Source organism: Pseudomonas sp. 05L36 (assembly GCF_056398125.1).
On sequence record NZ_JBFTOU010000012.1, the window covers coordinates 55,684 to 144,127 of the forward strand.

The 88,444-nt window shown below is 56.3% G+C and carries 68 protein-coding genes and 9 pseudogenes (1 of these 77 cut by a window edge); 43 read left to right on the forward strand and 34 right to left on the reverse strand.

Annotation, left to right across the window (positions count from 1 at the left end):
* The 4 genes from AC1DKH_RS14990 to AC1DKH_RS15005 all read right to left on the reverse strand — a co-directional run.
* A protein-coding gene (locus tag AC1DKH_RS14990; protein ID WP_477752911.1) for an ABC transporter ATP-binding protein crosses the window boundary here: on the reverse strand, window positions 1-866 show its beginning. Its footprint begins 967 nt before the window's first position; 866 of the gene's 1,833 nt are visible here — the first part of the coding sequence; it begins with the start codon at window positions 864-866; its stop codon lies off the left edge, out of view.
* 93 nt (window positions 867-959) lie between these two features.
* Window positions 960-1,517: a peptidylprolyl isomerase gene (locus tag AC1DKH_RS14995; protein WP_477752912.1), complete on the reverse strand. Its 558-nt coding sequence runs from the start codon at window positions 1,515-1,517 to the stop codon at window positions 960-962.
* 3 nt (window positions 1,518-1,520) lie between these two features.
* Window positions 1,521-2,324 (reverse strand): alpha/beta fold hydrolase, encoded by an 804-nt coding sequence (locus AC1DKH_RS15000; RefSeq protein ID WP_477798541.1) that lies wholly within the window; start codon window positions 2,322-2,324, stop codon window positions 1,521-1,523.
* A gap of 14 nt (window positions 2,325-2,338) precedes the next feature.
* Entirely contained in the window at window positions 2,339-3,262 is a 924-nt protein-coding gene (locus AC1DKH_RS15005; RefSeq protein WP_008018223.1) for a PA3225 family LysR-type transcriptional regulator, read from the reverse strand.
* 49 nt (window positions 3,263-3,311) lie between these two features.
* Here AC1DKH_RS15005 and AC1DKH_RS15010 point away from each other — a divergent pair, with 49 nt between their 5' ends.
* From AC1DKH_RS15010 to AC1DKH_RS15020, 3 genes are all read left to right on the forward strand, one after another.
* Window positions 3,312-3,626, forward strand: coding sequence for a 3-phosphoglycerate kinase (locus tag AC1DKH_RS15010; RefSeq protein ID WP_477762574.1), 315 nt, complete (start codon window positions 3,312-3,314; stop codon window positions 3,624-3,626).
* Between the two features lie 232 nt (window positions 3,627-3,858).
* Complete coding sequence (locus tag AC1DKH_RS15015) at window positions 3,859-4,458, forward strand: FMN-dependent NADH-azoreductase (RefSeq protein ID WP_108218553.1); 600 nt, start codon at window positions 3,859-3,861, stop codon at window positions 4,456-4,458.
* Window positions 4,459-4,799: 341 nt separating this feature from the next.
* Complete coding sequence (locus AC1DKH_RS15020) at window positions 4,800-5,666, forward strand: carboxylate/amino acid/amine transporter (RefSeq protein WP_477798542.1); 867 nt, start codon at window positions 4,800-4,802, stop codon at window positions 5,664-5,666.
* Window positions 5,667-5,736: 70 nt separating this feature from the next.
* Here AC1DKH_RS15020 and AC1DKH_RS15025 read toward each other — a convergent pair whose 3' ends face one another.
* Window positions 5,737-6,624, reverse strand: a complete 888-nt coding sequence (locus AC1DKH_RS15025) for a LysR family transcriptional regulator (protein WP_108218555.1) — start codon at window positions 6,622-6,624, stop codon at window positions 5,737-5,739.
* Between the two features lie 158 nt (window positions 6,625-6,782).
* On the opposite strand from AC1DKH_RS15025, the gene AC1DKH_RS15030 reads away from it, so the two are divergent.
* Window positions 6,783-7,427: a hydrolase gene (locus AC1DKH_RS15030; protein WP_108218556.1), complete on the forward strand. Its 645-nt coding sequence runs from the start codon at window positions 6,783-6,785 to the stop codon at window positions 7,425-7,427.
* Between the two features lie 63 nt (window positions 7,428-7,490).
* Here the strand turns inward: AC1DKH_RS15030 and AC1DKH_RS15035 are convergent.
* A pseudogene (locus AC1DKH_RS15035) lies at window positions 7,491-8,087 on the reverse strand (mechanosensitive ion channel family protein); the annotation flags it as partial.
* Window positions 8,088-8,518: 431 nt separating this feature from the next.
* A complete protein-coding gene (locus AC1DKH_RS15040; protein ID WP_477798543.1) occupies window positions 8,519-9,028 on the reverse strand; it encodes a helix-turn-helix domain-containing protein in 510 nt (169 codons plus the stop codon).
* Between the two features lie 820 nt (window positions 9,029-9,848).
* On the opposite strand from AC1DKH_RS15040, the gene AC1DKH_RS15045 reads away from it, so the two are divergent.
* The 3 genes from AC1DKH_RS15045 to AC1DKH_RS15055 all read left to right on the forward strand — a co-directional run bounded on the left by AC1DKH_RS15045 (window position 9,849) and on the right by AC1DKH_RS15055 (window position 11,457).
* Window positions 9,849-10,577 carry a metallophosphoesterase family protein gene (locus tag AC1DKH_RS15045; RefSeq protein WP_477798544.1) on the forward strand — a complete coding sequence of 243 codons (729 nt, stop codon included), beginning with the start codon at window positions 9,849-9,851 and terminating at the stop codon, window positions 10,575-10,577.
* A 69-nt stretch (window positions 10,578-10,646) separates the two neighbouring features.
* Window positions 10,647-11,051: a DUF6957 family protein gene (locus tag AC1DKH_RS15050; protein ID WP_477798545.1), complete on the forward strand. Its 405-nt coding sequence runs from the start codon at window positions 10,647-10,649 to the stop codon at window positions 11,049-11,051.
* Window positions 11,052-11,100: 49 nt separating this feature from the next.
* Window positions 11,101-11,457 carry a hypothetical protein gene (locus AC1DKH_RS15055; RefSeq protein ID WP_477798546.1) on the forward strand — a complete coding sequence of 119 codons (357 nt, stop codon included), beginning with the start codon at window positions 11,101-11,103 and terminating at the stop codon, window positions 11,455-11,457.
* Window positions 11,458-11,567: 110 nt separating this feature from the next.
* On the opposite strand, the gene AC1DKH_RS15060 is transcribed toward AC1DKH_RS15055, so the two are convergent.
* Window positions 11,568-11,867, reverse strand: a complete 300-nt coding sequence (locus AC1DKH_RS15060; protein WP_477798547.1) for a hypothetical protein — start codon at window positions 11,865-11,867, stop codon at window positions 11,568-11,570.
* An 861-nt stretch (window positions 11,868-12,728) separates the two neighbouring features.
* Here AC1DKH_RS15060 and AC1DKH_RS15065 point away from each other — a divergent pair.
* From AC1DKH_RS15065 to AC1DKH_RS15105, 9 genes and pseudogenes are all read left to right on the forward strand, one after another.
* Window positions 12,729-13,526, forward strand: coding sequence for a hypothetical protein (locus AC1DKH_RS15065; protein ID WP_477798548.1), 798 nt, complete (start codon window positions 12,729-12,731; stop codon window positions 13,524-13,526).
* Window positions 13,527-13,851: 325 nt separating this feature from the next.
* The gene (locus AC1DKH_RS15070) at window positions 13,852-14,067 is read left to right on the forward strand and encodes a hypothetical protein (protein ID WP_477798549.1); all 216 of its coding nucleotides are present in this window, start codon (window positions 13,852-13,854) and stop codon (window positions 14,065-14,067) included.
* A gap of 156 nt (window positions 14,068-14,223) precedes the next feature.
* Window positions 14,224-14,418: pseudogene (locus AC1DKH_RS15075) on the forward strand (alpha/beta fold hydrolase); the annotation flags it as partial.
* A 427-nt stretch (window positions 14,419-14,845) separates the two neighbouring features.
* On the forward strand, window positions 14,846-15,709 hold the full coding sequence (locus AC1DKH_RS15080) for a hypothetical protein (RefSeq protein WP_477798550.1): 864 nt from the start codon (window positions 14,846-14,848) through the stop codon (window positions 15,707-15,709).
* Entirely contained in the window at window positions 15,706-17,091 is a 1,386-nt protein-coding gene (locus AC1DKH_RS15085) for a S1 family peptidase (protein WP_477798551.1), read from the forward strand. The genes AC1DKH_RS15080 and AC1DKH_RS15085 overlap by 4 nt, the downstream gene beginning before the upstream one ends.
* A 232-nt stretch (window positions 17,092-17,323) precedes the next feature.
* Window positions 17,324-18,870, forward strand: a pseudogene (gene istA / locus AC1DKH_RS15090) (IS21 family transposase).
* Window positions 18,809-19,611, forward strand: a pseudogene (istB, locus tag AC1DKH_RS15095) (IS21-like element helper ATPase IstB). The pseudogenes istA and istB overlap by 62 nt, the downstream one beginning before the upstream one ends.
* Before the next feature lie 484 nt (window positions 19,612-20,095).
* Window positions 20,096-21,766, forward strand: coding sequence for a S8 family peptidase (locus AC1DKH_RS15100; RefSeq protein ID WP_477798552.1), 1,671 nt, complete (start codon window positions 20,096-20,098; stop codon window positions 21,764-21,766).
* Between the two features lie 169 nt (window positions 21,767-21,935).
* Complete coding sequence (locus tag AC1DKH_RS15105; RefSeq protein WP_477798553.1) at window positions 21,936-22,202, forward strand: hypothetical protein; 267 nt, start codon at window positions 21,936-21,938, stop codon at window positions 22,200-22,202.
* A 463-nt stretch (window positions 22,203-22,665) separates the two neighbouring features.
* Here the strand turns inward: AC1DKH_RS15105 and AC1DKH_RS15110 are convergent, their stop codons facing one another.
* A complete protein-coding gene (locus tag AC1DKH_RS15110; protein WP_477798554.1) occupies window positions 22,666-22,875 on the reverse strand; it encodes a hypothetical protein in 210 nt (69 codons plus the stop codon).
* 1,288 nt (window positions 22,876-24,163) lie between these two features.
* On the opposite strand from AC1DKH_RS15110, the gene AC1DKH_RS15115 reads away from it, so the two are divergent.
* The 5 genes from AC1DKH_RS15115 (at window position 24,164) to AC1DKH_RS15135 (ending at window position 29,374) form a co-directional block, all read left to right on the forward strand.
* The gene (locus tag AC1DKH_RS15115) at window positions 24,164-25,381 is read left to right on the forward strand and encodes a DUF3422 domain-containing protein (protein ID WP_477798555.1); all 1,218 of its coding nucleotides are present in this window, start codon (window positions 24,164-24,166) and stop codon (window positions 25,379-25,381) included.
* Between the two features lie 325 nt (window positions 25,382-25,706).
* On the forward strand, window positions 25,707-26,141 hold the full coding sequence (locus AC1DKH_RS15120; protein ID WP_477798556.1) for a LexA family protein: 435 nt from the start codon (window positions 25,707-25,709) through the stop codon (window positions 26,139-26,141).
* Entirely contained in the window at window positions 26,128-27,408 is a 1,281-nt protein-coding gene (gene umuC / locus AC1DKH_RS15125) for a translesion error-prone DNA polymerase V subunit UmuC (RefSeq protein WP_477798592.1), read from the forward strand. Before AC1DKH_RS15120 ends, umuC begins: the two co-directional genes overlap by 14 nt.
* A gap of 167 nt (window positions 27,409-27,575) precedes the next feature.
* Window positions 27,576-28,874 (forward strand): RES family NAD+ phosphorylase, encoded by a 1,299-nt coding sequence (locus AC1DKH_RS15130; RefSeq protein WP_477798557.1) that lies wholly within the window; start codon window positions 27,576-27,578, stop codon window positions 28,872-28,874.
* A 134-nt stretch (window positions 28,875-29,008) separates the two neighbouring features.
* Entirely contained in the window at window positions 29,009-29,374 is a 366-nt protein-coding gene (locus tag AC1DKH_RS15135; RefSeq protein WP_477798558.1) for a histone-like nucleoid-structuring protein, MvaT/MvaU family, read from the forward strand.
* Between the two features lie 52 nt (window positions 29,375-29,426).
* On the opposite strand, the pseudogene AC1DKH_RS15140 reads toward AC1DKH_RS15135, so the two are convergent.
* Window positions 29,427-29,660 (reverse strand): annotated as a pseudogene (locus tag AC1DKH_RS15140) (LysR substrate-binding domain-containing protein); the annotation flags it as partial.
* 1,132 nt (window positions 29,661-30,792) lie between these two features.
* Here AC1DKH_RS15140 and AC1DKH_RS15145 point away from each other — a divergent pair.
* The 4 genes from AC1DKH_RS15145 to AC1DKH_RS15160 all read left to right on the forward strand — a co-directional run bounded on the left by AC1DKH_RS15145 (window position 30,793) and on the right by AC1DKH_RS15160 (window position 35,785).
* Window positions 30,793-32,352: an AAA family ATPase gene (locus tag AC1DKH_RS15145; protein WP_477798559.1), complete on the forward strand. Its 1,560-nt coding sequence runs from the start codon at window positions 30,793-30,795 to the stop codon at window positions 32,350-32,352.
* Complete coding sequence (locus tag AC1DKH_RS15150) at window positions 32,345-33,226, forward strand: hypothetical protein (protein WP_477798560.1); 882 nt, start codon at window positions 32,345-32,347, stop codon at window positions 33,224-33,226. Before AC1DKH_RS15145 ends, AC1DKH_RS15150 begins: the two co-directional genes overlap by 8 nt.
* A 245-nt stretch (window positions 33,227-33,471) precedes the next feature.
* Window positions 33,472-34,725: a hypothetical protein gene (locus AC1DKH_RS15155; RefSeq protein ID WP_477798561.1), complete on the forward strand. Its 1,254-nt coding sequence runs from the start codon at window positions 33,472-33,474 to the stop codon at window positions 34,723-34,725.
* A gap of 13 nt (window positions 34,726-34,738) precedes the next feature.
* Window positions 34,739-35,785, forward strand: coding sequence for an SGNH/GDSL hydrolase family protein (locus tag AC1DKH_RS15160; RefSeq protein WP_477798562.1), 1,047 nt, complete (start codon window positions 34,739-34,741; stop codon window positions 35,783-35,785).
* 217 nt (window positions 35,786-36,002) lie between these two features.
* Here AC1DKH_RS15160 and AC1DKH_RS15165 read toward each other — a convergent pair.
* From AC1DKH_RS15165 to tnpA (AC1DKH_RS15190), 6 genes and pseudogenes are all read right to left on the reverse strand, one after another.
* Window positions 36,003-36,224, reverse strand: a pseudogene (locus tag AC1DKH_RS15165) (transposase domain-containing protein); the annotation flags it as partial.
* Window positions 36,225-36,316: 92 nt separating this feature from the next.
* Window positions 36,317-36,952, reverse strand: coding sequence for a group II intron maturase-specific domain-containing protein (locus tag AC1DKH_RS15170; RefSeq protein ID WP_477798593.1), 636 nt, complete (start codon window positions 36,950-36,952; stop codon window positions 36,317-36,319).
* Window positions 36,953-37,078: 126 nt separating this feature from the next.
* A pseudogene (locus AC1DKH_RS15175) lies at window positions 37,079-38,044 on the reverse strand (reverse transcriptase domain-containing protein); the annotation flags it as partial.
* Window positions 38,045-38,567: 523 nt separating this feature from the next.
* Window positions 38,568-39,880 (reverse strand): annotated as a pseudogene (gene tnpC, locus AC1DKH_RS15180) (IS66 family transposase); the annotation flags it as partial.
* Window positions 39,881-39,948: 68 nt separating this feature from the next.
* Window positions 39,949-40,284 carry an IS66 family insertion sequence element accessory protein TnpB gene (gene tnpB, locus AC1DKH_RS15185; protein ID WP_477798563.1) on the reverse strand — a complete coding sequence of 112 codons (336 nt, stop codon included), beginning with the start codon at window positions 40,282-40,284 and terminating at the stop codon, window positions 39,949-39,951.
* Window positions 40,281-40,673, reverse strand: a complete 393-nt coding sequence (gene tnpA, locus AC1DKH_RS15190; RefSeq protein WP_477798564.1) for an IS66-like element accessory protein TnpA — start codon at window positions 40,671-40,673, stop codon at window positions 40,281-40,283. Before tnpA (AC1DKH_RS15190) ends, tnpB (AC1DKH_RS15185) begins: the two co-directional genes overlap by 4 nt.
* Window positions 40,674-40,690: 17 nt before the next feature.
* On the opposite strand from tnpA (AC1DKH_RS15190), the gene AC1DKH_RS15195 reads away from it, so the two are divergent.
* From AC1DKH_RS15195 to tnpC (AC1DKH_RS15210), 4 genes are all read left to right on the forward strand, one after another.
* Window positions 40,691-42,060, forward strand: a protein-coding gene (locus AC1DKH_RS15195) for an IS3 family transposase (RefSeq protein WP_339493173.1) whose coding sequence is annotated in 2 segments (ribosomal slippage) — window positions 40,691-41,159 and window positions 41,159-42,060 — 1,371 coding nt in all. Because the reading frame shifts where the segments join, the coding sequence is not laid out codon by codon here.
* A 35-nt stretch (window positions 42,061-42,095) separates the two neighbouring features.
* On the forward strand, window positions 42,096-42,464 hold the full coding sequence (gene tnpA, locus AC1DKH_RS15200) for an IS66-like element accessory protein TnpA (RefSeq protein ID WP_477798565.1): 369 nt from the start codon (window positions 42,096-42,098) through the stop codon (window positions 42,462-42,464).
* Window positions 42,461-42,796 (forward strand): IS66 family insertion sequence element accessory protein TnpB, encoded by a 336-nt coding sequence (gene tnpB / locus AC1DKH_RS15205; RefSeq protein ID WP_477798566.1) that lies wholly within the window; start codon window positions 42,461-42,463, stop codon window positions 42,794-42,796. The genes tnpA (AC1DKH_RS15200) and tnpB (AC1DKH_RS15205) overlap by 4 nt, the downstream gene beginning before the upstream one ends.
* A gap of 81 nt (window positions 42,797-42,877) precedes the next feature.
* Window positions 42,878-44,425: an IS66 family transposase gene (tnpC, locus tag AC1DKH_RS15210; RefSeq protein WP_477798567.1), complete on the forward strand. Its 1,548-nt coding sequence runs from the start codon at window positions 42,878-42,880 to the stop codon at window positions 44,423-44,425.
* Window positions 44,426-44,876: 451 nt separating this feature from the next.
* On the opposite strand, the pseudogene AC1DKH_RS15215 reads toward tnpC (AC1DKH_RS15210), so the two are convergent.
* A pseudogene (locus tag AC1DKH_RS15215) lies at window positions 44,877-45,581 on the reverse strand (mechanosensitive ion channel domain-containing protein); the annotation flags it as partial.
* Between the two features lie 192 nt (window positions 45,582-45,773).
* On the opposite strand from AC1DKH_RS15215, the gene AC1DKH_RS15220 reads away from it, so the two are divergent.
* Entirely contained in the window at window positions 45,774-47,114 is a 1,341-nt protein-coding gene (locus AC1DKH_RS15220; protein ID WP_477798568.1) for a DEAD/DEAH box helicase, read from the forward strand.
* A 62-nt stretch (window positions 47,115-47,176) separates the two neighbouring features.
* Here the strand turns inward: AC1DKH_RS15220 and AC1DKH_RS15225 are convergent, their stop codons facing one another.
* Window positions 47,177-47,455 carry a hypothetical protein gene (locus tag AC1DKH_RS15225; RefSeq protein ID WP_477798569.1) on the reverse strand — a complete coding sequence of 93 codons (279 nt, stop codon included), beginning with the start codon at window positions 47,453-47,455 and terminating at the stop codon, window positions 47,177-47,179.
* 278 nt (window positions 47,456-47,733) lie between these two features.
* On the opposite strand from AC1DKH_RS15225, the gene AC1DKH_RS15230 reads away from it, so the two are divergent.
* The 3 genes from AC1DKH_RS15230 to AC1DKH_RS15240 are packed head-to-tail and all read left to right on the forward strand — an operon-like array spanning window position 47,734 to window position 62,804.
* The gene (locus AC1DKH_RS15230) at window positions 47,734-49,440 is read left to right on the forward strand and encodes a ShlB/FhaC/HecB family hemolysin secretion/activation protein (protein WP_477798570.1); all 1,707 of its coding nucleotides are present in this window, start codon (window positions 47,734-47,736) and stop codon (window positions 49,438-49,440) included.
* Between the two features lie 24 nt (window positions 49,441-49,464).
* Window positions 49,465-62,517: a two-partner secretion domain-containing protein gene (locus AC1DKH_RS15235; RefSeq protein ID WP_477798571.1), complete on the forward strand. Its 13,053-nt coding sequence runs from the start codon at window positions 49,465-49,467 to the stop codon at window positions 62,515-62,517.
* Window positions 62,514-62,804: a hypothetical protein gene (locus tag AC1DKH_RS15240; RefSeq protein WP_477798572.1), complete on the forward strand. Its 291-nt coding sequence runs from the start codon at window positions 62,514-62,516 to the stop codon at window positions 62,802-62,804. The genes AC1DKH_RS15235 and AC1DKH_RS15240 overlap by 4 nt, the downstream gene beginning before the upstream one ends.
* A gap of 444 nt (window positions 62,805-63,248) precedes the next feature.
* Here the strand turns inward: AC1DKH_RS15240 and AC1DKH_RS15245 are convergent, their stop codons facing one another.
* A complete protein-coding gene (locus AC1DKH_RS15245; RefSeq protein WP_477798573.1) occupies window positions 63,249-63,404 on the reverse strand; it encodes a BPSL0761 family protein in 156 nt (51 codons plus the stop codon).
* A gap of 46 nt (window positions 63,405-63,450) precedes the next feature.
* Here AC1DKH_RS15245 and AC1DKH_RS15250 point away from each other — a divergent pair, with 46 nt between their 5' ends.
* Together AC1DKH_RS15250 and AC1DKH_RS15255 are read left to right on the forward strand one after the other, a co-directional pair.
* Complete coding sequence (locus tag AC1DKH_RS15250; protein WP_477798574.1) at window positions 63,451-63,807, forward strand: hypothetical protein; 357 nt, start codon at window positions 63,451-63,453, stop codon at window positions 63,805-63,807.
* A 91-nt stretch (window positions 63,808-63,898) separates the two neighbouring features.
* Window positions 63,899-64,183: a hypothetical protein gene (locus tag AC1DKH_RS15255; RefSeq protein ID WP_477798575.1), complete on the forward strand. Its 285-nt coding sequence runs from the start codon at window positions 63,899-63,901 to the stop codon at window positions 64,181-64,183.
* 588 nt (window positions 64,184-64,771) lie between these two features.
* Here the strand turns inward: AC1DKH_RS15255 and AC1DKH_RS15260 are convergent.
* Both AC1DKH_RS15260 and AC1DKH_RS15265 read right to left on the reverse strand, forming a co-directional pair.
* A complete protein-coding gene (locus AC1DKH_RS15260) occupies window positions 64,772-65,050 on the reverse strand; it encodes a hypothetical protein (RefSeq protein ID WP_477798576.1) in 279 nt (92 codons plus the stop codon).
* Window positions 65,051-65,226: 176 nt separating this feature from the next.
* On the reverse strand, window positions 65,227-65,961 hold the full coding sequence (locus AC1DKH_RS15265) for a DUF899 domain-containing protein (protein ID WP_477798577.1): 735 nt from the start codon (window positions 65,959-65,961) through the stop codon (window positions 65,227-65,229).
* A gap of 194 nt (window positions 65,962-66,155) precedes the next feature.
* On the opposite strand from AC1DKH_RS15265, the gene AC1DKH_RS15270 reads away from it, so the two are divergent.
* Window positions 66,156-66,548: a transcriptional regulator gene (locus AC1DKH_RS15270; RefSeq protein WP_409079345.1), complete on the forward strand. Its 393-nt coding sequence runs from the start codon at window positions 66,156-66,158 to the stop codon at window positions 66,546-66,548.
* A gap of 122 nt (window positions 66,549-66,670) precedes the next feature.
* Here the strand turns inward: AC1DKH_RS15270 and AC1DKH_RS15275 are convergent, their stop codons facing one another.
* From AC1DKH_RS15275 to AC1DKH_RS15285, 3 genes are all read right to left on the reverse strand, one after another.
* Window positions 66,671-67,540 (reverse strand): DUF6279 family lipoprotein, encoded by an 870-nt coding sequence (locus AC1DKH_RS15275; RefSeq protein ID WP_477798578.1) that lies wholly within the window; start codon window positions 67,538-67,540, stop codon window positions 66,671-66,673.
* Between the two features lie 77 nt (window positions 67,541-67,617).
* Entirely contained in the window at window positions 67,618-68,340 is a 723-nt protein-coding gene (locus AC1DKH_RS15280; RefSeq protein ID WP_477798579.1) for a TorF family putative porin, read from the reverse strand.
* Between the two features lie 206 nt (window positions 68,341-68,546).
* The gene (locus AC1DKH_RS15285; protein ID WP_015096330.1) at window positions 68,547-68,735 is read right to left on the reverse strand and encodes a hypothetical protein; all 189 of its coding nucleotides are present in this window, start codon (window positions 68,733-68,735) and stop codon (window positions 68,547-68,549) included.
* 351 nt (window positions 68,736-69,086) lie between these two features.
* Here AC1DKH_RS15285 and AC1DKH_RS15290 point away from each other — a divergent pair, with 351 nt between their 5' ends.
* Window positions 69,087-69,923: a CvfB family protein gene (locus AC1DKH_RS15290; protein ID WP_477798580.1), complete on the forward strand. Its 837-nt coding sequence runs from the start codon at window positions 69,087-69,089 to the stop codon at window positions 69,921-69,923.
* 234 nt (window positions 69,924-70,157) lie between these two features.
* Window positions 70,158-71,090: a DMT family transporter gene (locus AC1DKH_RS15295; RefSeq protein ID WP_477798581.1), complete on the forward strand. Its 933-nt coding sequence runs from the start codon at window positions 70,158-70,160 to the stop codon at window positions 71,088-71,090.
* Here AC1DKH_RS15295 and AC1DKH_RS15300 read toward each other — a convergent pair.
* Window positions 71,035-72,216, reverse strand: a complete 1,182-nt coding sequence (locus AC1DKH_RS15300) for an MFS transporter (RefSeq protein ID WP_477798582.1) — start codon at window positions 72,214-72,216, stop codon at window positions 71,035-71,037. The two genes, AC1DKH_RS15295 and AC1DKH_RS15300, sit on opposite strands and share 56 nt — an antisense overlap.
* Before the next feature lie 104 nt (window positions 72,217-72,320).
* Here AC1DKH_RS15300 and ptrR point away from each other — a divergent pair, with 104 nt between their 5' ends.
* Together ptrR and AC1DKH_RS15310 are read left to right on the forward strand one after the other, a co-directional pair.
* Entirely contained in the window at window positions 72,321-73,214 is an 894-nt protein-coding gene (gene ptrR, locus AC1DKH_RS15305; protein WP_477798583.1) for a putrescine utilization regulator PtrR, read from the forward strand.
* A 135-nt stretch (window positions 73,215-73,349) separates the two neighbouring features.
* On the forward strand, window positions 73,350-73,478 hold the full coding sequence (locus AC1DKH_RS15310; protein WP_263986899.1) for a PA1414 family protein: 129 nt from the start codon (window positions 73,350-73,352) through the stop codon (window positions 73,476-73,478).
* 86 nt (window positions 73,479-73,564) lie between these two features.
* Here the strand turns inward: AC1DKH_RS15310 and AC1DKH_RS15315 are convergent, their stop codons facing one another.
* The 6 genes from AC1DKH_RS15315 to speB all read right to left on the reverse strand — a co-directional run bounded on the left by AC1DKH_RS15315 (window position 73,565) and on the right by speB (window position 79,179).
* Window positions 73,565-73,816, reverse strand: a complete 252-nt coding sequence (locus AC1DKH_RS15315) for an acyl carrier protein (protein ID WP_477755388.1) — start codon at window positions 73,814-73,816, stop codon at window positions 73,565-73,567.
* A 72-nt stretch (window positions 73,817-73,888) separates the two neighbouring features.
* Entirely contained in the window at window positions 73,889-74,614 is a 726-nt protein-coding gene (locus tag AC1DKH_RS15320; protein ID WP_477798584.1) for an MBL fold metallo-hydrolase, read from the reverse strand.
* 85 nt (window positions 74,615-74,699) lie between these two features.
* Window positions 74,700-76,079 carry a sodium:solute symporter family protein gene (locus AC1DKH_RS15325; protein WP_477798585.1) on the reverse strand — a complete coding sequence of 460 codons (1,380 nt, stop codon included), beginning with the start codon at window positions 76,077-76,079 and terminating at the stop codon, window positions 74,700-74,702.
* Between the two features lie 150 nt (window positions 76,080-76,229).
* Window positions 76,230-77,741, reverse strand: a complete 1,512-nt coding sequence (locus tag AC1DKH_RS15330; protein WP_477755385.1) for a purine-cytosine permease family protein — start codon at window positions 77,739-77,741, stop codon at window positions 76,230-76,232.
* Between the two features lie 55 nt (window positions 77,742-77,796).
* The gene (locus AC1DKH_RS15335; protein WP_477755384.1) at window positions 77,797-78,219 is read right to left on the reverse strand and encodes a YybH family protein; all 423 of its coding nucleotides are present in this window, start codon (window positions 78,217-78,219) and stop codon (window positions 77,797-77,799) included.
* A gap of 9 nt (window positions 78,220-78,228) precedes the next feature.
* Entirely contained in the window at window positions 78,229-79,179 is a 951-nt protein-coding gene (gene speB, locus AC1DKH_RS15340; protein ID WP_477755383.1) for an agmatinase, read from the reverse strand.
* Between the two features lie 332 nt (window positions 79,180-79,511).
* Between speB and AC1DKH_RS15345 the strand changes: the two genes are divergently transcribed.
* Both AC1DKH_RS15345 and AC1DKH_RS15350 read left to right on the forward strand, forming a co-directional pair.
* Window positions 79,512-80,405: a LysR family transcriptional regulator gene (locus AC1DKH_RS15345; RefSeq protein ID WP_007972518.1), complete on the forward strand. Its 894-nt coding sequence runs from the start codon at window positions 79,512-79,514 to the stop codon at window positions 80,403-80,405.
* A gap of 4 nt (window positions 80,406-80,409) precedes the next feature.
* The gene (locus AC1DKH_RS15350) at window positions 80,410-81,006 is read left to right on the forward strand and encodes a tRNA-uridine aminocarboxypropyltransferase (protein ID WP_477798586.1); all 597 of its coding nucleotides are present in this window, start codon (window positions 80,410-80,412) and stop codon (window positions 81,004-81,006) included.
* Window positions 81,007-81,151: 145 nt separating this feature from the next.
* Here the strand turns inward: AC1DKH_RS15350 and AC1DKH_RS15355 are convergent, their stop codons facing one another.
* The 3 genes from AC1DKH_RS15355 to AC1DKH_RS15365 all read right to left on the reverse strand — a co-directional run bounded on the left by AC1DKH_RS15355 (window position 81,152) and on the right by AC1DKH_RS15365 (window position 86,174).
* Window positions 81,152-82,507, reverse strand: a complete 1,356-nt coding sequence (locus tag AC1DKH_RS15355) for an HlyD family type I secretion periplasmic adaptor subunit (RefSeq protein ID WP_477798587.1) — start codon at window positions 82,505-82,507, stop codon at window positions 81,152-81,154.
* A gap of 9 nt (window positions 82,508-82,516) precedes the next feature.
* Window positions 82,517-84,676, reverse strand: coding sequence for a type I secretion system permease/ATPase (locus AC1DKH_RS15360; protein ID WP_477798588.1), 2,160 nt, complete (start codon window positions 84,674-84,676; stop codon window positions 82,517-82,519).
* 139 nt (window positions 84,677-84,815) lie between these two features.
* Window positions 84,816-86,174, reverse strand: a complete 1,359-nt coding sequence (locus tag AC1DKH_RS15365) for a TolC family outer membrane protein (protein WP_477755379.1) — start codon at window positions 86,172-86,174, stop codon at window positions 84,816-84,818.
* 588 nt (window positions 86,175-86,762) lie between these two features.
* Between AC1DKH_RS15365 and AC1DKH_RS15370 the strand changes: the two genes are divergently transcribed.
* Window positions 86,763-88,444, forward strand: a 1,682-nt coding sequence (locus tag AC1DKH_RS15370; protein ID WP_477798589.1) for a retention module-containing protein, incomplete at its 3' end; no start/stop codon positions are given.

The following is an 88,444-nucleotide window of genomic DNA, read 5'->3' on the forward strand; positions in this document are numbered from 1 at the left end:
AGGGCCAGGCCGGTGGTGCAGACGATCAGCAAGCCGTTCATGCTGGTGATGGCCACGTCCATGCTGGTGACCACGCGGCCGGCCAGTTGCGCCTTCTCGGTCTGTTCCTTGATGGCTTCGCGGGCGTATTGCTGTTCGAAGTTGGTGTGGGCGAACAGCTTCAGGGTGGTGATATTGGTGTAGCCGTCGACAATCCGCCCCATGAGTTTGGAGCGCGCATCGGAGGCCACCACCGAGCGATCCTTCACCCTTGGCACGAAGTAACAGAGGGCGCCGATGAAGGCGAAGATCCAGGTCAGCAGCGGGATTATCAGGCGCCAGTCCGCTTCGGCGAACAGCACCAGGGAACTGATGGCGTAGATCAGCACATGCCACAACGCATCAACAGCCTGCACGGCGGAATCGCGCAGTGAGTTGCCGGTTTGCATGATGCGTTGGGCGATGCGCCCGGCGAAGTCGTTCTGGAAGAAATTCAGGCTCTGCTTGAGCACGTAGCTGTGGTTCTGCCAGCGGATCATGCTGGTCATGCTGGGGCTCAGGGTCTGGTGCACCAGCAAGTCATGCAGGCCGACAAAGATCGGGCGCAGCACCAGCGCAACCACCACCATCCAGGTCAGTTCGAGGGCATGATCCTGGAACAGACTGACGTTCGGCGTGCCTTGGGCCAGGTCGATGATGCGGCTCAGGTAGCTGAACAATGCCACTTCGATCAAGGCACCCATCAGGCCGACGATCAGCAGGGCGGCGAAGCTCGGCCAGACCTGCTTGAGGTAATAGGTATAAAAAGGGAAAACCCGGTCCGGCGGAGACGCCGTCGGTGCTTCACGGAAAACATCGATCAATTTTTCAAAACGGCGATAAAGCATGTTTTTTCGCCCGCGAACGGGCTCTCCTTTTAACGGTTTGAGCGTTGCCGGCAAGCACCGGCAACGGCTCGGACATCCTTGTCCAGCTTAGTCTCAGTCGATGCGCTTGGCCGACTTGATGTACACCGGATCGGCTGGCACGTCCTTCATGCCGCCACGAACGGTGGTTGGCGAATTGACGATGATATCGACCACGTCCATGCCTTTGACCACTTTGCCGAACACCGCGTAGCCGTCGCCCTGGTCAAGGAAGTCGTTGTCCTTGACGTTGATGAAGAACTGGCTGGTGGCCGAGTCAGGCACCGAGGTACGGGCCATGGACAAGGTGCCACGCACGTTGACCAGGCCGTTCTTGTGCTCGTTCTTGATCGGCGCCTTGGTGTCTTTTTGCTGCATGGCTTGGGTGAAGCCGCCGCCCTGGACCATGAAACCCGGAATCACCCGGTGGAAAATCGTGTTGTTGTAGAAGCCGCTGTCGACGTACTCAAGAAAGTTCTTGGTACTGATCGGGGCCTTGACCGGGTCCAGTTCGATTTCGATCTGGCCATTGGTGGTGTCCAGCAGCACATGCGGTGCCTTTTCCGGCGTCGCGGCCATCAGGTTGGCGGCAAACAGGACGGAGCCTGCGGCGAGGGCGATTTTTTTCAGCATGGGTCAGTGATCCTGAGTGGTGGTGTCGACTGCGGTCAGAAATTCCAGCAGTGTCTGGTTGAAGTGTTCCGGCTGGTCCAGCGGCGTGGCGTGGCGGGAATCGGCGATCACCACCAGCCGCGCGTCGGGCAGCAGTTTTACGTAGTTTTCCTTCAGCGCCACCGGTGTGTAGTCACGGTCGGCGCTGACGATGAGGGTTGGACAGGTGACCTTCGAAAGTCGTTCCTGAACCCCCCAGCCGACAATGGCATTGAAGCTGGCGAGATAAGCATGTTTATCGTTTTTTGCCCAGCGTTCGGCCATCTTTTGTCGCAAGTCGGCCTGCTCGGGCTTCGGGAACAACTTGCCGCCCAGCGCCTTGCCGATGCCGCCCAGGCTAAGGGCGCGCATCAGGCTCCAGCGCTTGAACCACTGCCAGTAGTCATCGCGGCTGCGCAGTTTGACCTCGGGTGCGCTGTTGACGATGCACAGGCTCTTGAGCAGTTGCGGCTGATCCACGCCCAACTGGAAGCCGATCATGCCGCCCATCGACAGGCCGACATAATGTGCCGGGCCGAGATTGAGGTGTTCGATCAGTGCAATCAGGTCAGCGCTGAATCCGGCAATGCTGTAGCGCTCCCGGGGTTTGTCCGAACGGCCGTGACCGCGGACATCGGGGACGATCACCCGGTAGCGGGTGGTCAGTGCCGGGATCTGTTTTTCCCAGTCCAGCGTACTGGAGCCGAGACCGTGGACCAGCAGCAGCGGCGTGCCGTGGCCATATTCCTCATAGTGCAGGTTGCAACCTTCGTGTTCGAAATAGGCCATGCGTACACTCCGTGTCAGGCTTGTTCGGGGGCGGCGAACGGTGCGTCCAGTGGTGCGGTGTCAAACGTACGCAGCAGTTCGATGAGAATCTGCGTGGCCGGCCCGAGCGGTTTGTCCTTGTTCGAATACAGGTAAAAGCTCGGGTTACGGCTACCGCCCTGGTCCAACGGTAGCAGCTTGAGCGTACCTTCCTTGAGTTCCCGTTCGATCATGTGCCGGGGCAGCCAGGCAAACCCCAGGCCGCTGCTGACGAAGGTCGCAGCGGTGGCCAGGCTGCCGACGGTCCAGCGCTGTTCGGCACCGAGCCAGCCGACGTCCCGTGGTTGCTGGCGGCCCGAGTCGCGGATCACCACTTGCATCTGGCTTTCCAGGTCCTGGAAGCTCAGTTCGCGGTTGAGGCGGTGCAGGGGATGCTCCGGGTGGGCGACCGCCACGAACTCGACGTCGCTCAATTCCGCGCCCAGGTAACCGGGAATACTGAACCCGGTGATGGCCAGGTCGGCCACGCCTTCGAGCAGGACTTCCTCCACGCCCGACAGCACTTCCTCACGCAGGCGCACCCGGCAGCCACGGCTTTGCGGCATGAACGCGGTCAAGGCGCGGACGAGGCGGGCGCTTGGGTAAGCGGCATCGACCACCAGGCGCACTTCGGCTTCCCAGCCCTGCTCCATGTGATGGGCCAGGTCTTCCAGCTGACTGGCCTGTTTCACCAGTTGCCGGGAACGGCGTAATAGTACGCCGCCGGCTTCGGTCAGCACGGCTTTGCGTCCGTCGATGCGCAGCAACGGCACACCGAGTTGATCCTGCATGCGGGCCACGGTGTAGCTGACTGACGATTGCGAGCGATGCAGCGCCTCGGCGGCCTGGGCGAAACCACCGTGATCGACCACGGCTTGTAGCGTTCGCCATTGATCAAGGGTCACGCGGGGCGCTTTCATGTTGAGCTCCTCTTGTCCTAAGCTGGCAGCCCTTACTGGAGGCTGCTGAATGAAAAAAATCTGTTGTGTGATGCTGGCGCTGCTGCCGCTGACGGCGATGGCTTACCCGATCGACGTGAAGAAAGACCTCAACGGCATGAAGATCGATTACCAGACCTACGACACGGATAGCGACATCGGCTCCATTCAGGTGGCCAACTACGGCGACGTCGATGCCAGCTGCAAGGCCGTTTTCATCAATGGCCCGGAAGCACCGCGTACCCGCAAGATCGACGTACCGGCCGGCAAGCACAAAAATGCCACCGTCAAATTCACCCGTAGCATCATCAAGCTGCGCATCGAACTGTCCTGCACCCCGAAATGACGCCTGGCTCTTCTGTAGGAGCGAGCTTGCTCGCGATGCGGTGGGTCAATCGACACCACTGTGTCTGATACACCCTCGCGAGCAAGCTCGCTCCTACAGAGGCAGGGTATGCTGTGCTTATAAACGAATTTATTGATGGGTTATAGCAGTTATTTGCGCTTTTTCATCGATATGACTCTGTTTAACCTTCACTCCATCGACCTACAGCATTCTCAGATGGAGGCTACATCCCATGTCCCGCGTTCTGATCATCGAAAGCAGTGCCCGTCAGCAAGACTCGGTTTCCCGTCAACTGACCCAGACCTTCATCAGCCAGTGGAAAGCCGCCCACCCGAATGACCAGATCACCATCCGGGACCTGGCCGTCAAGCCGGTGCCGCACCTGGACATCAACCTGCTGGGTGGCTGGATGAAACCCGCCGAGCAGCGCAGCGACATCGAACAGGCGTCTCTGGAACGCTCCAACCAGTTGACCGACGAATTGCTCGCCGCCGATGTACTGGTGATGGCCGCGCCGATGTACAACTTCGCCATCCCCAGCACCCTGAAAGCCTGGCTTGACCATGTGCTGCGGGCCGGAGTGACCTTCAAGTACACCGAAACCGGTCCGCAAGGCTTGCTCAGCGGCAAGCGTGCCTACGTGCTGACGGCTCGTGGCGGGATCTACGCCGGCAGCACCGCCGATCACCAGGAACCGTACCTGCGTCAGGTCATGGGCTTCATCGGTATCCACGACGTGACATTCATCCACGCCGAAGGCATGAACCTGGGCGGTGACTTCCAGGAGAAAGGCTTGAACCAGGCGAACGCCAAGCTTTCGCAAGTGGCCTGATACGTTAATCGCCAGATAATCGCTGGATGGTCTAGTGACCTGGCGCAACCCTTCAAGCCTGTACGCGCATCGAACCTCCCTTCGCACTTGTTGCTCCTGAGTGCTCTGGCCCGATTGAACGCTTTAGCGAGATCGGGCTTTTTTTTGCCTGCGATTTTATAGACACCCATGTAACCCTGTGGGAGCGAGCCTGCTCGCGAAAGCGTCGGCATATCCAGCATCTATGTGTCTGACACGCCGTCTTCGCGAGCAGGCTCGCTCCCACAGGTTTTGTGTTGGTTTAGCGATCGCGATAAAGGGCAAAACCCGCTATCGTCGCCGCCATTCGAAATGAGGCGAGCATGGGCTATCTACTTTTTGTCACACTGATCCAGGCGTTTTCCTTCAGTTTGATCGGCGAATACCTGGCCGGTCATGTCGACAGTTACTTTGCCGTGCTGGTACGCGTACTGCTGGCAGGGCTGGTGTTCATCCCGCTGACCCGCTGGCGCTCGGTGGAGCCGGCATTCATGCGCGGCATGCTGCTGATCGGCGCGTTGCAGTTTGGCGTGACCTACGTCTGCCTGTACCTGAGCTTTCGTGTACTGACGGTGCCGGAAGTGTTGTTGTTCACCATCCTCACGCCGCTGCACGTGACCCTGATCGAAGATGCGCTCAACCGTCGCTTCAATCCCTGGGCCCTGGTCGCGGCGCTGGTGGCGGTGGCGGGGGCGGCGGTGATTCGCCTTGACCGGATCAGTCCGGACTTCCTCATGGGTTTCCTGTTGCTGCAATTGGCCAACTTCACCTTCGCTGCCGGGCAGGTGCTCTACAAACACCTGGTCGCGCGCCACCCAAGCGATCTGCCGCATTACCGTCGCTTCGGCTACTTCTACCTCGGCGCGCTGGCGGTGGTGTTGCCGGCGTTTCTACTATTCGGCAAACAGAACTTCCTGCCCGAAGCGCCGCTGCAATGGGGCGTGCTGCTGTTCCTCGGCCTGGTCTCGACCGCTTTGGGGCTGTACTGGTGGAACAAGGGCGCGTGCCTGGTCAACGGCGGGACGCTGGCGGTGATGAACAACCTGCATGTGCCGGTGGGACTGCTGATCAACCTGCTGATATGGAACCAGCATGAAGAACTGGGGCGGTTGTTGCTCGGCGGTTTGGTGATTTTGCTGGCGGTGTGGATCAGTCGGTTGGGTATACGCAAACCTCTGGCCGTCCACTGAACCCTGGATAACCCGATATCCCTTGTAGGAACAGGCTCGCTCCTACAAGGGATTGCGTGATCTCCGAAAATCACTTCGGCGCCAGTTGCCCCACCAGAAACTCGATAAACGCCCGGGTCTTTTGCGGCACCCGCCGCGCCGACGAATACACCGCGTTGATGGTGATCGCCGGAGCCTGCCATTCGCACAGCACCGGCACCAGCCGCCCGGCCGCCAGCGCATCTTCGACGATGAAGTCGGGCAGCAGGGCGATGCCCATGCCGGCTTCGGCGGCCTGGGCGAGCAGGTCGCCGTTGTTGGCGTGCAGTGGGCCGGTGACGTTCACCCGTTGGGTTTCCTTGCCATTGCACAGTTGCAGGCTGACACCGCTCTGCAGATACCCGTAGTTCAGGCATTGATGGGCGCGCAGATCCTGCGGAGTCTGCGGAACGCCGGCGCGTTCGAGATAAGCCGGGGACGCCACCATGATGCGCGGTGCGGGCGCCAGCTGCCGGGCGATCATCGTCGAGTCGGGCATGCTGGCGATGCGGATGGTTACGTCAAAGCCGCCCCGCACCGGATCGACCTGCTGGTCGCTGAGCACCAGTTGCAACTCGATGTTCGGGTGCTGTTCATGAAACAGCGGAATCAATGGCCCCAGCCGCCGAAGACCGAACGACATCGGCGCATTGACCCGCAACACACCGCGTAACTCGCCGATGCCGTCACGGGCGCGTTGCTCGGCCTCGTCCAGTGCCGCCAGCACCTCCCGTGCTGCGTCGAAATACTCGGCTCCGGCCTCGGTCAGGTGCAGGCTGCGGGTGGTGCGTTGCAGCAATTGCACGCCGATGGCTTCTTCCAGTGCCTGAATCTGTTTGCTGACTTTCGAGCGCGGCACGTCCATGGCCCGGGCGGCTGCGGCGAAGCCGTTCTCGCCGACCGTGACGACGAAGGCGCGCATGCATTCGATGCGATCCATATTGTCCCTGTTTTAGAATCAATGATTCTCGATTTTAGGTAATTGTCCCTTTTATTGCTAGCCCCTAAAGTGACATCCAAGCCGACAACAACGCTGCTGAAGGCAAGGTCGACTAACCCCTTACCCATTCGAAGTATCGACATCAAAAGGAACGCGCCATGTCTATTCGTGAACTGCTCAACCCAACCAACTCCGCCCTGATCCTGATCGACCACCAGCCGCAAATGGCTTTCGGCGTGCAGTCCATTGATCGCCAGACCCTGAAGAACAACACCGTGGGCCTGGCCAAGGCAGCGAAGATCTTCAACGTGCCGACCATCTACACCTCGGTCGAAACCGAAAGCTTCAGCGGTTACATCTGGCCTGAATTGCTGGCAGTGCACCCGGAGCAAAAGCCGATCGAGCGCACCTCGATGAACTCCTGGGAAGACAAGGCACTGGTAGACGCGGTGAAAGCCACCGGTCGCAAGAAGCTGATCATTGCGGCGCTGTGGACTGAGGTCTGCCTGACTTTCCCGGCACTGGAGGCCCTGGCTGAAGGCTACGAGGTGTACATCGTCACCGACGCCTCCGGTGGCACCAGCAAGGAAGCCCACGACATGTCGGTGCAACGGATGATTCAGGCCGGCGCGGTACCGGTGACCTGGCAACAGGTGTTGCTCGAATACCAGCGTGACTGGGCGCACAAGGATACTTACGAAGCGGTGATGGAACTGGTGCTGGAACACAGCGGCGCGTACGGCATGGGCGTGGATTACGCCTACACCATGGTGCACAAGGCACCGCAGCGGCAGGTGAAGTAACCGAGAATATTATCGCGACACCTGTGGGAGCGAGCAGGCTCGCTCCCACAGTTTTTTTGGGTGTTACACCCTGCGTTTTTCCGCTTCGGGAATATGGCTCACGCCCAGCACCGCCGGCAATATCCCCGCACGCAAATCCGTTCCGCTCGGCTGCTGATACAGGCTCAAGCCAAACTCCGGCAGCACCGCCAGCAGGTAGTCGAAAATATCCCCCTGGATCCGCTCGTAATCAGCCCACGCCGTGGTGCGGGTAAAACAGTAGATTTCCAGCGGAATACCCTGGGCCGTTGTCTGCATCTGACGCACCATGCAGGTCATGTTCGGCTGGATCTCCGGGTGACTCTTCAGGTAGGCCAGTGCATAGGCGCGCAAAGTGCCGATGTTGGTCATCCGCCGACGGTTGGCCGACATGGCCGCGACGTTGCCCTGAGCTTCGTTCCAGGCCTTGAGTTCGGCCTGTTTGCGGGTCATGTAGTCAGTGAGCAAGTGCACCTGGGACAGCTTCTGCTCTTCGTCGTCACGCAGAAAGCGTACGCCGCTGGCGTCGATGAACAGACTGCGTTTGATCCGGCGCCCGCCGGAAGCCTGCATGCCGCGCCAGTTCTTGAACGACTCGGACATCAGGCGCCAGGTCGGGATCGAGACGATGGTCTTGTCGAATCCGGTTAATAGTGAGTTAAGAAAAAAATGGACAGCTGAGAGCCCACTAAATCAACGCTTTGGGTTCAAACGGCTTTGTCCATTTTTTTGGGGTTGAAATGGACAGCAGATTCGATTGGTTTCAGAAGAGATCTAGGGCGCATAAGCCGCTTGAGGCCAAGCCAGTCTCCACGCATTGCGATGAGGGGTGAAGGCTGGTGCGATGAATTACCTGTCGGTAGAAGGGGAGGTAGCTCTGATTTTGAACGCCTTTTTCTGCGGAGAATGCCGCTTCTCTGCATGAGTGGCACATTATTGGCACTCTCCTAAGACGGCCTCTTCAGGCTGGGCCCACAATCGTATGCGAGAAATCGCTCAAGTCCTGAGAGGCTTCAAGTCTTATCACATAAATATCGAGTAAGAGACTTGTTCGGGGGAGCTAAGCGTTAAGCCTACGAATTTTTCTTATGCCAAAGCCGCCCAACTGTTGATTTCGGCAGTCCCAAAATCTCTACAACCTCAGCTTGGCTACGCCCTTCTTTTTTCAGCACCTGGACTGCTTCCCATTTTTTCTCCGCTGCTACCGTCTGCGGATGGGACAGCTTCTCTGGCTGGGTGGGGAGAGATGCATCCAGCAGTTCAATTGCGTCCAATTCTTCAAGAGCTAAATGCAAAATTTCCCTTGCGGATTTTTGGTCTTGGGCTGCATGAACAAGGGCTAGAAACGATACGGGATGCAGGTGCAGTGCTTCTGCGAGCTCCTGGCTGACTTCCAAGGTCGCCGACGTTTTGACCGCTTCGAGTTGGCTCACGTGCGATTGCGTTACGGTTATCGCAATGTCGTGCTGTGAGAGACCCAGTCGAGCCCTCAATAGCTGTAGCACTACTGCGTACGCCTTGCGAAGCAACATCCTAGCTCCCCTTCTAAAGCAGGACGGTATGCCGCGTTTGCGTAATCCCATTCAAATCTATATATTTATCTAAATGGGATTTGGTTGGGACGGTTTACGATTTCAACAGCGTTGCTTCAATCACTTCAGTGCCGGTGAAGCCTGCGAGGCCGGTTGCAACTACCGGTAACGACCCTAAGCATCAGCACCAGAATCCGAATCGTCCTACTGAACAATAGCCATAAATTGTCAGAACGTTGGGGGGGATAGATCTGCCTGAATTCAGGTTGCAAAGCTTGAGAGAGGTGATGAGCTGGTAATCACCAACCCCATCTTCACGTGACAAGATTTTTACCCAGCCCACCGTATTTCGAACTGCTGCACCGCGCCACGAGGAACCCCGCGTCATGTTTATTTCAGATAAAACTTTTTCGATTGGCCCGCCTGGATTCCCAGGGCCAGGCCAATCGGCTTGGCGAATGGTCGAGCGCGAATTGGAGGTTCCTTGGTACCACGTCCGCTGGCGGATTCGTGACGGAGGCCGATCTTGGCCTAAATGGTGTATGCCAGCAGACGCCTCCGTTCTGGAGCACTTACTTTCGCTGCGGAGTCCAGATCAGATGATCGAAGAGGTGCAGGTTGTGACCGCGCCCCATGTGAATGGAACTACTTCTGACCGCATGGAGACGTTGACCAGTCTGGTGGTTGGTTACGACCAAAATAGAAGGCGCGTTCTGCTTCACAAGGTCGCTAGCGGAGCTGTGTACAGCAGCGCTCACAATTGTCTCGATGTCAGTTTGCTCACCAACACTCGAACAATCTACGAGGATACGAAGAGTGCTCATTCACCAGTTCAGGAATGTGCTGAGAACTGATCAACAAGGCGTTTCCGATGAAGCTGCAAATCTATTCAGACCTGCATAACGAGTTCGCCCTGTTCGAGCCCGCTTCAAGCGGCGCGGACGTCGTCATTCTCGCCGGCGACATTGATATCAAATCGCGCGGCGTGAAATGGGCGAACGAGGTGTTCGGGTGCCCGGTGATCTACGTGTGTGGCAATCACGAGTTTTACGGTGGCCACATTGATCACACGCTTCGAAAAATGAAGGACGCGGCAGCGCCACATGTCCACGTCCTCGAAAACGAGGCTTTGATCCTGAATCAAACTAGGTTTTTGGTCACGACAGCGTGGACAGATTACTCCTCGACTGGAGACGTTGCTGCCGCGAAGCGCGTCGCTTGGGAATGGATGAACGACTTCACCGTCATCAGAGTAGACGAGAGATACCGGCGCCTTCGTCCTGATGACTTGATCGCTAGATCAAAAGCAGCCTATGCCTGGCTCACACAGGAACTGGACAAACCATTCGATGGCAAAACCGTTGTAGTTACGCACCATGCACCGGTATTGGATTACGTTGGTGATGAGCTTCCCGCACACCTGATCGCTGCTTATGCCAATGACTGGCCCGAGCTCTTGGGTAAGGCCGACTTTTGGATCTACGGACATACACATGTAGCAGCGGACTTCACCAAATGTGGATGCCGTGTGGTTTCAAACCCACTTGGGTACCCAGACCAAGAGACCGGCTTTGATCCTAATTTACTGATCGACCTCTGATTGCTAGTGATTGGTCAATAGGCACGCTCGCGCGGCTGGCCGCGCTCAATGAACGTGGAGGATTTTTTAATGGTGACGTTGGATGAAATCTCGCAACTCTTTTACGGCGCGGGAGAAGCAATTCCTGGTTGGAGTGGCTCGCAAGAAGACCTGATCTCTTTGGCAGGAAGGTCGTTCCCAGGCAAACCATTCTGCATCGTTCGGCAGTGGATTTTGATCGACCTCATCATGACGCCTGAGGAGAACGAAAAATTGACGAAGCTCGGACTGCTTCCTGCGACACTTTTCGCTCATGAGGTAGTCTTGGACAGCAAGGGCCGTTTCGAGCCGACCATGTGGGCACGCAGCAACTTCGGAAAATCATTCACCGAAGGCTGCATTTTTGAAACCAAAGACACCGTCTACTTGCTCTTAGGTGCAGGCCAGAAAAAAGAGGCTAGCGTGGCTGCCGCTTTTTCTATGTCCGCTGGGTGAGCTATGGCATCGCAAACACACAGTTATTGATTTTTTGAGGTTTGGCCGGATGCCTGATGTCATCGAAGTGGAGTTTCACGGCAAGGATGTGAGTGACTTTCAGCTGAGTCGCTTGGTGCGAGCGAGCCATCGAAAGTACAGCGTGCCAATTACTGCTTTCATCAGTGATGCTTTCATCGCCGAGGATACCTGCGTGGGTGTTTCTTTTGACCACTCTGAGAAACACGAGGGATACCGCAAAGCAGATGGCTCCATCCTTCGCACAGGAAAAATTCACACCGTACGAAAGGAAGGGCGTTTCTGGCTGCTTGAAACACAAGACGGCAATTATGTCATTGGCAGCTTTATGCGAGATGTTGGACGGCAGAGTTTTCTGAGGTTTCTGCGGACTGGCGAGCGCATCTGATACGTCAGTTAAAGAGCTCCGAAATCGCAATTCGGAGCTCTTTAACTTGGTCGGTTCCATCCCGTGACTCACCTCATCCATGGGCTGTTTTCACGAGAGTGGTACCTGACTCAGTAGCCGAACTCGTTCAGCAATTTCTGCAAAAACTCGCGCCGCCTTTGAACGATGCAAAGAATCAAATAATCCCGGTCGGTGTCTCTCGTCGACAGGTGCCCAGCATCCACCAGGCCATGGATGCAGCCTTCAGCTTTGCCCCTGGCCTCAAGCAATACCTCGATAGACGTACTCTTGTAAAGGTCGCCAACGATCAGTTGCCACCGTTTCTTTTGCCGGTGCCCGATAGGATCGTCCGAAAATTTTGGTGCGCTGATCAGTGCATTGAAATCGTTAGGTGCGCTGCTTTTTCTCAAGATGAATTCTCGCGATGTTGACATCTGAGAGGAGGCTATCACGCGTTCACTTAAGAGCCGGGAACTGGCTGTTGTATCGTTAAAAACAGCCACACAGCCGAGAGATAAAACCCTCGATATTCGTTTTAGTCAGCTGATTCGGCCCCCGCCACCTAGTGAGAGATCCCCCCCCCCCCGGTATTCGTCTGATACCCGGTGGTGCAGGTCTCAGCAGCCAAGGGGCCGAGAGATAAAACCCTCGATACTCGTTACAGCCAGCTGATTCGGCCCGCGCCACTGGGTGAGAGATGAAACCCCCGATATTCGTCTGAGCCCAGATGCTGCTGGCCGCAGCAGCCAGAAATCCAACTCGCACGGTTAGCAGCTTACGCGAAGAAGCGACTGCATTGCTGCCCCGGCGGTACATCGAAAAGCGGTCAGGATCCAGCTCTTATGACCACGTCGCGCTGCCATGAGATCGTTGGTCAGCTGTTGCCGCACATCTTCACTTAGGGATGGATTGGAGCAACGCCACCGCTGCCCTTTGACTACAAAGTATCGACCGTCGGGAGTCACTGGGTTCATCTCTGAAACCCCATTGTTAGCCGCGTCACCCGCTTCGTCACTTAACGAGGCTGATTTTACGACCATCGGCAAACAATCACCCACCGTTGGTCTTCTATATGCGCGAATTGGGCGCTGGATAGATTTGGTGTGCTACACATTGTATATGCTCGAAGGAATGGCCGACGGTGGGCATTGGAGGATGGGGCGACAGTACATCCTGATTGTGAATAGTAGTTGTGACGGCTATTTTCGTAGTGCGCGGGCGCGGTGCCCGGATCAATCAGGATACTATCCACAATCTATGAGCACCCTCCTATGGATACCAGAAACCCGTATACATATCTTCAGCCAAATACGGGGAATAATCCCGTCAGTGACACAGGGATAAATGAGTTAGCACCTGAGCCAGAGGAGATAGATCAGCGCGCCCTCAAGTTATTGGTAGGGATGATAGCTATTTTTTTAGCAAACGTTTGTAGTTTTCTTTCGGTTACTTCTATAGATTCAATCAGCGCATCCTACGTAGAAGGGGGGTGGCCTCGGGACTTCTTCGTTGGTTCTCTTTTTGCAATCTCTGCATTTTTGATAGCCTATAACGGTTCGTCGATACGAGAAAAATGTATAAGCAAAGTAGCAGGAGTGTCTGCATTGGGCGTCGCATTATTTCCTTGTGACTGCGTTAAGGAAAGTTTAGAGCAAGGAGCGAAGTTGTCCGACCTTACCTGCGGACAGTTAGATGCTTTGGGTAGGGCGTCACCTGTGCACTTCATCGCGGCGGCCACTCTTTTCATAATGTTGGCTATTTTTTGCCGAATTTTCTATCTGCGAGCAGAAAAGAAAATCAATAAAGAGGCGAAGCTTCGGAAGCGTATCTACTTAGTTTGTGGGGCTGCAATGATTGCATCCATTGTGTTTATGGCGGCGGGTTTATTATTACATACCAGCTTCGGAATTCCGCGTTTCACTTTCCAAGGTGAACGCGCTGGCTTGATTGCCTTTGGTATTTCATGGCTCACCGCAAGCAAAGTTTTACCTGGACTGTCAAGCGACGAGGAAAGGCTAAAGCTTATAAAAAGCAAGCCTGTTGTAAGACCAGCGAAGCCTGCAGTTTAGAAAGGAGGAGCAATCAGCCGAAGATACGCATAACAAGCCCCGACAAACAACCTCGGCGTTGATAAATTGTCTTCAATGTCTGCAGCATTTCATCATCTGACATATAAGCTTTCTCGGGAGTTTTTTGGTTTGCTGGATGCTCTGGAGCGAGCCGCTTAGCTTCATCAATGACGGGGTGCTACAAGCGTAATCGACCCCTCAGGTTGTCCCTCCAGCTAGCGTCAAATGAGCCGGAGCCGATGATTCAAGCTAGTTCGTGCAGGTGAAATACTGACGAAACATTCTGGCTATATGATTCGCGTCATTGAAATCTAGGGAGGTGGAGATGAATCGGCCATCAAGAAGTATGCGTAAACTGCTCGACTCCGTCGCTAGCAACAATGAGCACGCGGCGTTGGATGTTATGCGTGCAGCTGAGCAGATCACGGACGAGGTGTTACGGCAACGGTTGCTCAACCTGGTTCACCGGCTCAATCAGGACGCCGATGACCTGCGATTGGCGCGCGACGACATCCAAGGCGGTGCCATCAAATCCGCGTGACTGACCGCCAGCGACTTAGCGGACGGGCTGTACTAACCGTATGTTTGGGGTCGGTACGTATGGCAGCTCCGTCAACATCGAGTTCTGGCTGACCAACTGATCTTGGTTTGAGTACAAAAGGGCCTTAAGCAAGGCCCTTTTTTTATGCAGAGTAGTGCTTCATTGCCCCCGCCTGATATCAAGGCGAAAATCGGTCACTGACCACTGCACTACCGTGTCCTTGGGAAGCAGGCGTCCAAGTTGATTCCGGGAGCGAAGTTGATCAAGTTTGCAGGCAAAGGCCATGCGCCGCAAATGGAAGATCCGCCTGGCTTCAACAAAGTGCTGGCCGAAGAGTTGAACCGCAGTTAAGACAATTACAGGGAGATGAAAAGCAAAACCCCGGCGGTTGACCCAGCGGAGGTTGTTCTCCCTACCTCCCTACCTCCCTACCTCCCTGCTCGGAAGAGAACATCATAAAAATATATCAGCGCTTGCCAGTTTTTTGGTGGGCAGGGCGCTGGTTTACTGTGGGCTCTCATCTGTCCAGCGTGATTCGCGAGAATGCTTCCAATGATTTCGGGGCTAGTCTGAGACGGTACGGGGCGGGGTGCCTACTTTCGCCCCTTTCTCAAGCTATGATGTGGCCGTCCATCAAAAGGGCTTCCCCCCTTCTTGGCTTTTTCACACCTTTGAAATACCTAGCGTTTCAAAAAAAGTCAAAAATTTCTCGATTTAAGCTGTTTTTTTTAAAATATACCTATACTGCTAAAGCACTCAGCATAATTTGGAGGGATCCATGATCAGCAATAAAGTTACAGTCATTCTGTTGACAACACTGGCTATGTCCGCTTGTTCTGTGGCGCCAACCGTGAGATACACAACAATAAATTCGAGCAGCGACACCACTGGAGATGAGGAGGATTTTTTCTATCTTCAATCTTCAACAATCTCGATAGCTTCAATCAAAGACCCTACCTCAAAAGTAGTAACCGACTTCTCGATACAAAGCCTGCCCATCGAATCAACATCAAGAAGACTTTCGATAATTAGGGATGACCCATTTTATGCAAAAACGACTTTGAATATTACTAAATTACCTAATACCGATCTGATAAAAGAAGTTGGTACAGACGTCAACGACTATAGGGTGTCTATAATAAATACTATAGGCGCTATAATTGCGAAAGTAGCCGCATATACAGCAGCAGTGCAAGACATCAATGAATCAAGCCTGCCCTTACAAATTGACATGACACGACTCATATCAGCGACGGGTCGCGAGTCGCAAGTTTTAAACGATAGCAACGGTGTAACCATTGTGTTGGGAACCGTTCCTGCCGAGGCGAAGCCGGTGTCTGAATTACCCACCAATAAAGTAAATTATGCTATCTACGCAGCCTGTCGGCAGGCGACAGTTGCTTTCAAATATGGAGGGGCAGTGTACTCAAAAAATCTAAAAATAAGTGATCCAAGGTATTTTCAATTTGTTGCCTTTCCTGCAAAGGGAAAAGTCTCATTCCACAGTGAGTGTGGAGTTTCAACAACTAGCGAAAAAGATACTGGTGTATCGACTAATTCCGAAATCGTTGATGCTTTGGCCACCCAAGGGAAGGCCATAAAAGATGCGATCGACGCAGCGAAGAAAGACGCCAAAAAATGAATAAACTCACATTCAGGGCTTGCATAGTTTTTGCGATAGCTAGCGGATGCATCGTCGCAAGAGCTCAAGAAGAGCTCCCCTTCACCATAGATGTAACACCGGAAAACAATATTACAATCCAAGCATTCGGTATGCCTCCCATTATAAAAAATGGACGAGAATTGTTATTTGAATCGCTGACAGGTACTGAGTCTAGCGACTGCACTGACTACGGAAGGACAAGCGCCTCCTCAGCGAGAGCTAATGTTGAGAGTAGTATCAAACCTGACGGCGTGACAGCATTACTCACAAGTAACTCATTTTCCAGGGGCGGAAGTTACCGAAAATGCACAGCTTGTGTTTCAGGAAACTGCATTGGTGTGCTGGGGCACTATACGATAGGCAGATCAGAAGCAAAGTCTTCTGCAAAAATCGGCATTCACTTCAGCTCAAAATACCCTGAAACAAATTATCTAATCGATATATCCACGACCTCTACAAATCCAAACTTAAAACTGACACTCCAAGACAATGAAAAGTCGGAAAACAAAAGCCTTGCAGCTAAAACTGTTTCACTAGCCGGGTCACCGGGCACAACATCGTTATTTTCTATTGAGTTACCTGTCTCCACCAGTAATGAAGGTGAATGCTGCGACAGCATTGAAAATACTTCAGCAAGAGTCGACATGACAATTCGCAAAGCCCCTATCTTGGCATCAAACTACAAACTGGAGCCATATATAGTTGGCGGAAAACAAAGTAACGCTTACAAATATGTGGGCGCAATCCTTCTAGACAACAGCTTGCATTGCACTGGAACCATTATTGGTAAACGCACTATACTTACAGCAGCTCACTGTGTGAGCGGGTATGAAACTCAAGTAAAAAATATGGTATTCAAGCTTGGCTCAAATTTATTCGACTCAAAATTTGAAGCAGCAAAAATTGCGTCATTCGACTTTCCAAAAGATAGCTCCTCTGGATATTTTTTCAATCCCATAACTCTTGAAGATGATATTGCTTTACTTTACACATCCAGCGACCTCCCCGTAACACCTGTAAAAATGCACAACGGCTTTCCTAGCTGGGCAAACATTGCCCAAAATGGAACTGTACTCACATTTGTTGGGTTTGGGTATGATGTAATTGACAGTGATAAAGTAGGGCAAGGGATTAAAAGAGAAGCATCATGGCCAATAAACTCTGTCGAAAACAGAAGAGTATCCTTTAAGGTTAAAGGAAAAAACACCTGTAAGGGAGATTCGGGAGGGCCTGCGTTTCTGATCGAGTCCGGTGAGATTATGCAAGTGGCGGTAACCTCAGGAGGGGACGCTACATGCGAGAGTGGATTTGAAACTCGTATTGATGCATTCAAAGGATGGCTAGCAGATCGGGTACACTGACCAGCATGCCCGGGTTATTAGAGCGCACTTCTTTAATAAGGTAGCAGGCGTTATATTATTTACAGCTCTCCCAGAGTTGATATTCTCTCGAGCATCTCCTTCACTGATACATACCCAGCCTCAGTATTTGAAGCCTCTAATGGCGTCATCTTGTTGCCGCTGACCGAAAACTGACCCAGGTGTTCAACTGCTTTTGCTCAATTTCCGGGCAGGACAACACAGGGTGATCAGCATGGGAATGATGGGAAAAATTCGGCGCATTTATTTTCGCGACAGGCTGTCGCTGCATCAGATAGCCAAGCGTACCGGGCTGTCGAGAAACACCATCCGGAAATTGGTCAGAGCGCCCGAAGCAACTCAGCCGGCGTACTAGCGGTGCGCAACCTTCAACAAACTCAGTCCGTTTCACCAGACGCTGGAGCAGGCGCTCAAGGCCGATTCGTTTCGGGCAAAGCACAACCGCAGAAGCGCCAAAGCACTCCGTGAGCTGATCACGGCCGAGGGTTACGACGGCGGCTACAGCCAGCTCACCGCCTTCATACGCTCGTGGCGCGGCGAACAAGGCAAATCTTTACGTGCGTTTGTACCGCTGACGTTCTCGCTGAGTGAGGCTTTTCAATTTGACTGGAGCGAAGAAGGCCTGCTGATCGGCGGCCTGTTTCGACGCATCCAGGTCTCCCATATGAAGCTGTGCGCCAGTCGCGCATTTTTGGTTGGTGGCGTATCCCAGCCAAGGCCACGAGATGTTGTTCGATACCCATACCCGCTTGTTTGGCGCGTTAGGTGGGGGGCCACGTCGCGGCATCTACGACAACATGAAGACCGCTGTCGACAAGGTCAACAAGGGTAAGGGCCGTACGGTCAATGCCCGGTTTGCCGTGATGTGCGCCCACTACCTGTTCGATCCGGACTTCTGTAACGTGGCCTCGGGTTGGGAAAATGGCATCGTTGAAAAGAACGTCCAAGATAGCCGGCGGCGCCTCTGGCTTGATGCTCAAGATTGCATGTTCCATACCTTTGAAGAACTGAATGTCTGGCTCGGACAACGCTGTCGTGCGCTCTGGAGCGAGCTGCTGCACCCGCAGTACAACGGGCTGACGGTGGCGGACGTCCTGGAACTGGAACGGGTGGAAATGATGCCAATGCCCGCAGCCTTTGATGGCTATGTCGAACGCACCGTGCGGGTCTCCTAGCACCTGTCTGATCAGCGTGGCGCGAAATCGCTACTCGGTGCCGTGTGAGCGGGTCGGCCAGTGGGTCAGCAGCCGTCTGTATCCTTCCCGGGTGGTGGTCATCGCCGATGAAACGATGATTGCCAGTCACGAGCGCCTCTTTGATCGAGTCCAGGTCAGTTTTGACTGGCAGCATTACATCCCGCTCATCGAACGCAAGCTGGGAGCGCTGCGCAATGGCGCGCCGTTTGCCGATCTGCCAAAGCCGTTGCTGCTTCTCAAGCGCGGCCTGACACGTCATACCCATGGTGATCGAGTCATGACGCAGGTACTGGCTGCTGTTCCCATCGCTTGGCCCGATGCCGTGTTGGGGGCGGTGGAGTTAGTACTTGAGTCAGGCAGCTTGAGCGCAGATCACATCCTGAATGTCCTGGCTCGACTGACATCGACAGCAGCCCCTCCGTCCGCCGAAACCAGCCTTCAACTCAAAATAGCGCCTGTCGCCAATACGGCACGCTACGACCGGCTCCATGAGGAGACTCGCAATGTGTGGTCTTATGGCGGAACTCAAAGAACTGCGTCTGCATGGCATGGTCAGTGCCTGTGAAGAACTGGCTTCCCAAGGAGAAGCCACGACGGCGTCGTCGAAATGGTTGCTCGAACATCTGCTTCAACAAGAACAAGCAGATCGTGCCGTACGTTCTGTGAATCATCAGATGAACATGGCCAAACTGCCCATGCATCGTGATTTGGCAGGCTTCGACTTCAGCGCTTCCAGCGCAGACGCTCGCCTGGTCAGGGATCTGTCCAACCTGGAGTTCACCGATACCGCGCAGAATGTCGTGTTCATCGGCGGGCCTGGGCCAGGCAAGACCCACCTGGCCACCGCCTTGGCCGTGTCCGGGATCACTACGCATTACAAACGCGTGCACTTCTACTCCACGGTGGATCTGGTCAATTTACTGGAGCGCGAAAAGTACGACGGCAAGACGGGCCGAATCGCTCAAGGGCTGCTACGGACAGACTTGGTGATACTCGATGAACTGGGGCATTTGCCCTTCAGCCAGAGCGGTGGCTCCCTGTTATTTCACCTGCTATCCAAGCTGTACGAGCACACCAGCGTAGTCATCACCACCAACCTCAGCTTCTCAGAATGGTCGAGTGGTTTGGCGACGCCAAGATGACCACTGCGTTGCTGGATCGGCTGACACACCACTGCCACATCGTCGAAACGGGCAACGAGTCCTACCGTCTGCAACACAGCAGCTTGGTAGCCCAGGCAAAGATCAAATCACGTGAACGAAAGCGCAAAGACGATGCTGGTGCCGAGGACGATGAGCCGTTTTGATCTGCACCGGAAATAACCTGTCGTATGCGTACATGCGGTGGGGCTTGATGCCTCTTCCAACGGGACACGACTGCTAAGCTTATTCACAATTGCTGATGCAAAAATCAGCAATCCGCCCTGGGTCAATTTTAATCAGCAGGGTGGGTCAGTTTTCAATCCACGCCAACACTTACACCCACTATGACAAGCAAACAAGAATCTTTTCCGACATGGTCTCGCTGGTTGCTCGCTAGAGTGCCTGTGGCAGAGATTTCCATATAGAGCCGCCTAGAAGTAACCTAAAGGACAATTATATCATTTAGGAAATTCAGCTATTCACAATAAGTCTAGCCATAACATGTTATTCGCCCATGCTGACTTTCGAAAAGCGAACTACGCTAGTGTCTTGCGAGAAAGCTCAATAAAAGTACTATGATCGCACTGTGGAGATATAAGGATAAAGTTGGCTAGCACTAATCATCCATGAGTTAGCTAGGAGCAGAAAATGTCAAAGTGCCGAGTGATTGTGGAACTGCAATATAGCGAACCAATAGCTGAGGCTGCATTATTCGCCGCCTCAGCGGCAGTGAACGAGTTAGGCGCTGAAGTGGCGCCAAATATTAAAGGAGTAAAACTGGATACGACCTTTGCCCCAATTAAGATACCAGGAATGAGAGCAAGGACAGCTATGGATACACCCTATGTCTCTGGAGAAAAATTTTATTTATTTATCGAGCCAAAAGATTCGACTTATATTGTTAGGGGAGTGGTTGACGAAGAGAAAATAGAAGAAATATCAACCCACAAATCTGTAGTGGGAGTCTACGCTGACATCGAAATTCAACCATGTCAAATATGTCCAGGTAGCCCTCCATTGGGCACCGACTCCGATGTGGAGCGCCTGCTATGCACTCCTAAACTGCATCGAAATGGTGTCGATGGCTCAGGAGTACTAATCGCAATTGTTGACACAGGTTTTAATCTGACATACCTCGCGAGCCGTGGGAAAACGATAACTCTAGACGCGTCAAGAAGTTGGGTGCCAGCTGCTGGCATGACTCCAGGGGATGCACCGGTAAGTCACGGTACTATGTGTGCTTACGATGCAGCTATTGCCGCCCCTAGAGCGACTTTTTTAGACATACAACTGCTACGATCCACCACTCCAGGCCCAAGCCCGATGGCGGGTTTATTGTCAGATGCAATTCGTGCATACAGCCATCTGATTAGCATCATGAATGCTCCGACACGGCCTGGTGAAAATAGATCTATGGTAGTAAGCAACAGCTGGGGTATGTTTCACCCATCATGGGATTTACCTGTCGGTTCGCCGGGGAACTACTCGGACAACCCCAACCATCCATTCAACCGAATAGTGAGCGCACTTGAGCAGGCGGGTGCAGATATTTTATTTGCCGCAGGCAACTGTGGTTCCAATTGCCCTGACAGTCGCTGCGATGGTGTAACCACTAACGCCATATATGGGGCAAATAGCCACCCATCTGTAATAACAGTCGCAGGCGTTGATGTAACGAATAGTCGAGTTGGATATTCAACGCAAGGGCCGGGGAGGCTATCCAGGGATAAGCCAGATGTGTGCGGATATACACACTTTCAAGGGTCTGGAGTATATTCAGCAGACGGTGGAACATCTGCAGCAACCCCAGTAGTTGCTGGTGTTGTTGCTGCATACCGAACCCGCCATCCTTATTCCCCAGGCAACCCATCTGTATCTCCTGCAGCAATACGTGCACTGTTACGCTCGACAGCGTCGGATTTAGGAACAGCGGGATTCGACTTCGATCACGGATTTGGAGTCGTAAATTGTTGCTTGCTTCACCGATGGCTCGATGCGCTTACACCGCCAGGAGGACTGCCGACGAAGATTGACATATGTCGATATTTCCCAAAGTCTAAAATGTGTCAACCTCTAGATCCTAGAGTCCCAGATCCTCACCTTCCACCGACTCCGAATTTGTCCACCCCTTTATTCTTTCAGGCTATAGAAAAAATGGCCAAAGAAATAGAAAGTTTTAACGAGGGCGACACCTTGGGAAATGAACATACGAGTTTTATAGAGCTCGCATTGCAGATTGGCTACGTTTACGGACAAAGTATCACCGCAGCCAAAACAGTCAGTCCACAAAAATGCGACTGCAAAAAATCAGAGTCATGACAGTTCTAGCATTGTGGGCTAGAATTTAATATGCAAGATAAGCATGCGTTACCTAGTCTTGTAGATAACGCTTGCTTATTTATTACGCTGATCACACCGGGCGCGATGTTATAAATATCCGCAGTCCAAGGAATACCGACAACTTTAATAGCATCCTAGGAATATATTAATGAATAAGCTACTGCTACAATTTAAGCATAAAGATGGTGCGCCAACTATTAAAGATGCCTGCAATCTTTTTGATCTTAAAGTTGATGAAATTGATGCGCAATTTGGTATCATAGAAACCGATCCAATAGAAAAATTGTATACCATGCGGGTGTCCTCGGAAGCGAAGGAGCGCATCGAGAAAAAGCTCAAGAATAATCAGAGTGATCCAGCCGAAGGAATATTTTCTGATTCACATATTGAAGTTTTTGATGAGCCAAAAAAATAGACATTAATACAAGGTGTTGTGGTTTGGGTGGGAAATACATCTACTGAGGAGTTTTTTAATGACCGGCAACACGTAACGATTTCAACATCGGCACGGGCTTCAGCTGCGACAGTTTATGACAGCGTAATGCGGCTTTTCTGAGTAGGAAGAATGACTGCCACGGTGAAGTCGGTGACAAGTGCCTCGCCACCTCCGTGGAAGGCCGACTTGCCTAAAGCTTTGAGCTGACCTAGTACCATGCTGGCATTCATCTAACGAAGGGCAACTATTTGCTGATTCTGTTGAAAAAGTCGGTTCGCCCAAGCGGCCTGGTCATTGACTGGTTAAAACGCCTTTTTGCACACTGCTACGTGAAGTCTGAGTCCGGAAGCCTCTGCCGAAAGTAAAGATTTCAATCTCGGACGCATACTTTTCTGCTGCGGTAACCATGGTCGACTTTTTCAACAAAATCTGCTGATATCCGTCACTCCGGCGCTATCATCACCGCCAGAGTCATGTTGATGAACTCTTCGTTCTTGTTGATCGTTGCCAGCGTGCCGCGCACATTGCCTCCAACTTCACCCGAGCCGCGCTGCTCTACCCACAGTGTCAGCTCCATGATCGCGGCTTCGAGTGCCAACTGATTTTGATTGATCTTGAAGAGTAGGGAAGGGAGTAAGTCTACGTTCGACATTGTGATTCCTCCATGGAAGCGCTCAGCCTAGCAGGCGGGTACTATTCTCGTTGAAGCTGCCTGGCGTCTGAGGTCACCGTTTTCATAATAGAAACCAGCTTTTTGAGCAGATCCGCATAGTAGCGAGTGAGATACCGCACTGGCTCAGTAGGTGCTATGCGGAGCAACATCACGCCCAGCCAACCACTTCGGATGTTCAGCATTCAAAGTCGAGCAAACAGCGTCTGCCTCTGTCCTAACCTTGAACACACCATGCTTGCTGAACCTCCCACTACAAGATCAACGACCCTTTATCGCTTGCTGCCATTGTCCAGAGTGGTGGTCTCAATCACTCTGAATCTTGCGTGCATGGTTGCTTTCCGTGCATGAGATTGGTGTCCCACAAGTACCGGCAAAAGGAGACGATTTCAAGAACGGGACGGGCTTCAGCTGAGACAATTTATGACAGTGCAATGCGCTCGTCTTTGCAGGGAGGCCGGCTCAGCAGTAGGTAGCGTGTCGAGGCATTTTCTTAAAGTCGCTGCTTCGGGCCGGCGGCCCGGCTACCCGGCATTCAGCTGCTGTCTGTGTGCTGGAGACCTAGTCAAACGTTATCGATATTAACTGAACACTCGTGAAGATTGCGGACATGGAGGCCTCCAAACCGACCGGAATTTCGTGTACAGCACGGATTGCCTGGCCTCCTGCCTGCCGGAATCAGCTGAGCGCGGGATCGGTACGCGACAACTGAACCGACCGGATTTTCGTGTACAGCACGTAAAGCATGGTTTCCGGCCCACGCTGAAAGATAGATACAGTAGGCGCGGATGGTGCGGTCGCTCCTTCGGGCCAATGAGGCCCGGCTCTGCGCGCGACAAGCTCGTACTGTAGATAGAGGTTTTTTTCCGGAAGTTTGGCCCCGGCTCAGGCGTCACGAGAGCAGCTCTCGAACAGGCCCGGCGCTACTATCCCGACCAGATGTCCTTGGCATAGCTGAGCTGGAGTTTGCGAGTAACAGAGCCGGCACCGGAATCCGTGTGAGAAGTGCCTGCCAGGGACGGTAGGGCTTCGCTACTGCCGAAGGAAACCCGATCACTCATTCGCGACTCGCTCTTTCGACTCGAGACGGGGTTCACCTACGGACAGCTGCGCCGTACCTTTCCAACGTTTGTCACCTAGCGGTGACTCGTGAGTTCGTCAAACTGTCCCACCAACAACAGCAATCGATAATGCGCCGAAAGACTTGGCACCTCGCACGGGTGGGCATTGATTGCAAGCGGCAAAAACAATTCCAACATGGCCATACAACATGCACCCGTTACGACAAAGCCTGCACAACGAACTACACGCGCGCCCGTCACTGTATTTCGATGAGCCGGCCCATGTGTTTCATCTGGCCTTCCTCGGCAGCGATCAGGAGTGCAATGCATTCCTTGAACAATGCTGCCTTGGCTCCCTCGACCTGAATGCCGCCCAAGGCATTACCCAACTCGATGGCCATGCACTGAAATGGGAGCGCCATGCCGAGTTTTTCACCCTGACACTGGTGGTCACTTCATCCTGTGATGACTTGTCTTGGACAACGCTGCCCGAGGTGCTGGCGTCAAAGGTTGAAGTGCATTTGCCGCCTCTGATCAACTCGGTGCAGATTGTAGTGCGTGGTGAAGCCGACCTGGATCTGTCCCATTACGGCTTTAAGGATCCGAGCGGTTCTTGCGTGGGGGGTGGCGATGCAATGGTATGGAGTGATTTTCGCCTGAGCGAGGATGGCAACAACCACATGTTGTTCGTCAACCGGCGCCTGAATGCCTACCGCCAGGGCCGGATGATACGCCGCCTGCTGGAAATCGAGACCTATAGGATGATGGCTTCGTTATCGTTGACCATGGCCAAAGACTTGAGCGCGCAGCTCGATGTTTTTGACAAGACCTTGGTCACCCTTTCCGAACGGAACGCCGACCCCGACGGCAGTAATGCGAAAGCCCTGCTTGCGGATATTTCCAACCTTTCTGCCCAAGTGGTGAGCAGCTCTGCGAAAACCCGGCACCGCTTCAGTGCCACGCAAGCCTATGCACAATTGGTGTTCGAACGTTTGGGTGAGCTGCGAGAAAGTCACGTAGGTGATTGCCAACGCCTGGGCGTATTTATCGAGCGCCGCTTCAAACCTACCGTCAGGTACTGCACCGCCACCGAACAGCGCCTGGAGCACCTGGCCGAAAGCGTGGCCAACCTGGGCGATTTACTACAAGCACGGGTTCAGGTAGAAATGGAGGAACAGAACTCGGAAATCCTGAAAAGCCTGAATGCTCGCGCCGATGCTCAGATCAAGATCCAGCGCGCAGTGGAGGGGCTGTCGATTATTGCCATTACCTACTACCTGCTCAGTTTGTTCAAGCTGGGTTACTCAGGGCTGCACCTGCTTGGCGTTGGGGTGGCCCCGCGAGAGGCCATGCTGGTAATGACGCCGCTCGCGATCGGTATTCTTGCGTTGATCGTGCTCCGTATCAAGAAAGTCAAAGAGCACTGAGACGATGACCTGACTAATTTTAGGTACTAGGGCGCGTGGTGTTAAAAACTGGGAGCGCACACACATTATTGAAGTCGCTGAATGACTGCTTGCGGATGTGGATTCAACCGGTCGAATGCAAACCGGTGGGCAAGTTGAACGCAATTTGGCAACTGTCGGTGGCACCCCGAAACCGGTCATGATTCAGCCCTCGCGACCTCTTTGCCAACCTCCAGAATTTGCTCCCAGCAAATCCATCGGTCGCAATTTTCCTCGCTCGACATTGACCGCAAGCAAGCTTCGACGTTAACTGTATGTATATACAGTCTAGGTTGAGGCTTTCCTCATGAGCTTCACCATCCTCGGGCCATTGGCGGAAGGGGGAGTCCAGCTCCCGTTTTACTCATTCAAAGTCCCAGCTGGATTCCCATCGCCGGCTGCGGATCATCTCGAGCAGCACATATCAATCGATGAACTGCTGGACATTCGGGCTCCCCATATCTACCTGGTGCGCATCGAGGGGAGCAGCATGGAAGGTGCGGGCATCTTTGATGGGGACATGGCCGTGGTGGATCGCTCGATCACTGCCGAGCACGGACACATCGTCATTGCGGCTGTGAACTGCGAGCCGGTGTGCAAACGACTGTGCAAGCGTGGGCCTAATATCATCTTGATGTCCGAGAACGTAGGTTATCCGCCGCGCTACATCCTCGAAGGCGATGAGCTGATCATCTGGGGAGTGGTGACATTTAGCGTGCGTGCACATGATCCGAAAGCCTGATCCTGTCTTCGCGCTGATCGACTGCAATAGCTTCTACGCGAGCTGTGAGCGCGTGTTCCGTCCTGACCTGGCCAAGACTCCCATCGTGGTGTTGTCGAACAACGATGGCTGCGTAATCGCTCGAAGTGCGGACAGCAAACCGTTTGTGAAAATGGGTGAGCCGTACTTTCAAATCAAGCACAAGCTCAAGCAGCACGGTATCGTCGCCTTCTCTTCAAACTACGCGCTGTACGGTGACATGAGCGAGCGGGTGATGAGCGTCATCGAGTCGTTAGTGCCGGCGGTTGAGGTCTACAGCATCGATGAAGCCTTCGCAGATTTGACCGGCGTACCGGGTGATCTCGAGGCACTGGGGCGACGGATCCGGGCACAGGTGTATCGAAGCACCGGCATTCCGGTCGGCGTCGGTATTGCCGGTACCAAAACCTTGAGCAAACTCGCAAATCACGCAGCCAAAAAATGGCAGGCGCAGAGTGGCGGTGTCGTTGATCTACGTGACCAGATCAAGCGCGATTGGGTACTCAAGAAGTGTTCGGTCTCGGACGTTTGGGGTGTAGGTCGAAAGATGACTCTGCACTTGGAAGGCATGGGCATCAAGTCTGCTTGGGATCTCTCCAAAACCGATCCCTGGACGTTGCGCAAAAAATTCAGCGTAGTGATTGAGAAGACGGCGCGCGAGCTCGCTGGAACGTCATGTCTTGAGCTCGATGAGCCTGATCCTCCCAAGCAGGAGATCTGCTGTTCCCGCATGTTTGGCAAACGCCTCACCCAGATCGCACCAATCAAGGAGGCGGTCGCTTCCTACATGATGCGAGCCACGGAAAAGCTCCGTGCGCAGCAATCGTTGTGCAAGAAAATCAGGGTCAGTGTCCGCACCGGCATGTTCAATCCAGAGGAAGCAAAGCACGCCAATGGTGTGTTGGTTGAATTGCCTTACCCAACTGATGATGTTCGATTGATGACGAAGGCGGCGGTGGAGGCTGTTGATCGTGTGTTCCGACTAGGGTTCAAGTACAGCAAAGCAGAGGTGCTCTTGCTCAGCCTTTGCCAGAAAGGCGAGTACACCGATGACCTGTTTTCGATCTCACAGCCGGTCGCGACTGAGCAAGTCATGGGCGTGCTGGATTCCATCAATGAGCGATGGGGTAGGGGAACATTGCGCTTGGCGAGCGTGCCGACCAATCCTGATTGGGGGATGCGCCGGGAGATGATGAGCCAGAGCTTCACAACGCGGGTTGATCAGTTATGGACGGTGTACTGTCGGTAGTCCGAGCACTCTGCTGGCTTCACCCGAGAGACTTGATTGGATTATTCGAAATTATGGCTCAGTAATAATTATTGCTGAGCCATAATTTCTAGCGAGTTTTGACGGAGATTAGATCTTGGTGTCGACTCGGGGGCTGGGCGTTGGTTAGGGACTTTCTGGAGATGTAATTGGACAGCGACGTGATCTGCTTTGGCTGTGTAAATGATGACTACCTTGTTAAGCTCATCAAGAGAAAAGGGGTCAGCTCGGAATGCTCAGTTTGTTCAAAAAAGCGTAAGGCCATTCCTGTTAACGACTTGGTTTTGATGGTCGATGACGTTTTACAACGCTATTTTTTACCGGGTGCGGATCATCCAAGATTCACTAGTAGTGGGAACTTTTCCCACTATGAGCAGAAGGGTGATCTGTTGATCCTTCATGTTGCCGAGATGCTTTGCGTTGATGAGGATGATCCGGCGGCGGAGCTAGTTTGCGGTGCTTTAACGACTTGCTCGCACCATGAGTTCAGGCAGGGTGGAGAGCCCAAATATAGCGACGAAATAAATTACGTCTCGCGAGCGCTCAAGCCCTATCAGGCTGAGCACCGATGGGACGATTTCAAGCTCGACATGAAGCATGGGAATCGTTTCTTCAACAAAAATGCGAAGCAGTTTCTTGATTGGCTGTTTCAAGGGATTGATCTCTTTAAAGTCTACGGCGACTCCAGAACCGTAATCAGAGAGCTGACCGATGAAGAGATCTATCGTGGTAGACGCTGTGATTCCACGGCTGAGTATGACTCGATCGCGAAGGATGCCGCCAATCAATTAGGGGCGCCACCAAAGGAACGTGCGGGTTCGGGGCGGATGAATCCTGCGGGTGTACCTGCCTTCTATGGAGCATTCGAACGTGACACATGCGTCGCTGAACTCCGTCCTCCTGTAGGAGGTCGCGTTATTAGTGGGCTATTTAAGCTTACAAGGCCAGTTCGGGTTTTGGACTTCATAACCTTAGACAAGGCATATGAAGCGCACCCGCTAAGCATCTTTGATCCCGCCTACGCAGAAAAAAAGGGGCGCCGAGATTTTCTTAAAACACTACACAGCAAAATCAGAATCCCCGTATTACCCGACCAGGAGCATGAGTATTTAGTCACTCAAGTAATGGCGGAGTACTTGGCCACACAGCGAACACCTCCCATCGATGGAGTTCTTTTTGCCTCCGTACAGGTGGAGGATGGCACAAATCTAACCTTGTTTAACCATGCGGTGATTGCCGAAGAACCACGGATGGATGTAATCGACAGTCTTGGGCAAATATCGAATTCTTCACCTCCGCGCTTGAGTGCTATTGAATACGTTTCGAATTCACTCATGCTCCACAGCGTTCAGCGGGTTAAATTCTCGACGGATGATTCGCCGCGAAATGATAACGATCCTGATCAGTGCGATTTTGATGACGATTGGTATGGGAGTGATTGGGATTAACCCCAGCTGGTACAAAGCCTGGCCACATACTGTCTGTGAAGTAGAGCGCGCATTAGGCTTTGTGAGATACCCTAATCGCGTTCTTTAATTCACACGCTCGGACGGGCGCATACAAATTACATTTGAGGTTTTCTATGTCCAAACTCGCAGAGTTCCGCCAGCTCGAAAAACACCTCGCCGAACAGCTCCAAGCTCTCGAAGCCCTGAAAGACGATGCTGGCCTCAAGAAAGAAATCGAATTCGAAACTAAGCTGCGTGCACTGCTGGGTGAGTACAGCTACAGCCTGAAAGATGTGATCAACCTACTTGATCCGCAAGCAGGACGTCGCGCTCCAGCCGTCGAGTCCAAAGCCGGCGCCCGTAAGCCACGCCAAGTGAAAGTCTATAAAAACCCTCATACCGGCGAAGTCGTCGAAACCAAAGGCGGCAATCACAAGACGCTAAAAGAGTGGAAAGCAGAGCACGGCTCCGCGACCGTTGAGTCTTGGCTGACCAAGTGATTTTGGTTTGAGTACAAAAGGGCCCAGCCAGGGCCCTTTTTGCCGTCCGGTTTTATTCAGAACTGATCTTAACTTGGTCACTAATGAGTTGTGCGAGTATCCGCACCGCTTCGGTAAAGCTCTGTCGAGACCTGTGTATGAGCCCGATATCACGGTGGAAGGTGTGCTGTCCGAGATCGAGCGCTCGTACACCTACGGGCCATTCCTGATGGGTTGCTGTCTGCGGCACCAGAGCTACACCGACACCATTTCCAACCAGCTTGATGATGGCCTCTAGTTCATCCAGCCTCTCCGGTCAGCTCTCTGCGAAGACTCGCTCATAGAATGACTCATCAAACGGAGTTCTTCGCTCTGGTGGGCAGCGCTCTAAAAGACCTCTTAGAAGGCGGACGACATCGTCGTCACGCGTCTTATTCTCCGCAATTGTTTCAAGGTCGACTTTTGGTATCAAAGCAGCTTGGGTCGCGTCACAAAGAATTGCCCATGGAGCATTACTTGACCATACGGCGGCGAATAGTGCTTGTCCCCGTTCAGTATGATTTCGCGCATTGTAGTTTGAGTCGACGGACTGAAGCAGGAGAGGTAGGCGGTGGTTGCTAGTCACGAAAGCCGAACGGAGTCCTTGAAATTTTTGTTGTGGAGTCTTATGCCGCCGCCACGCGGCATGTATGTGGCATGCTCCAAATTCAAGGCGTTCTACAGAGTCATTTAGGATGTCTTTCCAACTCAAATCTGTAGGCATGGTTCCGTTCCCAGTAAATGTACGTTGAAGAGACTAGCTGAAGAATGACGTTTGATTGATGACAAAGGCTGCAGTGGAAGCTGTAGATCGGGCATTTCGGCCTTGGTTCAAATACGGCAAACCCGAGGTGGTTCTGATTAACCATTGCCGAATAGGCAAGTGCACCGTAAATCTTTTTTTCACCCTCTCAATCAGACGTTACGGAGATAGTGATGTGCTTTTTTGACGTCATAAATGGGAGGTGGGGCAGGGGAGCTTTGCTTATCGGTAGTGCGCCGTTGAACCGGATTAGGGGATGCGGAGGGAGATGATGAGCCAGAGTTACACCTCTCATGATCTACCAGCTTTGGAGGAATTATTGCAAGTAGCACCAGTACGATACTGCTTATTTATTGAGACGCTGTATCTTGATGTAGGAACTCTGTTTGTCGCAGTTGCGAATATTAGTATCAGTTTTTATTATCTAATCAAACAACGGTGATTTTCTTTTAATTGTCATTCAGCGCTTTGATTGTTAGTGCTAAGCCACAAAACTCTATTGTTCGAAAGCTTAACTAACACTGACACCTCATTTGACACCTGTCTCCTTTCCTTGCAAAAAAGCAATGTCAATCTACACTGTGGATACATAGCAGGAAACGTTTTGCTATAAAGCAAGAGAGCACAAGGGGTAGATATGAAAATTGGAGCAAAAAATTTTCAGGGAATAACACGCTATCAAGAAATCGAAATCGAAAAGCTTTGCTTGTTATACGGAAAAAACTCTTCTGGAAAAAGCTCAATACTTGACGCGATTCGAGTCGGAAAAGACCTCTACAAAGAAGGCAGTTCTGCACTACCAGGAAAATGGATGTCCTCGATATCAAGCACCCCAAGAGAGGGTGAAGATGAAACGATTTTGCTTTTCGAAGAAAAAAACGTTATCAGCTTTGATGACTGGTACAGAAGCACTATCAGAACATGCTTTTTTCCACAAGAAGACTTCCTCCCATTGAAGCTATTAGAGGGGCCATTAAGTGATGTCGAAAAAATTGCCATTCAGATAAAGTGGACATCTCCAAAAAGTGATCCAAGGATTACTGGTTACAAGGTGTTTTTTGACGGAAGCCCAGTTCTAACCTGGAGTAGAGGCTGCAACAGAACCGGGAAAGGGACTATACACAAGAATCACGACTTCATAACAAATGTAACCATTCTCTCCGAAGATGACCCTTGGGCAGCTTCATCCATAACCAGAAGTTGCACCCAGAACACTAGCGAAGACTTTAGCTGCAACTTCAATATTTACTCATTCGACGATGCAGTCGACTTTGTATTAGATAACGAAGGAGATTGCCTGTTTTCCAAGCAAGATGATTTGGCGCTTTTCTTATTCATGTTCCTTATCTCTGGAACATCCTACTGGCTAAGCCAGGTATTAAACTTTAACGAAGTCCCAGAAATTCGCACAATCAACAATATATCATTTAGCCAAGAAGATTTATTTTTCCATAAATTTGACAAATCAAGATACCATGAAGCGATCCTAAATATATATGCGCTTGAATCTGAGCTCGGCGAAGACAAGGAGTCTTACAAGCAGCGCATCGCTCTAGTAAATGAGTTTCTTTCCAGCGAAAAATACTTGAACTCTGGATTTAAAATCGAAACAGAGCTCAGATATCATATGACTCAGAAGCTAATAGATGAGTGTCGCGAAGCACCACCAGATGCGATAGCCAATTTGCTGAGTAGCCTCGATCCCGAACACATAACCACAAAACTAACTCTAAGAGACATAGCCCGTAATTCGCTAGTGGATCTTGACGACGTAGGAGTAGGGGTATCCCAAGTAATACCGGTAATTATTGCTGCCGCAATGGGGCGAAATGCCTATATCCAACAGCCAGAACTGCACTTGCATCCAAAAATGCAAGCAAGCATCGTCGACATATTTATTGCTGCATTAAAAATAGAGCAAAACCCCTACCTGGAATCACCAACGTTTATACTTGAAACACATAGCGAACTTCTCGCTCTGCGCTTGCTAAGAAGAATTTGCGAAACCAATAGGGCGCAAATTAAAGATCATAAGCTAGAGCTTTACCCGGATAAAGTATCTATAATATATGTAGACAAAAACGACAAAGGAGAAACCACTCTAACTAAATTGAGGGTGTCTGAATCTGGAGACTTCCTTGATCGCTGGCCGGATGGTTTTTTTGCTGAAAGAGATGCGGAGCTATTCTATGATTAACCAAAGATATGCTCTAAATCCTGAAGTACAACTTGAGCCATTAGAGCTGATACTAATTCTGAGCAAGTTTGGACTAAGTGAAGGAAGATTCATATCTCGCCTACCAGATGGCTGGCGACAGCAGGTCATACAGGAATTCGAAAAGAGAAATCTCGGCACAATTGAAATGGTGAGAATCAGAAGGCACTTGCAGAGCCTCAAGGAAAGAGGCGGAATTTTGAATGTCTCAATAGAGTACAAGAAAGAACTAACCTGGCTTAAAAATGCCTTCCAAGCAAAAAACAAAGGTCTAATAGACGACATAATCAGCGATGACGTCAACCATGGTCTTTCCGCAAAAGACATCATTGATAGTGATTCGCTGCGCGCGTGCAGGGATACAAAAATCACTTGGACAGCCGATGAGATGGTAAAAGTTGCAATGCCTCTCCTTAGCATGAGCGAGGAAGTTTACATAGTCGACCGGTTCATAAAACTCCGAAACAGCGAACCTGACGGATACGTAGCGTTTTTCAAGAAGATTATTCAAGCCACACAAAGCAAGAAGACAAAACTCATAATCTACTGTGCTCAGGAAGTTTTCAATCAAACAAATTCCGAAAAGAATTTTCGTGAAAAAATCAGTCCGCTACTCAGTAGCAGGCAATCGATTGAATTTTTTCTCCTTTCTGACCATGCTGCCCCGCATGAGAGGTTTATTATTTCTATAAAGGGGGGAATTTATTTCGATAAAGGATTTCATTCCAGCATAGATTCTAGTGAACGACACATGGTTGGCTATTATTCAAAAAGTGCACATGAACAGCAGTGGAAAGATTTTGTCGAAAATCGAAGCAGCCTTAAAATAGAAAATCACATCAAAATTCCTGACTAACCAGAATGCACGAATTCGTGAACTCCGCGCCGTAGTGATGCGTGAGGGCTAAGTTGAGTCCCGACAAGGTCTACTTGACGCCTACGAGAAGCAATGCGCGATGACAGGCTGCGCGGTGCTGGAAACCCTTGAAGCAGCGCACATCAAGCCTTACCGGGGGCCGGTCGTTTCCAGTTTAGACGCTTGTGATTTCCAAATTCCCGCCTAGCCTAATTCTGAATCGCCACCATGTCATGGAGCAAGCTATGCGGCCAACTAGAAAACCCATTTTCGTTATCGCTACCGCCCTTTCGCTTCTCTGTGCTTGTGGTAGCGCGTGGGCGTTCAAACTCAACCCTTGTTTGAGGGTGCTGGTTTACAACGACGGCGCTCTTGAGGCTAAGAAAATCAGAGACCGGAATCTGTGTGGGTTGGCGCCTGAAAAAATGCGGCTGACCGTCCACGAACATATGACCAATTTCGCGATCGACGAATATCGAGGGTCAGGTTTTTTGGTGAATGCCGCGAACAAGCCTGCAGGAGATAAATCGCACCAGCAGGTACTTAACTACATGACTGACCCAGTCTGGGCAAAAAGCCAGGGCTCACCCATGCATCATACCTACATGATCATTTTCGGCAGTTGGTGGAATGACGATCCATTGATGTACCTGTGGGGTTCGGGCAGCGACTTTAGACATGGGCTTGGCAACCTTCGAACATTGTTCAAAAATAGCTCGGCACGGTATGAAGGGGGTATGGGTGGCTGCTCGGTACCAAAGAAAGATCACCTCGCGTGGAATTCTCATTTTGGGAGACTTCAGTACCTTCACTTCATGAGTAACGCTGACGGCAACGTAAACAACGGCGAACGTTTAGACGAAACCCTGCAAAAGTCACTCGCGTGGATTGAGTTCGCCTACAAAGTGGCCACGGGAAATACGCTTCCGACTGCGCCCCTCACGGCGGAGCAGCAGTTCGAGCTCGGGCTTCCATCCATTGCCGAAAACTATTGCTTACGAGATCCAGCTAACACGAAGATTCGAACCCTTTTCGCCAGGCCGAGCGGAGATGACGCCCTGCGAGACCAAAGGACTCCAGACGTAGCGCTGGGTAGCATATTTCACATTCTTCAAGACTCATTTTCACCGGGGCATACATGTCGCACTGACCAGATAGTTAATGGCGAGCGCTACGCCGTCCTGAGTGGCGTTTACAATTACAACGAACAAAATCAAGACCTACACAGTAACCAGGACATCTTTCCGAGCTGGCTACATAGCTACGCAGAATCCGGTAAACACATCTATGCTAACGATCCCATCAAGGTCGGAGCTTGGTTGTTGCAAGCCGTTGATGCGAATACACCATGGGAGGAAGTCAGGGCCCATCTACTACAGACGGTGTTCATGACTGCAGTGAAGGCTCCGCCTTCAGTCCAGGCCAGCTGTATTGGTCAGCAAACCGTCTCACACGACACGGACTCACCAATATCTATCGCAGCCACGACTGAAAATTAAACACGGAGCAATCATGAACGATGATCTGGAAAACCGAGAACGCGCTCGTTTAGCCCTCCTGGATATGGTCTATGAGACACAACTTCATTCACTGTCATTCACGTCGGAGTTGTCCGGCGCGCAGTCACTTGGTCTGCCGCCTCCATTGTCGAGCCCAGCCACATGGTCAAGGCTTGCCAGCAACATTGGATTTCGGGAAGGCATAAGCGTTGTCGCACAAGGTGACTCCTGGTTTGACTACATCGGCAACGACATCATCCAGTCTCTAAAGCACCGTGGATTTGCCATCAAGAACTATGGCACTGCGGGGGATACCTTGGAAAACATGCTTTTTGGTACCGAGTTCCGTGAAAGTAATTGGGAACGCTACCCGGCAGAACATGCGAAGGTCTTGGAGTCGATCAAGCTCATAAAACCCAAGTTTTTTCTCTTCTCCGGGGGCGGAAATGATATCGCTGGGCCCGAGCTTGCTCCTTACCTTAATCATGCAGGCATGTACCCGAATGAACCTCTGCGTCTGGATTTTCTGGACTTCATGTTCAAGAAGGTCTTTCGCGACTATTACGACTTCATGATCAAGTCGGTGAAGAGCACGCTTCCCAGTGTTGAAATAATACTTCATGGCTACGGTCATGCCATTCCTACGGGAAAGGGGGTCATAACTGTTGGCCCTTGGCGCTTTATTGGCCCTTGGCTACGTCCCTCCCTGACCGCCAAGTGCATCATTAATCCCGCAACCCAGGTGGGGGTTATCACACGGGTAATTGACGTCTTCAATGAAATGCTGGCGGATGTCGCGAAATCCCACTCCAATGTGCACTACATTGATCTGCGTGGGATTATCAAATCAGATGACTGGATAAATGAGCTTCATCTAAACCATTCAGGGTATGAAAAGGTCGGTCAGGCTTATCAATCGCTGATGCAGGGACTGATGACCGAAGAAGAGAAACAGACGTTGGCGATAAATAAGGCGTCGGTAGAAGAGTTCCTCGCTGGCCACGACAGCACGGTGCAGCCCCATCGAGAGTCCGCGGTAGGATTACCTGCAGCGCATTGAACAGCAAGGCTCGAAAGCGTCATCGACCGCTTGAGCTGTTTCGATGACGCTTTCAGGCAGGTAAGAAGTGCAGCAAACAATTGAAGCCATGATACTGCGCACTCCAAAGGGCGGGGAGGTGGTAGGGATGAGGGGCGTATGTGGGGAATGGATATTATGGTCAATCGGGGTCTACACCTAATTGGGCCGTAAGCGTCCGGGCATCCCGTCTGCGTAACTAAACCGGCTGCCACCTATGTGGCAGCAACCGATCCATCTCACTCGCTCGCTGCGTTGGCAGGCGCGTGAGAACGTCCTTTAGGTAGGCATACGGATCGTGCCCGTTGAGCCGTGCCGACTGGATCAAACTCATGATAGCCGCCGCCCGTTTTCCGCTGCGTAGCGATCCTGCGAAGAGCCAGTTCTTGCGTCCAAGAGCCCACGGCCGGATCTGGTTGTCGGGTAGTCAGACGCGGTTACCCGCGTCCAACCCCCTAAGAACCGTGCATGCGAGTTTCCCAGCACACGGCTCAAGCCTCTGCTAAAGCGCCTCTAGGCACCCGGTTGAACATCATCGGCATAGGCAAATTGCACATCCCTCGGGCAGCGCAGGTGGTAGATCTCAAGATTGGCTGCTGCGTCCGTCCCGCCATGACCTAGCTTCACAACATGGCGACTGTGCCACGGCGTGTCTTTGGTCACCGGCTTGAAGCAGGCGCAACACCTGCCGCCCTGTTGCCCCCATACCCGATACAGCTTGGCTCGACCTTTAACGGAAGTGAGCATCTTCTTGCCCCAGCGGGATTCAAAGTACTCATCCCATGCAGGGTCGTGAGGGTTGGCAGCAGCCTTAATCTTGATATGCCGCACAATCGGCGTGTCTGAGGCGTCTACTAGCGTGTATTGACGCTTCCGACCATCGGCTGATTTTTCGGTACACGAGAACACCCAACGGCGCGCCCCTTGTACTTTGAAATATCGATCCTTTACCCATCGGCGTGTTTTGCGAGGGTGGCGACGTACCGCCCATCGCCAGAGCATTTCCCACACTGCGCTGTCCACCTGGTTGAAGACCTTCTTCGCGACGACATGGCTGTGATAGTTTGCCCAACCCCGTAAAACCGGGTTGAGCAAACCTATCAAGTTCGCCTGTCGTATCGTTTTGTTGGTCTTGATCAACTCTCGCAACTTGGCAAGGAGAGCCCCGATGTTCGCCTTAGATGGCTTGATCAGGAGCTTGCCGTTGTACTTGCGCAGGTTCCATCCGAGGAAGTCGAACCCGTCCCCTATGTGCGTTATTTTGGTTTTTTCCGGAGAGAGAATAAGTCCACGCTCTGCCAGAAATTCAACCACGGCGGGCCTGACTTCATTCTCCAGCCACTCTTTCGAACAGCCAGTGATGATGAAGTCGTCTGCATAACGCACCATTTGCATTTTTCGGGCTGTCCACTTTGCATTGGGAAACCTCTTTGCCAGCATCGCTTCCAACCCGTCCAGCGTCATGTTCGCCAGCACCGGGGACGCGATACCTCCTTGCGGTGTTCCGGCGTGGCTGGGAAATAGTTCGTTTCGGTAGACGTAACCGGCCTTGAGCCATTTCTGCAAAATCACCTTGTCCATAGGGATGTTGGCGATCAATCAGTCATGGCTGATATTGTCGAAACAGCCTTGAATGTCGCCCTCTAACACCCACTCCGCATTTGCTTTTCGTGACAGCACACCAAAGCACTGTGCGGCGGCATCCGCAGTTGAGCGTTCCGGCCTGAACCCATAAGAGTTCGGATCGGCGGTGGTTTCCGCTATCGGTTCCAGAGCCAGCAAATGAAGCGCCTGCATGGCTCGGCATTTCATCGCGGGAATTCCGAGAGGTCTAGTCTTGCCGTTTTTCTTCGGAATGAGGACTCTCCGAAGCGGAAGCGGCGAGTAGCCTCGCCGCTTCAACGACTCTATCGCACCGATCTTGGCCCTAGGCGTATTCCAAGTGACCTTGTCCACACCGGGAGTATTTTTGCCTTTGTTTTCAGACACACGTTTCACGGCTAAAGCTTTGCCGCTAAACGAGTGAGTCAGCAGCCATTGCAAGGCTCTCGCCTTGTTATGCCTGCCGTCTTGTACAGCCTTCACAATACGCGCTTGCAGCCCTTTGACACGTCGTTGTACGGCGATCCAATCGATGCCGTCCCACGACGTGCCGGAAGGTGCACACGCCAATGCTGCTGCGTTCATTTGCTCTCCTTCCGTTGAAAGGGTTCTACCTACTCTCGTGTGAAGAGAGACCATGAGGACGTCTGCCCGCTTTCGCGTGAAGTGATGTTTCAACCTCTATCCAACCCATTACAGGATGGCGTTCGCTTTTTCCTCGTTCCTTCGCCCGCACCGCCATGGGCAGTTTTTACAAACGGCTTTCCCTGACGGGAGCGATACGGGATTTCCACGTTCCGCCTACTGAAGTGCGTCGGGTAAGGTGCCTGCTATCGACCGGGAGGCATGTGGGTCACGAGTGCGTAGTCGAAAGACGCAATTCCCACCTCCATTACCATTTTGGTTCGAGCGTGTAAGCCATTTCCGCTCGCTCAACTTAACGATCGTTGCGCAGATTCACATGCGTTCACCATACCGACTATCTAGCCCTTGTCCGGCTATGGCTGCCAGAAGGGTACGCCTCTCACGATTGGTACCCCGCACCTTGCGGTGCCTCGTTCCATTGTCGAAGGCGCTCTTGATTCAGCCTTCTAGATTCACCCGGTGACACGGGTGGTTCCCGCTGGGGGGAACAACTTCATTAAGCGACTTCGTGTCGCACCTCACACCAATTGTTATCGATGGGTACAGCGCCGTCATCGAGGTAACGTGACAGTGCCATCCAGCGTTTGAGGCTGTAATCCAAGGCTTTGCTGATGGCCGACCCGTTGTGCACGATGTCGCGCTGGGCGGTCATCCAGGTATGTAAGGCATCCATCACGGAGGCGGCTTTTTCTTGTCGTATTCGTCGACGCAAGTCCGGTTCCAGCGCCTTAACTTCATGCTCGATTTCGTACAACGACTGGATGTAACGCAGGGCCTGCTCGGAGAGGGCGCTCTTGTGAGTCGCGTGCAGTTCGAAGAACTTGCGCCGGGCATGGGCCATGCAGCCGATTTCGGTCACACCGAGTTCGAAGCTAGCTTTGTAGCCACCAAAATCATCACAGACCAGCTTGCCCTTCCAGTCTTGCAGGAAGTTGCGCGCATGTTCACCGGCACGGCTGAGGCTGAAGTCGTAAACCACTGCCGAGGTTTCGCAAAACGGGCTGGTCGCGTAGGCCCACACGTAAGAACGATGGGTTTTCCTGGTGCCCGGCATGAGCATCTGCACCGGCGTTTCATCGACATGAACGACGGGCTGACCAAGGACAACTTCGCGCAGCGCAGCGCATCGACCAGCGGCTGCAACTGCACACCGCAGGTGCCGACCCATTGAGCCAGGGTCGAACGCGGGATCGCCAGGCCGGCACGGCCAAAAATCGCTTCCTGGCGATACAGCGGCAAATGGTCGGCAAACTTCGCGATCATGACATGGGCCAATAAACCCGCAGTGGGGATGCCTTTGTCGATGACCTGCGCCGGTACCGGAGCTTGGGTCAGGGTTTCGCAGTCATCGCAGACCCACTTGCCACGGATATGGCGCTCGACGGTGAACACGCCCGGCGTGTAATCGAGCTTCTCGCTGACATCTTCACCGATGCGCTTGAGCGCACAGCCGCACGGGCAGTGCGTGTTGTCCGGTTCGTGATGGATCAGGGTGCGCGGGAATTCAGGCGGCAAGGCACGACGCTTGGGCTTTTGCTTTTCCTGAGCAGGTGCTGGGGCGGGGAGCAATGACTCCAGCTGCGCTTCGATGGCACAGATATCGGTATCGATCAGATCATCGAGCAAGCTGGCCTGCTCGGGGCTCATCTGCTCGCTGCGTTTGGCGTACTTGAAGCGCTTGAGCTGGGCGATCTCGTGGCTGAGCTTTTCGATCAGCGTTTTGTCGTGGTGGATCTGCTTGTCCTTCGCACCGAGCTGCGAAAACAACTGCGCAGCCAGCGCGCGCAGTTGTTCGGGAGTGAGTTGGTCGAGATCAGGGAGTGAAGTCATGGCGCCGACCTTGCCAGATCAGCGTAAACGCGACGATAGGCTTATCGGACAATTGCATTGTGCGTAGATCAGAGAATGGAAATAGCGTTTTCTGGGCCGACTCTTTGCCAGGGCAAACCCAGAATCAGGGCCTGTAGCTGCTCGGTGCTCAATTCAACCTGCGTGCCGTGTCGAGTGCCTGGCCAGATGAACTTGCCTTGATGCAGACGGCGTGCCGCCAGCCAGATACCCAGCCCGTCATGTACCAGGACTTTCATGCGAGTGCCGCGCCGGTTGGCAAACAGATAAGCACAGTGCGGCTGCGCCGCACCGAACACCGAAACCACGCGGGCCATGGCGGTGTCGGTACCGGCGCGCATGTCCATCGGCTCGGTGGAGAGCCAGATGGTGTCGATGCGGATCACCGCAGCAACTCCCGGAGAAAACTCGCACAGTCAGCGGCATTGTCCAGCGGCCAGCTCACTTTTACAGGAAAGCACGGGTGCTGGATTTCAACGCAGATCATCGATGACGAAGGATGTGCGAGGCGCTGCGTGTGCAGCGGGATGAATGCCGGCTGGAGCGCCAAGCTTTTCTGAGCGTGCAGCCGAATCCACTTGTGGACGAGGTTGGCGTTGAGACTGTGGCTGAGTGCGATGTTGGCGATTGAAGCACCAGGCTCTGCGCACGCTTGGATGACTTGGGCTTTGAAGGATTTGCTATATGTACGACGCTGGGGCTGGATGAGGAAACCGCTTATTGAGGCCAGAAATGGTGTCCACTTGAATTGATCTGACCCCGAAATGTTGGACATCAACATCCAGGGGTGTCATGAAAAAGTACACAGAGCAGGCGAAATTGTCGGTTGTTGAAGATTACTGTTCGGGGAGCGCAGGTCACAGAGAGGTCGCGCATCGTCACGGGGTCAATGCCTCTTCGCTTCGAAAGTGGATTGCGGCATATCAGGCGCTTGGTGCCGCAGGTCTCAAAAGTAAGAGAAAGAAGAACTACAGCCCTGAGTTCAAGCTGAATGTATTGCAGCGTATGCGAGAGGAAGAGCTGTCCTATCGCCAAGTCGCTGCCCTGTTTGATATCCGGAAATCCGACATCATTGGCGAATGGGAGCGCAGGTATGATGAAGGCGGTTTGGAGGCCTTGTCCCGGCAGCCAGGAAGCGGACTTCACAAAAAAATGACAAACCCCATCCCGTCCATTCAGCTTGAATCTTCGGACGATGAAGCTCGTACGCGTGATGATTTGCTGGCCGAATTGAGCCAGTTGCGGATGGAAATTGCTTATTTAAAAAAGCTCGATGCCTTGGTTCAAGCGAAGGAACGAGCAGCGCAGCGGAAAAAGCGCAAATCGTGATTGAACTGAGGCAGGAGCACTCTCTGGAAGGCCTTCTGAAATTGGCTGGCCTGGCCCGTAGCACTTTTTATTATCAACAAAAGGTGCAGCAATCCGTTGATAAATACGCGGAGCTGAAGTCCAGAATTTGCTCAATTTTCGACGAGCACAAGGGCCGATATGGCTATCGCCGTATCACTGCTGCCGTTCGGCGAGCTGGCCACCTCGTGAACCACAAGACTGTTCAGCGCCTCATGGGCGAGCTTCAGTTGAAAAGCCGTGTGCGCATAAAGAAATACCGGGCCTACAGAGGCGAAGAGGGTCAGGTAGCGCCGAACCTGCTGAAACGGAAGTTCGATGCCAAACGACCGAACCAGAAATGGGTAACCGATGTGACGGAGTTTCGGGTCGGGGGGCAGAAGCTTTATCTCTCGCCGATCCTTGACCTCTATAACGGCGAAATAATCGCCTTCAAGACCGCGAGGCGCCCGCTGTTCGACATGGTTGGTGCGATGCTACGGCAAGCTTTTGAGAGGCTGCGGCCACGCGATAAACCAATCTTGCATTCCGACCAAGGATGGCAGTACCGGATGCCTATCTACCGCCGCGTGCTGAACGAGCGTGCGGTAAAGCCAAGCATGTCCCGCAAAGGAAATTGCTATGACAATGCGGCTATGGAAAGCTTTTTTGGCACGTTGAAATCCGAGTTCTTTTACCTGAACAAATTCAACAGTCTCGATGAGCTTGAAGCAGGTATAGAGGACTACATACACTACTACAATCATTCGCGAATCAGGCTGAAGCTAAGTGGCCTGAGCCCTGTGGAATACAGGACTCAAGCACGGCGGGCATAGAAGGCGTCCAACATTTCGGGGTCAGATCAATTTAAGTGGACACCATTTCTAGCCTTTTAAGCGGGTCTTTCATGCAGCCACAGCGCCGTTCCTACTCCAAATCCTTCAAGGCCCAGGTCATCCAAGAGTGCGCCCAGCCCGGGGCCTCGATTGCCAGCGTTGCGCTGAGCCACAGCCTCAACGCGAACCTCGTCCATAAATGGATTCGAGTGCAAACGCAGAAAGCCATGGCGCTGCAACCTGCTTTCATTCCGCTGCCCTTGCAGCTAGCCGGAGCAAATTCGCAAGCCGCGTCATCGACTATCTGCCTCGAAATCCCACACCCGCGCGGCACCATCAAAGTGAACTGGCCGACCGAAAGCGCTACCGCTTGCGCCACCTTTCTGCGAGATCTGCTGCGATGATTCGCATCGACACCATCTGGCTCGCCACCGAGCCCATGGACATGCGTGCCGGCACCGACACCGCGCTGGCGCGGGTGGTGGCGGTGTTCGGTGCGGCGCAGCCGCACTGTGCTTATCTGTTTGCCAACCGCCGCGCCAATCGGATGAAAGTGCTGGTGCACGACGGGTTGGGTATCTGGCTGGCGGCCCGCCGCCTGCATCAAGGAAAGTTCTTCTGGCCGGGTTCTCGACACGGCTCTCAGATGGAATTGGGTGCCGAACAACTACATGCCCTGGTGCTGGGTTTGCCATGGCAAAGAGTCGGGCCTGGCAGCGCGATTTCCATCGTATAACACCTGCCATGACCACCCAGGCCGTGCAATTGTCCGATGAGGCTATCGTCGGTTTTAGCCTGCTCTGGCAAAATCGGCGGCATGACTTCGCTGCCCAATCTCGACCAACTAAACCCTGAACAACTGCGCGCTCTGGCGGCGCAGTTGATGCAGCGTGTCGAGAGTCTCGATCAGACAGTCGAGACCATGGGCAAGAAGATCCACCGCGACCAAACGGTTATCGAAAAGCTGACCCACGAGATTGCGCAACTCAAGCGCTTCAAGTTTGCCAAGCGCAGCGAGCAACTGAGCCCGGATCAAGCCAGTCTGCTTGATGACCTGATCGACACCGATATTGCGGCCATCGAAGCCGAACTTGAAGCGCTGAAACTTGCTCCCGCTTCGACTGAGGCTCGGCAAAAACCTAAACGCACCGCTTTGCCGCCGCAGTTTCCGCGCACTCTGATCCACCACGAACCCGATAATAGCCACTGCCAGTGCGGCTGCGCTCTCAAGCGTATCGGCGAGGATGTCAGCGAGAAACTCGACTACACGCCGGGCGTGTCCACCGTCGAGCGTCATATCCGAGGCAAGTGGGTCTGCGATCAGTGCGAAACCCTGATCCAGGCACCGGTTCCGGCTCAGGTCATCGACAAGGGCATCCCAACCGCAGGGCTGTTGGCCCATGTCATGATCGCCAAGTTCGCGGATCATTTACCGCTCTACCGCCAGGAATCGATTTTCGGTCGAGCCGGTTTGGCCATCGCCCGCTCGACTCTGGCCCAATGGGTCGGCAACTGTGGCGTGCAGTTGCAGCCGCTGGTCGATGCCTTGCGCGACGCGGTGCTTGGGCATGACGTGATCCACGCCGATGAAACACCGGTGCAGATGCTCACGCCGGGCGCGAAGAAAACCCATCGCGCCTATGTCTGGGCCTACGCCACCAGCCAGTTCTCGGACTTGGCAGCGGTCGTTTACGACTTCAGCCCCAGCCGCGCCGGAGAACACGCCCGCAACTTCCTGCAAGACTGGAAGGGCAAGCTGGTCTGCGATGATTTTGGTGGCTATAAAGCCAGCTTTGAACTCGGTGTCACCGAGATCGGCTGCATGGCCCATGCACGGCGCAAGTTCTTCGAGCTACACGCCACCAATAAAAGCCAGCTTGCCGAGCAGGCCTTGCGTTACATCCAGTTGCTGTATGAAATCGAGAGTGAAGTCCGAGAGCTGGAGTCAGATCTACGCCACCAAATACGGCAAGAAAAAGCGGTGCCGGTGATGGACGCCTTGCATGCCTGGATGATCGCCCAGCGCCTACTTGTGCACGATGGCTCGGCTATCAGCAAAGCATTGGATTACAGCCTGAAACGCTGGACGGCGCTGTCGCGTTATCTCGATGACGGGGCCGTACCCATTGACAATAATTGGTGCGAGAACCAGATCCGACCCTGGGCGTTGGGTCGCAAGAACTGGCTCTTTGCAGGTTCACTGCGCAGCGGCAAACGGGCAGCGGCGATCATGAGTTTGATCCAGTCGGCGCGACTCAACGGGCATGATCCGTATGCTTATTTGAAGGACGTCCTCACGCGCCTACCGGCGCAGCGGGCAAGTGAGATTGCGGAGCTGCTGCCGCATAGGTGGCGACCGGTTTAGTTGCGCAAGACGGGATGCCCAGACGCATACGAGCCTAATGGTTTCAACGCATCAGGTCTGACTGACGGGATGAACGCGGCCTGTGGGAGATCAAGGAGATGAATTCGTTTCGTCCGCCATTGCAGCCGTGCCGGGAGGCTTTCTGTCTAGATTTCAATCGGCAGATACACCAGCGCCACCATAGTGAAAGTCGCTGCTGTCCTAGAAGGAGAGACTGATCAAGCACCGTTCACTGAAGTTCATCCATGCTCCGCTGAGAAATAGCACCGTGAGAGGTCAATACGGTGCAAGTGAACAGTCTTTGGGTAATGGTCTGTACTAGACGTGGAGAGGGAGGAGGCGGGAGAGGGGGGAGTGTTGAGGCTACAAGGCGTTCAGCAGCGTATACAAGTTAGTAGCTGTCCGGATTCTATTGAGCTCACGATACGTTGAAAAGGGCTGCAACTCACGCGTAGTTCTGCACCTTGACCGTGTGCAGGGTGATGTCCACCACATCGCCGTCGGCACCCACCTGTGGCATCTCGATCCAGTCGCCGACCCGCAGCATGTCGTTGCTGGTCAACTGCACGCTGGCGACGAACGACAGCAGCGTGTCCTTGTATACCAACAGAATCACCGCCGACATGGCACCCAGACCCGACAGCAACAACAGCGGCGAGCGGTCGATCAGCGTGGCGACGATGACGATCGCGCCAAACACGTACAACACCATTTTCGCCAGTTGCACATAGCCTTTGATCGAGCGGGTGCGGGCGTGCTCGGTGCGGGCGTAGATGTCCAGCAGGGCATTGAGCAGGGCGCTGACCGACAGCAGCAGAAACAGCAAGGTGAAGGACAGCGCGACGTTACCGAGGAAATTCAGACTGGTCTTGCTCAGGTCCGGCACCAGATTGAGACCGAACTGGATCACCAGCGAAGGCGTGATCTGCGCCAGGCGATGGAACACCTTGTTCTGCAGGAAATCATTGACCCAGTGCAAGGCCGGCTGGCGGCCAAGCATTTTTGCCGCGTGCAGAATGAGGTAACGCGCCACCCGTCCGAGGAACAGCGCAATTGCCAGCAGCAACAACAGCGACAGGCTGGAGTGCACGAGCGGGTGCTGGTCGAGGGCACCCCAAAGGTCCAGGACGTTGGTCCAGAGCTGTTTGATATCCATGGTCGAAAACGATTCTTCTGTAAGGCGCGAGAGGGGATTAGAGCATTTAAGGCGCTTTGTATTACGTTTCGGGAAAAATCAGGCAACAAAAAACCAACTGTTTACCGCCATTTGTATAAAGAAACTCGGCCTGAGCGCTCGAAACCGTTACCCTATGCAGCTGTTTTTTTGCATTTCTTCGAGGTAGCACCCGTGTTTTCCCAATTCGCCCTGCACGAACGCCTGCTCAAAGCCGTGGCCGAGCTGAAATTTGTCGAGCCAACGCCTGTGCAAGCCGCGGCCATCCCGCTGGCGCTCCAGGGGCGTGACCTGCGGGTGACGGCGCAAACCGGTAGCGGCAAAACCGCTGCATTCGTTTTGCCCATCCTCAACCGTCTGATCGGCCCGGCGAAAATCCGCGTCAGCATCAAGACCCTGATCCTGCTGCCGACCCGCGAACTGGCCCAGCAGACCCTGAAAGAAGTTGAACGCTTCTCGCAGTTCACCTTCATCAAGTCCGGCCTGATCACCGGCGGCGAAGACTTCAAGGTCCAGGCCGCGATGCTGCGCAAGGTGCCGGACATCCTGATCGGTACGCCGGGCCGGATGATCGAGCAACTGAACGCCGGCAACCTCGACTTGAAGGAAGTTGAAGTACTGGTGCTCGACGAAGCCGACCGCATGCTCGACATGGGCTTCGCCGAAGACGTGCAGCGTCTGGTGGACGAGTGCACCAACCGTCAGCAGACCATGCTGTTCTCCGCTACGACCGGCGGTTCGGGTCTGCGCGAGATGATCGCCAAGGTCCTGAACAACCCTGAGCACTTGCAGCTCAACGCGGTCAGCCAGCTGAACGACACCACCCGCCAGCAAATCATTACCGCTGACCACAATCAGCACAAAGAACAGATCGTCAACTGGCTGCTGGCCAACGAGACCTACCAGAAGGCCATCGTCTTCACCAACACCCGGGCCATGGCCGACCGCATCTACGGTCGCCTGGTGGCGCAGGAATACAAAGCGTTCGTGCTGCACGGCGAGAAAGACCAGAAGGATCGCAAACTGGCGATCGACCGCCTGAAGCAGGGCGGCGTGAAAATCCTCGTGGCCACCGACGTCGCCGCTCGCGGCCTGGATGTCGACGGCCTGGACCTGGTGATCAACTTCGACATGCCGCGCAGTGGCGACGAATACGTGCACCGCATCGGTCGTACCGGCCGCGCCGGCAACGATGGCCTGGCCATTTCGCTGATCTGCCACGGCGACTGGAACCTGATGTCGAGCATCGAGCGCTACCTCAAGCAGAGCTTCGAGCGCCGTACGATCAAGGAAGTCAAAGGCATCTACGGCGGACCGAAAAAGGTCAAGGCCTCGGGCAAAGCCGTCGGCGTGAAGAAGAAAAAGACCGACGCCAAGGGCGACAAAAAGAAAACCGCCGCCAAGACTCCGACCAAGCGCAAGAGCGCCAACCGGCCGAAGAGCGATTCTTTGGTGAGCAAGGACGGCATGGCCCCGCTCAAGCGCCGCAAGCCGGAAGCGCCGACGGCTGAGTAAGTCGTTGTAGACGACCTATGAAAAACCCGGACAGTGTCCGGGTTTTTTATGTCTGGCGTTTATCAGACTTCGGCTTTCTTCTCGGCGGATTCCAACTCCTTCAAGCGCTGATCAATTAACTGACACTTGTCCGGCAGGTCCTTGGCCGCCGTCCCCAAGTCCATCTTCTGCAACTCGTCGTTGATCTCCTTGGCCTTGGTCGGGTTCTGCTCGGTGAGCCTGGCCACTTCCCGGGCCAGTTGTTCGCGCTTGGCGGTGGCTTCGTCGGGGGGAGGGCGGGCCCAATCGGGGAAGGCGCAGGCGAAATTAGTGGCGAGGGTGAGCGTCAGAAGGGATTTCATGAGAGGCCTCGGGATCCGTGTTGGGCGGTTAATCGGTTGAGGCTGTGGGGTTCGGAAAGTTCATACCGCTGCTTCTGTAGGATAAATACCATCGCCTGGCCGTCGCTTTTCCCCCTTGCATCAAGAAACGTCCTGCATGCCGGCCGGAAGCGCCCGATTTAACCGCTACCGTTCGTCCCCCATACTTTTCGAATGGATCCATTATCTGACGTCAGGATGATGGCTCTCTAATATCGCGCCTCTATTGTGCTATCACCTTCCGTTTCGAGGGATCGAACATGTACTCACCCGCCCTTGTGGCGAGGTTGTGCCTGGCTTTGCTGTGCCTTTCTCCGCTGAATTCTGTTAATGCTGCCACGACCCCGGGTGACACTGATCTCATCCGCGAACGTCAGGATCGTCTGCTCGAAGAGCAACGTCGGCGTCTCGAAGAGCTCAAGGAATTGCCCGGTAAGGAAGCCAAACCCGTTCAACCTGCAGCGCCTGCGGACGCCCGTTGTTTCCCCATCACAGACATCGAACTCAAGGGCGCCGACAGCCTTTCCGATAGCGAAAAAATCCGTTTGCTCAAGCCTTACATCGGGCAATGCCTAGGCGTCACCCAGCTCAACGAACTGCTGAAAGTCATCACCGATCACTACATCGCAAAAGGCCTGGTCACCAGCCGTGCTTATTTGCCGCAGCAGGATTTGTCCGGCGGGAACCTGAAGGTGCTGGTGGTCGAGGGCAAGCTCGAAGGGTTGAAAGGCGCTGAGGGCAGCAAGCTATCGGACCGAGAGTTGGGCATGGCATTCCCCGGAAAAACCGGTGAGTTGGTCAACCTGCGCGAAATCGAGCAACTGGTCGATCAACTCAACCGCTTGCCATCGAATCAGGCACAGATGGAGTTGGCGCCGGGCAAGAACGTTGGCGGCAGCGAAGTACTGGTCAAAAACTCCCCGCAAAAACCCTGGCGCGCCGGGTTGTCCCGCAGCAACGACGGCCTGCGCAGCACCGGCGAGCAGCAGTGGGGCACGACGTTTGATTGGGACAGCCCGCTGGGGCTGGCCGATCAGTTGAATCTGCGTGGCGGTCACGATGCGGTGAGCGATCACCGGCACACCTCCAGCAACGCGTTGCTCAATTACAGCCTGCCGTGGGGCTGGTGGAACTTCAGTTACACCTACAGCCAGAGTGACTATCGCTCGTTGGCCCAAGCCAATGGCTTCAACTTCAAACAGACCGGCGACAGCGAAAACCATCAACTACACGCTGAGCGGGTGATCCATCGCGATGCCGTGAGCAAGACCTCGCTCAGCACCGGCCTGTCGTACCTGCGCACCAACAACTTCATCGAAGACAGCAAGCTCAAGCTGAGCAGTAACCGCATCAGCGAAGCACAGTTTGGGATCAACCACGGTCGGCGAGTCGGCAGCGCATTCGTCAACCTCGACCTCGGGATGCAAGAGGGTATCGGTGCGTTCGATGCGCAGGACGACGATCACCCCGGTCCCGGCGAACCGAGCGCGCGCTACCGCAAATACGCCGCCACGGCGAGCTACTTGCGGCCGTTCAAACTGTGGGGCGAGTCGCTCAGTTTCAGCAGCCTGATGACCGGCCAGCGCAGTGAAGACGTACTGTTCGGCCCGCAGCGCCTGAGTCTTGGCGGGTTGTCGTCGATCCGTGGTTACAAGGACCAATCCCTGTCTGGCGACAGCGGCGGTTACTGGCGCAACGACCTGCGCTGGAGCCGGCAGGTCACCCTGGATTGGCTGCGCTTGGTGTTCGCCGAATACGGCACCAGCCTCGGTTACGACCAGGGCGTGATTCGGAACGATCGCTACAACGGCGATCAACACGGGCGCATGTCCAGCAACTCGGTGGAGGTGTTTGCTCGCGGCCAGCACCTCGCCGCCAGCGTGACCTTTGCCCATTCCCTTGAACGTCCGGACGCCCTGACCGAGCGCGAAGCGCCGATCTGGTTCCGGATGGATTTCTTTCTCTGATTTCGCCTCACCGAGACCTTCGACATGGACGCCCGCCAATATGCCTTCCTGAGCCGCCAGCCTTCTGCTGCAGTGAAATCGCGCGAGCACTTCTGGGGCATGCCCAAGCGCGGTTTGGCGTTCCTGTTGGCGAACGTGATGTTCTGGCAACCGATGTGGGCGCAGGCCGACGGCATCGTGGTAGCCACGCCGGGCACCAGCCTCGGTCAGGCGGGCAACGGCGTGCCGATCGTCAACATCGCCGCGCCCAATGGCAGCGGGCTGTCACATAACCAGTTTCACGATTACAACGTCGGCACCCAAGGTGTGATTCTTAACAACGCCACCGCGCGTACTCAAGCCACCCAACTGGGCGGGATCATCGTAGGCAACCCGAACTTCAATGGGGTCGCCGCGCAGACCATCCTCAACGAAGTCAACGGCGGCAGCCCGAGCCAACTCAACGGTTACACCGAAGTGGCCGGTCAATCGGCACGTGTCATTGTCGCCAACCCGTATGGCATCAGTTGCAACGGCTGCGGCTTCATCAATACCCCACGCGTGACATTGACCACCGGTAAACCCGTGCTGGATAACGGGCGCGTGGATCGTTATCAGGTGGATCAGGGCAGCGTCTCCATCGACGGCGCAGGGCTGAACGCCAACAACGTCGACAGCTTCGAAATCATCACCCGCAGCGCGAAGATCAACGCCGAGATTCAAGCGAAAAACCTGACGATTGTGTCCGGTCGCAACGACGTCAACGCCCAGACTCTCAGTGCTACTGCTCGCGCCGATGACGGCAGCGCCAAACCACAATTGGCCATCGACAGTTCGGCGCTGGGTGGCATGTATGCCGGGGCGATCAAACTGGTCGGCACCGAGGCCGGGGTCGGGGTGAAGCTGGCCGGTAATCTGGCCGCCAGTGGCGGTGACATCCAGATCGATGCCAGTGGTCATCTGAGTCTGGCCCAGACTGCTGCCGCTGGTGCAGTCAATGTCACAACCGCGAGCCTCGATGCCCAGGGACCGGTTTATGCGGGCACCAGCCTTGCAGTCACCACCTCTGGAGACCTCAACACACAACAAAACCTCGCTGCCCGCGACCGAATCAGCCTGTCCGGCGGCGGGCAACTGAGCAATCAGGCGGTGATCGAAGCTGGCGTCAATGCCGACAACAGCCGCAACACCAGCGGTGATGTCAGCCTCGCGGCGCAGAACGTCACCAACAGTGGCAGCGTGATCGCCAGCCGTTCGCTGCAAGCCACGGTGGCACAGACCCTGTCCAACCAAGGTGGGACGCTGAACGGTCAAGGCAGCACGCAGATCTCCACCTCGACCCTGGATAACCGTCAGAGAGGTCGAGTGTTGAGCCAGGGCAGCCTGGGCGTCGCCGCCAATCAGGTGTTGAACAGCCAAGGCGGCCTGATCACCAGTACTGGCAACCTCAATGCCAACGCCGGGTATCTGGATAACAGCGGCGGTGAACTTTCCAGCCTGGCAGTCAGTACCGTGCAGGTGGGGGCTCTGGATAACGTTGCCGGTTTGATCGGCGCCGGGCAGAGCCTGAGTATCAACGCCAGTGGCCAGATGAATAATCAGGGGGGGCGTGTTCTTGCCCAGCAGGACCTGCAGATCAGCGCAGGTGCACTGGACAACAGTCAGCAAGGTTCGCTGGTCAGTCAAGGCGCGTTGGGCCTGAACGTGGCTGGGACGTTGGACAACCATCAGCAAGGCAAGCTTACCAGCACGGGCGCGCTGACTGCGCAAATTGCCGGAGCACTGCTCAACCAGTTCGGGCTGATCAACGCAGGCGGCAATCTGCAACTCACCGCCAATTCGCTGGACAACCGCAACGGCCAACTGTCGAGCGTCGGCGATCTGATGTTAAGCGCCAGCCAGGTGGATAACCGCAACAGCGGCCAGATCCTGGCCGACGGCGACATCGCACTGAGCCTCGACAGCTTGAACAATCAGCTCAATGGCGTGATCGCCGGGCAGCGTGATGTCCAGCTCAACGCCGGGCAGCTGGATAACAGCGGGGCGGGCAGCCTGTACGCGAAACGCCATCTCAACCTGACCTTGGCCAATCAATTGGACAACGCGCAGGGCACCCTGCGCGGCGACGGCACGCTCACGCTCCAGGCGGCGAGCCTCGGCAACCAGGGGGGCAGCGTATCCGGCGTGGGCGGATTGACCGTGACCAGCAGTGGCGCGATTGCCAACCAGGGCGGCGCCCTGCTGACCAACGCCGGTCTGACCCTGACCAGCGGCAGTCTTGATAACAGCCAGCAAGGTCGCATCGCCGGTAACGGCGTGGTCCTCCACACCGGCGCGTTCACCAACCAGCAAGGCGGGAGTCTGACCAGCACCGGCGCGCTCAGCCTCACGGCCGGCCAAGTGGATAACAGCGTGGCTGGCCGTATCGCCAGCGCCATGGCATTGACCGCCACCGTCACCGGCCTCGATCAGCACGCGGGCGGGCAATTGTTCAGCAGCACCGATGTCACCCTGGACTTGAGCAATGGCCAGTTGAACAACCAGGGTGGTTTGCTGGCGGCACCGGGACAACTGCTGCTGAAAAACCTCAATGCCGTCGCCAACCAGGGCGGTGAAATTTCCAGTGCCAGGGCGTTCAGCCTGACGGCGAAAAGCCTCGACAACACCGACGGCAAGCTGCTCAGCGACCAGGGTTTGACCGTGCGCCTCAATCAGGCACTGACCAACGTCAGAGGGTTGATTTCGGCCGCGAGTGTGGATGCGCGCGCCGCTCGGCTCGACAACAGCAACGGCAGCATCAGCAGCGATGTCGACCTGAGCCTGCAACTGGCTGGCGCGCTGCTCAACCAGAACGGTGAACTGTCCAGCGCCGGCAACACCACCCTCGTTGCCATGAGCCTGGGCAACGAGGGTGGCCAGGTGCTGGCCGATCAGCGCCTGAGCCTGATGATCAGCGGCGCCGTGGATAACCAGGCCGGTACTTTGGGGGCCGGGCAAGGGCTGAGCGTCAGAGCCGCAAGTCTGGATAACAGTCAGGCGGGCAGCCTCGTGACTGACGGCAATCTTGACCTCGGTCTTGGCGGCTTGCTGAACAACCAGAGCGGCGGCAGCGTGCAGGCCAAGGGCCTGATGAACCTGCAAAGCCTGAGCCTGGATAACCGTGGTGGTCGCATTTCGGGCAAAAATCTGCTGACCTTGCGCAATGGCTCGTCGGACAATCGCGGCGGTGTCATTCGTGCCGACAAGGACGTGCAGCTCTACATCGATCAATTGGACAACCGCCAGCAAGGTCTGCTCAGCAGCAAGGCCGGTATCGGCTTCACTGGCCAGCGTCTGGATAACCAGAGCGGGCTGCTCAGCGCCATAGGCCTCGTACAGCTGCAAGCAGGCGTGGTGCTCAACAATGCCGGTCGCATCGCCAGCCAGAGCAACCTGAACGCCAACATCGACGCGTTGACCCAGCAGGGCGGCGAACTGGTTGCCCAAGGCACGCTGACGCTGACTGGCACCAAACTGGATAACAGCCTGGGTGGTTTGGTCGGGGCGACAAAAGCGCTGAAACTCAATGTCGGTGACATCGACAACCGTGCGGGCGAAATCTCCAGCCAGGTCGAGGTTGGCATCAGTGGCCAGCAACTGAACAACAGCGACGGTGGCAAGGTGCTGGCGGGCACCGCACTGGGCCTGAGCGTCGCCAAACTGATCAACCAGAACAAGGGCCTGCTGTTCGGCGACACACTCAGCCTCACCGGCGTTAGCCTGAACAATGCCGGGGGTACGCTGGCCAGCCAGAACGACCTCAGCCTCAACCTTTCAGGCGATCTGGACAACAGCGCCGGCCTACTCAGCAGCGTAGCCGCCTTGACGGTCAATGCCGCCAGCCTGAATAACGGCGCGGGCAGTCTGTCCAGCGCCGGTGCCTTGAACGTCACCACCACCGGGATATTGAGCAACCAGGGTGGCTCGATCACCACCGACGCCGGACTGACCCTCAACAGTGCCAGTCTCGATAACCGAAATAGCGGTGTGCTGTCCGGCAAAGGCGCGACTCAGGTCAGCACCGGTGCTTTCGACAACAGCCACGGCGGTCGCCTGACCAGTGCCAACACCCTGGACCTGAACGCTGCCCAAGTGACCAACCAGAACGCCGGTCGCATCGCCAGTGCCATGGCGCTGACCGCCAACGTCACCGGCCTCGATCAGCAGGGTGGTGAACTGTTCAGCAACACCGCATTGAGCCTCGATCTGAACCACGGCCAGTTGAACAACCAGGGCGGCTTGATCAATGCCCCCGGTGCGTTTCTGCTGAAAAATCTCAATGGTGTCGTCAACAATAATGGCGAAATCTCCAGCGCCCAAGCCTTTACTGTTGACGCTCAAACACTCGACAACAGCGGCGGCAAGCTGCTCAGCAATCAAGCGCTGACGCTGCGACTGGCGCAGGCGATGAGCAACATCAACGGCATCATTTCCGCTGCCACGCTGAACGCCCACAGCGCCAGCCTGGACAACAGCGGCGGTTTGATTAGCAGCCGTGATGGCCTGAGTCTGGCGGTTGACAACAGCCTCACCAACCACAACGGCACCTTGATCGCCGACGGCAATCTGCTGCTCAGCGCAACCACAACGGACAACAGCCTCGGCCAGATCGCCGGTAAACAAGACGTCACCGCCACCGTTGGCAGCTTGCAACAACAGGGCGGACAGCTGATCGCCCAAGGTAATCTGAGCCTGACCGGCGATCGCCTGGACAATCGACTGAACGGTTTCGTCGGTGCGACGGGCACACTGGATATCAAGGTTGGCAACGTCGACAACCGTGGTGGCGAACTCTCCACCAAGGGCAACCTGACCCTGGTCGGCCAGCAACTGGACAACAGCGACAATGGACAAATTCTTGCCCAGAACACTCTGCTGCTGACAGTCGATCAAATCATCAACCGCAACAAAGGCCTGCTCTTTGGCAATACCGGTTTAAGCGTGACCGGCACCGGGCTGGATAACACCCGCGGATCCTTGCTCAGCCAGCAGAGCATCGACGTTGACCTCGGCGCTACGCTGGACAACAGCTTCGGTCTGTTCAGCAGTGAAGATTCGCTCGGCGCGCGCGTGGGCAATCTGATCAACACGGCAGGCAGCTTTTCCAGCGCCGGTAGCTTGAGCGTCAATAGCGCTGGGGCAATCAGCAATCAGGGCGGGCAACTGGTCACCGATGCCAACCTCGACTTGCACAGCGCCAGCCTCGACAACCGGCAGCAGGGCCGGATCAGCGGCAAAGGCCCCGTCTCGATTCAAACCGGTGCCTTCGACAACAGCCAGAGTGGCCGCGTCAGCAGCGCCGGTCGCCTCGACGTGACCGCCGCACAACTGACCAACCAGGCAGGCGGCAGCATCGGCAGTAGCGATGCACTGACCGTCAGCGTCACGGGGCTGGACCAGCAAAACGGTACCTTGTTCAGCAACAGTGCCTTGACCCTCGACTTGAACAACGGCCAGTTGAACAACCAGAACGGTATGATCAATGGGCCGCTTCTGCTGCTGAAAAACCTCAACGGCGTCGCTAACCAGAGCGGGGAAATCTCCAGTGCCCAAGCCTTTACCCTGGCGTCGCAAAACTTCGATAACAGCGGCGGCAAGCTGCTGAGCAACCAGGGCCTGACCCTGCGCGTCAATCAAGCGCTGAGCAACGTCAACGGCATGATTGCCGGCGCCAGTGTTGATGCGCGCGCCGGCACGCTGGACAACCGCGGCGGCCTCCTGACCAGCCGAGGTAACCTCGCGCTTAACGTCAATGGTTTGCTGAGCAACCAGAGTAACGGCCTGATCAACGCGGCGCAGGCGCTCAATGTCGCTTCCGCCGACCTCAACAACCAGGGCGGCCAACTGCTCGGCGGCACGGCGCTGACGGTCAACGCAGCAACCCTGGACAACACCGCCAATGGCCTGATCAACAGCCAGGGCGGATTGAACCTGACTGCCAACAGCCTGGATTCCAGCAATGGCGGCGAAGTGTCGGCCAAAAGCGCTATCGGCCTGAATCTTGGTGCATTGACCCAAAACGGCGGTCGCTTGCTGGGCGATGCCGGTATCACTCTTGACCTGGGCGGTGGAGACCTGAGCAACAACAACGGTTTGATCACTGCCAAAGGGCCGCTGACCATCAGCCGCCTGCGCGATCTGAACAACCGCAGTGGCGAAGTCTCCAGCGCCCAGAGCTTTACTCTGGCTGGGCGCACCTTCAACAACAGCAACGGCAAACTGATCAGCAGCAACCTGCTGAGCCTCGATGCCACCGGTGGCCTGCTCAACCAGAACGGTCTGATCTCCGGTTGGCAGGGTCTGGATGTCCATGCTGGCAGCCTCGATAACCGCAACAACGGCACACTTTCCAGCCGCAATGGCAACCTCGGCGTGACCTTGAGTGGTGACTTGCTCAACAGCGGTGCCGGCGCACTCGTCAGCCTGAAAAACCTCAACGTCAATGCCGCGAACCTGGACAACAGCAACGGCGGCGTCCTCTCCAGCGGTGGTGCCCAGACATTGACGGTCAGCGATCTGCTGAACAACGCCCAAGGTGGTTTGGTCGACAGCGGTGCGGCTCTTGTCATGCAAGCCATGACCCTCGGTAACTCGGCGGGTGCGATCAACGCGCAACAGAGCCTGAGCTTCAGCGGCACGACCCTGGACAACACGGTTGGCAGCCTGGTTGGCAATGGCACGGTCAGCCTCTATCTGTTCGGCGCCTTGACCAACTCCAATGGCAAACTCGCCAGTGCCGGCCCGCTACTGATTCAAGGTGCGAGCCAGATCAACAACCAGGGTGGGCAACTGGCGAGCCAGTCTCTGCTGACCCTGCTCACCGGCGGCCTGGACAATAGCAGTCGCGGCACCGTGGCCGCCAACGGTCAACTATTGCTCACGGCAACGGGCGCCGTGCAGAACAACGCCGATGGCTTGATCTACAGCAAGAATGGTGGCGTGCAACTGCAAGCCGTCAACCTGGCCAACAACCTGGGTGCACTGCAAAGCCAGGGTGCGCTGAGCCTCACTGTCGCCGGTGACATCGACAACCATAGCGGTCGCATCATCGCCCAAGGCAGCGACCTGACCGTCATTGCCGGCAACCTCGACAACCGCGGCGGCGTGTTGGCCAGCCTGCAAGGCGCGTTCACCACTCACCTCACCGGCGTGCTGAAAAACGGCTACGACCCAAACAACAACCAGGGCGGCGTCACTCAGGCCCAGCGCCTGGACTTGACCGCGTTGGCCGGCATTAACAACTACGGTGGGCGTATCGCCGCGCAAGCCGGCGATACGATCGTCCATACCGCTGACTTCGACAACCGCAATGGCGGTCTCTATGCAACGGGTCGAGTCAGTGTCACTGGCAACAACTTCGACAACAGCGGCAGCAATGACGGCCAGATCGTCGGCAGCCAGATCGACCTGACCCTCAGCGGTGCTCTGAACAACCGCCTGGGCATCATCGAAAGCGACAGTACCCTGGCGATCACCGCCGCGAGTATCGACAACCAGACGGGCCAACTACGTGCCCTCGGCACCGGTGGCGCTACCCAATTCAACATCGGTAGCCTGTTCGATAACCGTAATGGCACCGTCGAAAGCGCCAACAGCGACCTGACCCTTGCTGCCGGCAGCTTCCTTAACACTGGCGGCACCCTGTTGCATGTCGGCACCGGCACTTTTGGCCTGTCCATGGCCAACGTCGTCAACGCCGGCGGCAGTGTGATCACCCGTGGCGGCCTGACTCTAAACGCGGACACCTGGACCAACAGCAGCGTCATTCAGGCCGGGCGACTGAACGTCAACGTCAACAACTTCAGCCAAACCGCCGGCGGCCAACTCCTGGCCTCCGACAGTTTCACGGGCAGCGGTGGCAACTGGTACAACGATGGGTTGATTGCCAGCGGTGGCAGCCTTGCCCTCAACCTGGGCGGTGTTTATAGCGGCAATGGCAGCGTGAGCAGTGTCGGCAATCTTGGTCTGAATGCTGCGCAGGTCGACCTTACCTCTGTGGCGAGTATCACGGCCGGCGCCAGTGGAACCGTCGGTAGCAGTGGCAGCCTGACCAACCTCGGACGCCTAACTTCAGCCGGGGCGCTGACCGTCAATGCCGCCTACCTGAACAACCAGGGCACCCTGGGCAGTGGCGCCAACCTGCGCGTCAACGCCCCCACAATCCTCAACCAGAATGGCCTGATCTTCAGCGGCGGCGACATGGCGCTGCGCACTGATAACTTCACCAACCGCTACGCGGATGTCTATGGCCTCGGCAACGTCAGCATCGCCAAGGACGACAACAATGGATTGAGTGCGTTGATCTCCAACGTGTCGGCGACCATCGAGAGTGGTGGCGACCTGAGCCTGGCGTCCAGCTCCATCGAGAACCGCAAGGACGTATTCCAGACCACAGGTGGGTTGGTCTCTGGCGAGATCGGCGTGCAGTGCTACACCTGTTCTTCGCTCGATCCTCTTGCCCCGTTGGGCTTAAACAGTTACGCGGTCTGGGTGGAAAACTACCAGTCACAGATTGTCCGGGATTCAGCCTCGGCCAGCATGACGGCTGGGCGTAACTTTCTGGCAAACGGCGGGGTGTTCCTCAATCAGGCGTCGACCCTCAGCGCAGGAAACAACCTCACGTTCAACCTGCAGACCTTTACGAATCAAGGGGCTTCTGTAGGCGACTATAACGTGCGGCGATCTATTGCTCTTACTGCCGGGCAGCAGACTTCCGATTTGAATCTATGGAACTCGATCATGGCTTACAACGCTGCCAATGATCCTTCCTACGATCCGGGATCATTGGGATACGTCGGCGGCAGCAACCCGACCTTCTCAAGGCCTAATCTCCATTTCTGGAACAGTTCCGGTGCCGAATCCGTAATACAGGTAGCATCTCACCCTGGCGGCAAAAACCTGGAAACCGACATTAGGTTTGGTTCGGTATATATCACCGTGCCTGCTGGATCCCTATGGGACGACTTTACGCTTCCTCATTACGGCGACGGTGTGCGGACCGCTGCACCGGACGCGATCCAGTCCGCAATTCCCTTCGACACCTCGGTGACTTACAACAGCCCATCGTCTTACGCTAATGCGGTCGTGCAGGCGGGTGGTGCAGTCAATATCACCGCGTCGCAAAATCTCACCAACAGTGTGATCCGCGAAGGGGTGGTCATCGGTTTCGGTGCATCACGCGTCGGCTCGACCCAGCTCAATGGGCAGCCCGCCCCGACCATCGTCAATCTCAACGCCCAACTACCTCCCAACCTGGCCCAACAGCAGGTCAACCCCCTGACACTGCCGGGCTTCAACCTGCCAACCGGCAAAAACGGTCTGTTCCGCCTGAGCGGGCAGGGCGGTAGCGGTGCCCAGGCAACTCAGGCCAATGCTGCGCCACAGAGCTGGACATTCGGTGGTGCCAGTGTCGCCTTGGCTCAACGCGACCAAGCAGTGCCGGATGCTCAGGTGCGCGATATCCAACTGAGCGATATCACGCAGACCTCGGCCGCCAGCCGTCAGGTGGTCGTGGACGCCCGTCAAGGCGCCGGCGTTGTCAGCAATGCATCGTCGATCAATGTCACGGTGCCGAGCGATGGCGGTGCCGGCAGCGTCGTCGTGCCGGGGCACAGCGCCGATGCGCCCGCTGCCACTGTGGTCAGCGATATAACCGGCGCGAACCTATCCAGTCAGCCCGCCGCCGTCGCTCCACTGCCCGGCCAGACATCGCCTGCCATTGCGAAAATCACCCCTGCAGCCAGCCAGACCGTCGCCCGAGTGCAAGGCCTGCCGAGCAGCAGCGGTCAGTCCAAACCGCAAAAATACCTGATCGAAACCAACCCGGTCCTCACCGACCTCAAGCAGTTCATGAGCTCGGATTACCTGCTGTCCAATTTGGGTTACGACCCGGACAACAGCGCCAAGCGACTGGGCGATGGTCTGTATGAACAGCGCCTGCTCCAGCAGGCCGTCGTGGCGCGTACCGGTCAGCGCTTTATCGATGGCCAGACCAGTGATGAAGGCTTGTTCAAGTACCTGATGAACAACGCCATCGCCAGCAAACAGGAACTCAACCTGGCGCTGGGCGTCACCCTGACGGCCGAGCAAGTCGCGGCGCTGACCCACGACATTGTCTGGATGGAAAACGCCGTGGTGAACGGCGAACAGGTGCTGGTGCCGGTGCTTTACCTGGCCAACGCCAACAACCGCCTGGCCGCCAACGGTGCGCTGATCCAGGGCAACGACGTCACCCTGATCGCCGGCCAGGACCTGAACAACGCCGGCACCTTGCGCGCCACCCACAACCTGTCGGCCACCGCGGCCAACGATCTGGTCAACAGCGGCCTGGTCGAAGCCGGCAATCGCCTCGACCTGCTCGCGGGAAACAACCTCGTCAACACGGCCGGCGGCATCATCGGGGGCCGTGATGTCAGCCTGACTGCCGTCAACGGTGACGTGATCAACGAGCGCAGCGTGACCGCCGCGCAAGCCAGCAACGGTGATTTCAGCACCGGCCGCGCGTACGCCGATAGCGCCGCCCGCATCGAAGCCGCCAACGACCTGACCATCAAGGCCGGTCGTGACGTCGACAACATCGGCGGGGTGCTCCAGAGCGGCCGCGACACGACGATCAACGCCGGTCGGGATGTGAACCTGGTGTCCGCGCAGGCCGAAAACAAGCTTGCGAGCGGCAGCAGCTTTCTCGAGCAAAACATTACCCAGATGAGTGGCTCCGTCAGCGCCGGTCGTGACCTCTCAGTCAACGCGGGGCGTGACATCAGCGTCATCGCCAGCCAGATCGACGCCACACGCGACATCGCCCTGGCCGCCACGGACAACCTCACGTTGGCCTCGGCAGCGGACGAGGAGCATAGCTACAGCAAAACCAAAAAAGTCACGACGCAGGAAGACCACGTCAGCCAGGTCGGCACCCGCCTCACCGCCGGCGGCAACGTCGCCCTGAGCGCCGGCCAGGACATGACGCTGCTCTCCAGCCGGGTCAGCGCCAGTGATGAAGCCTATCTGGTGGCGGGCGGCAATCTTGAGTTGCTGGCCGCACAGGACAGGGTTTACTCGCTGTACGACATGAAGAAAAAGGGCGGATTTGGCGGCAGCAGCAAGACGAAACGCGACGAAGTCACCGATGTGAAAAACATCGGCAGCACAATCACCACCGGCGGCGACCTGATCCTGGTCAGCGGTGGTGATCAACGCTACCAGGGCGCCAAGCTCAAAGGTGGCAACGACCTGACCTTGGGCAGCGGTGGCAGCATCACCTTCGAAGCGGTCAAGGACCTGCACCAGGAGAGCCACGAGAAGAGCAAAGGCGATTTGGCCTGGAACTCCGCCTCTGGCAAGGGTGCTACCGACGAAACCCTGCGCCAGAGCACGCTGGAGCAGCAGGGTCAATTGGCGATCAAGGCTGCCGATGGCTTGCATGTCGACCTCAAGCAGATTGACCAGAAGTCCGTGAGTCAGACTATCGATGCCATGGTGCAGGCCGATCCGAGCCTGGCCTGGCTCAAGGATGCCGAGGCTCGCGGGGATGTCGACTGGCGCAAGGTGCAGGAGGTCCACGATAGCTTCAAGTACAGTCATTCAGGCCTCGGCGCAGGCGCAGTACTGGCGATCATGATTATCGTTGCAGCGTTGACGGCCGGCGCAGCCAGCGCGGCACTGGGCTCGACAGCCGGTGCCACAGCCGGTTCTGGCACCGCCATGGCTGCTGCCGGCACCTCTGCTACCGGAGCGGCGACCGCCGCTGGTTGGGGTAACGTCGCTTTGACGGCGGTGGCGACCTCGGCAGCCGGTACCGCGACCGTGAGCACGATCAATAACAAGGGCAATCTCGGTGCCGTCATCCAAGACGTGACCTCCCGTGACGCACTCAAGGGGTACGCCATTGCGGGCGTCACGGCGGGCATGACCGCTGGCTACTTCGATGACTGGACCGGCACCAGCACCGATCCCCTCACTGGCAAAATCACCACCAATCTCAGTACGTGGAAAGGGATTGGTCAGTTCGCGGCCAACCAAGGTCTGCAAAACGGCACATCGGTGGCGATGAGCAGAATCATGGGCCAGGGCGGAGACTTGGGCGATGTCCTGCAAAACACGCTGTTTAATACCCTGGCGGCGGCGAGCTTCCATACGGTGGGAGATTACGTTCCAGCTGCTGACGGCAGCCTGCAAAAGATCATGGTTCACGCCATGGTCGGCGGCCTATTGGCCCAAGTCGGCAGTGGCGACTTCAAGACTGGGGCGCTGGCAGCTGGGGCTAATGAGGCCGTCGTAGCGGATCTCAATAAACTGGTTCAAGGCAATCCAAATCTACTGAGCATGAGCTCGCAGCTAGTCGGGTTGCTTGCCGCGTCCACACAAAGCGGCGCGGACGAACACAGCCTGAGAACCGGGGCATGGGTCGCACAGAACGGCACCCAGTATAATTTTGGCGATCACATGCCTCCGGGTTTAACCGAATATGGGCAAGCGGCAACTACCCTTGTGGAGTACATGCAAAACCAAGGGGCACCAGCTGAAGAGGTTGATCAGGTTGCAAGAGCACTCGCGCAAGGCCAGGGATTTGAGGGCGTCCAACCTGCGAACGAGTTCGTCAAGGCGTGGGGCGAATTCATGGCCGGAGAGCTCTCTGGTTTAGGGTTAGCAGCCGTGCTGGGGAAGGCCGGTTCTTGGTTTGCCAAAGGCACTGTGAGCACCTCTTTGCTCGATGAGTTAACAGCAAATGGTGTGAAATTCACCCCAGAAAATGTTGTTGCGACAACTCGCAGTTCTAACGGGAAAGTTGTATTTCTAGAGACTGGAAACTCAAAAGCAGGATTGCAGCACATCATCGAAGAGCATGGTAGCCAATTCGCTCAGATGGGCGTGTCTGAGGCTCAAATTCCAAGCGTGGTGATGAAGGCAGTTTCTGAGGGTAAACTCATTGGTTATCAAGGCTCTGGAGCGGGACGCCCAATCTATGAGTTAACTATTAATGGTCAGCAGCAGCGTATTGCTGTGACGGTTGGAGACAATGGCTTTGTCGTCGGCGCAAATCCAAGGGGGAGTATTAAGTGAAAAGCATAAAGTTGATGGCGGACTACCAGTGTCACCCGCTATGGAATATGTCCCCCGGTGAGTATAGGGACATAGCTCCCAGCGAGCTTCCTATTTCTAAAGAGCTTCAGGTGCGCCTATCAAAGTGGGCTGCGATGTACGATGGAACACTTGATGCTGATTATCCGCCAAATTCTGGATTCAAGAGTGAGGAGCTAGAGCGTGAATTCAAGCTAGAAGGAGAGCGATTGGCTGAAAGCCTGAGGGACGAACTGGGTTCGGATTACTCTATCTTTCTTAAAGCTTAGTTATTAAAGAAGTGACCTGAGAAGGTTTGGCTTCGCAGAGGCAGGACTCGTAAACTGAGCACACTGATACCGCTTCATTGAGGTCGCCGTAATGGAATTTCCTAGCGGAAATGATTTTTTTGAGGCCTTTGGTATTTAACCTGTTGAGGTAGACCCAAGCTTGGCTTTATGTCGCTATACAAAGAAATAAAAAAACAGTGAGATCGAGGTTGATATCTCGTTCAGTGCTGTGATGCAGTCATTTCAGGTTGTGTTGAGACTTGCTATGCAGGAACTGGCGATTATTTCTTCAGAAAACGTCAAATCTATTGAGCTAGTGCGGGATAGCTCAGGGGCGGGAGTTCGCGTTGTATTTGATATTTGTGAATCGACTTCAGAGGCTAGAGTGACATTTGAACCTGAGGTAAGTTGCCAGTGGTGGACATTGCGTAACATGTAAGTTTCTCAATAGTGGTAGTGGCGCAGTAGGCCTTTAGCACGAAGCCTTATTGCTTCAGGCAAACTCGTATCATGGACAAGATCCCTTAGAAACGTTTCCGTTTGGGTAACGCTGCGTGTACGTTCATGCACCATAGTCATACAGATCTGTCTTCCGTTCATTCGATTCGCCTTGAGAAAGTTGAATCTAATCTCACCCTAACCAAGAATGATCGGAACACATAGAGTACCCATCACAATAGATGGAATCGCCTATGCATCTCGCTATTTTCCTTGCGGAAGCGCGGAGTGTCTGGCCTCCGGAGCTAATATTGATTTCGCTGACGTTGGAACTTTGAAATGGCTCAGGGCAACAGATGTTAAAGCAGTAAACGATATCGGATGGCTGATGGGCGTGGCAGCAATACCTGCCGGTGGCGCAATTTCTGCCATATTGTCTAATAGCTCGACTGCTGCATCTTTATTGGCGGGGTATTTAAAAGATGATGTGGTTTCAAGTTTAGCTGGTAATGCGTTGAGCACCTCTTTTGAAAAGTATGCTGTAGGGATAGGTATGTCGGAGTAAGTCGCTAGTAAGCTATCTAATGGGCTTGGCGCCGCCGGGGTCTGGGACACTATTGTCGAAAAAAACGGCCGATATATTTAAAGGGGAGTAAATGACCAGTTTTTTAGAAAAATATAAACATTACGTTGGTTTTCTTTTGTTGGTGATGGCCATTGCCAGCGGTATTGTAAGGTTCGATGGTAGCTGGAAAAGATTTTATTCAATGGTATTGGCTCAACTGTGGTTTGGCCAAGCTGTGTACAATTATTTACGAGGTGGTTGGGTAGGTGTTGGCCCTGGAGGGATGGGACTCAATGCAGATCCAGTGTTGCGGAGAGGTTTGGCGGGGTTTGCTTTTTTTCTATATCTGACGGTGTTTTTTTTCTCTTCTAAGTAATAAAAAATTGGCTATTAACCGATATCGAGTAAAGGCTAAAAGTCAACTTTCCACGAAGTTATTGCTACGGGGTTTCTCCTATCCATAAACCTGACTGGTTAACTTCGTCGAACCCATTCCTTGTCAATGGTACGACCGGAATCGTGCCTAATCGCCCGGACCTGCCGGCGACAGAGTAAACGGGGACAGACCACATTTTTCGTGTCGCATTTTGATGATCTGAAGTAGTGCGAAATAGATAGGGATTGTTTTTTGTTGGGTTGACTAAGTTGTCAGCATCATTAATTGTGAAAGGACTCACCGTATGCCACGCAGCGCACGTGTCTTGATGCCTGGTGGTTCGCGATCTGCTGCTGAAATTGAAGCTATGCTTGGGCGACGAATTCGGCGGGGATACCCGGGAAGACCGAAAAAGCTTCGATTTTTTAGATGGAAAATGTGGTCTGTCCCCATTTTTTCTCTGGTCAGCAAGGACGGCATGGCCCCGCTCAAGCGTCGCAAGCCGGAAGCGCCGGCGGCTGAGTAAGTCGTTGTAGACGGCCTATGAAAAACCCGGACAGTGTCCGGGTTTTTTATGCCTGGCGTTTATCAGACTTCGGCTTTCTTCTCGGCGGACTCCAATTCCTTCAAGCGCTGGTCGATCAACTGGCACTTGTCCGGCAGGTCTTTAGCGGCAGTGCCCAGATCCATCTTCTGCAACTCGTCGTTGATCTCCTTGGCCTTGGCCGGGTTCTGCTCGGTGAGCCTGGCCACTTCCCTGGCCAGTTGTTCGCGCTTGGCGGTGGCTTCGTCGGGGGTGCAAGCCCAGGCGGGCAGGGCACAAGCGAGGACAGCGGCGAGAGTTAGCTTCTTCAGCAGTGGTTTCATGGGGGCGGGCCTCAGTTCCGGTCAAGGCGGGTTATCCGGTTGAGGGTTGGCCCCTGGGGAAAGTTCAGTCTGTGATTGTCAGGGCCTCTTCGCGGGCAAGCCCACAGGTTTTGTGAACACCACAGAAACGGTGGGAGCGTGGCTTGCCCGCGAAGGCCGCGCCTCGGTGTCTGGGGCTAACCACCATGACAGCAGCTCGACTGCTCCTGTTCCTTATATTTGTCGTGATGCCGCACCCACTCCATGATTTCCTCTTCGTTGCGACCCTTGGGTGTCAGGTCGAGGTAGTTGTAGGCGCCGACCAGCATGTCCAGACCACGGGCATAGGTGGAGTAGGTATGGAAAATTTCTCCAGCGTCATTGCGATAAAACACGCTGAGACCTGGAAGTTCTTCCTCGGCGCCGTCGGTTTTTTCGTAGTTGTACGTAGCCTTTCCGGCGACGACCTCTTCGGCCCGGGAACAGACGCCAAAGTCGTAGTTGAAATCGCATCCTGCCGACGACACCCAGTCGAACTTCCAGCCCATGCGCCGTTTGAAGGCCTGGAACTCAGCGAGCGGTGCGTGGGAAACCGCCACCACGGCCACGTCATGGTAGGCCAGGTGCTGGTTGGCGCCGTCGATGTGATCGCTCAGGTACGAGCAACCGGGGCAGCCCTCATCCCAGCCCTCGGCGAACATGAAGTGGTAGATGACCAACTGGCTGCGCCCCCCGAACAGGTCCGCCAGTTTCAGTTCGCCGTCGGGGCCCTGGAAGTGGTAGTCCTTGTCGATTTTCACCCAGGGCAGGGCGCGGCGTTCGGCGCTGAGTCTGTCCCTTTCCTTGGTGAAGGCTTTCTCGCGGGCCAGGTGCTGTTTGCGGGCGGCGAGCCATTCTTCCCGCGATACGACGGGATGGTTCTGAATGTTCATGTTGTTTTCTCCTGCGTGGGGCGGGGAGGTGACTTACACAGCCTAGTCGTTTGGCTTGCGTGGAATTCGACATACCGCCGGTCGGTCGTCTGCAAACGCCCCGCTGAACGGCGGCCGGGCGTACCGGTCACAACCTGTAAGGCCCGTGCAATTGCACGGGCATCAATCGAACGGGCACCGGAGGTTGAATCAGGATGACGACTTACAACTGGGACTTGATTGAGCGCTTGCTGCATGAAGTGCAAAACAGTGCGGGCCACAGTTTCACACCGCGGCCTTACGCCGAACAGCATGCCGCGCAAAAGGCCGCGGAAGGCGAGCCGATTGAAAATCTTGATCACTTGAAAACGGTGGCTGGAGAGTACGAAAAGTTACTGCTGGCGCGTGGCTATATCGAGCCGCGACCGGAAGACGAAGGCGGCACGGGCACCAATTACATTTTGACGGCGCGGGGTTCGCGTTTGTTGAGCCTGATCGACAGCAGTATTCCCGGCAATGATCACCCGCGGCAGGTGCTGGACGAGCAGGAGGATGCGCTGGATGAGGTGACGTTCGATGAGGTGGCGTCGAAGGCGCAGATTGCCTGACGTGGTGTGATCCCCTGTGGGAGCGAGCCTGCTCGCGAAGAGGCCATTGAGTTCAACATGAGTGTTGATAGTTAAACCGTCTTCGCGAGCGGGCTCGCTCCCACATGGGTCTTGCGTTGCAGTCAGCCTTGTTTCGCCGCTTTCAGGCACTTCAAGTCGCTGAAGTCCTTGCGCACACCATCGATTTTCTTCAGCAAGCGTGCGCGCTGGTTCGGCGTGCTTTCAGCCATCAGATCCACGAACAGTGAACGCGCCTGGGCCTCGGTGTTGGCAAAGGCCTGACGATAGGCGGGCGTCCACAAGCTCTCGCGATGGACCAGAAGTGTCTCGATGCGTTGTGGGAATTGGGGATTCTTGCGTTGCGCAACGGCCGCGCTGAACTGCTTCTGCCAATGGACCCGGTTGGCAAGCCACTGGGTGTTCTGCTCGCCCAGGGCGCTGGACCATGTGGCTACCCGCTGTTGCTGGGTAGTGTTCAGGGGGCCGAGCCAGTCGTTCAGGCGCGTCTCCATGCGCGCACCGCGCTCCTTGATCTGCTGATCAAGGGGAGGCTTGAGGTATTCCTCCTCGCGTTTGCGCTGGTCCTTGGCAAAGGCATCGTTCATTTCGGCGACTTGCTTGTCATCCAGCCCTTGCAGCAATTCGATGGCTGATGGGGTGATTTCCCGCGCGGTCTCCGCGATCGCCTGTTCGGCTTCCTGAGCGCGGGCCTGCAAGGCGGCATCGGTGACCTGGTTGTTGGCGATCATGGCTTGCAGCCGGTCCAGCCAGTCGAGGTAGCCGGGCAGTTGGGTGGTGCAGTGCCAACTCAGGTGCTCTTTCAGGCGTACGTCCAGCCAGCTTTTTTGCTCGCCGTTCATGTCCAGGTAGTCGCTGAGCGTCCACGGGATGATCACATCGAGATTGCGGTAGGCCAGGCCCACGCGGCTGCACGCGCCGAGGGCGAGGGTAACGGTCAACACAACGGCGATATGTTTGAACCAGCGGGACATGGGCGAATCCTTGCGAAAGCCAGTCTTCGGGGGCTGATTCTCATGTGAACCCAAGAGGGGGGCGGCAGTTCAGCCGATCAATAGAACGCGTGTTCGGCCTTGAGTGTAACCAGTCCGTCGCACTGGCTGTTGTGCCCGGCATAGGCCGAGCAACCGCTGCCGCTCAGGCTGGAGTCACTGTAGATCAGGTCGAGGTCGATGCCCATGAACGGGCGGGACAATTTCAGCGACCAATCGGTAAAACTGCCTACATACCCGCCATCCACCGCCACTGGCGTATTGAATTGGTGGGAGGTGTATTTCAGGCTGACGCCGACACCAAACGGTTGATTGCCGCTCAAGTCAGCGAACAGGGTGTTGTTCTGTTTGTCCGGGTCATTGCTGAAGGCGACGCCGAAACGGCTGCCGAGCAAGGTCAGGCCGCCGAACAGTTCCTGGCTGTCAGGTGTCGTGACTTCCGGGTAACTGTAGCGGATCAGGCCCACTTCGTAGCCGAGGGTTTGGTCGAAGGGTTGTTTGAAACCCATGTAGGAGTCGAGTTCGAGGTTTTTCCCCGGGCTGATGCCCATGCTGGGCGACCATTGGCCCACGTAGAAACCACTGTCGTGGCTCAGGTCCAGGCCGCCGTGGAACGAGCCGACGGCCGAAGGCTTGACCAGGCCCTGGGCCATGCTGCGGGTGGGGGTGGTGCCGAGCTTGAGGTCGAAGCCCCCCAGCTCACGCTGAAAGATTTGTGCGTGTGCTACGGAGCAGGCCAGCAGGCTGGCGAGCAATGCCGATAGATAGAAGGGTTTGAACATGCGTCACTCCATGAACAGCGAGGACAGGCTGGCGGGCCCGCTGAAACGCTTGATCCAGACGTGTGCAAGGATACCGGCGAATGATCGGCAATGAAGGCCGTTCGTCGATTTTTAGAGGATTTGAAGAAGTGCCAGAGGAGTGATGAGGGTTCCAGTCCAAGCGCTTCGAAGCTCAAAGCGCTTTGGGACCAGGTGACGCGAGGGTATTACTTTTTGCCCAGGGTGATCTGCTTGGACGGGCCGAACGTCTGGCCGCTGACGCCTTTGGCAATTTGCTGGATTTCACCGCCGGACTTGAGGAACGCAGCGATCTGGCTGTTGATCGATTCGCTGGTTTCGACGGCTGGAGCTGGCTTTGCTTTGCTGGTGGATGCTTTTACACGCATGGCGGCCATTAACCTGTAGAAAATTAACTTGGCCAGGCATCGTACAGGAATAACCTGATAATTGCTTGGCAAATATCCCCTCGGCATATTCGTGAGGTCGGGGTAAACAGGCATCGGCCAGTATTCGAAATAGGTGTCTAAGCCGCTGTTTTAACTAAGAACATTGCCTGGGGAAATACCGCGTTACGCTGGCCTGAGCATGGCGTAAATACCCGGATCGGTCTGACGAGCGGCCAGGTGCTCGATGCAAACCCCGGAAAATCAAGGCCTTCAGAGGAATTTCTCGTACCACCGGGCCGGCTACCGAACGCGGCGCCTAAAACCGGGTAGAATGCCGCCCACGCAATGAGGGTATTGGACATGGCTTTAGTCGGGCGTTACAACAGTTTGCAAGTGGTTAAACACACTAACTTCGGTTTATATCTGGACGGTGGCGCGGATGGCGAAATCCTTCTGCCTAATCGTTATATTCCCAAAGATATTCCTACCGAAGATGAAGACTGGCTCAACGTTTTTATTTATCTGGACAGCGATGACAAACTCATCGCAACTACTGAAAAACCGAAAGTTCAAGTCGGTGAATTTGCCAGTTTGAAAGTTGTTGAAGTCAACAGCATCGGCGTATTCCTGGACTGGGGGTTGCCGAAAGACCTGTTGCTGCCGTTCTCCGAAGAGAAGCGCCAGATGACGGCGGGCGAGTATGTGGTGGTGCACGTCTATCTCGACAAACACACCCGTCGCATCACCGCGACCGCGCGTCTGGACCGCTACCTGGACAAGACCCCGGCCAACTACATCGCGGGCCAGGAAGTGGACTTGCTGGTGGCCGAAGCCACGGACATGGGCTTCAAGGCCATCATCAACAACAAGCATTGGGGCCTGATCCACAAGAACGAAATCTTCAAGTTCATGCGCGCCGGTAAAGAAGAAAAGGGTTTCATCAAGGAAGTTCGCGCCGACGGCAAGATCAGCCTGAGCCTGCAACCGGTCGGCCAGGAAGCGGCCACCAGCCTGAACTCGAAGATCCTCGCCAAGTTGCGCGAAAACAACGGCAGCCTGGCGGTCAGCGACAAGAGTGATCCGGCGTTGATCAGCAGCCTGTTTGGTGTCAGCAAGGGCAACTTCAAGAAGGCCATCGGTGTGTTGTACAAGAATGGCCAGATTGTCATTCATGCCGATCGCATCGAACTCAGTTGACCCCACTCTGACGTGTAGGAGCTGCCGAAGGCTCGGTCCGCGCTCGGGCGATCTTTTGATCTTTAAAAATCAAAATCGCAGCCTTCGGCAGCTCCTACAGGGGCATTTTCTGGCCTTCTGGTTAATAATCGACAACATGATTTTTCGCCCCGGTGTGTTCTTTTCAACGAGAAGGCCGGGGCTTTGCTTTTACTGCCGAGTCTTTGCCATGGATTGTGTCTTCGAGGTGTTTCGGTGAGCGCCACCCGGCGCAGCGCCGACGGGTTTGCCCTGCAAGTGATGGTCGGGTTGTGCCTGGTCTGGGGCGTGCAGCAGGTGATGATCAAGTGGGCGGCGGCCGATATTGCGCCGGTGATGCAGGCGGCCGGACGTTCCGGTATGTCGGCGTTGCTGGTCGGGCTGCTGATCTGCTGGAAGGGCGGCTGGAACCAGGTGGGTGCAACCTGGCGCGGCGGTCTGTTGGCCGGTGCCTTGTTCGGCCTGGAGTTCTTCTTCATTTCCGAAGGCCTGCAACTGACCACGGCGGCGCACATGTCGGTGTTCCTCTACACGGCCCCGATCTTCACCGCATTGGGGGTGCACTGGTTGCTGCCCAGTGAGTGTTTGCGGCCGTTGCAATGGCTGGGGATTGTCCTGGCGTTTATCGGGATTGCGATTGCGTTTGCCGGTGGGGTGTCCTGGGACAACCTTGATTACCGCATGTTGATGGGCGATGCCCTGGGCGTGCTGGCGGGTGCCGCCTGGGGCGCGACCACGGTGGTGGTGCGCGCTTCGCGCCTGTCGGAAGCGCCGGTGACCCTGACGCTGTTCTATCAGTTGATTGTCGGCTTCTTCGGCCTGTTGTTGATTGCGCTGCTCAGCGGCCAGGTCACCCATGTCAGCCTGACCACCGTGGCGGTCGCCAGTGTGCTGTTTCAGGGCGTGATCGTGTCGTTCTTCAGTTACCTGATCTGGTTCTGGCTGCTGCGCCGGTACCTGGCGGCGAACCTCGCGGTGTTTTCGTTCATGACGCCGTTGTTCGGCGTCACGTTCGGTGTGGTGCTGCTGGGCGAGGCGCTGAGCCTGAACTTCGTCATCGGTGCCGTGCTGGTGTTGGCGGGCATCACCTTTGTCAGTGCTGAACAGTGGCTGCGCCGTCGTTTGCGCAAAGCCCTCGGTCAGCACTGACCGGCGCGAGCAACAGACCGCCGGCGAGCAACAGACCGCAGCCGGCGACCACCAGTGCCGGCTGCAAACCGCCACTGAAATGACTGCTCAGCGCCGCCAGCAATGGCCCGCTCAGTTGGCCCACGGCGAAGCAGGCCGTCAGCAGGCCGGCATTGCGCTGGGTAGCGTGGGGCGCCAGTTCCCGGGAACGCTGCATCACCAGTTGCATGCAAGCCAGGAATGGCGTGCCGCACAGGATCACACCCAACGCCAGACCTGGCCCGTTGCCCAGCAGGCAGGCGAACACGCCGGCGGCTTGCAGCCATAACGTCGCCATCAACCAGTGACGCGTTGCTCCCGGCCTTTGGCGACGCAGACTCACCAGCACCACACCCGTGGCAGCCGCCAGGCCAAAGCACGGCCAGAACAGGTCGGCCTGCCATTGGCCATGGAATTGCGCGTTGGCCATCTGCGACAGAAAGGTCGCCGGGATGATGTAGCCCAATCCGTACAAGCCATAGATCCAGCCCAGACGACCGATGCCTTGGGTGTGCGATGCGTTGGCGCTGGGCGCAGCAGTCGCGGTTGTGTCCGGTTGTGGCAGGAATGGCAGGATCCCCAGCAGCATCGCCAGCCCTGTGGCGGCGTACACCAGCCACAAGGTGGCGGAAGTCTGGCCCAGCAGGTTCGAGCCCAGGGCCAACAAACCTGTCAGAAAAATCCCCAAACCCGGTCCGGCGAAGACCAGGGCGCCTAATCGTGGGCGACCGGCCGCTGCCGCGAGCGGCTGGCTCAGGGCGGTGATCATCACCAGCACCCAGGCGCTGGCCACACCGGTGCCGAAGCGCAGCAGCAGGTGCGACCAGAAACCATTGGCCCAGAACGACGCCAGGGTCAGCAGTACGCAGAGCCACAACCCGCCCAGCAAGCGCCGGCGCACTTGCTCAGGACGCCGGGAGAACATGGCGTCCACCGCGCCGATGAAATAACCGAGGTAATTGGCGGCGGCAATCAGTCCGGCGGCGGTCAGGTCGATCTGACCTTCGCTGAGCAGGTGCGGCAGTTGCGGTGTCAGGGCAAAACGGCCGATGCCCATGGCCATCATCAGGGCAACGAAACTGGCGGATAAGCGAATCAAGGGAGACATGGTCTGGATTCCGTTCAGAGGATCGATGACCGTCAGGCTAGGATTGATTGACTTTCTTTAAAAATGAATAATAGTGAGTAACTTGTTCTTTTTTGGAGAATGCCGTGGAATTCAGCCAATTGCGCATCTTCCAGGCGGTGGCGCAAGAAGGGTCCATCACCCGGGCCGCCGAACGGCTGCATCGAGTGCCGTCGAACCTGTCGACCCGGCTCAAACAGCTGGAGGAGCAACTGGGTGTCGAACTGTTCCTGCGCGAGCGTCAGCGCTTGCAGTTGTCGCCTGCGGGAAAAGTCCTGCTGGACTACACGGCCAAACTGTTTGCCTTGCGCGACGAAGCCAGCGCGGCAGTGCAGGGCGGGCAACCGGCGGGCGACTTCGTGCTCGGCACCATGTACAGCACGGCGGCGATTCATCTTCCGCGGCTATTGGCGCGCTATCACCGCCTGTATCCGGCCGTGAACCTGCAAGTGCAATCCGGGCCCAGCGGTGAATTGCTCGAAGGCCTGCTCACCGGCCGACTCGATGCGGCACTGGTGGATGGCCCCATGGAACTGGCCGGGCTCGACGGGGTGCCCTTGTGCGAAGAGCGCCTGGTGCTGATCAGCGAGGCCGATCATCCGCCCGTGCGCAGCGCGCTGGATGTGCAAGGTCGTTCGGTGTTCACCTTTCGCCAGGGCTGCTCCTACCGCATGCGCCTGGAGGCCTGGTTCGCCCATGACCATGCGGCCATGGGCCGGGCGATGGAGATCGAGTCCTATCCGGGGATGCTGGCGTGTGTGATTGCCGGTTCCGGTGTGGCGCTGATGTCGGAGTCGATGCTCGCCAGCCTGCCGGGCCGTGAGAGTGTGGCAGTGCATCCGTTGGCCGAGCCGTTCGCCAGCGCTACCACTTGGCTGATGTGGCGCAAGGGCATGGTCGGGGCCAACCTGAATGCCTGGATCGAGCAACAAAAGGTGGTTTTTCCTACGGGACAGGTGCAGGCGCGGGAAATTGCCTGAACACAGGCTGATTGTGATGGATTCAGTAACAGATCATTGCGACTTTGCGCGAGCATTGCACGGGACTTCGGACTATTATCTGTGCGAAGGGGCTAGAGAATTTTGGCCGCTCGGCACTACCCTGAAGGGGGCACCATGAAAGAGAAAATTCAAAACTGGCTGCATGACCTGGGCGTGGCTCTCGGTTTGATCGAACCGCCAATGCAACCCGTGCCTGTTCGTACTGACGACGAACAGCGTCGGCGCCAGCAGCGACGCCGGTAATGGCAGATAACATCTGACAGGTGAAAGGTTTTTCGTGGCGAGGGAGCAATCTCCCTTGCCGCTTCGTGTACGTTTGATCAGCAGCCTTAGTACCGCCCGATCTCCAGCAAGAACCGGCTCAAATCATTCGCCGTCCTGGCGGATTTCAGCATCCGGTCTTCTTCCACGGTAAACGCCGTTACACCCAGCTCATCTTCCAGATGGAAGATCAGTTCTTCGATATCTTCTTTATCCAGTCCCAACTGCGCCAGGCTGGCGTTGTCGTCGAAGTCATCCCGGCCTTCCAGCAGGCGGCTGATGTAGCGGTGCACGACAGTACGAACGGCAGTTTTTTTCATGAGCGTTCTTCGAGGAGGAGGCGGTTTTGTTCTCCGTGCCGGAGCAGTTCCTGCCGTTGAGTACAGCAGGCTTTAGCCGTGTGAGCGCTGCCATTCGTCAATCATGTTGCGCAAATGCTCCCCGGAAAAACTGCCGAAATGCCCGCCATGCACCGTGCGGATCGACAGCTCACGCAAGCGTTGCAGGCTGCGCGCGTAGTCATCGAGGTTGGAGTGGTAGGCGTCTTCGATCAGCGGGCCGTCGTAGATGATGTCGCCGCTGAACAAGGTCTCGGTGGCGGCTTCGTACAGGCAGATGCCGCCCGGTGAGTGTCCCGGTGTGTGCACGACCTGTAGCACCCGATTGCCCAGGTCCAGCACATCTCCATCTTCGATAAACCCTGTGGCCGGTGCCGCTTTGACCCGGTATTCGGCGTAGCACAGCGGGCAATCGGGGTGGGCTTCGAACATGTCGTCGCCGACAAAGGCTTTGCTCAGGTCGTTGTCGCCATCCGGTGCGGCCAGAATGTCCGCCTCGGCCGGATGTACCAGGCGCTCGGTGAATTCGTGATGACCGGCGATGTGATCGAAATGGCAGTGGCTGGCCACCGCCACCAGCGGCCGCTCGGTGATCCACGGCAGTTGCTCGCGCAGGCTGACCAGGCCCGAGCCGCTGTCCAGCAGCAGGTCTTTGTCACGACCCTGGATGTGCCAGAGGTTGCAGCGGTAGAAGGGGCGGATGTACGGCTCGTGAATCAGGCGGATGCCGTCACTGAGCGGTTTCACTTCGAACCACTGGTCGCGAGAAACAATCTTCATAAAATGTTTTCTCCAGACGAAAAAAAACGAGTATGGCAACCGACGCCACACTCGTCGAAGAAAAAGTCATTCCATTCTTTTCAGTTTAGGCAGCGCTGGCCACAGTCTCCGGGCGACGGGACAGCAGGCTGACCACCACGAAACTCACCAGGCCTACACCGAGGCTGTAGTAGATCGGGGTGTTGGCATCCAGACCGTCCTTGAACATGAACAGCAGCGCGGTGGCGAAGCCCATGCCCATGCTGGCGATAGCGCCGGCGGTGGTAGCGCGCTTCCAGAAAATCGCACCCATCAGCGGGATCAGCATGCCGCCGACCAACAGGTTGTAGGCCAGGGTCAGGGCGCTGATCACGTCGTTCACGATCAGAGCGATGCCCAGTACCACGATGCCGGTCAACAGGGTGAACAGGCGGTTGATCGCCAGGCTCGACTGTTTGCCGCCACGCAGTTTCGGCAGCAGGTCTTCGGTCAGGGTGGTAGCAGCGGCCAGCAGGCCGGCGCTGGCGGTGGACATCATGGCGGCCAGTGCGGCAGCGATCACCAGGCCACGGATACCGTCCGGCAGGGACAGTTTGACGATGGCGGCGAAGGCGTTGTTGACGTTGTCCAGGTCCGGGATCAGTACGTGGGCAGCCATGCCGATCAGGGCACAGGCCAGGCCGTAGAGGATGCAGTAGATACCGGCCGCGGTACCGGCAACCTGAGCCACTTTGGCGGTCTTGACGGTGAACACCCGTTGCCAGATGTCCTGACCGATCAGGATGCCGAAGAAGTAGATCATGAAGTAGGTGATGATGGTGTCCCAACCGATGGTGGTGAAGCTGAAGCTCGCCGCCGGCAGTTTCAACACCAACTCATCCCAGCCGCCAACGCGGTACAGGCAGATTGGCAACAGGATGAACATCAGGCCGACAGTCTTGATCACGAACTGGACGATGTCGGTCAGGGTCAGCGACCACATGCCGCCGATCGCCGAGTAGATCACCACGACACCGCCACCGAGCAGTACCGAGATCCAGAACGGCAGGCCGAACAGCACTTGCAGAACGGTGCCGATCGCCAGGATCGAGGTCACGCCGATCATCAGCGCGTAGGCCAGCATGATCACCGCGCTCGCGGAGCGGGCCATCGGGTTGTAGCGTTTTTCCAGCACCTGGGTAACGGTGTAGATCTTCAGTTTCAGCAACGGTTTGGCGAGGAACAGGTTCAGCGCGACGATCCCGCAACCAAGGGCCGCACACAGCCAGAAACCGGAGATGCCATGCACGTAGCCCAGACGCACGGTGCCCACGGTGGACGCGCCGCCCAGAACGGTGGCAGCCATGGTGCCCATGTACAGGCTTGGGCCGAGGTTACGACCGGCGACCAAGAAGTCTTCGTTGGTCTTGGCCTTGCGCATGCCGTAGTAGCCGAGTATCAGCATCGCGGCGGCGTAGATGAGTACGACGAATAAATCCAAAGCCATTGTTGCGTGTCTCCGATTGTCTTTTTTATGTGAGGCTGAAATCAATCCTGTGGGAGCGAGCCTGCTCGCGAATCAGGCGCCACGGTTTTTCAGGCAAACCGCGTCATCGTTCTTCGCGAGCAGGCTCGCTCCCACAGGTAGTGCGTTTAATCAGGCGGCTTGACGCAGCGCCGGTTTAGCGAGCGAATCCGTGCTCTTGCTGCGAAGGTCGTTCGGGCCGAACACTTCGCGTGGTTCCGGGAACAGGCTCAGCAACGCCAGGTACACCACCGAGGCCAGGCCCAGGGTCACTGGCAGGCTGATGTCGATACCGCCGGCCATTTCGCCCAGTGGCCCGACGAACTGACCCGGCAGGTTGACGAAGCACAGGCCGACGGCCGCGCTCGGGATCCAGGCGCCCAGGCCACGCCAGTTCCAGCCGTGGGTGAACCAGTAGCGGCCACCTTTCTCGCCGCGGGTGAACACTTGCAGGTCATCCGGGCAGTAGAAGCCGCGACGCACCAGCAGGCCGATGATCATGATCACCATCCACGGGGTGGTGCAGGTGATGATCAGCACGGCGAAGGTCGACACGCTCTGCACCAGGTTGGCCGCGAAGCGCCCGATGAAGATGAAGGCAATCGACATCACACCGATCAGCAGCGTGGCCTTGACCCGCGACAGCACCCGTGGGAATACGCTGGACATGTCCAGGCCGGTGCCATAGAGCGAAGTGGTGCCGGTGGACATGCCGCCGATCACCGCAATCAGGCACACCGGCAGGAAGAACCAGCTCGGCGATACCGCCAGCAGGCCGCCGACATAGTTGTTGGCCGCGATGTAGTCCGGTGCCTTGATCGCTACGATGGTGGCGGTGGTCAGGCCGAACAGGAACGGGATGAACGTCGCGATCTGCGAAATCACCACCGCCGCCATGATCCGGCGCTTGGAAGTGTCACGCGGAATGTAGCGCGACCAGTCGCCGAGGAACGCACCGAAGGAAATCGGGTTGCTCATTGCCACCAGCGCAGCGCCAATGAACGCAGCCCAGAAACCGGGTTGCCCCATGTTGACGGTGCCGGCGTAGTTCACATCGAAGGGACCGGCGAAGGCGAAGATGCCCAGCAGGAACAGCAGGCTGGCACTCCACACCGCGATCTTGTTGACCCACAGCAGGAAGCGAAAGCCATAGATGCACACGGTCAGTACCAGGATCGCGAACAGACCGTAGGCCAGGCCCAGGGTCAGGTCGGTTTCCGGCAGGCCGATCAGGCGTTTGGCGCCACCGATCAGCGCATCCCCCGAACTCCACACCGAGAGCGAGAAGAAGGCGATGGCGGTCAACAGCGACAGGAACGAGCCGACGATCCGCCCGTGCACGCCGAAGTGCGCACCGGAGGACACGGCGTTGTTCGTGCCGTTGATCGGGCCGAACAGGCCCATTGGCGCGAGGATCAGCGAACCCAGCAATACGCCCAGCACAATCGCCCAGACGCCCGCCTGGAACGACAGGCCGAACAGGACCGGGAAGCTGCCGAGCACGGCGGTGGCAAAGGTGTTGGAACCACCGAAGATCATCCGGAACAAGTCCGTCGGGCCTGCGGTGCGTTCGTTGTCCGGGATCTGTTCGACCCCGTGGGTTTCAATTTGCGTAAGGCTTTGGTCTTTGTTGTTGTTATTCATGATCAGCTCCGATCATAAAGGCGCGCTCATCGTGCGTGAGCGTCACCTGTCTTGGCTAAGGGGGTGGCAGCCCTTCCGGCATCGCGGACAAATGTTCGTGGCAGGCCAGCCATAGGCCTTGTTGTTCTTGGCCAGACGCTTGTTTCTTGAAAACAATCGTCTCGCGCTCCTGGCTAAAGTGCTGCTCCCCTTGCATGCGCAACTCGGTGGCTACGTCATGGATGAAAATCGCCACGTCACCCTGCAGGCTGACGAAAGCGTTGCTTGAGGTGCACGAGAGCACCTCGAAGCCATCCTCGCAGCGCCAGCCGTCCCACATCGCCTGATAGGCGTCGCGTGACAGCAGGGGCTGTTCGAGGGTGTAGAAGACGAAGCTGGCATCGGTGCTGAACGCACCGAAGTAGGCTTCGCGATCGTTACGGGCAAAAGCGGACACCAGATCGGCGGCGGCTTTCAAAACCTGATCACGTTCGTTCATGAACCATCCTCAGCGATGGACTACGCCAGGCAGTACGCAGAGCATTTCGTACAGCAGGTTGGCGGCCAGCAGCGAGGTGTTGCCGGTGGTGTCGTAAGCGGGCGAGACTTCTACCAGATCGCAACCGACCAGGTCGAGGCCTTGGCAGCCACGAACGATCTCGATCGCCTGAATGGTCGTCAAGCCGCCGATTTCCGGGGTGCCGGTACCCGGTGCCCAGGCCGGGTCGATGCCGTCGATGTCGAAGCTCAGGTACACCGGGCCGCCGCCGACTTTCTCGCGGACTTCAGCCATCAAAGGCTCCAGCGATTTGTGCCAGCACTCTTCGGCCTGAACCACGCGGAAGCCCTGGTTGCGGCTCCAGTTGAAGTCATCAGCGGTGTAGCCCTGGGCGCGCAGGCCGATCTGCACGACACGGTCCGGGTCCAGCAGGCCTTCTTCAACGGCGCGACGGAAGGTGGTGCCGTGGGCGATTTTCTCGCCGAACATGTGATCGTTCACATCGGCGTGGGCGTCGATGTGCACCAGGCCGACCTTGCCGTGCTTCTTATGGATGGCACGCAGGATCGGCAGGGTGATGGTGTGGTCGCCGCCCAGGGTCAGGGGGATCACGTTGTGTTCGAGGATGTCGTCGTAGGCTTCTTCGATGATGCGTACGGCGTCCAGCAGGTTGAAGGTGTTGATCGCCACGTCGCCGATGTCGGCAACCGACAGCGAATCGAACGGCGCAGCACCGGTGGCCATGTTGTAAGGACGGATCATCACCGATTCGGCGCGGATATCGCGAGGCCCGAAACGGGTGCCAGGGCGCAGGGAGGTACCGATGTCCAGCGGCACGCCTACGAAGGCAGCGTCCAGGCCGGCAGCAGTTTGCAAGTGGGGGAGTCGCATCATGGTGGCGATGCCGCCGAAGCGCGGCATTTCGTTGCCGCCCAGTGGTTGGTGAAGAATCTTGTCCACGGGTAAGGCCTCATCGTCGTTGTTTTATTTATTGGGTTGCGCCGTTCACGGGAGTACGGGCGAACCTTGTGGCGCCGATTCTGCGAAATGTAGTGGCCGGGAAGAATCGCTACGGGCAAATACTTAGTTCAGATTTTTCTAAACTAATGTGCGCGAGGTCGATAGACTTCACCGCAACACGAAAGCTGCAGATAAACCTGTAGGAGCTGCCGAAGGCTGCGATCTTTTGATTTTCAGCGGTCTCAGGCCGCACAGAGTCAAGATCAAAAGATCGCAGCCTTCGGCAGCTCCTACAGGGACGTAGCTGCCGCGACCCAGAGTTTGGAGTACCCATGGCCAACGCTTTACCCGACCTGAAACTATTGCGCATCTTCGTCAGCGTGGTGCGCCATCAGGGGTTCGCCAACGCCCAGCAGGAGCTCAATCTCTCGACGTCGGCCATCAGCACCTACATGAGCCAGCTCGAAGCAGCCCTCGGCCTGGTGCTGTGCCATCGCGGTCGTGGCGGTTTCAGCCTGACCAGCAAGGGCGAGCTGTTCCATCAGGAAACCCTGCGCCTGTTGGGCGAACTCGAAGGCTTCGAGCAGTACGCCGCCGCCCTCAAGGGCGAGTTGCGCGGTACCTTGAACCTCGGGGTAATCGATTCCACCGTCAGCGACAAGGCCCTGCCGTTCGCCGAAGCCATCGGCGCCTACAGTCAGGAACACCCGGCCGTGCACTTGCACCTGTCGGTGATGAGCCCTTACGAATTGCAACTCGGCGTGCAGGACAATCGTCTCGACCTGGCCATCGGCGCGTTTTCCACGCGCATGAGCGGTCTGGTGTACATGCCGCTGTACCGTGAACAACACTGGTTGTATTGCAGCACGCGGCATCCGCTGTTCAACGAGCGGCGCATTCCCGAGCAAGTGATCACCCAGCAGCGCATGGTCGGTCGTGGCTACTGGAGCCAGGCCGAACTGGCGCGCCACGGTTTCAAGCACAGCGCCGCGACGGTAGAAAGTATGGAGGCCCAGTTGATTCTGGTGCTGTCCGGCGCCTACATCGGCTACCTGCCGGAGCACTACGCCCAGGCCTGGGCCGACAAGGGTGACCTGCGGGTGTTGCTGCCGGCGACCTTCGGTTATCAGGCGCCGTTCTCGATGATCGTGCGCCGGGGCCGTAGCCGCGAGCCGCTGATCCAGACTTTCCGTGATTTGCTTAAAGCCCAACTGAATCAGGCCTGAGAAGATGTCCAGAATCCAGTGCCCGCGCTGCCTGCGCCCGCAAAGCCACTGCCTGTGCCCATTGATCCCGAGCCTCGACAGCCGCACCCGGGTGTTGCTTTTGCAGCATCCGAGCGAAGTGAGCCATGCGCTGAATACGGCGCGGCTGGCGGCGTTGGGCTTGAACAATGCCGAGTTGATCGTCGGCGAGGTGTTCGAGGATTTGCCGACGCTGTTGAACCGGCCGGGGTATCAGGCGCGGTTGTTGTTTCCCGGTGACGATGCGCAGCCAATGCAAGCTTATGCCGCGACAGACGAACCGTTGTTGCTGGTTGTCCCGGACGGCACCTGGCGCAAGGTGCGCAAGTTGCTGCACCTCAATCCGCTGCTGGCGGCGTTGCCGAGGGTGATGCTGGCAGAGGGCGGTGTGTCGCGCTATCGCCTGCGCAAGGCGCCGGGGCCGGGGGCGTTGTCGACGGTGGAGGCGATTGTGCAGGCGCTGGAAACCCTCGAAGCACCGACTTCGTTTGCGCCGTTGCTGAAGCCATTCGAGGCGTTGATCGAGGGGCAGATTGCGGCGATGGGGGAGGAGGTTTATCAGCGTAACCATGGTCCGAAATAGTCGGTGTCTGTCATGGCCCCATCGCGAGCAAGCTCGCTCCCACAGGTTTTGTGGTGTTTGCAGATTTTGTGTACGACGCGGACACTGTGGGAGCGAGCTTGCTCGCGATGGCGGCAGATCAGTCACCGCAGATTCTGGATACGACCTACCGCTCCCGCATCGCCTCGGTCCGCGCCTTCAACACCGGTTTAAGCAGGTAATCGAGCACTGTTTTCTCCCCGGTAATAATGTCCACCGTCGCCACCATCCCCGGGATGATCAGCAGCGGTTTCACATCCCCGCCCAAATGGTTTTTGTCAGTACGCACCTGAATCAGATAGAAGCTGTTGCCCTTGTCGTCGGTGATGGTGTCGGCACCGATCAACTCCAGCTTGGCGCTCAGGCCGCCGTAAATGGTGTAGTCGTAGGCACTGAACTTGACCATCGCTTTCTGGCCTGGATGCAGGAATGCAACGTCCTGTGGCCGCACCTTGGCTTCGATCAGCAGGTTGTCTTCCAGCGGTACGATTTCCACCATGTCGCTGCCGGGCTGGACCACGCCGCCGATGGTGTTGACCTTCAACACCTTGATGATGCCGTGAACCGGCGAGACCACGGTGGTACGGGTCACGCGGTCGTCGATGGCGATGCTCGATGCCGTGATTTTCGACAGGTCGGTGCGTTTCTCGTTCAGCTCTTTGGCGGCTTCGGAACGGAAGGTCTGTTCTGACTCATCGATCTTGCTTTTTATCTCGTTGATCGCCGATTCGGCCCGGGGGATCGCCAGGGTGGTGGCGTTCAGCGAGCCGCGAATCTCCACCGCGCTGCGTTTGAGGCGCAGGATTTCCACCGGTGACACCGCACCCGTGCCTACCAGCGGTGTGGACATGTTCATCTCTTGCTGCAACAACGCCAGGCTTGAACTGAATTGACCCTGTTTCGAGCGAAATTCGGCCAGCTCCTGGGTTTTTTGCCGAAGTTGCTCGGTCAGGGTGCGCTGTTCGCTGGCCAGTCGGCGTTGCCGCTGCTCGTACAGCGAGCGCTCGTCTTCTGCCACTTGCGGAGCCTTGGCGATCACTTCTTCTGACAATTTGAACGGCCGGCCTTCGGCTTCGGCCGAAAGCCGTTCGACCTGCGCGGTCAAGGCATAACGATCGGCTTCGCTTTCGCCCTTGTTCGACAGATAGCGGGTGTCATCCAGGCGCAGCAAAGTGTCGCCCTTGTTCACCATTTGCCCTTCACGGACGAAAATTTCAGTGACGATGCCGCCCTCCAGGTTCTGGATCACCTGGACTTTGCTCGACGGAATCGCCTTGCCTTCGCCCATGGTCACTTCCTGCAACACGGCGAATCTGGCCCAGACCAGTGCGCTGACCACCAGCGCGGCGGCCAGCCACACGGTGATGCGCGACCAGCGCGGTGAGTCCTGCAACGAGGCGCCAGCGGTTTCCGGCATGAACTCGGTTTCGGCACTTTTGTTGAAACTGTCGAAGTAGCCACGGGATCCTTGATCGGCAGGCATGGACGACTCCTAGACGGCCGCAGAGCCGACACGGCCCTTGCGCAGTGCATCGATGACCGCTTCTTTCGGACCGTCGGCGACGATCCGTCCGTTGTCCAGCACCACCAACCGGTCCACCAGGCTCAGCATCGAAGTGCGGTGGGTCACCAGCAGGAGAGTTTTGCCCTGGATCCAGCCGTGAAGTTTTTGCCGCAGGACGTCTTCGCTGCTGTTGTCCATGGCGCAGGTGGGCTCGTCGAGCAGCATGATGGGCGGGTCGAGCAACATGGACCGGGCCATCAATACGGCCTGGCGCTGGCCGCCGGACAGCAGTTGCCCGCGTTCGCCCACGGGCCGGTCGAAGCCTTGCGGGTGTTGCCGGGCCAGTTCGGTGACGCCGGTCATTTCCGCCACTTCGAGCATGCGTGAGTCACTGATGTAGCGCGCGCCGAGGGTCAGGTTGTCGCGCAGGCTGCCGGCCAGCAGCGGCAGGTCGTGCGCGACGTAACCGATTTGATGGCGCAGGTCGGCGACGTCCAGTTGCCGCAGGTCCAGGCCATCGAGCAGCAACTGGCCTTCATCCGGTTCGTAGAAGCCCATCACCAGTCGCGCCAGGGTGCTTTTGCCTGAGCCACTGCGGCCGATAATGCCGATGCGCTCCCCGGGTTTCACGCTGAAGCTGATATTGGCCAGGGCGGGAGCACTCTGGCCGTTGTAGTGGAAGGTCACGCCGACAACATCCAGCGCGCCTTGCAGTTGGGTGCGCTCCAGTGGCCGTTGTCTGGCATCGCGCTCCTGAGGCAGGCCCATCAGCGCATCGGTGCTTTTCATGGTCAGTTGCGCTTGCTGGTAGCGGGTGATCAGGCCGGCGATCTGTCCCAGCGGCGCCAGCACCCGGCTGCCGAGCATGTAGCTGGCCACCAGGGCACCGACGCTGAGGTTGCCGGCGATGATGCTGTAGACCCCGGCGACGATGGTCGCCATGCCGGACAGTTGCTGGATGAACAGCGTGCCGTTGGTGGCCAGGGCCGAGAGGTTGCGCGCATGGCTGTCGAGGCGGGTGAGGGCGCCGTGGGTGCTTTCCCATTTGTGCTGGCGCTCGCTTTCGGCGCTGCAGGCCTTGAGGGTTTCCAGGCCGCTGAGGGTTTCGATCAGCAGTGCCTGGCGTTCGGCGCCGAGGCTGAGGCTTTTCTGTACGGTGTCGCGCAGGCGTACCTGGATCACCATGGCGAAGATGATGGTGATGGGAAACGCCAGTATCGGGATCACCACCAGCCAGCCGCCGAGCAGGCCGATCACCAGCAGCATCAGCAGGCAGAAGGGCAGGTCGATCAGGCTGGTGAGGGTCACGGCGGTGAGAAACTCCCGCAGGCCCTGGAAGTCATGAATGCTTTGGGCGAAACCACCGATGGTCGCCGGCCGCGCTTTCATCGCCATGCCGGTGATGCGCTCGAACAGGGTAGCTGACAGGATCACGTCGGTTTTCTTGCCGGCGGTATCCAGCAAGTGCGCGCGCACGACCCGCAGCACCAGTTCGAAAACGGTGCCGATCAGCAGACCGATCGCCAGCACCCACAAAGTCGAAGTGGCCTGGTTCGGCACCACGCGGTCGTAGGTCTGCATCACGAACAGCGGCACCATCAGGCCCAGCAGGTTGATCAGGAAGCTCGCCAGGATCGCATCGCTGTACAGCCATTTCGACAGCTTCAGCGTATCGCGAAACCAGGCCTGGACCCGAGGCACCAGCGGCGAGCGCAAGTCTTCGAGTTCGTGGCGTGGCCGGGCAAACAACGCCTGGCCACTGTAGTGTTCGGCCAGCTCCTCGGGGCTGAGCCATTGTTCGCCGCCGTCGGCTTCGCTGGGCAGGATCAGTACCTTGCCGTCCTCGCCATAACGACGCAGGACGGCCGTGCGGCCGTTGTTGAGCAACAGCAGCACAGGCAGGTTGAGCGCGGAGATGTCCTTGAGGTCGCGGCGCAGCAAGCGCGCCTGCAAACCGGCCCGGGCCGCTGCGCGGGGCAACAGGTCCAGGCTCAGGCGTTGGTGTGCCATGGGCAGCCCGGCACTCAGGCTGGCGCGGCTGACCGCCGCGCCGTGGAGTTTGCAGAGGATCAGCAGACCGTCCAGAAGCGGGTCATCGAAGCTCAGGCGTGGATCGACACCAGTGTTGCCGGGCTCCATGCTGGTCACATTGATTGCTCCCGTTGCTCTGCGGCAATTGACAGATATCTGCATATCTCACTGTAGGAGCTGCCGCAGGCTGCGATCTTTTGACTTTGCTTTTGAGCAATCAAGATCAAAAGATCGCAGCCTGCGGCAGCTCCTACAGTTATTTCATTTCAGGCAGACGCGCTTCGTTTTTCACTTCGGTCTGGGCGATCGCATCGGCGGGCAGTACGACCCGTTGTTTGCTCAACAACTGGCCCATGTTCGCCAGGACGCGGTACATCGAAAACTCTTCGGTGTAGCGCACTTCGGTGTAGCGACGGTTGGCGTTGTAGAGTTCGTTTTCACTGTCGAGCAGGTCCAGCAGGGTCCGTTGACCGAGGCCGAACTGATCCTGGTAGGCGATGCGTACGCGTTTGCTGGTGTCGGCGTATTCACGGGCGGTCGGGGTTTGTTTCTTGGCATTGACCATGGCGTTCCAGGCCAGGTGAATGTTCTCGTTGAGCTGGCGCAGGGCATTGTTACGAATGTCCATGGCCTGGTTGATCTTGTGCGAGTCGGAGGCCAGGCGCGCCTTGTCGCTGCCACCGCGGAACAGGTTGTAGTTCATTAATACACCGACCCGCCATTCATTGTCGTGACCTACATCACCCTGCACGTTGTTGTTCGCGCCCACGGCGGCCTCGGCGTCGAAGCGTGGGTAGAACGGCGACTTGGCGACCTCGTACTGGCTTTCGGCCGATTGCACGTCGGCCTGGGCGGATTTCAGGTAAGGGTTGTTTTCCACCATGCTCTGCTGGGCTTCGGGCAGGGAAGTGGGGACTTCGCCGCGAATCGACGGCGGGGTTTCGAGCTCATCGGGCATACGCCCCACAACGGCGTAGAAGTTCGACTCGGCGTCAGCCAGATCGACTTCGGCGGTGTCGAGGTTGTTTTCTGCCAGTGCCCGGCGAGCCGAGGACTGGTCGGCATCGGCGTTGCTGCCCACGCCGCGCTGGGTGCGCAGGCCGATCTGGTCGTTGACCCGCAAGTGCGCTTGCAGGTTGTTCTTGGCCAGTGTCACCAGTTCGCGGCGCTTGAGCACTTCGAGGTAAACCTCGGTGGTGCGCAGGGCCAGGTCCTGAGCCGTACCTTGAGCGTAATAGGCTCGCGAGTTGACCACGCCCTGGGTGCGCCCGACTTCATTGGCAGTGTTGAATCCGTCGAAGAGCATTTGCCGCAGACGCAATTCCGACTGGGTGTAGTTGAGGGTTTCGGTGTGGTGATTGCCGAACGCCCGGGTATTGGTGTTATCGCTGTACCCGCGTCCGTAGGCGGCGTTCAGATCAACCGATGGATAAAACCCCCCTTTGGCGACCTTCACATCCTCATCAGCCGACAGACGGCTGTCCACCCGCGATGCCAGCTCCGGGTGGGTCGCGATGGTGCTCTGGATTGCGTCGGTCAGCGTCATGGCCTGGGCCTGGGACGAGCAGGCCATGGCCAAGAGAACCGCGCTGCAGAGGGGGGTTAATAGGCGCATGGTGCATCTCCCTGATTCCTGATGGTGCTTATCAGTTGCCAATTATTTGACGATATTTGTAGGTAAAGTTGTTTCACATCTTTAACAAAAGAGCTAAGAACATTCTGGAGCGTAGCTAAGAAATTTTTTTCATAACGGGTATGCCAAAAAAAACTTATGCGCCCTGCAAAATCCAGCACATTGTTCAATTCGAAAGCCCTTGTTTTATGGGCTCTAGGGCGCTCATCGGGGTTTGAGGAAAGTTCCAATCCACTTATCGACATAGAGCGGAGAAGTGCTGGAAGGGAGGGATGCGAGCGATCTGGTGGCGACGGTTTTTTGTCACTTGACTGATTCGAGATCGTTACGCATCGCTCACAGGCAACGTTGTTGCGCACAGGGATCCGATGCCATTGATTGCAGAGGGCTTTCCCTAAAATCGTAAACAGCGCCGTGAGCGACTGGCTGGGCGAGATCGTTGCCGGGGCCGCGGCTTACTCAAGTAAACCGGCACCCGCAACACGATTCGCCAGACAACCCGCTTGAGCCATGCGCACGTTCTTCGCACAAACAAGCTGCCGACAGCGGTTGGCAGCGGAGGAAGTGCACATGGCTACGCTCATCGGTATCGTCAGTAAGGTCATCGGCCAGGTGTTCGCGGTTGCGATCGACGGCACCCGGCGTGCTTTGGTCGAGGGGGACAGGCTGTTTGCCGGCGACCAACTGAGCACCGGCGCAGAAGGCGCGGTGGCGGTGCATCTGCAAAATGGCCAGGAACTGACCCTCGGGCGCGGCAGCAGCATGCAGATGACGCCGCAGTTGCTCGCCAATCAGATTCCCCATGTGGACTCGTCTGAGGCGGTGACGCCGAGCGAAGCGCAGCTGACGGATGTCGCACAGCTGCAAAAAGCCATTACGGCTGGCGATGACCCGACCCAAACCGCTGAAGCCACTGCTGCCGGGCCTGCCACGACTACCGGTGTACCGGGCGGAGTCCAGGGCAGTGGTCATGGTTTCGTCCTGCTCGAAGAAGTGGGCGGGCGAGTCGATCCGATCATCGGCTTCCCCACTGCCGGTTTCAATGACATTCCTGAACTTCCCGAAGAACGCCTGAACGCCAATCCAGACAATAACGTTGTAGCGGACGATGCTCCTGTGGTGCCGCCGGTGGTTGCGCAAGTGCCGAACAATCCGCTCACCTTCGACGGCCTGTCGGAGCAGAACGGCGAGCGGACCGTCAATGAAGCCAACCTGGCCGACGGTTCGGCGAGGAACGCAGACTCGCTGACGCGAAGCGGCACCTTTACCATCAATGCGCCAGACGGGCTGACCAGCCTTAGCATCGGCGCGATCAACTTGATCAGCGGCGGCGTCGCGGCAGGTTTCCCACAGTCGATCACCTCCCCGCTGGGCAGCACGCTGACCGTCACCAGTTACAACCCGGCCACGGGCGTGGTCAGTTACAGCTACACCCTCAACCGTGCCGAATCCCACGCAAGCGGCGAGGGTGCCAATAGTCTTGTCGAACACGTCACCGTGGTGGCCAGCGACAGCAATGGCGACAGCATTACCGGTACGCTGGATATCAGCATCATCGACGACGTGCCCAAAGCAGTCGATGACAATAATGGCACCGCCTCGGAAACCCTGCTGACCCTCAACGGCAACGTGCTGACCAACGACGTGCAGGGCGCCGACCGCGTGACGCTCGGAGAAAACACCGGCCCCATCACTCCCGGGACCTTCGCCGGGACTTACGGCACCCTGGTGCTCAACGCCAACGGCACTTACACCTACACGCTGAACACCAGCGATGCCGACTTCATAGCCCTGCACGGCGGTGGCAGTGCGACGGAGACCTTCAGCTACACCCTCACCGATGCGGACGGCGACAGCAGCACCGCCAACCTGGTGCTGCAGATCCACAACAACGATGATTCGGTGACGGTTGGCGGTTTGAACGTTGGGGGCGGCGAACTCACCGTCTTCGAGAAAAACCTCAGCGACGGCAGCGCACCGGATGCCACGGCGTTGACCCAGAACGGCACCTTTACGGTCACCGCCCTCGACGGCGTAACGACCCTGACCGTCGGCGGTATCGCCGTGGTCACCGGCGGTGTGGCCGCCGGCTTTCCACAATCTATCACCACGCCACTGGGCAGCACCCTGACCATCACCGGGTTCAATGCCGCGACCGGGGTGATCAGCTACAGCTACACCCTCAACGATAACGAAGCCCACCCAACCGCCAATGGCGCCAACACTTTGCCTGAGCAGTTCGCCGTGACCGT

Excerpts from the sequence above, each read along its gene's own strand:
- AC1DKH_RS15045 (WP_477798544.1), top strand. The coding sequence starts at position 9,849 with ATGAAGCTGCAAATCTATTCAGACCTGCATAACGAGTTCGCCCTGTTC.
- AC1DKH_RS15225 (WP_477798569.1), bottom strand. The coding sequence starts at position 47,455 with ATGAAATCCCTTCTGACGCTCACCCTCGCCACTAATTTCGCCTGCGCC.
- AC1DKH_RS15345 (WP_007972518.1), top strand. The coding sequence starts at position 79,512 with ATGGCCAACGCTTTACCCGACCTGAAACTATTGCGCATCTTCGTCAGC.
- AC1DKH_RS15335 (WP_477755384.1), bottom strand. The coding sequence starts at position 78,219 with ATGAACGAACGTGATCAGGTTTTGAAAGCCGCCGCCGATCTGGTGTCC.
- AC1DKH_RS15000 (WP_477798541.1), bottom strand. The coding sequence starts at position 2,324 with ATGGCCTATTTCGAACACGAAGGTTGCAACCTGCACTATGAGGAATAT.
- AC1DKH_RS15235 (WP_477798571.1), top strand. The coding sequence starts at position 49,465 with ATGGACGCCCGCCAATATGCCTTCCTGAGCCGCCAGCCTTCTGCTGCA.
- AC1DKH_RS14995 (WP_477752912.1), bottom strand. The coding sequence starts at position 1,517 with ATGCTGAAAAAAATCGCCCTCGCCGCAGGCTCCGTCCTGTTTGCCGCC.
- AC1DKH_RS15085 (WP_477798551.1), top strand. The coding sequence starts at position 15,706 with ATGAATAAACTCACATTCAGGGCTTGCATAGTTTTTGCGATAGCTAGC.
- AC1DKH_RS15250 (WP_477798574.1), top strand. The coding sequence starts at position 63,451 with ATGATCGGAACACATAGAGTACCCATCACAATAGATGGAATCGCCTAT.
- AC1DKH_RS15290 (WP_477798580.1), top strand. The coding sequence starts at position 69,087 with ATGGCTTTAGTCGGGCGTTACAACAGTTTGCAAGTGGTTAAACACACT.
- AC1DKH_RS15300 (WP_477798582.1), bottom strand. The coding sequence starts at position 72,216 with ATGTCTCCCTTGATTCGCTTATCCGCCAGTTTCGTTGCCCTGATGATG.
- AC1DKH_RS15365 (WP_477755379.1), bottom strand. The coding sequence starts at position 86,174 with ATGCGCCTATTAACCCCCCTCTGCAGCGCGGTTCTCTTGGCCATGGCC.
- AC1DKH_RS15320 (WP_477798584.1), bottom strand. The coding sequence starts at position 74,614 with ATGAAGATTGTTTCTCGCGACCAGTGGTTCGAAGTGAAACCGCTCAGT.
- AC1DKH_RS15120 (WP_477798556.1), top strand. The coding sequence starts at position 25,707 with ATGAGCTTCACCATCCTCGGGCCATTGGCGGAAGGGGGAGTCCAGCTC.
- AC1DKH_RS15265 (WP_477798577.1), bottom strand. The coding sequence starts at position 65,961 with ATGAACATTCAGAACCATCCCGTCGTATCGCGGGAAGAATGGCTCGCC.
- AC1DKH_RS15255 (WP_477798575.1), top strand. The coding sequence starts at position 63,899 with ATGACCAGTTTTTTAGAAAAATATAAACATTACGTTGGTTTTCTTTTG.
- AC1DKH_RS15315 (WP_477755388.1), bottom strand. The coding sequence starts at position 73,816 with ATGAAAAAAACTGCCGTTCGTACTGTCGTGCACCGCTACATCAGCCGC.
- AC1DKH_RS15230 (WP_477798570.1), top strand. The coding sequence starts at position 47,734 with ATGTACTCACCCGCCCTTGTGGCGAGGTTGTGCCTGGCTTTGCTGTGC.
- AC1DKH_RS15275 (WP_477798578.1), bottom strand. The coding sequence starts at position 67,540 with ATGTCCCGCTGGTTCAAACATATCGCCGTTGTGTTGACCGTTACCCTC.
- tnpC (WP_477798567.1), top strand. The coding sequence starts at position 42,878 with ATGACTTCGCTGCCCAATCTCGACCAACTAAACCCTGAACAACTGCGC.
- AC1DKH_RS15050 (WP_477798545.1), top strand. The coding sequence starts at position 10,647 with ATGGTGACGTTGGATGAAATCTCGCAACTCTTTTACGGCGCGGGAGAA.
- AC1DKH_RS15280 (WP_477798579.1), bottom strand. The coding sequence starts at position 68,340 with ATGTTCAAACCCTTCTATCTATCGGCATTGCTCGCCAGCCTGCTGGCC.
- AC1DKH_RS15100 (WP_477798552.1), top strand. The coding sequence starts at position 20,096 with ATGTCAAAGTGCCGAGTGATTGTGGAACTGCAATATAGCGAACCAATA.
- AC1DKH_RS15005 (WP_008018223.1), bottom strand. The coding sequence starts at position 3,262 with ATGAAAGCGCCCCGCGTGACCCTTGATCAATGGCGAACGCTACAAGCC.
- AC1DKH_RS15115 (WP_477798555.1), top strand. The coding sequence starts at position 24,164 with ATGCACCCGTTACGACAAAGCCTGCACAACGAACTACACGCGCGCCCG.
- AC1DKH_RS15020 (WP_477798542.1), top strand. The coding sequence starts at position 4,800 with ATGGGCTATCTACTTTTTGTCACACTGATCCAGGCGTTTTCCTTCAGT.
- AC1DKH_RS15160 (WP_477798562.1), top strand. The coding sequence starts at position 34,739 with ATGAACGATGATCTGGAAAACCGAGAACGCGCTCGTTTAGCCCTCCTG.
- AC1DKH_RS15270 (WP_409079345.1), top strand. The coding sequence starts at position 66,156 with ATGACGACTTACAACTGGGACTTGATTGAGCGCTTGCTGCATGAAGTG.
- AC1DKH_RS15025 (WP_108218555.1), bottom strand. The coding sequence starts at position 6,624 with ATGGATCGCATCGAATGCATGCGCGCCTTCGTCGTCACGGTCGGCGAG.
- tnpB (WP_477798566.1), top strand. The coding sequence starts at position 42,461 with ATGATTCGCATCGACACCATCTGGCTCGCCACCGAGCCCATGGACATG.
- AC1DKH_RS15015 (WP_108218553.1), top strand. The coding sequence starts at position 3,859 with ATGTCCCGCGTTCTGATCATCGAAAGCAGTGCCCGTCAGCAAGACTCG.
- tnpA (WP_477798564.1), bottom strand. The coding sequence starts at position 40,673 with ATGTCCAACATTTCGGGGTCAGATCAATTCAAGTGGACACCATTTCTG.
- AC1DKH_RS15065 (WP_477798548.1), top strand. The coding sequence starts at position 12,729 with ATGGATACCAGAAACCCGTATACATATCTTCAGCCAAATACGGGGAAT.
- AC1DKH_RS15285 (WP_015096330.1), bottom strand. The coding sequence starts at position 68,735 with ATGGCCGCCATGCGTGTAAAAGCATCCACCAGCAAAGCAAAGCCAGCT.
- AC1DKH_RS15245 (WP_477798573.1), bottom strand. The coding sequence starts at position 63,404 with ATGAACGGAAGACAGATCTGTATGACTATGGTGCATGAACGTACACGC.
- AC1DKH_RS15110 (WP_477798554.1), bottom strand. The coding sequence starts at position 22,875 with ATGTCGAACGTAGACTTACTCCCTTCCCTACTCTTCAAGATCAATCAA.
- AC1DKH_RS15010 (WP_477762574.1), top strand. The coding sequence starts at position 3,312 with ATGAAAAAAATCTGTTGTGTGATGCTGGCGCTGCTGCCGCTGACGGCG.
- AC1DKH_RS15325 (WP_477798585.1), bottom strand. The coding sequence starts at position 76,079 with ATGGCTTTGGATTTATTCGTCGTACTCATCTACGCCGCCGCGATGCTG.
- AC1DKH_RS15155 (WP_477798561.1), top strand. The coding sequence starts at position 33,472 with ATGCGGCCAACTAGAAAACCCATTTTCGTTATCGCTACCGCCCTTTCG.
- AC1DKH_RS15105 (WP_477798553.1), top strand. The coding sequence starts at position 21,936 with ATGAATAAGCTACTGCTACAATTTAAGCATAAAGATGGTGCGCCAACT.
- AC1DKH_RS15070 (WP_477798549.1), top strand. The coding sequence starts at position 13,852 with ATGAATCGGCCATCAAGAAGTATGCGTAAACTGCTCGACTCCGTCGCT.
- AC1DKH_RS15055 (WP_477798546.1), top strand. The coding sequence starts at position 11,101 with ATGCCTGATGTCATCGAAGTGGAGTTTCACGGCAAGGATGTGAGTGAC.
- AC1DKH_RS15330 (WP_477755385.1), bottom strand. The coding sequence starts at position 77,741 with ATGAATAACAACAACAAAGACCAAAGCCTTACGCAAATTGAAACCCAC.
- AC1DKH_RS15080 (WP_477798550.1), top strand. The coding sequence starts at position 14,846 with ATGATCAGCAATAAAGTTACAGTCATTCTGTTGACAACACTGGCTATG.
- AC1DKH_RS15150 (WP_477798560.1), top strand. The coding sequence starts at position 32,345 with ATGATTAACCAAAGATATGCTCTAAATCCTGAAGTACAACTTGAGCCA.
- AC1DKH_RS15260 (WP_477798576.1), bottom strand. The coding sequence starts at position 65,050 with ATGAAACCACTGCTGAAGAAGCTAACTCTCGCCGCTGTCCTCGCTTGT.
- AC1DKH_RS15040 (WP_477798543.1), bottom strand. The coding sequence starts at position 9,028 with ATGGGATTACGCAAACGCGGCATACCGTCCTGCTTTAGAAGGGGAGCT.
- AC1DKH_RS15350 (WP_477798586.1), top strand. The coding sequence starts at position 80,410 with ATGTCCAGAATCCAGTGCCCGCGCTGCCTGCGCCCGCAAAGCCACTGC.
- AC1DKH_RS15135 (WP_477798558.1), top strand. The coding sequence starts at position 29,009 with ATGTCCAAACTCGCAGAGTTCCGCCAGCTCGAAAAACACCTCGCCGAA.
- AC1DKH_RS15145 (WP_477798559.1), top strand. The coding sequence starts at position 30,793 with ATGAAAATTGGAGCAAAAAATTTTCAGGGAATAACACGCTATCAAGAA.
- AC1DKH_RS15030 (WP_108218556.1), top strand. The coding sequence starts at position 6,783 with ATGTCTATTCGTGAACTGCTCAACCCAACCAACTCCGCCCTGATCCTG.
- AC1DKH_RS15310 (WP_263986899.1), top strand. The coding sequence starts at position 73,350 with ATGAAAGAGAAAATTCAAAACTGGCTGCATGACCTGGGCGTGGCTCTC.
- AC1DKH_RS15355 (WP_477798587.1), bottom strand. The coding sequence starts at position 82,507 with ATGCCTGCCGATCAAGGATCCCGTGGCTACTTCGACAGTTTCAACAAA.